A 105,681-nucleotide genomic window follows, 5' to 3' on the forward strand; every position below is an offset into this window, starting at 1 on the left:
CCGGCATCGCTGTCTGCTACGACAGCGAATTCCCCTTGCCCGTGCGCGCCCAACGCGAAGCCGGCGCCCGTTTGCTGTTGGTGCCGAGCTGCACGGACACGCAGGCGGGCGCGACCCGGGTGCGCGTCGGCTGCATGGCCCGCGCACTGGAGAACCGGATGTTCGTCGCGCAGGCGGTCACCACCGGGACCGCCGACTGGAGTCCGGCCCTGGATACGAATACCGGCGAGGCCACGATCTACGCGCCGATGGACCACGGCTTTCCCGATGACGGCATCCTTGCGACGACCCGCGGCGGGCAAACGTGGGCGATCGCCGATCTCGACATCGACGCGCTCGAACGCCACCGCGCGCAGGCCCAGGTGGCCGTCGACCTCGATTGGGATGGCCAGATGGCGCCGGCATTCCGGCAGGCCCGGCATTCTTGACCGGCAATTCCTTTCACCCCGCACACCACCCCGAACCCGAAGCGGAATGCCCGCCGCCAGGTTCACTCCAACCCGAGGCATGACCATGACAAAACTCCCCGTACTCGCCCTGCTGTGCTCTTCGCTGTTGCTGCCCCTCGCCGCGCATGCCGGCGATGGATGCGACGGCCTGCCGAACTGGCAGCAGCTCAAGCAGGCCCTCGCCAATGCCCGCAAGGACGCCAACGGCGGCTTCAACCTCGACATGTGGGGCACCGTGGTGGCGACCGACGGCACGGTTTGCGCCGTGGCCCATACCGGCGCCAAGGTCGGCGACCAGTGGCTCGGCAGCCGGGTGATTTCCGCGCAGAAGGCGAACACCGCGAACGCCTTCAGCCTGCCGGGCCTCGCCCTGTCCACCGCCAACCTCTATTCGGCCACGCAGCCGGGCGGCAGCCTGTTCGGCCTGCAGTTTTCCAACCCGGTCGATACGCAGGTAGCCTACGCCGGCAGTGCCGCGGACTTCGGCACGGCGAAGGATCCGCTGGTGGGCGCGCGGATCGGCGGCGTGAACGTGTTCGGCGGCGGCCTTGCGCTGTACGACGCGAAGGGAACGCGGGTGGGCGCGCTCGGCGTCAGCGGCGATTCCTCTTGCGCCGACCACAACATCGCGTGGAAGACCCGCCACGCGCTCGCGCTGGACTACGTGCCGGCCGGCGTCAGTCCCGCGAAGGACGACAACATCGTCTATCTCGACAAGACCGAGCAGGCCAATGGCTTCAAGCATCCGCTTTGTGGTGGAACCGAGGACAAGGTGACCCTGCCCCCGGTGCGAAAGCAGTAAGTTGAGCCACAACGGGCGGGCACAACCCGCCCTTGTGCAACGACCGGGAAGCCGCCGCATGACCACCATTGGAAGCACGCCAGAGACCACCACTGTGTACGGCATGCCGGCCGACCGGGCCGCGGCCGTGGACGAAGTGCATGCGCGCTCGCATCCGCTGCTCCAGCCCCCGCGCGGCCTACTGCAATTCGCCTTCAGCAACCAGCGCGAGCTCTCCAATGTCGCATGACCGCCTTGCTTGACCAGATCCTCCCAGGCCCCCGCCATGCCATACAGGCGCAGCTCTTTGAGCTCTTTGTCCAACTCACGCATGATCGGCCTCCTGCACGACAATGTCTGTGCGCAGGCTGTCGTAGCGCGCCGTGTCGGCCAGGGGGCTGGCTCACCTGCAGGATGGTCGCAACTGTCTCGGGCAGGGGCTGTGCCTGCAAGCGTGCCAGCACGTTGATGACGTGTTCGCAGCTCACAGCTTCGCAAGATCGAAGGGTAGAGCCTTGGGTATAAAGTGGCTCGTTTCTTCGGTCTTCTGGGGCGGTGACTTACGCGACCTGCAGTGTCGGATAGTCTGTATAGCCCTTGGCGCCACCTGCGTAGAACGTGTTGGAGTCAGGCGCGTTCAGCGGTGCCTTGGCCCTGATGCGTGCGGGCAGGTCCGGGTTAGCCAGGAAGGCGGTGCCAAAGGCCACAGCGTCAAGCTTACCTTCGGCAATAGCTGGCTCTGCCTCATCAGCGCTGTAACCCATATTGCCCACCAACACACCCTTGTACTTTTCACGCGCTACGGGCATGACATCGGCCTTCTGCACGCCGAAGAAATCGGCACGCATCACGTGCAGGTAGGCTAGCTTGAAGGCATTGAGCCTATCGGCCACGAAGCCGATGAGGGCCAGCGGGTCGCTGTCTTTCATGCTGTTGAAGCTGTTGAGGGGCGACAGGCGCAGACCCGCACGTTCGGAACCGATCGCCTGGGTCACGGCAGTGAGTACCTCGAACAGCAAACGTGCACGGTTTTCCAGCGATCCGCCGTAAGCATCGGTGCGCTGGTTGGGCGTGTCGCGCAGAAACTGGTCAATCAGGTAGCCGTTGGCGCCGTGTACTTCCACACCATCAAAGCCGGCGGCAATGGCGTTGCGTGCGCCTTGAGCAAACGCAGCCACGATGCCTGGAATCTCTTCGACGGTCAGGGGGCGGGGCACCGCGTGCGGCACCTTGCCTTGGGGCGTGTGGATCTCACCCTCAATAGCGGTGGCGCTGCTGGAGACAATGGGGGCGCCATCGGCAGCGCCAGGGTAGGCTGCGCGGCCAGCGTGCCAGATCTGCATGAAGATGCGTCCGCCCTTGGCGTGCACCGCGTCGGTCACCTGCCTCCAGGCTGCAATCTGCGCGTCGTTGTAGATGCCCGGCTCATTGACGAAGGCCGATGTACCGGGCGCCACCATGGTGCATTCGGAAATCAGCAGGCCGCCGGTGGCTCGCTGGCTGTAGTACTCGGCCATCAGCGCGTTGGGCATGTGGCCAGCGTCGGCACGGGCGCGTGTCAGTGGTGCCAGAAGGATGCGGTTGGGCAGGGTGAGAGAACCTACTTGAAGTGGATTGAATAGCATGTGGATGAAAACCCAGATTAGTGAACAGAAAACAGTGGTACTGCTAACAGTATTCCCAATTCTCTGACCTTTGAAAGGTCACTGAAGACCATTTTGGCAAGGCTGGTGCTTTTGCACCCAACGCACGATGTAGTAGACGCAAGTGAGTAGGCCTTTGCTTCCGACAGTTTCGCGGCGGTCTCCAGCCGTACATACACCAAACGCCTCTGGTCATCCACCGCGTCGCAACTCCCTGACACCCCGGCCCAGCTTACGGCGCAACAGGGCCCGCAGGGTCACCCCATCCGAGTACCCGACCTGTGCGGCGACCTGGTCGACGCTGGCGTTCCCGGTGCGCAAGAGATGGACGGCATGCTCCACGCGCAGGTCCTGGAAATACGACAGCGGTGTCTTTCCCAAAACGCTTTGCAGCCGCCGCGCCAAGGTGCGCTCGCTTGTGCCCGCGGCGCTGGCCGCCTCGGCCAGCGAGAAACCCTGCGCGAGCCGACGTCTGGCCCAGCACTCGAAGCGCTCCACCATCGGGTCGGCATGCGCAAGGTGGTCGGGAATCACGAACTCGGCTTGCGAACTGCGTGCCTCGACCAGCAGATAGCGTGCCACCAGGGCAGCCAGCGCCGGACTGCGCTCCCGGATGATGCGCAAGGCCAAGTCGACGTGGGCCAAAGCGGCACCCGCGGTGGTGAAGCGTGTCGAGTTCACGATCATGCGTGACTCGTCCAGCGTGACGTTCGGATAGCGCTGCCGAAACATCGGCCCTAGCCACCATGACGTCGTCGCACGATGCCCATCAAGCAGGCCACTCTCTGCAAGCAAGAAACTACCGGAGCAGGCGGCACCAAGATGCGCGCCAGCGGTGGACCACTGCTGTAGCGCCGCGACCGCGTCGGGCACATCGGGGCGTGTGAGTCGAGCCGAGAGCGTGTCAGGCATCTTGTCGCCAAACGCTGGCACGAGCACGACGTCTGGTTCGGGCACACCATGCGCAGTGACCACGGGGACCGTCAAGCCTTGCGCGGTTCGGATGCGACGCCGCACGCCCACCAGCGTGAGCTCTATGTGCGCGGGAGCCTGTGGCAGCGAGCCCGACATCGCATTGGCCAAGCCCACTGTGTCAGTGAGCGCCGCAAGCCCCAGATCAAACACGCCATCACAAACAAGGATGTGGAGTTTCATGGCAACAATGATATCAAAGCTGTCATTATTGCCTATAGAGATGGCTGTCATGAAGATTTAGATTGCAGGCTCGTCGATCCCTTCACCTAACCCATCTACCCAAAGGATTACAGCATGACCAAGCTCGCCCTGTTTGTTCGCCTCGAAGCCAAACCCGGCCAGGAGGCTGCGCTTGCCGACTTCCTGGCCAGCGCACTGCCGCTCGCCAACGCCGAGTCCGGCACCACTGCCTGGTTCGCATTGAAGTTTGGCCCTTCGACGTTCGGTGTGTTCGATGCCTTTGCCGATGAGGCAGGTCGCCAAGCACATCTGAACGGCCAGATCGCCGCGGCCTTGATGGCCAACGCCGCGACCTTGCTCAGTTCTCCGCCCAATATCGAGAAGGTCGAACTGCTTGCAGCCAAACTGCCTGCATGACAACCCGGCCTTGACCCAATCAGGTCACGCTGCAGGATGGGGGTCACACGGCCCTACGTGCGACCCCTCATTCGTGTGATGGCGAATGAGTTTCTCAATAGCCTCCTAGGAGCAGTGCCTGAGAAGGAGCTGTCCGTCGTGGACGGCCGCCCATGCTCAACTTGTTCCGAGGGCCTTGTCATGCAAGCATCCAGCAGGACAAAGCGCCATGAGCCCGACCAGCCCCTCCCTCTGGTTTACAGGCATGCCTGCAGCGCCCAAGAGCCACAGCAGGGCATCAGTTCACCTCTTGCCTCCCTATAGTTCACCTATCCGGTCTTTGCGGCCGCAGCCGGTCGACCGCTGAAAGCTGCAACTCTCAGAGGACAAGTTGGAGTGATGCCGAAACGGCACACTCCGCTGCAGGCTGCGCCCTCCCCTACCCCCGTGTATGGACGCGCCCCAAATAGCAAGGGGTGACGCTGTGTTTGATGGCGACAGTCGAGATTGCTGTCGTGTATCCGGCATCGTGATGGAGATCATGTCTCCGTGCCTTGATGGAATCCGCGGATCGGCACCCTAACGATAAGTCGAGCTCTTGGCTCTTCGAGGGTATCGGGTTGGGCCGACCGTGGTCTGACCATTTCGCCATCATCTGTCATCCCTACGCATCTCGGTAGCGGTCACACCTCCTGCAAGACTATCGGCCTTCGGTTTGCGAGGTCACGCCGCCGCCGGCATCCGCGCCAGCGGGTCGTATTTCTGTTCGCGGGCCAGCAAAGCCCAAATCGTCCTGGCATTCTTGTGAGCCAAGGCGACGGCAGCGATGTTTTTGTGACGTCGCCGCATGACCTGGACATGCCAAGCATTCTGGGCATCGGCTCGTCGCTCGGATGCGTGCAACGCTGAGCGAGCACCATGGATCAGGAGCGTACGCAGATAGACATCTCCTCGCTTACTGATGCCGAGCAGCTTCGGCTTTCCGCCAGTAGAGTGCTGTCGCGGCGTCAGGCCGAGCCAAACGGCAAGGTCTCGACTATTGCGAAACTGCCTGGCATCGCCGACCGTAGCCACCATCGCTGTAGCGGTTACCACGCCGACGCCAGGAATCGCCATCAGTCGCTGAGATGCTTCGCTTTCTACAAAACGGCGCGCACCTGCGCGCCGGCGCCCTACAAGCTGAGCATGTGATGCCGACCGACTTGCGCAGTACCACCACGGTAGCTGCGCACTGACGCCATCTGGCTGCGCAGCGGCGCCGACATCCTGCGCACTGGCACCAGATCGCTGCGCAGCGGCGCCAGCTTCCTGCGCACCGCCGCCACGTCGCTGCGCATCGGCACCAAGTTACTGCGCACCGTCGCCCTTGAGCTTGCGCATCGACTCGCCCTTGAGAGGGATTTTCAGGCTCGAATGCACCAGGCGATCGAGGATGGCATCGGCCAGCGCCGGATCGTTGATGAAGGAATGCCACTCCTTCACTGGCATCTGTCCCAGGATGATGGTCGAATGGCTGCCGACGCGATCATCCAGCAGCTCCATGAGGTCCGAGCGCCCCTGATTGGTGAGCGCGGTCAGGCCGAAATCATCGAGGATGAGCAACTGAACCTTGGCCAATTGGTTGCGGAGCTTGGTGATCGAACCGTCCTCGTGCGCGATCGCCATCTCTTCCAGCAGACGGCCGACGCGGCGATAGGCGACGGTAATGCCCCTGCGCGCCGCCTGCACGGCCAGCGCGCAGGCCAGCCACGTCTTGCCGGTTCCCGTGGCGCCGGTCATCAGCAGGTTCAGTTGCTTGTAGATCCATGCGCAGGTCAGAAGATCAGCGAAGGTTGCCTTGTCGATGCCGCGACTCGGCCGGAAGTCGATGTCCTCGGGCACGGACTGCACCTTGAGCTTCGCATTCCGCAGGATTCGCTTGTACCGCTGCGAATCACGGTGACTGGTCTCGGCGTCCACCAGCATCTGCAAACGCTGCTCGAAGGAAGCCCCCAGAAAGGCAGACTGCGACATCTGCTGATCCAGCGCTTCGGCCATGCCGAAAAGGCGCAGGCTGCGGAGCTGTTGGGCGGTGTTCATGATGGTCATCGGTATGTCCTCAGTGTTGGTAGTTTTCAGCGCCGCGCACGTTGCCGTGGCCCGGCATCGGGATGTCTTCATCCGAGGTTCCGCGCAGCGGCGCGCTTTCCATGCGCCGCTGCAGCATCGAACGCACGGAGACCACGGAGGTCGTCGAAATCCGGATCGCGCGGTGACACGCAGCGTTCAATCGGTCCAGGCCGTATTCGCTTTCCATGGCACGCAGGCCGCGAATGGCTTGAATGGAGACCGCCGGCCGCCGGTGGGCTTCGATGTGCCTTTTTACGAAGGCACTGATCCACGCCCCGGAACGATCAGCCCACGCGATCAGTTCGGCACCATCGTTTTGCGAATAGGCCTTGTGCGCCGCGGGCTGATGCTCGGGCGACGTGGTACAGCCGCCCGCGACGTTGCTCCGCAGGTGCGTGGCGATCGGGAAATTGTCGTCCCGGGCGTAGACCTCGATCTGCCGCGCGGTTGCGCTGATGCGTACCTTCGCTCCGATGTACGTGTACGGCACCGAGTAGTAATGCTGTTCGTAGACGACGTGGTAGTCCTGCGGCACCGTGACGTTGAGCTTCCAGTCGGAATACTCGTAAGGCAGCTCCGGCAGTGCCTTCAGCGCAGGACGGTCCAGTTCGTTGAAGAGCTGGTTCCGGCTCTTGCCGCCGTGCGCCCGCATGGGCTTGTCGTTCATGCGTACCAGCAGTTCCGCGATGGCGGCGTTCAGCTCGTCGATCGAAGTGAAAACTCGGTTGCGCAGACGCGCGAGAATCCAGCGCTGGGCAAAGCGCACCCCGACCTCGACCGCCGCTTTGTCCTTGGGCTTTCGAGCCCGCGTCGGCATCACGATGCAGTCGTAGTGCTGCGCGAGCCGCGAGTACGTGTAGTTGATGACGTGCCCCTCGGACGCGGTGATTCGATCGACCGCCGACTTCAGGTTGTCAGGGACCAGGAGCCGCGGGACGCCGCGATAAAACTCCAGAGCGCGGACGTTGGCTTCGCACCAGTCGTGCAGCCTTTGGGTTGCGGTCGCGTAGACAAAGGTCTTGCGGCTGGCGCCCATGACGGAGACGAACAGTTCCACGGGAGTGCGGACCCCTGTCGTCGGATCGAGAATGCTCGGGCGCTTGCCGGAGTAGTCGAGGAACAGGCGGTAGCCCGGCGCATGCGGCTGGCGCATGACGATGCCCAGCGAGCGCTGGTAGCTTTCCAGGCGGCGCCGAAACTCGGTCTCGGACATCGCGCCGTCGCCCGCGCCCCCGGCGTATTCCTCGTGCAACAGCAGCACGGTCACGCCGGGTTTGCACAGCTCGGCCTGTACGTAGGCAAAGTCCGGCTCGATGAAGGCCTTGCGCGCGAGTCGTCGCCCGTTGTTCAAGCGCTCTTCGAGCGTGCGGTCGGTTAGCACCGCTACGCCGTTCCAATCCAGCTCTTCCTCAGCCAGGCGAGCCCGATAGCGCCCCGCCGTGTTGGGAGAAATCTCCGCTGCCCGCCCCACCTCTCGATTGGAGAAGTCGGTGGTGAGCAGCAGGCGACACACTTCCTTCAGGTTCATCCTGCGTTCTCGTTGTCATTCACGTCCAGGTTGTGGGCATGAGGACCATCCTCACTCCGGTGTCAGGACAGAAAGCCGGCCGCTACGCCCGAAACGGGCAAACAGCCTTGACACCATCGGAAGCAGAAACGAGAATGCAGACTCAAGGTTCAGTTGAATGCTGCTCGAGACCCACGCCCGGCAAGGCGTGGGTTTTCTCGTTGTGCCGCCCGAAACATCTGCTACTGCAATCAGCAATACATCGCAGCGGGAGAGTTGCCCCCTCCCGTGCAATCGAGGATTCGCCCGAGCCCGGCGAGGCCGTCGTTTCCACTGCCTTCGGTATTGGGATAGCGATCCGGCCAAAGCTCTTCGGGCCGCACGCTCAGCTTGGCCGCGATCGCCGTCTCAATGCGCCGGGAGCGGCGATAGCCCTGGCTCACGCTGGTCACAGTCGTCCCGGCTACGCCGAGATCGCGTGCCACTTCTGCCAGCGAACTGCCGGCGATCCGAAGCCGCATCTTGATCCGCTCGTGTTGTTCCAGGGCTGGGCGCATGCGTGGTATCGTCGGGGGAAGTCCTGAGACTCACAATAGGCAGTTATGAGTAAGTTGTCAAACGAAGACGACAACCTCGTCATGGGCCGTCGCCTGATGGCGATCAGGGTCGCCAGCGGCCTGACGCAGTCAGATTTCGCGGACAAGCTCGGCCTGTCGTTGAGGGCATATGCCAATTACGAGCGGGGCGAGCGCGAAATGCCCACGGCCTTGTTCAAGTCGTTGGTCGACACTTTCCGCATCGATCCGCTGTGGCAGCTCAGCGGACCCGGCGAAGACCCGGTTCAATTCGGCGAGCGCGTGTTGGATATGGACCTGATGGAAGGCGTAATCCGACTCATCGAGGAGTGGCTGGTCAAGCATCGGCGCACACTCAAGCCCGACAAGAAGGCTCGGGTCATCCGACTCGGCTACGAGCACTGCGTTGCCAAGGGCGAGATCGACACCACGCATCTGCGAGAGATGCTGTCCGTGGCAGCCTGATCCGATGGATCACCGTCAAGACGACAGCGCGCCCACTGTCGATGCTCCGAATAGCGATGGTCTGGTTCCGGACTTCAGCAACAAGGTCGTGCCGCTGCGCCCCTGGACGCCGCCCAAGGCTCAGGAGCGGCTTGATCCCCGGCTGGAAGAGCTGCGCCGCATCCTCGCGCAGGCCAAGCCGGTAGCCGGCGAGCATTCTGACGACGAAGTGATCCGGGACGAGGACAGATTCCGTCGCCGATTCGGTCCCGGCTTCCGCTGGAACCGTCGAGATCGAATCGGGCTCATCGCTTTGAAGAAACGCTACGACCTGACCGACCCGGAGATCAAACTGTTCCAACACACCGGTAATCTGCGACGTACACCCTTCGGAGTGATCCTCACCGCCAGCCCCTGGGTTGCTCTGTGGGGGAGCGCCCAGATTGCCGTGTTCGGATTTCTGTTTCTCGTTCTGCTGCTCGCAGCCTGGCCGAAACTGGTCACAGCGCCCGCCGCCGCGATCAAGCCGGCACTCGCGCTGCTTGGATTGCTGGCGTTCTGCGTCGGGCTCTACTGGCTGTACGTGAAGCCGTGGCTGCTCAGGCGTCGTAAGGAGCGGGAGCGCGGCGACCAAGCCTCGTGAGGCGGGCATGTCACCTCACCACCCCGCCGCGGCTGTCGGCAGCGGCGCGCGCCGGATATCCGTCGCCTGCAATCAGGTTGGCAGGAAGTTTCTTCGGATGGTGGGTCTGCGGTACTCCAGATGTATGGCTGCGCCCCGCAGGTGGGCGCCGCGCGCCTCACACCAGAGCGCCTCGCCCTACTGCCCAGCATCCCTCCATCATTGTGCTGCTCTGCATCCTTTAAGATGTACGAAAGATAGTTCTTATTGACGCGGATATTCACGACAACATCCCATGTCCGACCCGACGCTCTGTACCGAAGAAGAAATCGCGCGGCTGGTCCACGCCTTCTATGCCCGCGTGCGGCAGGACGAAGCCCTGGGGCCGATCTTCAATGCCCATGTGGATGACTGGCCCCACCATCTGGCCAAGCTGGTGGATTTCTGGTCCGCGCTGCTGCGTGGCACCGGCCGTTTCGATGGCGCCCCGATGCCCAAGCATGCCGCGCTCCCCGACCTCCGCCCAGCGCTGTTCCAGCGCTGGCTGGAACTGTTCCGCGAGACAGCGGCCGAGCAGGAAAATCAGGCCATGGCGCAGCAGGCCTGCGAAATGGCGGGTCGCATTGCGCAGCGGCTGTGGGCGGGTTATCAGGTCAGCCGGGGCCAGCAGCCCGAAGCGCTTGCCTGAGCCGGCCGTCACTGGCCAATGGGCCATTCGCTCCGAATATTCCGTAGACAGAGTCTCTTTATGCGCCTGACCACGATGACCGACTATGCCCTGCGCCAGTTGATGTATGTGGCGCAGCAGCGGGACCGGCTGTGCACCATCTCGGAGATCGCGCAGGCTCACAACATCTCCAGGGCGCACTTGATGAAGGTCACGCACCAGCTCGGCCTGGCGGGCTGGATCGAAACCGTGCGCGGCAAGGGCGGCGGCATGCGCCTGGCGAAGCCACCGGGCGACATCAACCTCGGCGCGGTCGTGCGCCGGTTCGAGCCCGACTTCGATCTGGTGGAGTGCTTCTCCGTCGGCAGCCAGTGCCGGCTGACCAATCGCTGCCGCCTGGCGGGCGTGCTGAGCGGCGCGCTGCAGACCTTCATCGAACACCTGGATCGCCACACGCTGGCCGACCTTCTTCCGGGCAGCGATCTGCCCCTGCGGGATGCCCGGCGCCCAAGGATCAAGGTCGTCGTCCTCCGGAAAATCTGACGTCCGGCATGACGCTCGCGGACTGGTATCCCCCGATCAAGGCCGTGCACATGAGTCCGGCTGCGCTCAGTGTCGGCTGCCTCAACAGCTGACAGTCCGAGTGATATCGAATCAGTGACTTGCGGCGCGGGTATTGCGGTCCTCGTGACAATGCCGGAAGTCAACCGCCGACAAGATCGACGGGCGCCGACATTCAATGGCTAACAATTTGCTATCCAAGGCCTGATGGCCCGCTGCTGGCGCTAGGCCTTGGCGCGCATGCGCCGCGTCCGGACCGTGCCCCAGCCGCTCTTCATGACTACTTTGATGAAGGCCCACAGTCCGCTTTCGCGAGGATGCGGATCGGCCTCGTGGCGGGCCGGAATCTCGCCTCGTCGACTGCGTGCTCTGCTATCACGACTTCAGTAGGGTCAGGAGCATCAGAAAACCTACGCAAATTGCTGCCGAATGCAGAAATTCGACCAGCGAAGGCGGCACGATCAGAAAGAAGCCCTTGCCCTTGATCAGAGCCGAGAAGCTCGACACACAGAACGGCGTCAGGAACAGCCGGAAGGTCTGCCAGCGATTGGCGCTGAAGCGCAGCGAACCGCCGACGCTCAAGGTCAGCGCGATGCCGATCAGCACAGACAGCCCGAGCGCGTTCAACCACAAACCGGGAGAGGGGTCGAAGTGATGCACGGCCGTGCTCAAGTACCAGAGCAGGTAGCACCAGAGCACGGCTTTTCCAGGCGGCAGCGCCACGAGGTATCGGCGCCCTGCGGCGCCGACACTCGCAATCACCGCAAGATCTTTCATTCTTCCAGCGCCGATGCCGGACCGAAGAACTCGTAGTGGCACTGCGTATCCGGCACGCCAAGACTGCTCAGCGAGCGCTTGACCTGCGACATGAACGGCTTGGGGCCGACGAAGTAGACATCGATGTCGCGGTGCTCCGGCAGCCAGCCGGCGAGTTGAGACTCGCTGACGAAGCCGATGGCGTGGGCCTGATCATCGTGGCGTGGTTCGCTGTAGCAGAAGCGATGCCGGATCTGCTCGTGTCGCGCCGACAGGTCTTCGATCTGGCGTTTGAAAGCGTGAGCACCGCCGTGGCGCGCGTAGTGGATGAAGTGGATGTCGCGACCGGAGCCGAGCGCGGCTTCGAGCATGCTCAACGCTGGCGTGATGCCGACGCCGGCGGTGATCAGCGCCAGCGGTCGCGAGGAATCCTTCAGCGTGAACGCGCCAGCCGGCGGGAACAGTTCCAGCGTGTCGCCGACGCCGGCTCGATCGTGCAGATAATTGGACACCTGTCCGGCCGGCTCACGCTTGACGCTGATCCGGTATTCGTCGCCGTTGCCGAGCATCGACAGCGAATAGTTACGGCGGTGTTCGGTGCCGTCGATGACGACGCGCAGGCCGATGTACTGGCCGGGAACGAAGTCCGGCACCGCGCCGCCATCGGCCGGGCGCAGGTAGAACGAGGTGATCTCCTCGCTCTCCGCTTCCTTGCGCGAGACGGTGAAGGCGCGCGCGCCGCGCCAGCCGCCGGGCTGCGCTGCCGCATCGGCATAGGCCTGTTCCTCGGCACCGGTCAGCAGGCCGGCGAGTAGGCCGTAGGCTTCGCCCCAGGCCTCCAGCACCGCGTCGGTGGCGATCTCGGCGCCGAGCACTTCGCGGATCGCGCGCAGCAGACAAGTGCCGACGATCGGATAGTGCTCGGGCAGCACCCGCAGCGAAACGTGCTTGTTGACGATCTGCCCGACCAGTGGGCCGAGCGCATCGAGCCGGTCGATGTGTTTGGCGTACATCAGCACGCCGTTGGCGAGCGCCCTTTGCTGCTCGCCGCTGTGCTGGTGGGCCTGATTGAACAGCGGCCGGACCTGCGGATACTCATCGAGCAGAATCCGGTAGAAGTGCCGGGTCAACGCCTCCCCTCCGGTTTCGAGCAGCGGCACAGTGGACTTGACGATCTCGCGGTGTGCTTCGGACAACATGATCCTCTCCGAAATAGCGCCGCCGAAAAGAGCGGCCCGCCAGAACAGCCAAGAAGTAGGCCAGCCATAGTCACGAATGAAAACAGGTGTTTGTATATTTATGAGTCATAATGACTGTATCAAAGTTGGTGTCTTTATGACTTCAGTTAAATCAATATGACATCCGACGGTCTGCTGGCAGCGCTGCTGCCGATCATCGACGATCTCGCTCGCGAATTGCCGGATCAGGAGCGCTACCGGCGCCTGCTCGGTGCTTTGCGTGCGCTACTGCCTTGCGACGCGGTGGCGCTGCTGCGTTTGGAGCAGGACCAGCTCGTCCCGCTCGCCGCCGAAGGGCTGCATGATGAGGTGATGGGCCGCCGCTTTCGTCTCGACGAACATCCGCGACTCGCCGCGCTGATGCAGAGCCGCGGCGGCATGCGCTTTGCCGCCGACAGTTCGCTGCCGGACCCGTATGACGGCTTGATCGACACGCCAACAGGCGTGCTCACCGTGCATGACTGCATGGGCTGCCCGATCCACATCGATCAGCGTCCCTGGGGCGTGGTGACGCTGGATGCCCTCGACAGCGCGCGCTTCCATGCGCGTGACGTGCAGAAGCTCGATGCCTTTGCACGGCTGGTCGCGGCTGCGGTCAAGGCTTGCGAACGATTCAATGACCTCAATCGACGGATCGAGGACGAGCATCAACTGGCCGAACGTTATCGGCAGGCAGCGTCACCGGATGCGCCGCCGACGCTGATCGGACAGAGCCCAGCGTTCCGCCGCCTACTCGATGAAATCCGCATCGTCGCCAGCAGCGATCTCACCGTGCTGGTCAGCGGCGAAACCGGTACCGGCAAGGAACTGGTCGCGCAGGCCATCCACGCACGCTCGGTGCGCGCGCAGCGTCCGCTAGTCAGCGTCAACTGTGCTGCCTTGCCCGATGCGCTGGTCGAGTCCGAGCTGTTCGGTCACGTACGCGGGGCGTTTTCCGGCGCGGTTGGCAAGCGCAGCGGAAAGTTCGAGCTGGCCGACGGCGGCACGCTGTTTCTCGATGAAGTCGGCGAACTGCCGATGAGCATGCAGGCGAAGCTGCTGCGCGTGCTGCAAAGTGGGCAATTGCAGCGTGTCGGATCGGATCAGGAACACCGCGTCGACGTGCGGATCATTGCTGCAACCAACCGTGATCTCGCCGAAGAAGTCCGCAAGGGTCGGTTTCGCGCCGACCTCTATCATCGGCTCAGCGTGTACCCGTTGCGTGTGCCACCGCTGCGCGATCGTGCGCGCGACGTGCTGTTGTTGGCTGGCAATTTTCTCGAGCAGAACCGCTCGCGCTTGCGTCTGCGCAGCCTGAGGCTGGCAGGAGAATCGCAAGGCTCGCTGCTGGCGTATCAGTGGCCCGGCAATGTCCGCGAACTCGAACATCTGATTGGCCGTGCTGCCTTGAAAGCGCAGGCTAAGGCGGCCGACGCATCGGTGGTCAGTATCGAGCCTGAGCATCTGGATTTGCCGCGATTGTGCATGCCCCCCAGGCCGGATTCGCCGCCCTCCGCCGAGCCGCAGGGGATGATGACGCTGCGCGAAGCGGTCGATCGCTATCAGCTCACGCTGGTGCGATCGACGTTGCAACGCCACGACGGCAACTGGGCCGCCGCAGCCAGAGAGCTAGGTCTGGACCGTGGCAATTTGCGCCGGTTGGCGCAGCGTCTGGGGTTATCGGATCGCAGTGCGCCTGTTTGATCCTTCGAGGTCGGCGCTTTTACTTGAGTTTTGTAGGTGAAGCTTTGTCAGCTGACGGATCAAATTTTGTCGACAGTTAGGTAAAACCTTGTCACCTGTTGGGTGTCCCGACACTCTGCGGCATGCTATTCACCGCGCGTGGCCTGGGCGTTCTCCTCGGCATTGACACGGCGATGGCGCCGCGCACGCGCAGGGTCAGTGTGGTCATCGACACCGCGCTGTTGACGGCAGCCCTGCTGCTGCTCGTCATGCTGCGGCTCAACCCGCTGGTCGTGCCCTGGCTGCAAATGAAGCTCGGCCTGCTCGCGGCTTACATCGGCTTCGGCACGCTGGCGCTGCGGCGGGCTCGGACTCGCGGCGGCAAGGCGGCGGCTTACGTGGCCGCGCTGCTGTGCTTCAGCATGATGGTCGCGGTGGCCCGCACGCACGATCCCGCTGGGTTTCTGACGGTTTTCCGTGGAGCAGGTTCATGAGATGAGGCCGTCGGGTTCGATGGTTTCCGGCACGCCGGGAACGGCCAGATGGCTCGCGTCATCCAATGCACAGGAACCCATCAGGCACCGAACCTCAAACCCGCCATGCCGAGCGCAGCCCCTGACACCGCTGAATTGCCGGATTCCGCACTCGCGCAGCGCATCGCCGCCGGGGATGGCGTCGCGTTCGGGCAATTGATGCGGCGCTACAACCAGCCGCTGTACCGCACCGCGCGCAGCATCCTCAAGGACGACGCCGAGGCGGAGGACGCGCTGCAGGACGCCTGGCTGCAAATCTACCGCGTCATCGGCGGCTTCCGTGGTGAAGCCCGGCTCCTGACGTGGCTGACGCGCATCGTCGCCAACGAGGCCCTCGCGCGCCTGCGCAAGCACAAGCGCCGCGCCGAGATCATTCCGATCGCCGGCGATGCGCTACAGGACGTGCCCACCGAGGAGGACCCGATGTTCGCCCATGCCGCCGACACCGCCGAACCGCCGGAAACGGGTGTGCTGCGTGACGAGTTGCGACGCCTGATCGAACGCAGGATCGACGGCTTGCCCGACGCCTTCCGCACCGTGTTCGTGCTGCGCGAGCTGGAGGAGATGACCGTGGAGGAGGTGGCCGCCAGCCTCGGCATCCCGCCCGCCACCGTGCGCACGCGCTACTTCCGGGCCAAGGGCCTGCTGCGCGAGGCGCTCGCCCGCGAGATCGACTTCAACCTCGAAAACGCCTTCGGCTTTGCCGGCGAGCGCTGCGACCGCATCGTCGCGGGTGTGCTGGCGCGGCTGGGGCACCCGCTTCCGGGCACAGGCCCGCTTTCACCCACGGAGAGACGACATGTCTGATACGCAAATCCCTTCTACCCTCATTGACGTCGGCGGTTCGCGCCGTTCATTCCTCAGGCGCTCGGCGCTGCTCTCGGGTGCCGCCGTCGCCCTGCTTGGCGGTGTGCCGCTGCGCGGGATTGCGGCGCACAACGACGCTCAGGCCAGCAGCGACGTCAACATCCTCAATGTCGCCCTCGGTCTCGAACACGAGGGCATCGCGGCCTACCAGATCGGTGCCGGCAGCGGCCTGCTCGACAAGCCGACGCTCGCTGTCGCCAGCCTGTTCCTGAGTCACCACGAGGGCCACCGCGAGGTGCTCATGGGCGCCATCAAGAAAATGGGCGGCACGCCGGTCGCGGCCAAGACCACGGACGAGTACAAGGCCAGCGAGAAGCTCAACGTCAAGGCGATCAAGACCGCCGCCGATGTGTTGCGCCTCGCGCAGCGTCTGGAGTTGGGCGCGGCGAACGCCTACATCGGCGTGATGCCGAGCTTCACCGACCGCAGCCTGTCGCAGGTCGCGGGTCGTCTGATCGCCGACGAAACCATGCACTGGACGGCGCTGACCCAGGCGCTCGGCGAAGCGCTGCCCAAGCCGACGCTCAGCTTCGGCGCCTGAGGCCGGATGCGATGGCGGCAGGCTCGGGCCGCCATCGCCCCTACAACATCCTGGAGGCATCCATGCGCATCCATCGCGGGATCGGGCTGCTCACGGCGACCCTGCTGCTGCCGCTGGTGTCGTCGGCCGCAGCCGACGCCAAACGCGGCGAAAAGCTTTACACGGGGCGCTGTGGCGCTTGCCACTCGATCGCCGACAACGGCGCCGGACCGCGACACCGCGGCCTGTTCGGCTGCAAGGCCGGCACCCAGGCGGGCTTCAATTACTCCGATGCCCTCAGGAAGTCGGGCATCGTCTGGGATGACCAGACGCTCGACCGCTGGCTGGCCGATCCCAACAAGATGGTGCCGGGCAACAGCATGGCGGTGCAGTTGGCCAGCGACCCCACTGACCGCGCCGACCTGATCGCCTGGCTGCGCGCCGCCACGACGGGCGAAGGCAGTTGCCAGCGCGCCGGCAGCGCCGGGCAGGGACAGTCCGCCGCCCACCGGTGATGGCGATCCGCCTGGCCCAGGAATCCACATGCCCGACAACGCACGCCTGACGACTCCCGACGGCACCCCGTCGGCCACTCGATCGCCTGCGTCGGACCGCATCCGACAGCGGCTGCTTGCGGCCGGTCAGCGCCACCACGCCAACGACAACATCTCGTCCTTCATCCGTCCCGGCGAACTGGGGGAACTCCGCCGGGAAGTCGAGGAGAAGATGCAGGCGGTGCTGCACGCGCTGGTGATTGACACCGACAGCGATCACAACACAACGGACACGGCCCGGCGGGTGGCGAAGATGTTCGTCGGCGAGGTGTTCCGTGGCCGCTACGAGCCTGCGCCACCGGTGACGGAGTTCCCGAACATCTCGCGCCTCAATGAGCTGATGATCGTCGGTCCGATCAAGGTGCGCAGTGCATGCTCGCATCACCTCTGCCCGATCCTCGGCAAGGTCTGGATTGGCGTCATGCCCAGCGCATCCTCAGCCCTGATCGGCCTATCCAAGTACGCACGTCTGTGCGAATGGATCATGAGCCGCCCGCAGATCCAGGAAGAGGCGGTGATGATGCTCGCCGACGAACTCGAACAGCGCATGCAGCCGGACGGCCTGGCCGTGGTCATGGAGGCCAGTCACTTCTGCATGCACTGGCGCGGCGTCAAGGACGACGGCTCGCTGATGACCAACTCGATCATGCGCGGCGCGTTCCTGAATGATGCTGCGCTCCGGCGCGAGTTTCTGGGACTGCTGAGCAAGCACGAGCGCTGAAGCCTCAGAGCGCTACTGCGCGCTCCGGTGCTTGCTTTGTTGTACGCCTGACTTGTATAACATATATCGAAAATGTATCTTACTAAAGGGAGGAGTTTCCTATGCAAGGCTTGGCATGGAGTCTGTCGCTCGTTCTGATGGCGGGCGTCGCCCTCATCTTCCTTCGGGTTGTTGCGGGAGCCAGCCAGCCGGGCGGCGATGCCGGCACGATTGCCGCCGCGGGCTACCGCTGGCGCGACCGGCTGTTCTGGGTCGTGATCGTGGCGGGTGTCGCGATTTCCTTCGCGACGCTGAGGAAATGGCCGATCCCCGGCCACGCCGCAGCAGCGGCTACACCCGACGTGATCGTTCGCGCGGTCGGACATCAGTGGCGCTGGGAACTTGACCGCGACACCGTCCGGCCTGGAGAGCTGGTGGAGTTTGAAGTCACCTCGGCTGACGTGAACCACGGCTTTGCGATCTATAGACCAGAAAAGTCCCGCATCCTTGCGCAGGCGCAGGCCATGCCCGGCTACACCAACAAACTGCAGGTGCGTTTCGACGAGCCGGGCGACTACGAAGTGCTGTGCCTCGAATACTGCGGACTCGCGCATCACGCCATGCGCGCCGTGATCAAGGTCCGCGCAGACTCGTGAAAGGGGAGAACGCCATGAACACCACCACCCAGCCATCTCCCGACACGTCCACCGCCAGGCTCGCGTTCCAGCTCTATGCCGCAATCGGGATCGCGGTCTTTCTGCTCATGATGGTCGGCGGCGCCACGCTGCGCGCCACGCAGGCCGCCTGGATGCCCTTGGCGCCGAATTTCGCCTACCAGCTGCTGACCCTACATGGGGCGGGGATGGTCGGCACCGCCGGCCTCGCCGGTGCGGCGGTCATGTGGTATTTCCTGCGCCGCCACGTTCCGCTCTCGACCGGCATGTTCCTGGCCATGCTCGGCCTCTCGCTGGTTGGCGTGGTGATGATCCTGGCGGCGATCGGCCTCGGCGGCTATGCGGGCGCCTGGACCTTCCTCTACCCGCTGCCGGCCAAGGGCATGGTCTGGGGCGTGCACGCGGCGGCCGGGTTCGCCGGTGGGCTCGTGTTGATCGGCGTCGGGTTCCTGCTGTTCTATCTGGACTGCGCGCTGGCGCTTCTCAAGCGCTACGGCAGCCTCTGGCGCGCGCTGGGCCTGAATCAGTTGTTCGGCTCCGGGCCGCTGGACAAGTCGCATCCGCCGACGGTGGTGGCGAGCACGATGGTGATCATCGTCAACGTGCTCGGCATCCTCGCCGGCGCAGTGGTGCTGATCATGACGCTGGTCAATCTCTACCTGCCGTCGGTGACGTTCGACCCGTTGCTGATGAAGAACCTGATTTTCTTCTTCGGACACGTCTTCATCAACGCCACGATCTACATGGCGGTGATCGGCGTCTACGAGATCCTGCCGCGCTACACCGGACGACCGTGGACGATCAGCCGCCCCTTCCTCGCGGCCTGGCTCGCGATCACGCTGATGGTGATGGCGGTGTATCCGCACCATCTGCTGATGGACTATGTCCTGCCCAAGTGGATGACGGTCACCGGCCAGGTGCTGTCGTATTGCAGCGGGATTCCAGTGCTGCTGGTGACCGCCATCGGCACGCTGGTCAATATCCACCGCTCGGGCATCAAATGGGATCTGCCCTCGCGCCTTCTGGTGTTCTCCATTTTTGGCTGGTCAGCGGGCGTCATTCCGGCGGTCATTGACGGCGTGGTGCGTGTGAACCTGGTCATGCACAACACCCTGTGGGTGCCGGGACACTTCCACTTCTACTTGCTGCTGGGCCTGCTGCCGATGCTGCTCGGCACACTGTTCTGGGCCTGCACGCGCAGCGGCTGGAAGGAAAGCGCGCTCGACCGCGCCGCGTTCTGGACCTACGGCGTGGCGGGCACAGGGTTTTGCCTGGCCTTCCTTTTCGGTGGCATGCACAGCGTGCCGCGGCGCTTTGCGGTGTATGACCCGGCCTGGATCGGCATCGCCCAAGTTGGCACTGTCGCGGCAACACTGGTGCTTGCTGCCGCCGTCATCCTCGGCCTGCGCTTGCTCACGCGCTTGCCTCGGGCCTCGCTGACGGCGTAGGCGCCGGATGAGCGTACTGCGGACCGCGATCGTCGCCACGCTGGTCTGCGTGGCCGGCGTTGCGGTCGCGCACCGGGCTACCGACGGCTTCGCCGCGTTCACACTGGAATCGGCCCGGCGCCTACAGGCGCTGCGCGCGCCGGCTCCGGTTCCAGACCTCGCGCTCCAGCTTGCCGATGGCGACCAGGTACGGCTCCATGACCTGTCCCGCCCAGTGCTGCTGGTGGATTTCATCTATACCCGCTGCATGACCTATTGCCAGGCGCTCGGCTCGGTCTACGCGCGTCTGCAGCAGCGCCTTGCACCGGAGATTGCCGTTGGAAAGGTGCAGCTGCTGTCGGTGAGCTTCGACCCTGAACGCGATGACCCTGCAGCGCTGCGTGCCTACCGCAAGCGCCACAGTCGCGAGGCAACGGGATGGGTGCTCGGCCGTCCCGTTGGGCCACCGGGCCGGCAGGACTGGCTCCGCGCCTTTGGCGTGGTGGTGATTCCCGACGGCCTGGGCGGTTACGCCCACAACGCGGCAGTGCAGGTGATCGGGTCGGACCGCAAGCTCGTCGCGATCCTCGATTACAGCGACCTCGACGGAATCGTGAAAATCGCCCGCGAGCTCGCCGAGGTCGCCCCGCGTGATGTGGCCGCACGCTGACTCGCGCCGGTGGCTGGCGGCCGCCGTGGCCCTGTGGCTTGCACTGGCGACGCCGCCGCTGCGCGCCTCGCTCGAATCGAGCATGGCGTGGCACATGCTGATGCAACTGCCTCTGCTCGCCGGCGTCGGGTACCTTGCCGGCGTAGCGTGGTTGCAGGCGCGGTCGGGCAGCGTGGCGGCGCGCACGCTGAAAGGAACCCAGTCGTTCAACGCCGGCGGCGCCACCGGCATCATCGCCGCGAGCTTTGCGATGCTGTTGTGGATGCTGCCGCGCGGCCTCGATTTGGCGCGACTCGATGTCGCCATCGATGCGCTCAAGTTCGCCACCGTTCCGCTTGCGGGCTTGGCCATCGCCCTGTCCTGGCCGCGCCTTCCCGTCATCGCGCGCGCGGTGGTGCACCTGGAAGTGATCGCGACCTTCTTCCGCTTCGGCTGGGGCTATCTCACCGCCGAGCAGCGGCTGTGCCTCGCCTATCTGACCGACGACCAGGCGCGCACCGGCGAACTCCTGCTCTGGTTCGGCGCGATCTACGCAGCGGCGGTGACGTGGCGACCGCTGTTCGGCCCCGCGCCACGCCAGCAGCGTGAACTGGACAAGACCGCGTGACGACTTCGGCCTGACAGGACGCACCCACCGCGTCGGGCGCCGCAGATCCGTTCGAGTTGCTGGATGATCGGGTTGGAACCGATTCGACCATCGTGCTCAACGCGATGCCGATCAAAGGACTGGAACAGGGATTCATCAATGATCCGGCGCCGGCCCACGTGGACCGCGGTTCAACGAGCCGCTGTTCGCGATCATGATCGTGGCCGGCAGCCGACTGATCCTTTTCTTGGCGAGCCTCCTTGCAAGACTGCCGCCGTTGCCGCATAGCTTCGCGGCCTACCGCACCATCCTGATCCGATCTACGCACCGCTCAACTCACTGGCGTCAGCAGATCAGCTACAACGGCGTGACTGCGCAGTTCTGTTGGCGATCCCTGCTCAACTACCTGACAGTCTGTAGCTTTCTCTGTGCCAGCGAGCAATCTGTCGATCGAGCTCATCAATCCGATCCTGGATTTCGCCCAGGTGATGCAGCTGAATATCGACCAACTGCCGAAACGTACCTGGCAGCGCCTGGTCCATCATCGCCGAACGTAGGCGCGGGATGTTCTCGATGCCCCTGGCCACAACGATGCCGAATTCCGCGAGTAGCCCTCGGACTTGATTCGCCATCGCTGTACGGGCACGCACGAATCCCTGCCGAACTCGATGTACCGACAAGATGGATTGCTGCTCCGTCGTCTTTACCGGTACGAACCGCATGCCCGGTCGCCCCATCGCCTCACAGATCGCTTCCGCGTCGGCTGCGTCTGTCTTGTTCCGCTTCACGAACGGTTTGACATATTGTGGCGCAATCAGCCGGACTTCATGGCCCAGCTCGCGCAACTTGCGAGCCCAGTGATGCGCGCTACCGCACGCCTCCATGCCAACCGTACACGGAGGCAGCTGCGCAAAGAACTCCGCTACCTGCCCGCGCTTCAACGCCTTGCGTAGCACTGCACGGCCGTCTTCATCAGCGCCGTGCACCTGAAAGACCGACTTCGCTAGATCCAGCCCAACCGCTGTAACCTTCTTCATGGACGCCCCTCCATAGTAGGGAGACTACACACACCTCCCACTCTGGCACTTCGATGCCGTTAGAAGGAGGGCGCGTCCATTCCATTGATAATGGTCCCTAACCGATCCCCCTGAAGGCCAACGCTAGGGGGACCCCTTGGCGGCCATTATCGCGGGCTGGCGTCTCGCCCTGTGAGACAGGCCATTGCGAGACTGCGGCTACGTCCTAAATTTTTTTGGGCCTGTCGGCGCTGACCGTCAGCTACTACCCGATCACACGACAGTCGCACGAGGAAATGGTCGCACGCAGCAAAGACCGACCGACGGGGAGTGCCCCATGACATCGACACAAAAGATTGCGCCGGTTCACGGATGGAAGCTGCGCGCACTCATGGCCGTTTCGGAATGGCTGGCACTGCTTGGCATCAGCACGACTTCGGCCAAGGCTCTGAAAATGCGAATGGAGAAGAGAGCTGCCGCTGTGCCTGCAAACTGGATGCTGCGGCCGATGCCGGAAACCGGCGTGGAACGCGACACGCTGCGCGGACGTGGGGGGGGGGCGATTCCGGTGAAGCGTTTCCTGCCGCGCATGCCGAAGGCCAACGCTACCCCCATCCTGTTTCTACACGGTGGCGGTTGGATTGCCGGTGGTGTCGACTCGCTCGACTACCTCTGCACGAATCTCTACGATCGCCTCGGTACCATCGTGATTGCGGTGGGCTATCGCCTGGCTCCTGAGCATCCTTTCCCTGCGGCACTCGAAGACTGTTGAGCATCCTTTCCCTGCGGCACTCGAAGACTGTGAGGATGCGCTGGATGCGCTGCTGGCCAGTTCCCATCTCGTCGATGTCGTGGGTGACAGCGCCGGCGGCAATCTGACTGCGGCATTGAGTCTGCGCAGACGCGGACAAGTAGGGATTCGCAGGCAAGTGATCATCTATCCCTTCCTCGATTTGACGGGATCGTCGCCATCCATCCGCCCACCACGGCACGGATTGTCCGACGGTGACATGGAAAGGATCTGCGATGCGTATCGCGGCGAAGCTGCGCTCACCAATCCGTTTGTCTCGCCGTTGCATGCGCCTGATCTGCGCGGACTACCGCCTGCAGTCATCGTGACAGCCGACGCCGACCCTCTGCGCGACGATGGCATCCGCTACGCGGAACGTCTGCGCGAAGCCGGTGTACCGGTACGCTTCGAGAACTACATCGGCATGCCGCATGCCTTCCTTTCCATCGCCAGCATCTGCCCTGCCGCACCGGTCTGCATCAGCATGCTCGTCGACGAACTGCAGAGGTGAAGAACTGAAATGAAGGCTCAAAAGCAAAGATTCAAAGGCCTGCGCCTTACTGCGCTGTACGCGATGATGAACGTGATGCGCAGTCTGGGCATGGGTCATACGCCAGAGAAGGCAATCGCCCAGCCGGTCGCCGTACGCAAAGCCATGCGGGCAGCAAGTTGGACGACGATGCCCCCGCCAAAGGAAGTGCGAATGGAGCTTGGCTCGATCTCCGGCCGCTCGGGTCCAATCGCCATCAAGAAATACCTTCCGCCCAAGCTCGATCCAAAGTGTCCCTGGGTTTTGTTCCTGCACGGTGGAGGCTGGATCCACGGCGGCCTCGATACCCTTGACCATCTCTGCGCCAGTGTGAGCCTGCAGGCGGCCTGCATGATCGTGTCCGTCGACTATCGCCTAGCGCCGGAAACACCGTTTCCGGGCGGTTTGGAGGATTGCGACGATGCACTCAACTGGTTGGCCAACGACTCGTCGTTGGGACCGATGCCAGCTGCAGGCATTGTCGTCATGGGCGAAAGCGCCGGTGGCAACCTTGGCGCCGCGCTCTGCGTGCTGAGCGCGCGACGCGGATATCCAGCGATCAGCAAGCAGATTCTGATCTACCCCGCACTTGATCTGACCCTGGGTTCGGAGTCCTGGAATATTGATCAGCCAGGACTGGAGCGGGACAACGTCGTCCGTGCGCTCGTCCTGTACACCGGCAAGACGCCGCTGACCGATCCGCTGCTGTCACCTCTATTCGCCGAGAATCCTTCTGCGCTTCCGCCGGCGCTGATTCTCACGGCCGACATCGATCCAATCCGCGATGACGGCCCGCGTTTTGCGCGCAAACTTAATGACGCGGGCGACGGCGCCCGAGTCGTAAACTACATCGGCATGCCGCATGGCTTTTTCTTTGTGCCTCGCATCGCCTCTGGCGCAAAAGAAGGGATTGCGGAAATCAGCAAAGACATCCGGGCGATGGCAAGAGGCTGATTGCAACCCGTTGGGCGATATTTTCAGGTAGCAGACCGGAGCGCCGGGGCGTGGAGCCAGCCGCGCCACCACCGCAGACGGCCGCTTTCGGGCGGTAATTCTCGCAGTGTCTATGACTGCGTTGGGCTGATCAGCGACTAACGCTGAGGTGCCAGTTGCCGTCTTCGAAAATGACCGCTTCTGAGATGCTCGGATGAAGGCCTAAGGACACATGCGTATATGGGCGGGAGAAGCGAAGTGGCCCTCTCGTTTGCTCGGCCTCCTGCAACTACGTGATGCCTATGCATGCCAGCATGAGTAGGCTTGCTCACCAGCATCAAACCTTTTCACGGCGTCCAGGCGCGACCCTACTCCCAGCTTCGAGTAAAGATTCCTTCGATGAAACTTGATGGTGTTGATTGACACCCCCAACGCCCTTGCACTCTCGAGAGCGTTCAACCCTTCACGCAAGGCTTGGAAGACAAGCTTCTCACGGTTCGTCAGAGCCTCCACCTTTACTCTGAAGGTGCCACGCAAACGAATCCCAGCAGATGACATCGAAGCTTCCCGGTCAGAAACATTAAGTGCCGGCTACCGGCTCGCATCACTCCGCATCCGGTTGATTCGCCGGATGTGCATTCTGGAAAGCCTTCAGAATATTGCAGGCCTGCTCGATGCGCCGAAGGGTCGGATAGGCGTCCAGCGACATCCCGAAACGCTCCGCATTGAACAGTTGAGGAACCAGGCAACAATCCGCCAGGGTCGGTCGATCGCCGAAGCAAAATGCACCGCGGCGCGGCGATGTGGCCAGCCTGCTCTCGAGCGCTTGTAGCCCGAGATCGATCCAATGGCGTATCCAGGTCTGCTTCTGCTCCTCCGACAAGCCTATCGGGCCAGTCAAGTACTTCAGGACGCGCAGATTGTTTAGCGGGTGAATATCGCAGGCGACGTCCAGCGCGATCTGCCGGACCCAGGCACGGTCGGCGGCGGAGGCCGGCAGCAACGGCGATTCCGGGTAACGCTCGTCGAGATATTCAATGATTGCCAATGACTGGGCGATACGTTCGCTACCGTCTTCCAGCACCGGTACTAGCGCCGCGGGGTTTGTAGCGCGGAACTTCGCCAGGAACTGCTCGCCCCCATCTCGCGTCAGATGCACGGGCAGATGTTCGGCCTCCAGCCCCTTGAGGTTAAGCGCGATGCGGACGCGGTAGGAGGCGGAACTGCGGTAGTAGGTGTGAAGTTTCATGGAAGCAGGTTCCGGGACGAGGGGGCGAGAGCCGGGGCGCTCAGCCGCGCCAGGCCGAAGATCGCCGCTGCCGTGACCAGCGCCGGGATCGCGCAGGCCAGCACCAGTTGGTCTGGGGACCACCCCCAGCCCAGCAGAAGTCCACCCAGCAGCGGACCGGCGACGGAGCCTATGCGACCGATACCCAGCGCCCAACCGACGCCGGTAGCACGGATCGCGGTCGGATAGGCCTCGGCAGCCAGAGCGTTGAGGCAGAATTGCGCGCCGACCACACCCGCGCCAGCCAAGAAGATCGCCGGTAGTGTCAGCCGTGGTAACGCGGTGACATAGGCCAGCGCCGCCACGATGCCGGCGACCAGCACGAAGGCCGCTCCCAACGTCCGGTGGGGCCCATAGCGTCGCACCAAGGCAGCCAACAGGATGCCACCGCCGATCCCGCCCAGGTTGAGCAGCGACGAGGCCAGGATCGCGAGGCTTAGCGAGTAGCCGGCCAGCGTCAGCAGGGTCGGCAGCCAGTTGACCATGAAGTACATGACCAGCAGGTTCATGAAGAACGCGGTCCACAGCAGCACAGTGACCTTAGTGCGCGGGCCGCGAAACAACTCCCGCAGCGGAAATCCGGGCTGTGGCGGCTCGCCAGCGACGACGCTCCGCGGGTCATGACTCCTCCCCGGCTCCAGCCGTTCCAGCACCCGCTGGAGTTCGCGGCTACGAGCGCGCCGCAAAAGCAGGAACCCGGGCGACTCCGGCAAGCGCCAGGCCAGCACCAGCGCCAGCAGCAGCGGCGCAGCGCCACCCAGCAAGAAAAGCGACGGCCAGCCCAGGCTTGGAATCCACAGCGCGCTAAGCACGCCACCGAGGATCGAGCCCAGCGGGAAGCCGCAGAACATCAGTGTCACCAGCATGGTACGCAGGCGCGCCGGGGCATACTCGGAGGTCAGCGCGATCAGGTTGGGCATCGCGCTGCCCAGGCCCAGCCCGGTCAACAGGCGCAAGGCGAGCAATTGACCGGGCGTCTGCGCCCAGGCCGTCGCCAATGCGAACGCCCCAAACAGCAAGGTCGAAACCACAATCGTCCACTTGCGCCCCCAACGGTCGGCCAGCGGCCCGCCGATCAGAGCACCGGCCATCAGGCCCAAGAGCCCGGCGCCGAACACCGGTCCCAACGCCGACGGCGCCATACCCCATTGCTCAGTAATCGCGGGCGCGACGTAGGCGATGACCTGGGTATCGAAGCCGTCAAGCAAGGCCACCAGAGCGCACAGCGTGACAACCTCAAGCTGCAGGCGTCCCAGCGGGCGCGTGTCGATCAGCTCGGTGATCCGAAATACGCCGGTCATTAGGTTCCTAGATTGGGTAGATGATCGCGTTGGGGATCATTTCGCTGTCGTAAATGCAGAAGCGCGACGCGAACTTCAGCGCACCATCTACCCTCACCACTTCGTCCAGGTAGCGGCCGACATTGAACACTGTGCTGATTTCCCCAAGCTTGGTACGGAACACCGCGTAGTTCGCCTCCAGAAACCAGCGGCCGCGGTCCACCGCCAGGACGCGCGGCAGGCTCACGACATGCCGCTGGTAGTAAGGATCATGGAACAGGGTCTCGCGGATCCCGTAGACGCGATCCTGCAGCATGCCCTTGCTATGGAAATGCAGCGTCGCCAGCGGCAGCCCACGCTCATGGTTTTCGCGCGGCTGCAGCTTGTAGACGCAATCCTCGGTGAAGAACTCGGGCCAGCGGTCCCAGTCGCCCGCATCGATGGCGGCCGTGTACTCCGCGTACAGCTGCAGCAGTTCGGTGTAGGCCTGCGCTTCGAGTGCCTGATTCATACGCCCATCACCCGGCGCCAGTATTCGTACATGCCCCGAATCAGTGTCTCCGAGGCGATGTTGGTTGCCTCTTCGCTATCGTGCCCACCCATTTCCAGCAGGCATTGCTGGTCTGGCTTTTCCTGGAACCCCATCTGCGAGAACTCGATTACCTCGCCGTCGTCCGCGGAAACATAGCCGGACGGGCCGAACAGGTTGGCTTGCAGCAAGCGCCGCTGGATCATCTCGTCGCTGTCGTCTTCGAAGGCGAAGTGAGTCCACACGAAATCAAACACGCCAGGCCCGCGCGGCTGGATATGCCGCATCGAGAGACTATTGACCTGCTGCTGAATGATCAGGCTCGGAAACAGCGTCAACATCACCGCGGTCGGACCCTTCCACCATTCCTCTGGCACGATGTCGAGTTGGCGCGGGTCGCGCAGGCTCATGTCGGCTTTGTAGCTGGTCACGCCGGAGACGACGTCCCCGGCCGGCTTGCCGACGCTGCGCACGCCGATCATCGCGGCATGGCGCTTGTGCGGGTCCATCTTCAGTGAGGTCTTGCTGTCGGCGCGCCACAAGCCGAAGGTCACGAACCAACTGTGCAGCAGGCCCGGGTGATACGGATCCTTGATGTTTTCCTGCATCAGCTTCCAGTTTCCCGGGATGCGCTGCCGGTTGTAGCCAAGTACCTTCAGCTTGCGGCCGTCGAAAACGCGGTCGAAGTAGGACAGGATCGTCGGACCGAGGTAGTCCTCAAACGACTCCAGCGAGTGGTCGAAGCTGGCAAACACCACGCCGCCTCGCACCGCGACCTTGAGCGAGGTCAGGCCGCGGCCCTCCATCTGGAAATCCGCCGGCATGCCGCCGTTGAGCTGGCCGTCCTGGCGGATACCGCGGCGATAGGGAATGCCACGCAACTTGCCCTCAAGATCGTAGGCCCACTGATGGTAGGGGCAGACGAATTCCTTGCGGTTACCCTGGCGCTCGCGGCAGAACTGCGCGCCGCGATGGGCGCAGACGTTCTCCAGCACCCGCACGCCGCCGTCCTGGGTGCGCACCATGATGACCGAACGCTCTCCGACAACCGAGCGGCGGAAGTCGCCCGGGTGCGGGATCTCGGCCTCCAGGCCGATATAGCACCAGTGACCGGCGTAGTAGAAGCGATCGAGTTCGCGTCGATAGGTATCCGGATCCGTGTAGACCCAATAGGGCACGCGGTGCACCCCGTCGCCCGGCCAACCCGGCGACGAAGGGAGAGTGATGGGGGCGTCGTTCATGGCGGTTCTCCTGAGCGGTCAGCCCGCCACGCGTACCTGGATTTCGCCTAGACCATCGATCCGTCCCACCATCAGGTCGCCGACGACCACCGCGCCGACGCCTTCCGGCGTGCCGGTCATGATCAGATCGCCCGGTTGCAGGGTCTCGAACTGCGACAAGAAGGCGATGCACTCCGGCACGCTCCAGATGAGCTTGGCGATATCCGAAGCCTGGCGCGGCTGGCCATTGACAGCGACCGATATGGAAGCGGATTTCGGATGGCCAACGTCGGCAACCCGACAGATCGCGCCGATCGGCGCAGACTGCGAGAAGGATTTGCCGAACTCCCAGGGGCGACCCTTGTCGCGGGCCTCCAGCTGCAGGTCGCGGCGCGTCATGTCCAGGCCCACGGCGTAGCCGTAGACCAGCGACTCGGCCTCATCTTGCGACACCGCCCTGCCCTGCCGGCCGATCGCTACCACCAGCTCGATCTCGTGGTGGAAGTTGCCGGTCATCGGCGGATACGGAATCTCCGCGATCTGGCCGTTGACGGCCACAGTCGCGGAGGCTGGTTTCATGAAAAAGAATGGCGGCTCTCGCTCATCCTGGCCCATTTCACGGGCATGGGCCGCGTAGTTGCGGCCGACACAGAAAATGCGATTGACCGGAAACTGCTCGTCGCTGCCGGCCACCGGCAGAACATAGCCCGGCGCGGGCGAAAACGTGTACTTCACCAAACTCTCCTCGAGTACTGTGAATCGGTTGTGAACCTAAATGTGCCAGTCAGGCCTTCTGTTCTCGCCACAGACCCAGCAGTCGCTGGACCGGGCGGTCGGAATAGCTGAACAGGATGGTCTCGCAAGCCGCCTGGAGACGCAGTTCATGCCAGGATGGGACGACGAACACGTCGTTCTCGCCAAAGCTCAGTTCGGTCTCGCCGATGCGCGCCGCACCACCGCCCTGCAGGCAGACAAAGATGCTGCTGTCGGTACTGCGGCAACCGCGGGTCTCGAAGCCGGCGGGCAGCAATTGAGCCGCCGCGCCGATCGTCGGCATCGGGGAACCTCCGGTGGCCGGGTTGACGTAGCGAAGCTTGTAACCGTGATGCGGATCGATGTCGCCTGATGCGATCCCACGCAGCGCCTCTCGCGTCCGGGCGTAGGGATAGACGAAGACCTTGGTCGGATCCTGGCGCTGCGGCTCGAAATCCACCGGCAGCATGTTGTACCCGTAGCGCGCGAGTGCATCACCCTCGCGCCGTATCACCGCTTGCTCGTCTTGCGCGCTCTTTTCAGCGAAGCCGGCGTCGAGCAGTTGCACGATCGGGATGTCGAGGCCATCGAGCCAGATCACCGGCTGTGTGCCGGAGTTTCCGTGATCGTGGAAGGTCCAAGCCGGGGTGATGATGAAATCACCCCGGCGCATCGTCGTGCGCTCGCCGTCCACCGCGGTGTAGGCGCCCTCGCCCTCCAGCACCAGGCGCAGCGCCGACTGCGTGTGGCGATGCGCTGGCGCGACTTCACCCGGCAGGATCAGCTGTAGGCCGGCATAAAGGCTCTGAGTGATGCGCGACTGCCCCCGCAATCCGGGATTCTCCAGCACCAGCACCCGGCGCTCGGCCTCGTGCGCACTGATCAACCCGCCGGCTTCAAGCAGATAGGCGCGGGCCTGGTTGTAGCGCCACAGTGCCGCCTGTGCCGGGCTTCTCGGCGTCGGCGGCACCAACGTCCCTAGCACTTCCCAGAGCGGCGTGAGGTGGTGGCGGTCGATGCGTTCGTAGTACTCGCGGCGGGCATCGAGGCCAGCGGGGTCGATCATGGCAGCGGAGGTCATGGGAGCCTGGCTAGTTTCCGGTGATGTGAAAGGGTTCCGCGTAGATGCTCTGTTCCGCCATCTGCTTCTCCCGCAGCGTACGCACCGTGGCGTCCACCGCGTGCGGCGATCCAAAAACGTAGCCGCGCCAGCCCGCAAGGCTGGGGAAATCAGCCGCGATCGCGCTTGTCAGCAGGCCACGCCTCATGCCACGGTCGAGGGCTCCGGTGGCGACCACGGTGTGCGCACACGCCGCCGGCAAATGCTCCAGGACCTGCGCCAGTTCGTCCTGGCCATAGACGTCTTCCCGACAGGTGAACCCCAAGTAGATCTGCAGCGGATTCTTCATTCCTGCGGCGGCAATGCCGCGCAGGATCGACAGCGTCGGTGCCAGGCCGGTGCCGGCACCCACACAGAGGATGGGATCTTCATTGCGAGATCGCAGGAAGGTGATTCCCAGCGGCCCACGCAGCTTGAGCACGTCGCCGGGCTTGAGCTCTCCGGAAAGGCGGGCGGAAGCACGGCCCCCTGGATGGAGACGAGCGTGAAACTCCAGTTCGTTTCCCGGCAATCCACACATCGAGTACGGACGGGCAAGGCCGCGCTCGAATTCCAGCTCGACGTACTGCCCTGGGGAAAATGACAGCGGCAACTGTGGCCGCACCCTCAGCCGCAGGGTGTCGCGGGACAGCGGCGCCACCGCCACCACCTCGGCCTTCATCGTGCGCGCCGGGTGAACTACCACCTCTTCCGGCGCAGGAATCTCGATCATACAGTCTTCGGTCAGCACGCTCTGGCAGGCCAGCACGCAGGACGACCCCGGAACCGGCGACGGACGCATCTGCCGCGCCGTCCCCACGACTTTGCCGCGCAGGAGCCGGCAGCGACAGACGCCGCAGCGTCCGTCCTTGCAGCTGTGCGAGATAGGAACCTGGTTGGCCAATAGCGCGTCCAGCAGGGTCTCCCCCGCCTGTACTTCCAGGACACGCCCGCTGGGTCGCACCACCAGTTCCACTCTCGTTGCTCCTCTGATCCACTTCGATTGCAGAATCGGAGATGCCCCACCATAAGTAAATCGTATGAGGTGAATGATGCAGTTCACTCTGGTGAATGTTGTATCCGGAGGATCGCGGGCTAGTCTGCGCACTCCGACACCGACAGGGATCAACGATGAGCAGCGATGCACGTACCGACCCGCCGCCTCTGACAGGACTCAAGGTTCTCGAATTTGGCCAGCTGATAGGCGGTCCCTTCGCCGGCAAGATTCTCGGCGACTTCGGCGCCGAAGTGATCAAGATCGAGCCGCCGGGACAGGGCGATCCGCTGCGCAACTGGCGCCTGCTTCGCAACGGCACCTCGGTCTGGTGGCAGATACAGTCGCGCAACAAACGTTCGGTGACGCTGGACCTGCGCCAGCCCGAGGCGCAGGACATCGCGCGACGTCTCGCGGAAGAGGCCGACGTGCTGATCGAGAATTTCCGCCCCGGGGTGCTGGAGGACTGGGGACTGGGCTGGAAGCAGTTATCGGCGCTTAACCCCGGCTTGGTGATGCTGCGCATCTCCGGTTACGGCCAGACCGGTCCTTACCGCGACCGTCCCGGCTTTGGCGTCATCGGCGAAGCCATGGGTGGCCTGCGCCACCTCAGCGGCGAGCCCGGACGCTTGCCGGTTCGGGTTGGCGTCAGCATCGGCGATACCCTGGCCGCTCTGCACGGTGCGATCGGCATTCTGCTGGCGCTGTACCACCGCAAGGTCAACGGCGGAGCCGGCCAAGTGATCGACGTGGCGCTATACGAGGCCGTGTTCAACTGCATGGAGAGCCTGCTATCGGAGTACAGCGCCGCCGGCGTCATACGTGAACCAGCGGGCAGCGCGCTGCCGGGCATCGCACCCAGCAACGCCTATCCCTGCAGCGACGGCCACGTCCTGATCGCCGGCAACGGTGACAGCATCTTCAAGCGACTGATGGAGACGATCGGCCGCCACGACCTGGCGCAGAACACGGCACTAGCCGACAACGAAGGCCGTGTCGCCCGCGCCGCGCAGCTCGACGAAGCGATCAGCGCCTGGACCCGGCTACGCCGCGTCGAGGAGGTACTGGGGGCACTGCAGGACGTACGCGTGCCCTGCGGCCGGGTCTACTCCGCCCGGGACATTGCCGAGGACCCGCAATACCGTGCACGCGGCATGATACAGACCATGACCACGCGGGACGGCGACATGCTGGAAGTTCCGGGCATCATCCCCCAGCTGTCGCTGAGTCCTGGTGGAATTCGCCACCCCGCGCCGCGGCTAGGTGAGGACACCGAGGCCGTGCTGGCCAGCCTTGGGATCGAGGGCGAGCGCCTTTCTGCCTTGCGCGGGGCGCGCATCGTATGACCCATGCAATGAATCCGCGTCCCCGCATCCACCTCACCGAGGTCGCCCCGCGCGACGGCCTGCAGGCCGAAGCCTGCTTTGTGCCCAGTGCCGACAAGATCGCGCTGATCGACATGCTGTCGCGCAGCGGCCTGGCCAAGATCGAAGTCACGTCCTTCGTATCGCCCCAGGCCATCCCGGCGCTGGCCGATGCGGACGCCGTGCTAGGCACGATCCATCGCGCGCCGGAGATCATCTACACGGTCCTGGTGCCGAACCTGCGGGGAGCCGAACGCGCACTGCCATTGCGGCCGGACGAATTCAACCTGGTGATGTCGGTCAGTGAGAGTCACAACCGTGCCAACCTGCGACGCAGCTGCGAAGAGTCCTTCAGCGCCTTGCGCGAGGTCGTCGCCCTGGCACGCACGGCCGGCATCGCCATCAACGTCTCGCTATCAACCGCCTTCGGCTGTCCTTACGAAGGTGAGGTCGCTCAGGCACGTGTGCTCGACTGGGCATGGCAGTTCTTCGATCTCGGCGTGGACAGCATTGCGCTCTGCGATACCACCGGAATGGCCTACCCCGCCCAGGTTTCCACGATCAGCGCCGCCTGGGCGCGACGATGGCCGCTGGAGGCGCTGACACTTCATTTCCACAACACCCGCGGCATGGGCCTGGCCAACGTGCTGGCCGGCGCAGCTGCAGGCGTCAGGCGCTTCGACGCTTCGCTGGGCGGATTGGGCGGCTGCCCGTATGCGCCGGGTGCCACAGGAAATGTCTGCACCGAGGACGTCGCGCACATGCTGGAGTTGCAGGGCTACGACTGCGGCATCGACATCGACATCCTGCTCGCCGCTTCCGAGAGGCTGCAGAAGCTGGTCGGCCACGAAGTCCCCGGTCAAATCCTCAAGGCCGGGCGGCGCCTGGAACGGCGCCCCGCGGCCATCGTCAAACGGTAAACAGTTCGAACAGCAATCGCCGCAGCCACTGGTTGGCCGGGTCGCGATGCAGCTTGGCATGCCAAAACAAGTCGATGGAGTGATCCGGCAGTTTGACCGGATGCGGCACGCATGTGAGCTTGAAGGGACCTTCGAGGCGTTTCGCGAGACGCTCCGGCAGAGTCGCGATCAGGTCGGTTTCCTGCAGGATATGGCCCATCGCAACGAAATGCGGCACTGACAACTGTATCCTGCGCTCGGCGCCCTTGCCGTCAATCAGCTTGTCAATTTCTCCGTGACCGGTGCCATGGAGCACCACCACGGCGTGTTTCGCCGAGTAGAAATCTTCCTTGCTGACGATCTTGCGCTTGGCCAGCGGATGCTGGTTGCGGAACACGCAGACGAAGCGCTGACGAAACAGGCGCTGGCGGAAGAAGCTGCCCTGCAGCTGCGGCAGCAGGCCGATCGCAAAATCCGCGCGGCCGCTCTCCATGTCGTCCTTCAGGTTTGCCGGGTTGTGGCGGATCGTCGACAGGGTGACGCCCGGCGCCATCTCCGCGAGCCGGTTCAGCAGCGGCGGAAGGAAATAGATCTCGCCGATGTCGGTCGCCGCAATGGTGAAGCTGCGCGTGCTGGTCGCCGGTTCGAACACACTCTCCTGGCTCAGCGCGCTCTTGATCGTATTGATCGCGTAGGCGATCGGTTCGGCCAGCTGCAGCGCACGAGGCGTGGGTTCCATGCCGTGAGAGGTACGAAGGAACAGGTCATCGTTGAGCAGCTTGCGCAGGCGGTTAAGCGCATTGCTCACCGCTGGCTGCGAGACACCCAGGCTTTCGGCTACGCGCGACACGCGCCGCTCGATTACCAGCTGGTTGAACACAAGCAATAAGTTCAGGTCGACTTTATTCAGATCCATGGCGACTCCATTTGAACCTGACGCGCGCTGGACCGACATTCAGCGGAGTGATGAGGTCCATTACTCTCATTCTATTGAATGATGCTCCGCCGTTCACGATCCTTTGGCAACAGCTGACAGACCAACGGTCGCGAATCGGAGCGCGCACTTCCATGACAAGAAAAATACGGCTTTGTAGCAGGGCCGACGTCCCCGCTGCCGGCATGCTGCCCCTGGACATCGCCGGCCTTCCGCCGATTGCCGCGTTCGACGTCGGCGGCGAAATCTACGTGACCAGCAACGTCTGCACTCACAACGTCGCCATGCTGAGCGACGGCTTCTTCGAGGGCGACACCATCGAGTGCCCCCTCCACGGCGGCTGCTTCAACGTGAGAACCGGCGAGGCCACGCAGTTCCCCTGCGAAGTGCCGCTGCAGACCTTCCCGGTGATCGTCGAGGGCGACGATCTCTATACCGAAATCAAGGATCACTGACGGACAAGCCGCCAGCCGAACGAGGAGACCACGAATGACCAAGAGCGAACCCCGGGACCGCAGCGGCGATGCCGCCTACGCAGCGAATTACTTCCAGAAGGAGTATGGCCACTTCATAGGCGGCACATGGGTTCAGGGCGCCAGCGGCGAGCGCATCCCGATGATCAATCCCGCCAACGGTCAGATTCTGTCGTATATCCAGTCCGGCAACGCCGAGGACGCGCGCCGCGCTGTCGATGCCGCTGCGCAGGCCTTTCCGTCCTGGTCGCAGACGCCGCGCTCCGAGCGTCAGCGCATCCTCTACGAGATGGCGCGCCGCCTGCGTGCGCGAATGGCCGACTACGCGATGATGGATTGCCTGGACAATGGCAAACCCGCGATGGAAGCGATGCATTTCGACCTGCCGATGGCGATCGAACAGTTCGAGATATTCTCCGGAGCTCCTTGGTTCCTTCATGGCCAGTCGATCGACGCACCGAATACCCTGGGTATCGTGCTGCGCGAACCGCTGGGGGTGGTGGCGCAGATCATTCCCTGGAACGTTCCGCTGATCATGATGGCCGCGAAGCTGGCGCCGGCGCTGGCTGCTGGCAACACCGTGGTGCTGAAGCCCTCCGAGATCGTCTGCCTGTCGGTGCTGGAGTTCTTCCGCGAGATGGCAGATCTTCTGCCGCCAGGCGTGGTCAACGTCGTCACCGGATATGGCCCCAGCGTCGGTGAGGCACTGGTGACGCACCCGAAGGTGCGCAAGGTCGCCTTCACCGGCTCCCGTCCGACGGCACAGAAGCTGATGCAGTACGCCAGCGTCAACATCATTCCGCAGACCATGGAGTTGGGTGGCAAGTCCGCCAATATCGTCTGCGAGGATGCCGACCTGGATGCCGCCGCCGAGGGCGCGGCGATGTCGACCGTGCTCAACAAGGGCGAGGTTTGCCTGGCTGGCAGCCGCGTCTTCGTGCACGAAAAGGTCAAGGATGTCTTCCTCGACAAGTTCACCTCCCTGCTCAAGCGCGTGAAGGCAGGAGACCCGCGCGAGCCGACGACGCAGATCGGGCCGCAGGTCTCCAGGACGCAATACGACAAGATCATGGGCTACCTCGAACTCGGCCAGCAGGAGGGCGCCAAGCTCGCCGCCGGTGGCCGCAAGGCCACCCCGGCCGGATTCGAGGATGGTCTGTTCATCGAACCGACGGTGTTCTTCGACGTCGACAACAGCATGCGCATCGCCCAGGAAGAAATCTTCGGGCCGGTCAGCTGCGTCATCGGCTTTCGCGACGACGAAGAGGTGGTGCGCATGGCAAACGACTCGGTCTACGGTCTCGGTGGCGGACTGTGGACCAGGGACCTCTCCCGCGCCCATCGCATCGCGCGGGGCTTGGAAACCGGCACGGTCTGGGTCAACCGTTACTACAACTTCCTTGGCGGCATGCCGGTCGGCGGCTACAAGCAGAGCGGTTTCGGCCGCGAGTTTGCCGCCGAGGTGATGAATCACTACACCCTGACCAAGAGCGTGATCGTCAACCTTGCTGAAGGTCCGATCGGCGTCTTCGGGCAGCAGTAAGCCTCCCTGCTCCTCCTTGGCGGCCACGTCGGCAGTGTCGACGCCGGCCGCCTTTTCTATTCCATAACACAATGGCCAGACACCTGATTACCCTCGAAGCCAGCGGTCAGAGCTTTCCTTGCGATGCCGGAGATACGGTGCTGCGTGCCGCGCTGCGTGCCGGAATCGCCTTCCCCTACGAGTGCAATTCCGGTGGCTGCGGCTCCTGCCAGTTCGAAAGGGTTTCCGGCGACCTCGAAGAATTGTGGCCTCAGGCCCCGGGCCTCACGCCACGGGCCCGCGAGCGCGGGCGGCAGTTGGCCTGCCAAACGGTCCCCATCGGTGACTGCACACTGCGCGTCCGGCTCAAGCCGGACTGCCAGCCGTCGCTGCGACCCACGCGGCGGCGCGCGACCCTGGTGTCGAGAACGCGGCTGACCGCCGACATGGCCGAGTTCAGCTTCCGCGCAGGGGACCCGGCGGATTTCCTGCCCGGCCAGTACGCCTTGCTGGACCTGCCGGGCGTCGCTGGCTCCCGCGCCTACTCCATGTCGAATCTGCCGAACGGCGAGGGCCTCTGGCAGTTCGTGATCAAACAAATAGGCGCCGGTCGCGGCGGCGCGGCTCTGTTCGAGGGCCTGCAGCCCGGCGATACGATCGGCCTGGACGGCCCCTACGGCATGGCACACCTGCGCACGGACAATGACCGCGACATCGTCTGCGTCGGCGGCGGCTCGGGCATTTCGCCACTGCTGTCGATCTTGGCCGCTGCGGCACGGGCACCGCAGCTGGCGTCAAAGCGGCTGCTGCTGTTCTACGGCGGCCGTACGCCGGCAGACCTCTGCGCGCCGGCCCTGCTGGCGCGCGATGAGGCGCTGGCCAGAAGAGTCGAGTGCGTCACCGCGATATCCGACCCAGCGCATGCCGGGGCCTGGGAAGGCCAGCGCGGCTTCGTGCACCAGGTGCTGCAGGGGTGGCTGGAGTCGGCAGGCGATGCCAGCAGATACGACTACTACTTCTGTGGCCCGCCGCCGATGACGGACGCACTGCTGCGACTACTGATGCTGGGAAAGCGCGTGCCAACCGCACAGCTGCATTTCGACCGTTTCGTCTAAGCGGACACACCGCGCCGGCAAAATGCCGGCGCGGTGATTGGAGACGAGCCTTCTGTACGATCAGACGTAGCGGTCCGCCACCTGGATGCTGAAACGGCCAATCTGCGCGATTTCCGCGTCCACCCGGTCACCGGGCAGCAACGGCCCCACCCCCTCCGGCGTGCCCGTGAAGATCAGATCGCCCGGATGGAGCGTGTAGAAGCTGGAGGCGTATTCGATCAGGCGCGGCACATCGTAAATCAGCTGCCGGGTATTGGCCGACTGCCGCAGTTCGTTGTTGACCCAGAGGCGCAGATCCAATACGCCGGGATCCGGAATCTCGTCCCGCGTCGCCAGCCAGGGCCCGCATACCGCATAGGTGTCCGGCGACTTGCGAAAACTCTGCAACTCGGGGCCGCGGATCGTGATGTCCAGGCCGATGGCGTAGCCGGCGACGTAGTTCAAGGCCTCCTCGCGGGACACTTGGTGGCAGCGCCGACCGATGACCACCGCCAGTTCCACTTCGTGGTCATTTCGGCGATCGGGAAAGCGCAGGCGAATCTGTTCGGAGGGACCGATCAGCGCGCTGCTGGCCTTCAGGAACAGGCCCCAGTCCCAGATGCTCCGGGTCATGTCGCGCCCATGCGCAATGGCTGCGTCCTGGCTGGTCTCGTCGATGTGTGCCCGGTAGTTGATCGGCGCATTGACGATCTTGCCGGGATTGGCCACCGGTGAATCCAGCGCCAGGCGATCCAGCGCCAGGCGCGGTGCCTCGGGCAGCAGCTCCCGCACTCGCTCCAGTACAGTGTCGAAATGCAGGATCAGGGGATCGCCCTGTGCCAACGGCCAATGCTGCAGGGGGATCGCGGCCAGCGCCGGCGTCACGTCCAGAACGCCGTCTCCTACCAGAACTCCGAGGCGGTTGCCGTTGAATCGACAGATTTTCATGTCATGCCCCGCGCTTCAGGTCATATCCTTCAGCAAGCCCTCCGCGCGTAACGCGGCCTGCACCGCCTGGCGGGCGGCGATGCGCTGCTGGTATGCCCCGATCACCGGCCAGCGGCCAAGATCGAAACCGATGAAAGCGCCCCAGCCATTGACCGTGAACAGGTAAGCGTCGGCTATCGTGAAGCAATCGCCGACCAGATAGGTGCGGTCGCGCAGCTCGTTGGCCAGCCAGATATAGCGCCGCTCCAGCGCGGCTATCGCAGTCTGGCGCTGCTCGGCGGTGCAAGCCGGGTTGAACAGCGGGCTGTACTGCTTGTGCAGTTCGGAGGAGAAGAAGTTCAGCCAGGCCTGTAGCTGGTAGCGCTCTCGGCTGCCGACTGGCGGCGCCAGTCGCAGCCCCGGATTCTGGTCCGCGACGTACTGCAGGATCGCCGGCCCCTCAGTCAATACCGAGCCGTCGGCAAACTGCAGCGCCGGCACATAGCCCTTGGAATTGATCGAGAGATAGTCGCCGCCGGAGGCGGTCCGGCGGCTGGCCAAGTCGACCTTCTCCAGCTCGAAGGACAGGCCTGACTCGCACAAGGCGATGTGTGCCGCCAGCGAGCAGGCGCCGGGACTGTAGTACAGCTTCAGCATGGGTTTTCCCCTATGTAATGGAGTTACAGGTTCTCGCCGCCGCAGACTTTCATGATGCCGCGCACGCCGAAGCCGCCATCGCTGTTGATGACGACGCCGGTGATGGGCGCCGCGTTTTCGCGCGAGGCCAAAAGGACGTAGGGTCCGCAGGTCTGTGCCGTCGTCGGCGCCATGCGCAATGGCGTGATGCCGACGATCATCTGGTCGAAGTCATCGATCTGATTCAGTGCCTGCTGCGCGGTCCCGGTCGCGGCCAGGCCGCTGAGGTTGGTGCGCAGGCCACCGGGGGCGACGCCGTTGACGCGCACCTTTGGTGCCAGCTCATGCGCCAGCTGCTTCACCAGGCCGACCAGCGCATGCTTGGAGGCGGTATAGATCGGGCCGCCTCCGCCGGCATAGAAGCCGGAATTGGAGATCGTGAAGATGATGCTGCCCTGGCTCTTCAGCAACTCCGGCAGCGCTGCCCTGGCCCCGAGGAGGCCGCCCTTGACGTTGACCGCGAACAATTCATCGAAGGCCGCGGAGATCTTCTCGGGCTCCAGCTGCGGCAGCGCCTGGAAGAAATCAAAGATGCCCGCGTTGGCGATAAAGGTGTCCAGCCGGCCGAAGCGCGCGGCGGTCCTTTCCACCACCCGGGCATTGTCCTCCCAGGTCGTGACATCGCCCATCACGACCTCGACCTGATCGCCGAAATCGCGCCGCAGTTCCTCGCCGCGCTCGGCGCTGCGCTCCAGTACGCCCACCCTTGCGCCTTCCTTGATGAAGCGCTCGACCAGCGCCCTGCCAAGCCCGGAACCGCCGCCGGTGACGATTGCCACATTGCCTTCAAGCCATCCCATGCTTCGCTCCGCCATGTTGTTTCTCGTCTGTCAAAGGATCATCACCAGATTGCGGCCAGCCACCGAGCGCTCGTCGAAGTCGATACGTCGCTGCACCAGCCGCAGCGTGCCGAAGGGGCAGCGCCGCAGGACGTCCTCCCGGCAGTACACGAACTGGTCGATCTCGTAGGCGCGGCGCGTGCGGACCGCCAGGCAATTGCTGCGCGCCGCGATCTCGCCGGCCTTGCCGGTCTCGAACACCTCGATGTTTGTCACCAGGCGCCGGTAGCGCTCCGGCGGATCGACGCGCCATTGCATGCCGCTGTGGAACTGTTCGACACGCGCCTTGAGGAAGTCATAGTCGTCGTCGTACATGAAGACTTCCGCTGGCTGTCCATAGCGCTTTTCCTTGCGGAAGCGCAGTTCCCTGCTCACCACCATGTAGCGGACCGTCGGATCCACGATCTGCTCCAGCCAGTCGGACAGTCGCTCGGTGTCGAGCAGCCGGGCCTCGCGGTACAACAGCCGCTCGGCCTCGCGCCAGATCGCGTCCGGAGCGTACTGTTCCGGCGGCACGGATCCGGCCGGGTCCGGCTTCACCGCTACCGCTGCATCGTTTGCGTTTGTCATGTTGGGTCTCCGGGGTTCAGGCCGCGGCAGCGGTCGGCTCGGCACCTGCCTCGATCAGCTGGCGCTTCCACTGCGAGTCGTTGGGATCCATGTCCTGCCAGCTCTTCGCACCCATCACTTCCTGGTAGAAGCGGAAGTAGCCGCGGTAGGAGGTCTCGCCGATGGCCGACTCGCCGACCACGCCCGGCAGTTCCGGGTCCTCGCGGTCGCCGCCGATGCCCATTTGCGCGTTCATGAAGCCCTGGCGCGTGACATAGCCACGTGACAGCTGGCTTTCCGATTCCATGTTGTCGTTGTCGTCCGCTTCCCAGTAGCCCGCCACGCCGAAGGTGCGGTGCATGGAGTTGGCGATGCGCTGCTTGAGCTCCGCGGGCATGTCCTTTTCCACGATCGCCCAGGTGAAGCACTCGGTGCGATCGGGCCCGTGCGGCTGCCAGACCTTGAACAGGTTGGATCCCCAGAGGTAGGTATTGTTGGGAAACACCGAGCCATTGATGTGCGAACCGTAGTAGCGCGCACGCAGGGCGCCCACCGCTTTCTCGATCCCGGGGCGCTTGCGGGCCTGCCAGGCGAGCAGGTCGGCGGCCAGCTTGCCGTCGTGGGAGCCGGGGGCGACGTCGTAGAGGATGCCCAAACCGTGGCCGTAGCGCGTCGCCACCTGCAGGCCGGCGCCCTCCGGCGGCAGGCCCGCATTGCCGGCCATCGGCGCCAGCATGCCGCCACCGGCTTTCAGCGCGGCAGCATGGGTCCAGCCGACGTGATAGGCATCGCCAACGAAGTTCTCGCTCGGCGCCTTCCAGTTGCAATGCACCATAGAGCGCCCGGGCGGTCCGATCAACTCGACGCCGCCGCTGGCTTCCATCCAGATATCCAGGTACCAGCGCGCCTCGCCCAGGTAGTCCTCCAGGCTCGGGGCGGCGGCATCAAAGCAGCCATAAACAAAACCGTGATAACTCTTCACTTTGGCTACTTCGCGCAGGCCATGCGTGGCCTTGTCCAGTCGACCCTTGTACAGCTCCTTCTCGAACGGCACGGACTGCAACGAACCATCCGAGCCATAGGACCAGCCGTGGTAGTTGCAGACGAAGCCCCGCGAATTTCCGGCTTCGACCGGACACAAGCGCGCTCCGCGGTGACGGCACACGTTGAGGAAGGCCTTGAGGCTCCGGTCCTTCTGTCGCACGACGATGACCTCGTCCTGGCCCATGCGCGCGGTAACGAAGTCACCCGGATTCGGGATCGCGCTCTCATGCGTGAGGAACAGCCAGCAGCGCGCGAAGATCTGCGCCATCTCCTGCTCGTAGATATCACGGTCATGATAGATGCGCGCGCTCTGCAGGCCGTTCCGCACATCGATCAAGGTATTGATGGAACTCATAGTACTTTCTCCTGAATCGCAAACTTCAAATCGGGCTGCGCGAGGTACTCCTCGAGGAAGTCCAGGCGGTCGTTGCCCCACCACATCTGATCGCCGATCCGTATCGTCGGCACCCCAAAAACACCCAGTTCCTGGGCGCGCCGGTTGCCGGCGTCGTACCGCGCCTCGGCGTCCTCCGAATGGAGAAACCCGAGGAACTCGCCCGCGTCCCAGCCGAGCTCTTCCGCAACCTCCTGCAGAAGCGCGGGGTCACCCATATCGCTGCCCTCGCCCCAACAGCGGCGCCAAGCGACGCCTGCATAGGATTCCGCCTGGGCTCGGTCGATGGCGTAGTACAGACCCTTGTTCATCAGCCCCGAGTCCAGCGACGCGGGGAACTTCAGCGGCACGCCATAGCGTCGCGCCCAGCGATCCATGTCGGTCATCAGGTAACGCAGCTTCACCGGGATCTTCACGTTGGGTGGGCCGCTGTTGCCGGCAGCACGCTTGGCTGCCGGCAGGTCGATCGGGCAGTAGGTGATGCCGCGCCCATAGCGGCGCGCAAGCGACGGCAGCCGCTGGTGCGCCAGGTAGGCGAAGGGACTCATGAAGTCCAGGAAGAACTGCAGGTCGCCGGACACGGGGCGCTCAGGCCGCCTTCAGCTCGGCGAATCCGATGCCGGTGATCCATTGCGGCACCGGCTCGTAGAGCATCAGTTCGGCCCTGGATTCTCCGAGAGCCGCCATGGCGCAGATCCAGTTGCGTATCTCCAGAGCGCCATTGCCGCCCTCGCGCAGGATCTCCTCGTCGGATAGCGCGATCAGACCCTCGACGTCACCGGCGTCCGCAAGCGCCAGGATGCGGCGGTCGAAGCTCTCGTTGACTCGGCCCATTTCCGAACTGCCGACCCAATGGCTGATGCCGCCGGTTCCGAACACCACCACACGCTCCTTGCCACCCCAGCTGCCGATAGCGCGGCGGATACTCTGTCCAATCTGCTGGGCCCGACGCCCCTGCACCACCGGCATCACCCCGCAGTTGAGATACACGGGAATGGTGCGCAGCCCAACATTGGACTTGACACAGTAGTGATGCGGCACTGCGACCCCGTGGTCCACTGTCAGGGCCTTGGCAAAGGACCAGTCGATACCATCGTCATAGCCACTGAACAGGATGTGCTTGGCCAGCGGCTCGTTGTTCTCGATCACGCCAGTCTCGAAGCCCAGCCAGTTCTCGGCCGGCCCCTCGACGTCGCCGATGCCGATCAGGCAGCGCGGGATGCAGTGCGGTCCAAACAACGCGTAGTGATCGTCGCCGATGATGATCGCCGTATCGGCGTCCAGTTCATCGACCCGGCGCGCGACCTTCTCGAAGGCACCGAGCACGCGGTCGCGCTGCGCCGGTTCCGCCGCATCGGTAATGCTCGGGATCAAGGGGTCATGCGGCATCAGGAAGCCGCCCACTATTTCTGCCATTTCTATCTCCTTCGTAGGTCGGCCTCAGGCCGGACGGTTCATGCTCTGCATGTACTCGCCCATCGATCCAGGCCCGCGCACGGCCAGGAAAGCCATCATCAGCAGCAGCGTGCTGGTTTCGCGCCGCGCCATGGCGCCGACATCCAGCTCGGCCAGGATGGCCCGCTCCGCTTCGTCCAGCCGGAACTCCGCTGCGTAGGTCTGCGGGCAGGCGCGGTAGCGCTCCGTCTCCACCGGGTTGGTTCCGATCTGCCACAAGGCCTTTTCAAGTGCATTGGTACTCATGTCACCCTCCCTGCTTGTCGTATTCCCGGTGCAGCTGTGCCCAACGCCGGCCGGACTCGCGGGCACCTTCGAGATAAGCCTCCGGCACCAGCGTGTACGGCGGCCGGGCCGGGCCCGCTCGCATCCAGCCGGCGGCGTCCATGCGCGCCTTCTCCAGACCAATGTTGTAGAGCGAGAACTCCTTGAACGAGCCTTGCGGGAACAGTGTTTGGTAAGTTCGGCTGATGGCGCCGGTCAGTGCCTGGGCCTGAGCCCAGTCACCGCATTTCTTCGCCCGTTCCACTTCGTCGCGCAGCCGCAGCACCGGCGCCGGGCCGCAGACGGCGCCGCTGGTCCAGAAAGCGGTGCAGAACTCCGGCGCAATACGTGCGGCGGCGTAGTAGTCGGCGTCAATCGGCAGGAAGCGGATGCGTCCCTTGGTCAGATTCAGATCCGCCATCAGTGCGCCGATACCCAGGTACTTCGCCGTGATGACCTGCGGGATTTCCGCGACCTGCGCCCAGAACGGCCGCGGGAAATCGAACTTGAAGGCCTCTGGGTTGGCGTAGATGCAGATCGCCGTATCCGGGCATGCCTCGGCGACGTCGCGGTAGAACTGCACCGCGGTCGGCACGTCGGGCGCGCACCACATGGGCGGCCCAAGCATGACGCCGTCAATGCCGATGGCACGCGCCTCGCGCGTCTGTCGGATGGTTTCGCGCGTGCCCAGGCTGCTGGTGCCGCCGAATAGCGGCACGCGGCCGCGCACGGTCTCGACCAGCGTGCCCAGGTAGGCGCGCTTCTCCTCCCAGGTCAGCGTCGCGCACTCGCCCAGGGAGCCCAGGGTCACGATCGCGTCGACCCCAGCGGCGATCAGTTTCTCCGCCGTTTGAGCGGTTTCGTCGAGGTCAACGCTGTCCTGGACGCGCCAATCGCCGGCATCGGGGGTCGCGGGTGTGGGCATGATCGCCCAACACCCACGAACCTCATCCACAGTGAGCAGCCGCCTGTTCATCAGGCACCGCCGCTGCGCATGAACTGCGGGTTGAACATGCGCACCGGGCTCTTGCTGCCGTCGATCTCGGTGCGGAACTGCCCGGTGGTGCAGCGCTGGTTCTGCACGTCGAACATGCCGAAGCTGTCGTAGATCGCCGCGAACTTGCCCTTGTTGCTCGGCAGGTGATGCTCGGTCGAGGTGTGGCCGATGGTCCAGGACTTCCACAGCTTGCCGGCACGGTCATAGATCAGCGTGCGCGGCGCGACGAAAGTCTGGGAGTCGAGGTACATCACGCGGCGGCCAACCGGCGAGGATTTGTCGACCGGTGTCATCTCCAGCTCGTGCACCTGCCGCAGCTGCCAGGTCACATCGGGGAAGCACTCGCCCTTGCCGGTCATTGCAACGAACTTGTAGCCGTCCGGCTGCTTGTACTCATCCGAAAGCTTCTGCTCGTTATGGCGGTACAGCGGCATCAGCAGGGTCTTGGTTCCCTTGAACGTCCAGTTCATCTCGGCCACGCGCCCGAAGTAACCCTCGAAGTCCTGGATCATCAGGTCGGAACCGAGGAAGGCATCCGTGGTCTGGCTGGTCTCCAGGCGACGCACGCGGCGCTGGAAGCCCAGATACAGGTAGCCGTCGCTGGCCTTCTGGTCCTGGTCGAAGTTCAGAATCATCAGCTGCGTGTCCTGCACGTCCTGCGGGCTGAACGCCTTGCCGTAGATGCCGCGGAAGTAGTCGTTGGGATTGGGCGAAACCGCCGGGATCGGCTCCTCGGCGACACGGTGCTTGAAGTTCAGGAAGTTGAACTGGAATTCGACCGTGCGATCCACCTTTCCGGTGGCGGCGTTGCGGTACTTCCAGTAGAACGGCTTGATCTGGACGTTGTCGCCAGCCGAGAAGGTGTGACGGAAATTGAACGCCAGCTTGCGGCCGGCGTCGGGATCGCTGCTCGACGGCTGCTCCGGAAACGGTCGGCCGGCGCTGTAGCCTTCGAGGTTGCCACCGACGATCTTGACCTTGCCGATGTTCTGCCGTGTCGCCTCCACGTACTTCGGATGCACCTCGAAGGAATCGGTAGGGCCAACCTTGATAGCCGGCTGCTCACCTTTCTTCAGCAGGTCGTAGGTGACCGGGTCCAGCACCGCCTTGAACTGGTCGGCGTTGTTCTTGTCGATCACGACACCGACATTAACGCCGGCCGCCGTCGGCGCGCCGGCTTTGTAGGGGTAGAAAGCCTGGTTGATGACGTTGTCAGCGCTCTGCGCCAGCGCCGGAGCGGTGAACAGCGTGCCGACGAACATCGCCAATACGGATCGGGTGATTCTCTTCATCTTGGATTCCTCTCGGGGGTTTGTGCGTGGGGCCGGATCAGAAGAACTGGTAGCTCAAATTGATAAAGACCTCGTCTTCCTTGTCCGATGAGCCCAGGGGGCCCTGGCGGAATCGGCCCAGCGGCTCGTAGCCGGTGAGACCGATGGGGCCAGCCTCCAGCAAGGGGCCGCCGGATGAGGCATAGGCGGTAAACGGCGGATAGGGGTTGCAGTCGCGGCAGTCGTTGAACTTCTGCGCGCCGTCGCCGAACTTGACGTTGGCACCGATCGACAGCTTGAAGTTCTGCGATAGCAGGTAGTCCACCGAAGGCTGCATCGCGTAGGCACCGGCCTTCCAGTCGCGCGCCATCACGAATTTCGGCTGCAGGCGGTCCTGCAGATACCAGGTCTGCACGTACAACGTGCCGATCCAGTTGTCCTTCCAGTCCGGCATGCCCACCTGCCCCAGAAGACCCTGCTCCAGCTCGTGGTCGAGCAGGTGCTGGCCGAAAATCTGCAGCGAGAACAGGAAGGTGCGGTCGGCGTTCAGGAAGGGAATGAAGGTCAGGCGATCCAGGCCGACGACGTAGCGCGCAACGCGCGACTCGCTATACAGGCTCGGCCGCAGGGTGTTGGGAAACTCCTCGCCCCAGGTCATCGCCGCCTCGATGCGCGCCACCGTCTTGATCGGCGCGATCGTGAAGTCCAGGGACCCCCCCAGCAGCTTGACGCGCGGAAAAGCGATATCGAAGGCGATCAGGTACGGCACCTGGCGCGGCTCGGTGTTGTACTGGCCCACCCCCGGCAGCAGTTCCGGCAATTGCAGGTCTACCGGCAGCAGCAGGTTGGCGAAGGGACTGATCGCTGGCGGCCCCTTGGAGCCGCCATGCAGGCTGGGCAGCTGCGAACGGTACAGCAGGCCGTTGAGCGAGAAGCTGACGTCGCCCAGCACGCCCTCGAACTTCATACCGATCTGGGTGTTCGACAGCGTCCAGTTCGGCAGCTGGACGTCGCGGATGCCGACCTGGTTGGGGCCGAAGTCCGTAGTCATCGCCATGCCCGGCTGCCCGAGGATTGGCGGCACCAGGGCAAAGTTGGACACCGTACCGCCGTTATCCCAGAGATTCTTCATGCCGCGGAAGAAGCAGCCGGCATCCAGGATGACGTTGGCGGTGCCGCATTGGCCCAGGCTGTTGGGGCGGAACTTGTCGAAGTTCCATACCACCTGCCAGTTGAGATCCTGCAGGGCCCCCACCGGGCCCATTCGGTACTCTGCCGTGGCGATCCACATCGGGATGCGAATGTCCTGCAATTCGTCATAGATGTTGTTGCGCGAGTAGTCGACCGGGTTGATGACGTCGAGCACGCGAAACAGGTCGGTGCGGCCCCAGATGACCTGCTGCTTGCCGACGCGGAAGAACAGTTCCTGCTCCTCGTCGCTGAGCGGCGATGAGAACGGCAGGGAACTGTCGAAGTAGGCTTCGCGCAGCCAGTCGAGGCGGTCGCCGTCGGCGAATTCCGGGAAGCGCAGATCGTTCTCGGTGCCGTCCATGTAGCCGCTGAGGCAGCCGCGGGAATCCACGTCGCAGGGCCGCACCGGAACGCCGAATGCGACACCGCCGCCCGGCCGGTGCAGGGGCTCGCCCAGCACGATCATGCCGTCGTTGGGATTGTTGGCCAGGTTGAAACCGAATTGGCCGAGGCCCGCGCCCGGCACGCCGTTGAACACCCCGTACTGCAGGTTATTGCCGCCGAAGGCGCCGCGGCCATGCGCCACGCAGCCGGCCGGGATCAAGCCGGAGGTGTCCTCCAGGCAGATCGGGCCACCGGCATCGCGGCCGTACTCCTTCGAATTGAGGTCATAAACACCGTCGTAGGTGCCACGCAGCTTCAAGGTCAAGGAGTTGCCGGTGAAGGCACCGAGATCGTCGAACTCGCGATCTGCCTCGAGGCGCAGGGTATTGCGCTCCTTCGACAGGCCGACATCCTTGCGGACGCGGGTATCGTTCTCCAGGAAGCCATTGATGCGCCATGCGCCCAGTTCCCCGGCCTGTACCGTCTTGCCATGCAGGACCAGGCCCCATGCACACAATCCCATCGCAAGGCTTCCCAATGCCTTTCCGGAAATCCTCATCTGACTCACTCCTCTTTTTGGTCTCTGGTTATTCGGCGGCTGCCTGGCGCCCGCAGCCGGGCGTGGCGAAATCCGGGGACGATGCCGCCTTGGTTGCACCGGCGGGCGCGGCGGACGAGGCCGTCACGAAGCCGGGGCGGAAGGCGAGAATCCAGGCGGGCACCACGACCATGGCGCCAATGGCGTTGAGTACCAGCATCACAATCAGCAGCAGTGCGGCCGAGGACTGGAAGCGCAGGTCTGAGAAGAACACCCACATGACCACACCAGCGACGAGGGTCGTTGCGGTGAACATCACCGCAAGGCCAGTGGTGCTGATGGCATGGGCGACGGCATCGTGCAGCGCTCGTCCCTTCTCTATCTCGTCGCGAACGCGGTCCATCACATAGATCGCATAGTCGATGCCCACGCCCATTCCCACCGCGACCACCGGGATGATGTTGACGTTGATGCCTACTTTGGCGATGCCCAGGTAGCCGTAGCTGAGCACCGTGGCGAAGATCATCGGCAGGATCATCAGCCAGCCGGCATGCGCCGAGTTGTAGTAGATCGCCACCATCAGGAACGACGCGATCAACACGAAGGCCGTGACCATCACACTGTCATGGAAATTGGCCTGGTTGATGGCGGCATTGACACCCACGACACCCGCCGCCGGTTCGATCGTGAATCCGTCGATGCCCTTGCCGAAAAGCTCGGCACCCTGCTTCGCGCGCTGCACCGCCGCCTCGATCGTCTTCGCCTGCAGGTCCGGCAGGTAGAAAGTGAGGTTTGCCAGCGTCTCCTCGGGGTTGACGTACTCGCGCAGCGCTCCGGGCACCGGGCTGGAATACTCGAAGGCGTACATCAGGCTGCCGACGCCACGCGCATCCGCGGGAATCTGCAGCCAGCGCGGATCGCCCTCGTGCGTCAGGCGGTTGACCTGCTTCACCAGGTCGGGGAGGCCCTTGGCGCCCCCGACCACCGGCTCAGCGAGCATGTAGCGCTCGAACCGCTCCATGGCGGCCATCGCCTCGGGCCTGCGCAGGCCCTCCCGCTCGCTGGAGCGGGCCACCACGAACAGCTCCTCGCTGCCGGGAAAGCGCTCCGCAATCAGGTGCGCAGAGCGGTTGTAGTCGTGGTCCCGCTTGAGAATGGGCGAGCCCGGCTCGGATTCGCCGAACTGCACCTGGCTCGCGCCCCATGCGCCCATCCCGATCAGCACCAGGGCGCCCAGTAGCACCGCACGGCCGACGCCGGCATTGGAGACCGGCTCGACGAGTCGGTGCAGCGTCGCCGACGTCTGGTCGCGGTTGTTCTCGGTGCGCCGCGGCTGCGGTAGCACCGTCAGCGCCAGCGGCACCATGAAGTGCACGGTGAAGATCACCGAGAACGCCCAGAAGCCGGCAAAAGCGCCGAGATGCTTGTTGAATGGCGCTGCACCAATCGCCACCGCAGCGATACCGATGGCGTCGACGATGATCGCCAGGGAGCCGGGACGGAACAGCGCGTCCAGCGCGTTGCGGGCAGCCTGGCGGCCGCTCTGGGTGCGCGCCAGTTCGTAGTAATAGCGCTCGACCAACTGCACCCCGTGCGAGGTCGCACGAGCGGCAATCAGGAACGGGATCGGCATCGACAGCGGATCGAGATGAATGCCGATCAGGTTCATGAAGCCCAGGCCCCATGCCGAGGACAGCAGAATGCCCATCAAGGGCAGCACGATGCCGTAGAGGCGGCGGAAGTACCCTGCGAGCAACAGGATGATCAGCGCCGCGGTGTACAGCAGGATCTCGAAGATCTGCGGCAGATACGTGTATACCCAGCCGGTCAGCACCGGATTACCGACGGCGTAGATCCGCAGGCCGTCGCGTGCTTCCGCCTCGCGGATCTTCTGCAGCCCGGCGAAGGCTTCGAGCAGTTCGTCGGAGGTCGAACTGTTCATCTGTGCCCGGATGATCGCCACCTTGCCATCGGCCGACACCAGGCGCCCGCTGATGCGTGGATCCGCCTGCACCTGCAACTGCAAGGTCTTCAGTTGCGCCGGCGTCAGCGCCCCGGCATTCGGGTCGTAGTAGGGATCGGAGCGGATCGTGCCGGCTTCGTTGATGTAGACCCGGCGCGTCGTGCGATGGGTGATGCTGGCCACGAGGTTGTGATTGACCCCGGGCAGCACGTCGATACCCTGGGTGATCCGTTCGATCGCGGTGAGTGTTTCGTTGCTGAAGATCGAGCCCTGCTCGACCTCCACCGCAACCGTGATGACGTTGGCGCCACCGAAAATTCCGCGTACTTCGTTGTGCAACTGGATATAGGGATGTCCCTGCGGCAGGAGGTCCTCGAAATCCGACGCCATTTTCATGCCGGGGATCTGGCTGGCGAAGAACGCCGACAGGCCGAGAATCAGCGCGAGCACAAAGCGCGGGCTGGCAAAAATCCACTCTTCGCCCCGCTGCAGCGCGGCGACTATCCTTTGGCGAATCAATGGATGCCCTCCGATTCGATATTCACCATCGCCGGCGTGCTGGCGCCGGAACCGCCGACCACGATCAGGGACGAGCGGCCCGGGAGGGCGACGCCGCCACGGAGGTAACCGCTGCCGGAGGTAGCGCTCGGCAAAACCCGCCATTTGCCATCGGATCCGCGCTGCTGGATCAAACCGAGTTCGCCGACAGCGAACAGACGGCCACCGGCGCCCGGCACAAAGCCGTACATCGGCACGGCGGCGGCATTGGTCTCCGGCGTCCAGCTCTGGCCACCATCGCGGGTGCCGAGGATGATCCCGCCGCGACCCGTCAGCCAGCCGGTATTGGCATCGGTGAACCAGACATCGAAAGCGTAGAAATTGTCCGGGATGGGCGGCAGCCTTTGCCAGCTCGCGCCGCCGTCGCTGCTGCGCGCAACGATGCCGAACTCACCCGCGACCACCGCATGCCTGGCGTCGAGAAAACGGATGGCGGTGAGGATGGCGTCCTCGCCGAACTCGGTCTTCTGCCAGCTCGCGCCGCGGTCGCTGCTGTTGAGCACCGTGGAATAGGTGCTGACCACCCAGAATCCGCCGTCCGGCGCACACGCCAGTGCCATGGGCGTGAAGTCCTCCGGCATCGAGCCCGCGGCAGGGCGCCACTCGGTGCCTTGTGCATTCCCGGTCCAGACGCGGCGATTGAAGTCGAGGGCGACAAAGCTCTTGTCGGCGCAGGCCGCGACGTCGATCAGTGCCGCCCGGCTCTCCAGCTTTTGCGATTCCCAGGTCTTGCCGGAATCGGTCGATCGCGACAGCACGTCGTTGCCGACGACGACGATCGCCTGGCCATTCGATGCAATCTTCTGCAGGTCGTCAGCGACGTGCGCGGCGCCATGAACGACCGGCGAAAATGCGGCGCCTCCAGCAACAATGGCCAGAATCGCGCATGGCAATCCAAGATGTAGCGCCAGTGGCGCGCGACGGCTCATCGCCGAGTCTCCTCCGAGTAGTAATAAACTGCGGAGGGAGAATCAGTGAAGCAGCGATATAAGTGAACCCGATTGCGGGAATGATCGCCATCACTAGGATGAATAATCTGCCCTCGGTCGACAAAAAGGGAACCGCGTTTCCTGCAGAAAAAGCGGATTTTGGTAGCGGAAATCGCCGCGCGGCCGCTCGCTCTTGGCACCAGCGGGGAGCAACCTCGATCTGCAACGTAACGCAGATGAGCGTGCAATTTGCCGGGGCGGAGTGGCGCTCTATCCCGGGCCTGCTTTGCGGGAACCTACTGGATGCCCCGGCGGCCTCCGAGCGGGCAGTCGCGTGTTCAGCTGCTCGCTGCGACAGCAAGCATCATTACCGCATGGTCTTTGTCGCTTCTGTGCTTGAGCCCTGCCAAGGCGTCGCGGCTTCGCAAGGGTTCCGACCTGCGGAAGTAACAAAGGCCCGTCATTTCACCGGCGCTATATTGCGGGGATGGCCCTGCAGCTCTTGCGCGAGAAATGGAGCGGTTCGACTGCCCGTTTCCTGAGACTTGATGCGGCGTGCCGCTCGCCACCAGCCGGCCACCGGCGTCGCCCGCGCCCGGACCCACGACGATCACCCAGTCGGCTTGCATCACCGCGCCGCCGTACGTCTGCGAGACGCCGCCTTGATGGATTGAGCCCACTTCGCCGAAGAATTTGGCCTGCCATTCGCCGAACGCGGGCGGCTCGGGGATATAGCGGATGGCTCCATTCAAGCCTGAACCACCGAACAGTGTGCCGACAGGCCCCTTGAGCACCTCTACGGAGTAGAGATCGAAAGGATTCATGTCCAGCACGGACAGCGGTGCAACAGGATCGTTGAACGGGGTTTCATCGAGGAATACGCCCGTCGTCGCCGCAGTACCCAGCTCGGACGAAATCCCGCGAACTGTGATGCGTTTAGGAGTCGTGCCGTTCTGAAGATCCCAGATATTCACGCCAGGAACTTGAGCGACGATGTCGTCGACGTCGCGCAGGCCGGACTTCTCCATATTCTGACCGGACAGTGCGGACACGCTGGACGCCAAAGAGCGAACCGAGGCTTCGCGCTTGGTCGCGGTGACGGTGATGGATTCAAGCTGCGTGGCATGCCGCTCCGCCGTGGGGGGCAGTTCGGTCGTGCGCATCGGCTCGACTGGGATCGTCGCCACAGTCGGTTGCGCCGCATCCGGTACCCCGTTGGCTGCGCTGTCGGCTTCTTGCTGATGAGGCGCCTGCGCTCCGACGGCGTCTCCGGATGGTGGTTCTGGCTGAGTCTGAGCGAGTACAGGCATCAGTGTCAGGGACAGCCACAGAGCAGTGACCTGACCGATCTTTCGATCCAGTTGCATTGAGAGATTACTGCATTGCGGTGGGTTGTTCGTAGATTGCAGGTAGTGCGCTCCAGGCCTGTGGTGCAGGCGGCCGATATCCCAAGCTGCTGTGCGGTCGCTTCGTGTTGTAGTGGCGCCGCCATTGCTCGATCACGACGCGAGCTTCCTTGAGGCTGTAGAAGATCTCGCCGTTGAGCAGTTCATCGCGCAGCTTGCCGTTGAAGGATTCGCAGTAGCCGTTCTCCCAGGGGCTACCTGGCTCGATGTACAAGGTGTTGGCACCAACCTTGGGCAACCACGCACGGATCAGCTTCGAGGTCATCTCCGGGCCGTTATCCGAGCGGATGTGTTCGGGTAAAGACGCACGCTCGACGTCTGCTTGGGGTTGATTGTGGCCTGTCGCGAGGCGCTCTAACTGGGGAGACCGCAACAAATTCCGCCTACTTATCGATCAGCCCTTCATCATCTCGCTGAAGTCCTCATCGAATTTCCTGCTCGACTTGAGCGTGTCGATCATGTCCTGGTGATGATCGTCCAGCGCCGTGGGCAGACTGAGATTCTTGGTCTGGGCAATGCGCGCAAGCTTGGTATTGGCTTCGCTGTGGTCGGTGACGATGGTTTGCCCGAACTGCTGAATTTCGGAATCGTGCGACAGGCTGAGCGCCAGCCGGCCCGCCGCCACCTCGGTCATGCCAGCCATCGCCGCCTCCTGCGCAAACTTCATGTCGTCCTGACCGGGCGGCATGCCGGCGCCATAGCTGGTCGGAACCAGCGGCGACAGAATCACGCCGAGCATGGCCAGTGACAAAAAGATCGGCAGCCGGTTCTTGCTTCGGGTCATGGGGTTCTCCAGTGGGAAAGCGCGTGCTTGCGCCCGCAGCGCGCAGCAAGCGCAATGCCCGGGCTCAAGACGTCGCCGTCTGATCCGCAGGCCGCAGGCCCAGGCGACGGTTGCGCCGGCAGCGGCCCGCGCGGCGCCTCGCTGAGCCGTGCAGGCTCGGGCTGTTCGCGCGAATGTTTTCTGGATCGTGCGGATTTCATGGCCTGGCATTGCCGGCGCATTCACGCCGCTGTCAGGGGCCTGGGCCCAGAGTGAAACGCCCTCGATGAAACGGAGAACGCAGATGAGGACATCGCAACGGCGGACCCCTCCTTCGCGCGACGGCAAGTCACAAGCGGTGGCGCGCGAGAAACAGCGCATCGAACCGGAAAAGCCGCAGGGCATCGCGCCGGATGACGAAGTGGATCAGGCTTCTTACGACTCCTTTCCCGCCAGCGATCCACCCGCGCACTCAGCACGTCAGGCCGTGCCCGGCGGCAAGCCTTCCCGAAAGCCCGGCGAACGCAGGTGATGGCGCTGCGCGGCGCAGCCATGGGCATGGCGCTTGCCCCCGGCAGTGGCGCGACGCAGGCCGCGCCTCACTCCCCAACTTCCCGATGGAGATTCCAGACATGGCAAGCATGCAGAGCAGCAATGCCGGCGCAAAGCCGGGCAGCAACAGTGACCGCACCCAGATCGTCGGTGGCAACCACAAGGTTTCGGGCCCGGGTCCGGCGGTGATGGCGGCGGACACGCTGGAGGGCGACCGCGTGATGAATTCGGCTGGCGAGGATCTGGGCAAGATCCGCGACATCATGCTGGACGTCCCGAGCGGACGTGTCGCCTACGCGGTGCTGTCGCGCGGCGGCATCCTGGGCATGGGCGACAAATTGTTCGCGATTCCCTGGAGCTCGCTGACGCTGGATGCCGAGCGGCGTTGCTTCATTCTCGACATCAGCAAGGAGCGGCTCGAACAGGCGCCGGGTTTCGACAAGGATCATTGGCCCGCGATGGCCGACGCGCGCTGGGCCATGGACATCTACGAGTACTATGGCGCCGCGCCGTACTGGAACTGATCTGGCACCGCCGCGCCACACGCCGGGAACAGCGCCATGGGCATGCGCCGCACCAGATCCATGATGAAGGCGTAAGCGCGCCTCCGCCCTCGCGATGACTGGCATGAGTGCCGTTACGGCCATCCTTTGGCCGCCAGTTGTCGCGGGGGACGAGGAAGGCCGCTGCACGCGGTTTGCCCGCCACCGGCCTCGGAACACGCACCGGCGACTGCTCCGCTTCTCATCCTGCCTTTCACACCGCGCCCGCGGCGCCTTGCCACGGCTGTCCTGCCGGCCAGGACTTTGCACGCCACAGCTGCTAGGTTTGCCATGCGCGCACACCGGCCGGCATCCGGCTGGAACACAACTCGAAGACACGCCATCCGTCGCTTCGACGACTGTGTCGGGTGCCGCCTTGACCCCTGGCGAGCCGAGGAGCGTAAAGGTGAAGGAGGAGACTGGGGGCTGCCGCGATCCGCGCCCGGCGGGACTCGATGCCACAGAGGCGGCGCAACGGCTGCGCCGTTACGGATACAACGAGCTGCCATCGCCGGATCGGCGCAGTCTGTGGCGGATTCTGCGCGAGCTGTTTCGCCAGCCGATGTTCCTGCTGCTGCTGGGAGGTGGCACGGTCTATTTGCTGCTGGGCGACCGCGTGGAGGCTGCCTTGCTGCTCGCCTTTGCCGGTCTGTCAGTGAGCATCGGCGTGGTTCAGGAACTGCGCAGCGAAAAGGTTCTGGAGGCGCTGCGCAAGCTGGCGAGCCCACGGGCACGCGTGATCCGCGACGGTCAGCCGGTGCAGATCGCGGGCCGCGAGGTGGTGCCGGGTGATCTGCTGCTGGTCGCGGAAGGCGAGCGCATCGCCGCCGACGCAAAGCTGATCGCGGTACAGGATGTTCTGGTCGACGAATCGCTGCTCACGGGCGAATCGGTGCCGGTGACCAAGCGTGCCGCGAGCGACACCCTGTCCGCCGATGACGGCAATTCCGGTTTGCTGTTTGCAGGAACCCTGCTGGTACGCGGTTCCGGGCAGGCGCGCGTGGTGGCCACCGGCGCCGACAGCGAGATGGGCAAGCTGGGCCACGCGCTGGAAGGCATCGTCACCGAGCAGCCGCAGCTGCAAAAGCAGCTCAAATGGCTGGTGCGCGACTTCGCCATCATCGGCGCACTGGCCGGCGCCACGGTCGTGCTGCTCTATGCGCTGCTGCGCGGCTCCTGGCTGGAGGCGCTGCTGGCCGGCATCGCCATCGGCATGTCGCTGCTGCCGGAGGAGTTCCCGCTGGTGCTGGCGGTGTTCATGGCCATGGGCGCCTGGCGCATCTCCCGTGCGCGCGTGCTGACGCGCCGCGCGACTGCCATCGAAACGCTGGGCGCCACCACCGTCCTGTGCACCGACAAGACCGGCACGCTGACCGAAAACCGCATGTCCGTCGCCGGCGTCCAGTCCGAGCACGACAGCTGGCAGTCGCTCGCCGCCGCGACGGCGATGTCCGCCGCGCAAGCCAGTGTCCTCCACACCGCACTGCGGGCCTGCCCGCAACTGCCGAGTGATCCCATGGACATCGCCATTCATGCGCAGATGCAGCGCCTCGACCCCGCCGGCACCGAGCGCTTCATGGCGCAGCGCATCCTGCGCGCCTACGGCCTGCGCCCGGACCTGTTCGCGGTGGCCAATGTTCTCGACGACGAAGGCTCGCCTGGCGCCAGCGCCAAGGGCGCCCTGGAAGCCATCGCCGGGCTCTGCGCGCTGCCGGAGGAACGCCTGACAGCGATTCGCGCCCAGGCCGATGCCCGGGCCCGCGAAGGTGTGCGTGTGCTGGCCGTGGCGCGCGCGCGGCTCGCAAAGGCTCAGCCACCCCCCGAGTCGCTAGCGGAGCTGAGCTTCGAGTATGTCGGTCTGATCGGTTTTGCCGATCCACTGCGCGGCAACGTCCCCGCCGCGGTCGCCGAGTGCCGCAGCGCCGGCATTCGCGTCGTCATGATCACCGGCGACTATCCTGAAACCGCGGTGGCCATCGCCGCCCAGGCCGGCATCGACACCGCGCAAGTGCTCAGCGGCGCGCAGATGGAAGCAATGAGCGATGCGCAGCTGGCGCGAAGCGTGCGCGGCACCTCGGTCTTCGCACGGATCCGTCCCACCCAGAAGCTGCGCATCGTGCAATCGCTCAAGGCCAATGGCGAGGTGGTGGCAATGACGGGGGATGGCGTGAACGATGCGCCCGCCATCAAGGCCGCGCACATCGGTATCGCCATGGGCGGTCGCGGCACGGACGTGGCGCGCGAGGCTTCCGACATCGTATTGCTCGACGATGATTTCGGTTCCATCGTGAAGACCATCCGCCTGGGCCGGCGTATCTACGACAATCTGCGCAAGGCCATCGAGTACATCGTTGCCGTGCACATTCCGATTGCCGGTCTCGCCATCCTGCCCATGCTGCTCGGCCTGCCGCTGATCTTCACACCGATTCTCATCGCCTTTCTGGAAATGGTCATCGACCCGGCCTGCTCCGTCGTGTTCGAGGCCGAGAGCGACGAAGCGGATGTCATGCAACGACCGCCGCGTGATCCCGCCGCGCCGCTGCTGCTGCCGCGACGCATCGCCTGGGCCGTGGTGCAGGGCGTGGTGGCGCTGGCCATCGTCGCCGGCACCCTGCTGATCGCTGCGCAAGCCAGAATGCCTGAAGACGAGTTGCGGGCACTGGTGTTCAGCGCCCTGGTGCTGGTCAATATGGGCCTGATTCTGGTGAATCGCTCGTTCTCGGCTTCGCTGCTCGATGCACTGCGCCAGCCCAATCCCTGGCTGTGGTGGCTGCTGGGCAGCGTCAGCGCACTGCTGGCCATCGCGCTCTGCTGGCCACCGGCGATGGCCTTGTTCCATTTCGGCCCCTTGCATCTGGACGATCTGTCGATCTGCGCGCTGGCGGGTGCACTCAGCCTGTTTGGACTCGAAGCCCTCAAGAGACGCTGGTTCGCTGTGTCCTGAAGCGAACGCCCGCCCGCCAGCCTTGCGGGGTACGGGCATGAAAGCTGCAGACCCGCAGGTGAAAAACATTCCTCGCAAGCGGAGGTCGTGCCGATGAACATCCCGCAAGATCATTCACGCCATGGCACGGTACGTCTGCCATGCTCGACACCCAGCTGCTGATCCAGGCGCGCATGCAGCGGCTACTGCGCACTGCTCTCGACTACGCGCGGGTACGCGCGGAACTACTGGAAGTCGAGTTCAACGCCGAACGCGAACGTCTGGGCTCGATGCTGTACCGCGCCCTGCTGCTTTCGCTTGCGGTGCTCACCACCCTGCAGCTGGGCGCTGCGCTGCTCATCGCGCTGTCCTGGAACACACGCTGGCGGCTGCCGGTCCTGCTGGGCTTGCTGCTGTCGGCCGTCGTCGCCTCGCTGCTGGCCTGGCAGGCGCTGCGCCGTCTGCGCCGCGCCCGTCCGTCGCGTCCGCTGGCGGCAGCTTTCCGCGAATTCGACCGGCTGCTCAAGCCGCTCGACGATGAGCTGGGCTGAAATGGCCGCCGCCGATGCCACCTGGCATGCCGAGCAACTGCGCCTGCGCCGTCTGCTCCACGAACGACGCGCGGCCTTTCGTGCAGCCGCCCGTGGCCTGCGCCAGCCACTGCGGGCGAATCTGCAGGCGGTGCGCCTGCTGCCACGTCTACTGCCTGAAATCGGCGCCGCGCTGCTCGCGGTGCTGCTGCTGCACCAGCTGCAGCAGCGACGCTATCGCGGGCTGTGGCTGCTCTCGGGGGCGCTCGATCTCTGGCGCCTGTATCGTCTGCTGCAGGCGAAACGCACGGCGCCCGTGCTGCCGCCGCCTGCCGCAGGTCCGTAAGCCAGGCGTGATGGATGTCGCGGGCGCCATCAGCGCGCATGGGCATGAAGCCTGCTGCTCCCTGCGGCACCGACGTCGCACCCATGTTCAAAAGAGGATCAAACCATGTTCAACAGTGCCAACAACAGTCAGCACTCGCTGCTCGACGATCTGCGCTCGCTGGCCACACACGCCGAGGAGCTGCTCAAGGCCGCCACCTCGCTGTCCGGCGAAGAGGTGCAGCAGACCCGCGAGAAGCTGCAGGAAAGTCTGCAGCAGACACGCCAGTATCTGGAGCAGCGCCACGGCCGCGCACGCGAGAAGGCCAAGCAGGTGGCCGCCGCCACCGACCAGTATGCGCACGAACGGCCCTGGCGTTTCGCACTGGGCGGCGTGGCCCTGGGCGTGCTGCTCGGCGCGGCCTGCACCGCGAACTACGGCTCGCGTCGCGCGGCAGGCTGACAACTCAGGCAAGCGGTGCGTGCTGCGGCAGGTCGAACTGGAAAATGCTGCCGCCGTCCGCACGCGGCTCATAGCGCAGATGGCCGCCCATCTGCGTGACGTCGTGGCGGGCGATGGCCAGGCCGATGCCGCTGGTATAGCGCGACGTGGACTGCTGCGGATCGACGCTCTTCTCGACGCCGCGCTGGAACAGCTTGGACTCGAACTCGGGGGCCACGCCCGGACCACGGTCCATCACCGCGCACTGCGAGAAGCCGGAGCGGGAGGAGGCGCCGGTGACGATGGTCACCTCCTCCCCCGAGGGCGAGTGACGCAAGGCGTTGGACAGCAGATTGAGAATCACGTTGCGGGCCACCCGCGGATCGCCCCAGGCGGTGGCCTCGCCGTGCACCCGGATGGTCACGCCGGCGGCCTCCGCCGCCGCGCGCATCAGCCGCGCCGCCTCGATGGCCATGCCGCGCAGGCTGAACATCTCATAGCCGAACTGGCGTAGGCGCTCCTGCGCTGCGCCGCGCGCCAGAAAGCGCTGGATGTACTGCAATGCCTCTTCGGTGCACCCGAGAATTTCGCTGACGTTGTCGGCCTCGCGCGAGTCCAGCGCCGCGCGGGCCAGCGAATGGGCTGCGAACAGCACGCAGGTCAGCGGATTTTTCAGATCGTGGGCCACGATATCGATGACGTCTTCGCGGTCACGCACCATGCCCCTGAGCCGGTCACGCGCCAGCTTGAGCTCGACATGGGTCTTGATCCGCGCCAGCAGCTCTTCAACCATGAACGGCTTGGTGATGTAGTCGACCGCGCCGGCGGCGAAGGCCGAGATCAGCGAGGCCCGGTCGTTGACGGCGGTGACGAACAGCACCGGCAGATCGGACAAGCCCGGCAGCGCGCGCAGCCGCCGGCAGGTCTCCATGCCGTCCATCTCCGGCATCGACAGATCCAGCAGCACCACATCGGGCCGGCGCAGCTGCGCGCGTGCCACCGCCTGCCGGCCGCTGCGGGCCGGCATCACCTGATAACCGGAGCGGTCCAGCACTTCGCCGATCAGCTGCAGATTGAAGTTTTCGTCGTCGACGATCAGCACGAGCGGCATTTTTGAACTGCTGGTGATCACGGGAGCGTCTCCGCTTCGGCGGCGTCGGCGCGTTTGATCTCCATCACCTCACCTGGGAATTTCGCCAACAGGAATTCGATCTGCACCACGTCGAAATTGGCGGCGGCCACCGCCAGGCGCCGCGCATACTGATTCAGGCGCTGGTAGTGATGGCGTTCGCCCAGACGCGCCAGACGCAGGGACAGATCGCGCACCTCATGAATCATCAGCGCGTCGCGCACGCCCGGCCAGACCTCGGTGAGCAGCACTTCCAGCTCGTTGCACAGGGCGCGCAGCGAGGGGCGATGCAGGCCGGCCTCGGCGGCATGCGCATGACCGGCCGACGGCTCGCGCGGAATCAGCCGCGACAGCTCACGTGCCAGGATGCCGGCGTGAAACGGCTTGAAGATGAAGCCGTCGAACAGGGCGCGATCCGGATCGTCGGCGGCCAGGCGCGCGGCAGTGATGCCGACCAGGATGATGCGTCGCGTGTGCTCGTTGCCACGCAGCAGCCGCGCCAGGGTGATGCCATCGATGTCCGGCATGCGCACGTCGATCAGCATCACGTCAGGGCGCTCCTTGATTGCCAGATCCAACGCCTCGCGCCCGCCACTGGCGACCCGCACCTGGTGCCCGGTGTCGGTGAACATCGAGACCAGCACCTGGCGGTTGAGCGCGATATCGTCCACCGTCAGCACGCGCAGCGTCGGCAGGTCCTGCAGGCGGCGGTCGTCCTCGTGCGAGGGCTCCAGCTGCGAGGCAATCGGCACATCGCGCATTTCGATGCGAAAGCGCGCCCCGGCCGTGGACTTGTCCAGCAGGCTCAGCTGCCAGCCCAGCGAATGTGCCAGCTGCCGGCTGATGCTCAGGCCCAGTCCGGTGCCGCTGGCGTCCAGGCCTGTTCTCCTGCCGCCCTGGGCGAAGGGCTCGAAAATCTGGTCGCGGTCCTCCTGCGCGATGCCGGTGCCGCTGTCGTCCACATCGAGCAGGCAGCTCACGCAGCCGGCACGTTCGGAAGGCAGCGCCCGCACCACGATCGCAACGCGGCCGTGCTCGGTATGCTTGATCGCGTTGTCGACCAGATTGATCAGCATCTGCCGCAGACGGTCGGCGTCGAGCATCAGCATCTCGGGCGTCGCCTCGTCCAGGTCCACGCTCAGCACGATCTCCCGGCTCACCGCACGCTGCAGAAACAGCGCCACCACCGCGTCCAGCTGTTCGCGCAGATGGGTGGGCGTGGCGTGCACCTCGATCTTGCCGGCCTCCAGCCGCGAGAACTCCAGCAGATCGTTGATCACCCGCAGCAAGGAGCGCGCACTGGTGTTGATGGCATCGATGTACCGGCAGTTCATCGGGTCCTGCAGGCGATCATGCAAAAGGCCGCTGTAGCCGAATATGGCATTCATGGGCGTGCGGATTTCATGATTGACGTGCGCGATCATCCGGCTCTTGATTGCCAGTTCCAGCCTTGCCCGCTCCAGATCATGCCGCAGCTGGCCCTGCGCACGGCGCTCCTGCTGCCAGCGCCAGACCGCAAGCAGGCACAGCAACAGCAGAAACATCGAGCTGACAGACCAGGCCGACATGGGAATCACCGATGGGATGTGAGGCTGTGCGGTGGGAGCGCGCTTGCCTCTTTGCCTGCCGCAGATCCGCCTCGTTCAGAAAACCCGAACTTAGCAGCGGCATCGGCGTGAAGCAAACCTCGAAAATCGAGGCGGGATGTTCACAAGTTCATCGTGCAGCTTGCAATGGCGCAGCCTGCACCTCGATCAAGGCACACGTGCCGGCTGTGCATCATCGGTAGCGGAGGGAATCTCGGGCAGCAGATTCTCGATGATGAGGCGACGGTATTTGATCGCATAGCGGATCGGCACCTGCGACAGGGCCCATACCGCCCGCTGCTCCTGTTCGCGTTCGGGCGCTTCGATCAGCAGAAAATCGCAGCCGGCCTCGGCCAGTTCCAGCTGCTTCTGCCGCGCCGGCAGGCTGGACCCCATCGAGGCAAAAACCGAAGGGGCCTGCAGATTGCTCGCAGCCTGCTCGCGCATGTCCTGTGCGGTCACGGCGGTCAGCTGCGCTTCACCGAAGCCCTGGCGGATCAGCGCCTGTTGCGCACGGTCGCGTGTCTGTCTGTCGGCAAAGCCGGCGACGATGTAGCCGGTGGGATAGAACATGCCGGCTTCCAGACTCTTGTTGGCATCGGCTTGTCTGGTCAGTTTGCTCATCACGGCACCTCGCAGAGGGCGACGCCCGGAGGGCGCCAGTGGCAGCGGAATCAGCAATTGCTGTTCCCCGTCGCAGCCGGCAGCGCTGCGACGCTGATCTGGTGCAGACCCTCGCCCCGCAGTTGCTGCGCGCCGCGCTCAAGCAGGCCCGGGCCTGCGCCGGGCACGCGACCTGCTCCCTCGCCTGCAGAACTTCCAACGAGGCGCCTTGGTCGGGCGCAAGACAAGACGATGAGACGGATCGCGCTGATCACCGAGCACTCGCTGCGCTGCGTGCAGCAGGCGGCCATCGACACCTGCGACTCCGGCGCGCAGCTGCTGCAACTGGCGCTGCAGCTGGGCCGGCGCGGCTATCAGGTCGATCTGTACACGCCCCAGCGTGCCGGACAGGAGCTTGCACAGCGACAGTGGGCGCCGGGAGTCTGTGAATACGCCCTGCCCTGCGGCGGCGTACACCCGGTTGATCCGCGCCGGCTGCCCTCGCTGATGCGCGAATTCGGCGCGGCGGTGCGCTCGCACATGCGCCATGCCATGCCGCAACACGCGCTGATCCACGCGGCATCGCTGCCTGCGGGTCTGGCGGCCAGCGTGGTGGCCGAGTCGGGATTGCCGATGCTGCTCAGCGTACAGACCGCCGTCGCACCGGGTGCGGAGCGCTGGCTGCGTCTGCTGCGCACCCCGGCCTCGGTGCTGACCCGCGCCGAGCGCATCCTGGTCAGCAACGGTGACGAGCTGGCCACCCTCGCCGCCACGCATCCGGCGACGCTGCGCAAGATCGAAGTGCTGCCGCCGGGCTTCGATCCTCAGGACTTCCGCAACATCGACGTCGGCGTGGCACGCGCGCGCCTGCGCTGGCAGGCCGATGCTTACACGATCCTGCACTTCTGCCCCTATGCGCCGCATGAAGGCCTGGAGTTGCTGCTGCGCGCACTCGCCGAACTGCATCGCGAGGGCCTGCCGCAGGCGCGCCTGCAGGTGTACAGCCACAGCGACGCCGGCAGCGATGACACCGCTCCGGTGCAGCGGCGTCTGCGCGCGATGGCGCGCGCCTTCGGCGTGGAAGACGCCGTGCAGTTCGGCGGCGGACTGCGGCGCCGGGCCGTGCGTTACTACTATCACGGTGCCGATGTCTATGTCGCCCTGCCCTGCGAAGACGCCCGCAGCCTCGATGTGCTGGGCGCGCTGGCCTGCGGTCTGCCGGTGATCGGTTCCACGCGTGGCGGCGCGCACAATCTGATCGTCAAGGGCGTCAACGGCTATCGCCTAGACGAACACGACCCCTACAAGCTGGCGCGACGCCTGAAATGGCTGGCCGAACATCCGGCGCTGCGCGTGAGCATGGCGGAGGCGGCGCGACGCAAGGCTTACGGCGAGCACGCCTGGCGCGTACTCGGCGCGCGCCTGGCCGGCCTCTACGAACAGGTGTTGCGCGGGCGCGAGACCGCGCAGCCGCGCAGCCGTCGCCGCGCCGCCGAGCTCAGCTCGTAGACGACATCGAGTCCGGCATCGGCGTCGCCAAAGGCGGCGCCCTGCGCAGGCACCTGCGCAGGGCGTCGAGGTCCGGCGCGATCACGATGCCGGCGTTTCAAGCCTGGTGCCGGCGTCCATGCGCGCGCTTGCCGGCATCCTGATCCGGCCGCAGCGGCAGCAGATCCAGACTCAGCATCAGTTCTTCCTTGCGCTGCAGCATGCGCCGGTACAGCTCGTCGAAGTCGATGGGCGCCGCTTCCACCTTGGGAAACAGCTCGTTTTCCTCTTCCCGGATGTGATGGTTCACCACCTCGCAGAGCACCTGCACGTGCGGATCGCGCGGCTCGCCGGCCTCGATCTCGGCCAGCAGCATCTTGGCCAGCTTGTGTTCGACGCGGGCCTCATCCACCAGCAAGGGCTCGTCGATGGCAAGCGCCACTTCCGGGTAAAAAATCTCCTCCTCCAGCCGCGTGTGCGCGCTGAGCGCCTTGCTCAGTTGCGCGGCCAGTTCGTCCTTTTCCGATTCCTGATGGGCCTGCCAATAGCGTTCGAACAGGCGCTCGACTTCACGATGGTCTTCGCGCAGCAGGCTGATGACCTGCGGATGGCGGGCTGACTGCGGGTGTTGCTTGCTGGCCATGATCCGGCTCCTGAGGTGAGAGGCGACCGTCCGATGTGCGGTCGCCGCCATCGCCGCAAGCGCTGTGCCCGGCGCGCGGCGGCGTGGGCACGCGCCGTGCAGAAGCGACCTCATGCACCACACTTCAAGCTTCTCCACGACGAAAGACCATCTGGCGCGCTTCACGCGCCTGCAGCCATGGGAACCGGCGGCACCGCAATGAAACTCCCGAGCCTTGCCGGCGGCGAGGACACTATCGTCGTCGCCGCACTCTGGCTTGATGACCGCCACGAACAGCAGCGTGAGCGTCGTCTGCTCGACGCCTTGCTGCATCGCGCGCTGGACGCCGTCAGCGGCGATGCACAGTCTCTGCAGGCTTTGCCGCTGGCCCTGCAGCTGCTGGCGTTGCTGCCGCGTATCGAGCGCAGCCTGTTAGGCAGCGGCCTGAGCCACGCCGCGGGCGAGCATCTGCGTCTGCTGGTCGAGGAGCTGGAAACATGCGAGCCGGAAAATCCCCTGTATCTGGCCGTGATCACCCAGCTGCGGCAATGGCTGGATGTGCAGGCCCGCCTGCACGCAGCGCCGCCCGAGCCGCCGGTGGCCGCGAGCCGCCACGAAGCCTTGCCGTTCACAGCGGCGCAGCAGGCCTTGCTGCAACGCCGGCAGCACTTGCTGCAGCAGTCGGAGCAGCTGCTGCTTGCGCATGAGTGATGGCGGCTGAGGCCCTGCCCGTCGCGGAGTGGCCTGGCGGGGCCCGGGTTGCTGCGGCGCCGGCCTGCGGATCGTCGCTGCTGAGCAAGGCCATGGGCCAGCGGTCCAGCAGCTCGCGCAGAAAGACGCGCGATTCGAAACGCCTTTCGCGTCCGCTCAGCGCATCATGCCAGCGTCGCCGCCGCAGCACGCCGCTCAGGTGCAAGGCGGTATCGCCCCAGGCGGCGGGCACGATGCGTGGCGCGCTGGCTTGCGGCATCAAGGCCGCCGGCAGTTGCGGCACCAGCACCAGCAACACCTGCGATCCATACACGCGCGCAAACGCCAGCACCCGCTGTGCCTGCAGGCCCGTGAGCGGCAGCGGCCGGTAATCGCCGTGCGCAAACAGGGCCGGCAGCCGCCGGCGCAGCTGCAGACAGCGCTGAATCAGCGCTTGCTTGAGTGCTCCGCGGCACCAGTCGCCGAACAGGCGCTCATCTCCGCCTGCGTCCGCCAGCAGCTGCGCCCGCAGCGCAAAGTCCACATCGCGCCGGTTGTCCGGATCCACCAGACTCAGATCCCAGAGTTCCGTGCCCTGATACAGATCCGGCACGCCCGGCACCGTGCAGCGCAGCAGCGTCTGCGTCAGGCTTTTCACCGCGGCAACCGGCGCCAGCATCGCCACGAAGTCCTGCAGGGACTGCAGGAATGTCGCGCTGCGCTGTAGGTCCAGCAGCGCCTGCAGAAAGCGGTCGCAGGCCTGCTCGTAGCCCTCATCCGGTGCGCTCCAGCTGCTGTGGCGCCTGGCTTCGCGCAGGGCCTTGCGCTGCCAGGCGCCGAGCCGCTCGCAGAGCAGCGCCACGCCCGGCGCATCGTCGTGACGCAGCGTCGCCGGCCAGGCGCCGACCAGCATCTGAAACAGCATGTAGCGCTCACCGGCATCGGGCGGCGTGCCCAGAGACTGCGTGTGCTGATCCCAGGCGCTGACCGCCTGCGCCCAGGTTTCGCTCATTTCGCTGAGCGCGGCCAGACGCATGCGCAGATCCTCGCCGCGCTTGTGATCGTGCGTGGCCGTGGCCAGCAGCGTCTGCGGATAGCGTTGCAGGCGCTCGCTGCAGGCCATATGAAACTCTGCGCCGGACATCGCAAAGCGATCCGGATGCGAGCCCACCTCGTTGCGCGACAGCAAGCGGCCGTGACGGTAGAAGGCGGTGTCCTCCACGGCCTTGGCCGCGACCGGCGAGGTGAGCTGCTGGAAGCGCGCCAGCGCGCGCAGCCGCAACCGCCGCTGGGGTCCTTGTGCCGGCAGCTTCTCGCCGAGCAGCCAGGCATCGATGCGTGCCAGCAGCTCGCGCTCGGCGGGGCGCACGCCCTGCGTCGCGGCGGCAAGCACCTGCGCCATGATCGCGACATCGGCAGCGCTGCGACCACGGATATCGGTGTAAGTGCGGTAGACCGGAAAATGCACCAGCATCTCCAGCAGCACACGGCGCACCGCGGCCAGGGTCCAGTCGCGCGTTTCCAGGCGCGCCCGCGCCGTGCGATGCAGGGCGCGGGCGCAGGCATTGAAATCGCCGGCAAACAGATCCTGCGCCACCGCGCGCCGCGCGCGCCGCTCTTCGGCCGCGAAGTCCACCAGCCCGCCGCGCTCGCTCCACAGCCAGGCCAATGCCGGTTCGCCGCCACCATCGTGCGAGAACGCGCCGACCTCGTTCATGAAGCTGTAGCCGGAGCTGCCGTCGAGCTGCCAGTCGCGCGCCAGCTTTTCGCCAGGCGCAAGAATCTTCTCCACCACCAGATACGCCGGTCCGCGCGGTGCATGGTCAGGACGCTGCGTCGCCAGCTGCCGCAGGCGCGCGCGCAGGCGCCGGCAGTAGCCGCGTGGATCGGCCAGACCGTCGACATGATCGATGCGCAGCCCGTCGAGCAGTCCTTCGGCGTAGAGCCTGAAGATGCAGGCGTGCACGCTCTCGAACACCGCCGGCTGATCCATGCGCAGCCCGGCCAGTTCGTTGATGTCGAAGAAGCGCCGGTAATTGATCTCGTCGGCCGCCGTGCGCCACCAGGCCAGACGGTAGTGCTGCGCTTCCAGCAGACGATGCAGGCGCAGCGCGCCTTCGCCCTCGCGGCCGTCGTACTGGCCGAGCAAGGCGCTGATCGAAGCATCGTCGCCGGACTCACGCAGTCCGGCGCAGGCGGCGGCGAACGCCTGGCGTCGCGCGCCCAGGCTGCCGGGCCGCTGTGCCTGCGCGAAGCGCGGCGCCAGTGCGCTCAGCGCCGGACCGCCACCGCGCAGCAGCAGCGCATAGCTGCGTGGCGCCAGCGGCAGGCGATGCGGGCCGTACCAGGCGCTGAAGCGGCCCTGCCCGGCGTCGTAGCGCAGCGCGATCTCGCCGCTGCGCAGCGCCTCGCCGTACTGTGCGCCCAGCAGCGGGAGCAGCACACGGCGCCGCAGCAGCGGGTCTTCGACCTCCCAGTCGATATCGAAGAATTCGCCGTTGACGCTGTCGCGTCCCCACTCCAGCACATCGAGCCAGCGCGCATTGTCGGCACCGCCCACCGCCATGTGATTGGGCACCACATCGACGATCAGGCCCATCTCGCGTTCGCGCAGTGCCGCCACCAGCCGGCGCAGCGCCGCCTCGCCGCCCAGCTCCGGATTCACCGCAGCATGGTCCACCACGTCGTAGCCATGCCGGGAGCCGGCGCGCGCGGTGAGAATCGGCGAGACGAACAGATGGCTGATGCCCAAGGCCGCGAAATACGGCAGCTGCTCGCGCGCCGCATCGAAGCCGAACTCGCCGTGCAGCTGCAGGCGCAGCGTCGCGCGCGGCGTCTGCTCCACGGTCATAGCAGCCAGGCCCGTGTGCAGAAAGCCGGCAGCAACGCGACCGGCTGCGCCAGGGCCGGCGCGCTGTCATAGAGCAGCTTGTCCGATCTGCAGTCGTAGGCCACAGGCAGCGCCGCGGGATATTGGTCGAAGTTGGCCGCCAGCTGCAGCACGCGGCCCTCGCCCAGCGACCAGCGCGCACAGACCGCCGCCGCGCCGAAGGCCAGGGCATCGAGCGCCTGCACGGAGGACAGGCGCGGCAGCAGATGTTCGCGACGCAGCTGCAGGAGCCGCGCATACAGAGCCTGCCAGTAGCGTCCATCCTCGTCTTCGCAGGCCGCGAAATCCGGGCAGCTGTCGAGAAAAGTCCGCAGCGCATTGGGATCGGGAATGCGCTGGCGCTGCTGCGGATCGCTGAACGCGGCGAAGCGTGCGAACTCGCGGCGGCGGCCGTCGCGCACCGCCTGCGCCAGTTCGCCCTGGTAGTCCGTGAAGTAGAGAAAGCGCCGGCGGCTGCCCCATTCCTCGCCCATGAACAGCAGCGGCACCATCGGCGTCAGCAGCTGCAGGGCGATGGCCGCATGCAGTGTCGCCTCGCCGCACAGGCTCTGCAGCCGTTCGCCCAGCGCGCGATTGCCGACCTGATCGTGATTCTGCAGAAAGAACACGAAGGCCTGCGCAGACAGCAGCGCCTGCTGCTGCGGCGGCCGGCAGCAGCCGGCATACAGGCAGCGCGCCAGCTGTGCGGCGGGCTGCTCGGCGAAGTCGGCGTAGTAGCCTTCCCGCTCGCCGGTCAGCAGCACGTGCAGGGCATTGTGCGCGTCATCGCTCCACTGCGCCTGATAATGCCCGCGCTGCGCCTCGACGGGCCGCAGCAGCGCCAGATCGTTGCGCTCGTTCTCCAGCATCAGATGCACCTGCCGCTGCGGCAGCACACTGCGCTGCAGGCGCGATGCCAGCTGCGGCAGAAAGCCGTCATCGGCCATCGCATGCACGGCGTCCAGACGCAAGCCATCGAAACGGTATTCGTGCAGCCAGTAGAGGGCGTTGTGGGCGATGAATTCGCGCACCTCCTCGCGGCGGTAATCGATGGCCGCGCCCCAAGGCGTGCGGCGGTCCTCGCGGAAGAACGCGGGCGCGATGCGATGCAGCACATTGCCCTGCGGGCCGAAGTGGTTGTAGACCACATCGAGAAACACCATCAGGCCCAGGCCGTGTGCGGTGTCGATCAGAATCTTGAGTTCGGTGCTGCTGCCGTAGGCGCGCATCGGCGCGTAGAGCAGCACGCCGTCGTAGCCCCAGTTGCGCTCGCCGGGACACTGCGCCAGCGGCATCAGCTCGATGGCGGTGATGCCCAGCGCCGCCAGGCGCGGCAGCTGCGCCAGCACGCCGGCATAGCCGCCGCAGGCGCCGACATGCAATTCGTAGATCACCGTCTCCGACCAGGGCCGGCCGCGCCACCCACCGTTGCGCCAGAGATGGCGCAGCGGCTCCACCACCAGACTCGGCCCCTGCACATCGTCACGCTGGGCGCGCGCAGCCGGATCGGCGATCAGCGTGCCGTCGGACAGGCGGTAACGATAAGCCGTGCCCTGTCCGCAGTCATCGAACTCGCCTTCGAACCAGCCACCCGGCTGCGCGCGCAGGGGCAGACAGCGTCCGTCTTCCAGCTGCAGTGCCACAGCGGACTCGGCCGGTGCCCACAGCCGGAAGCGCGTGCGTCCATGCGCCTGCGGCTGCGCACCGAAGGGCAGCTCGTGGGCAAAAGCCAGGCTCACCGTTCGGGCGCCACCAGCACGATGCCGTTTTCGGTGACATGGTATTGCCGGCGATCCCGCTCCAGGTCCTCGCCGATCACCGTACCGTCCGCGATCACCGCGCCCTCATCGATGATGGCACGCCGGATGCGGCAGTGACGGCCGACACGCGCGCCCGGCAGCAGCAGCGATGCCTCGATGCGACTGGCGTTCTCCACCACGGCGCCGACGAACAGCAGCGAGCGCCTGACGCTGGCGCCGGAGATGATGCAGCCGCCGCTGATCAGCGAATCCACCGCCATGCCGCGCAAGCCGTCGGAGTCGAACACGAACTTCGCCGGCGGCACCTGCGCCTGATGCGTCCAGACCGGCCAGCTCTCGTCGTAGAGATTGAACTGCGGTTGCACGTCGGTGAGTTCGATATTGGCTTTCCAGTAAGCATCGACGTGGCCGACGTCGCGCCAGTAGCCGGGGCGCTGCGGATCGTGCAGATCGCGCAGGGCATGGGCGTAGACCCTGGCCTTGGCAATCGCGGCGGGCAGCACGTCGTGCCCGAAGTCGTGCGAGGAATGCGGGTCGGCGGCGTCGTGGCGCAGCAGACGCAGCAGAAATTCGGTGTCGAAGACATAGATGCCCATGCTCGCCAGCGCGGTCTGCGGCCGCCCCGGCAGACCGAGCGGCTGTTCCGGCTTCTCGCGGAATTCCCGCACGCGCCCGCGCTCATCGATCTGCATCACACCGAAATGCCGCCCTTCCTCGCGCGGCACTTCCACGCAGCCCACGGTCAGCTGCGCGCCACTGCGCACGTGATGCGCGATCATGGCCCCGTAGTCCATCTTGTAGACGTGATCACCGGCCAGAATCAGCACATGGCGCGGACGCTGCTGACGGATGAAATCCAGATTCTGATAGACCGCATCGGCGGTCCCCACATACCAGTCCGGCGCGCCCTCGCGCTGCTCGGCCGGCAGCATGGCCACGAACTCGCCGAACTGGGTATGACAGAAATTCCAGCCCAGCTGCAGATGCCGGATCAGCGAATGACCCTCGTACTGCATCAGCACGCCCACCTTGCGGATGCCGCTGTTGACGCAGTTGGACAGGGTGAAATCGATGATGCGGAACTTGCCGCCGAAAGGCACCGCCGGCTTGGCGCGGCGCGCGGCGAGTTGCTCGATGCGCTTGCCGCGCCCTCCTGCCATCACCAGTGCCAGGGTCTCGCCGCACAGCGCGCGCCCGGACAGCTCGCTGGGAAGCTCATCAGCGGCAGATGGAGATTCCCGCGCCGCGATCAGCTGCCGCTGAAAGCCGAAGGCCGGGGCGTAGCGGTATTGCATGAGCTGCTCCTGATGCCGGCGCCGGCTTTTGGCGCCGCGCAATGCGCTGATCAGAATTCGTGCCCGCGCGCCGGGCGGGACTGCAACTCCAGTGTCAGGTACAGCGGCAGCGCCAGCAGCAAGGGCAGCAGGTGATACAGCGCGCGGAAAAGCAGTACGGCGGCAATGATGCCGGCCGGCGCGTAACGACCGGCGAGCAGATACGCGAAGCTGCCCTCCATCACGCCGAGGCCGCCCGGCACCCGCAGAATCAGCGCGGCGATGCTGCTGATCAGCAGCAGCTTCAGCACTTCTGCAAACTGCAGATCGGCCGGCAGCAGGATGCGCAAGGCGCAGGCCATGCACAGCCAGCTGGCGGTCGCCGCCATTGCCAAAAGCAAGGCGTCGCGCCGTCCGGGGAAACGGGGCAGGCGCAGTTGCGGGCCATGCCGCAGCAGGCGCAGGCTGCGGCGGCGTTGGCCTGCGCCCTGGAACAACAGCAGCAGGAGCAGCAGGAGCATCGCGCCGCCGACACGCGCCAGCGTCTGCGCGCCGCCCCAGACCGGCGCGAGCAGCAGCAGACCGCCGCTCAGCAGCAGAAAGCCGGACCAGTTGGCCAGCATGGCCAGTGCAATGATCTGCGCGACCTGCGCCGGCTTCAGGCCATGACGGGTATAAAGCCTCAGGCGCAGGCCCCAGCCACCCAGTACCGCGCCGATGTTGAGCGAGGCTGCATAAGCCACGAGATTGATCGCGACCGTGCGCGCGGCGCCCAGGCGGCTGCCGGCGTGGCGGCGCGCCAGCAGGTCGTAGCAGCCGGCCGCGGTGTAGCTCGACGCGGTATAGAGCAGCACCAGGGCGATGCCGCGCGCATCGTGACTGCGCAGCCCCTGCAGGATGGCCCGCAGATCGAGCTGCGGCATACCTTGCGCCAGCACGGCGATCAGCACCGCCCAGAACACCAGCACCAGCAGCAGCTGCAGACGACGTCCGTCGCGGCCGCGCAAACGCGCGGCCAGCTTCGCGAAACTGCCCGGCGGCAGACTCTGGCTTGGAGACGGGAGCATGCCCAGCTCGCGCAAGCGGCGTTCCCGTAAGGGCTCAGGCGCGATTCATGCGTTGCTGCGCACTGTGCAGACAACCGGAGACCGATGCGATGCCGCCCTGCTTGCCTGCCTCATCCGCTGAGACGCTCGTGGACGGACGGATCGCGTCCGACAGCACCGCCCTGCCGGCGTTCACCGTGCTCACGCTCAACACGCACAAGGGCTTCAGCGGTCTGCGCCGGCGCCACGTGCTGCCGGAGCTGCGCGATGCAGTGCGTCAGACCGCGGCGGATCTGGTGTTTCTGCAGGAAGTGCTGGGCGCCTACGAATACCGGCAGCGCGGCGGGGGGCGCCAGAACGTCGGACCGCAATACGAGTTTCTCGCCGAGCAGATCTGGCCGGCCTACGTGTACGGGCGCAATGCGGTGTATCCGCAAGGTCATCATGGCAATGCGCTGCTGGCCAAGTATCCGATCCTGCATCACGAGAACCACGATATCTCCGAGCAGGGTCATGAGAAGCGCGGTCTGCTGCACTGCGTCCTGCAGCCTCCGGCATGGCCGGTGCCGCTGCATGCGATCTGCGTGCATCTGGGCCTGCGCGCGGCGCAGCGCCGCCGCCAGCTGGAACTGCTCTGTGAACTGGTGAGTCTGCGCGTGCCGGCCGGCTTGCCGCTGGTGGTCGCTGGTGACTTCAATGACTGGCAAGGCCAGGCCCATGCGCGCCTGCAGCGCTGCGGTCTGCGCGAGGTGTTCGTCGAAACCGAGGGCCTTGCCGCCCGCAGCTTCCCGGCGCTGTGGCCGCTGCTGCGGCTGGATCGCATCTATCTGCGCGGGCTGCGGCCGCGCGCCCTGCAGGTGCTGCGTCACAGCCCCTGGTCGCATCTGTCCGACCACGTGGCTCTGCTCGCAGAGCTGTCACCATGAATCCCGGCGACTGGACCAGCGGCAATCGCCTGCAGCTTCTGGAAAACGGCGAGGAGTATTTTCCGGCGGTGTTCGCCGCGATCGAGGCCGCGCGCAAGGAGGTGCTGATCGAGACCTTCATTCTCTTCAACGATGAGGTCGGCCGTGCCCTGCACGAGGTGCTGCGCCGCGCCGGCGAGCGCGGCCTGCGCGTGGTGATCACGGTGGACGGCTATGGCTCGCCGGATCTGCCGGATGCCTTCGTGCAGTCGCTGACGGCAGCCGGGGTGGAGTTCCGCTACTACGACCCACGGCCACGCCTGCTGGGCCTGCGCACCAACGCCCTGGGTCGCCTGCATCGCAAGCTGGTGGCCATCGACGCCGGCATCGCCTTCATCGGCGGGCTGAATTTCGCCGAGGATCATCTGCGCACCGGCCCTGACAGCAAGCAGGACTATGGTCTGCGCATCGATGGGCCGGCGGCTGCGCACATCCGCGCGCTGATCGAGGCCACGCGGCGCGATCTGGCGCTGCCACGACAAGCACCATGGCGACTGGGACGCCGGCGCCAGGGCCCGCCGCAGACGCAGTCCCAGGACGGCGCGGTGCGTCTGATCTGGCGCGATCACGAGCATCACCGCGACGACATCGAAGTCGATTACCGCCTGGCGATCCGCCGTGCACAACGCGAGATCTGCATCGCCAATGCCTATTTTCTGCCGGGTTATCGCCTGTTGCGCGAACTGCGTCGGGCCGCACAGCGCGGCCTGCGCGTGGTGCTGATTCTGCAGGGCATGCCGGACCAGGTGCTGCTGCGCTGGGCGGCCTCGCAGCTCTACGGTTTTCTGATGGCGCACGGCGTGCAGATCTACGAATACTGCGAGCGCGCCTTTCACGGCAAGGTGGCGGTGGTGGATGAAGACTGGTCGACCATCGGCTCCAGCAATCTGGACCCGAGCAGCCTGGCGCTGAATCTGGAAGCCAATCTGGTGATCGTGGACCGGCGCTTCAACGCCTTGCTGCGGGAGCGTCTGCAGGGACTGATCCGTGAGGAATGCCGCAAGGTGCTGCCGGCGCAATTGCCGAGGCGCACCCTGCTGCGGCAGCTGGCCAGCTATCTGGTCTTCCACTTCGTGCGCCGCTATCCGGCCTGGGCGCGGCGCCTGCCCACCCTGCGCCGCCGCAGCGTCGCCGCCGAGGTGGAGGCGCCAGGCCCGGACTCACCCTGAGCGCCTGCTCATCGGGCAAGGCCTCGACGCCCGCGCGGGGCAGGTCAGGCGCCTGCGCGCCACAAGCCGTCCTGCTGTCTGCGGCCAGTCAGGTTTCAGGCGTAGCGCCGCAACTCAGCCGCCGGCAGCTTGAGCATGCGGCGGTACTTGGTGACGGTGCGACGGGCGATGCCAATGCCTTCAGCGCGCAGCTGGGCGGCGATTTCCACGTCCGACAGCGGCTGCCCCTGCCCTTCGGCATCGATGATCTCGTGAATCAGCGCGCGCACCGCCGTGGCCGAACAGCCCCGGCCCTGGCGCATCGGCAGCTCGCGGGAGAAGAAAAACTTGAACTCCAGGCAGCCCCGCGGCGTGGCCATGTACTTGCGCCCGGTGGCACGCGATACCGTCGATTCATGGATGCCCAGCTCCTCGGCCACCTCGCGCAGGACCATCGGCCGCAGCGCCATGTCGCCATGATCGAAGAAGGCCTTCTGCCTGAGCACGATGAACTCGGCGACGCGCAGGATGGTGTCGAAGCGCTGCTCGACATTGCGCAGGAACCAGCGCGCCTCCTGCAGCTGCCGCGTCATCTCAGGATGCTCGCTGCGCCGCACCTGCCGGAACAGCGCCACGTAGCGCTCGTTGAGCCTTGCGCAATTGCGCACGCCGGGATTGAGCAGGGTCTGGTATCCGTCGCCGCGTTTCACCACCAGCACGTCCGGCACCACGTAGTCGCTGGCGGCAGAGCGCATCTGCCCGCCCGGACTCGGATCAAGCCGGCGCAGCAGCGCAAAGGCCGCACGCAACTCGTCCTCATTGCAGCCGACGCGCTGCTGCAGACCGCCGAAGTCGCGCCGCTCGATGGCATCGAGATGGCCCTCGACGATGCGCAGCGCCAGATCGTGCGCCGGATCATCGGCCGACAGCGCGCGCAGCTGCAGCTGCAGGCATTCGCCCAGGCTGCGCGCGCCCACACCGGTAGGCTCGAAGCTCTGCACCAGGGCGATGGCACGCTTGATCTCCTGGGCATCTGCCTCCGGCTGAAGCTGCAGCGCGGCCAGCACCTGCGCAACGGAATCGCGCAGATAGCCATCCTCGTCCAGACACTCGATCACCGCGCCAGCGATGAAACTCAGGCGCGCATCCTGACGTGAAGCGGAAAGCTGCTGACGCAAGAGATCGCGCAGCTGGAGATGTTCGGGCGCCCAGCTCAGATCATTGGTGCCGGCCGATGGCGTATAGGTCTTCTCGAAAGCGGGATTGTCGCCATAGGCGAGCGCGGCTTCGCCGTCTTCCTGCGCGAGCTGCTCCTCGCTGTTCTCTTCGAGCTCCTCCAGAAAGGGATTCTCGGCGATGGTGTCGTGCATCTCCTGTTCGAAATCGATTGTGGAAAGCTGGAGCAGGCGCACTGCCTTCTGCAGGCGTGGAGAAATGGAAAGTTTCTGACTGGCGGCAAGCGACAGGGACATGGACATCAGGGCGTCCTCCTCTTGGCTGTGGCTGCTGCAAGAAATGACTTGCAAGAAGGCAGTGCGCGCAAACCTTATGCCATGCGAGGCGCACCGCCATGTGACTGGATTGCAAGGACTTTCATCTAAGGCCTCAGGCCGTGTCCCGGGTAGGCTGCTGGGAGGACTCCGCAGCGCCGGCATCCTGCACGGCGCGCTGACCATCGCTGCGCTCATAGAGTTTGCGTTTGCGATACAGCGTGGAGCTGTCGATTTTCAGCAGCCGCGCCGCAGCCTCCAGCGAACTGCTGCCGGCCACCACCAGTTCGATATGCGCGCGCTCCAGCTCTTCCAGACTCACCGGATCACCGGCGCGCAGTCCCTGCGCCGGCGCCACGCGTTCGGCGCGTGCGAAGGGCAGATGCTCCACGCCGATCACCTCGCCGCCGCTGACGATCACCGCGCGCTCCACCGCGTTGTGCAGCTCGCGCATATTGCCGGGCCAGCCATGCGCCAGCATCAGCTGCACGGCCTCGCGGCTGAAGCGTCGTGCCGGCCGGTCATAGCGATGCGCGAAGCTCACCAGCAGATGCTCGGCGACCGGCACGATGTCCTCATGCCGCTCGCGCAAGGCCGGCAGGGTCAGCGTCACCACATTGAGCCGGTAGAAAAGATCCTCGCGGAACAGGCCCTCCTTGACCATCGCCGGCAGATCGCGATTGGTGGCGGCGATCATGCGCACATTGGCCGTGCGCGTGTGCGGATCACCGATACGCTCGTATTCGCGGTCCTGCAGGAAGCGCAGCAGCTTGGGCTGCATCGCCGACGGCATGTCGCCGATCTCGTCGAGGAACAGCGTGCCGCCCTCGGCAATCTGCACGCGCCCCTGGCGGTTGTCGGTGGCGCCGGTGAAGGCGCCGCGCACATGTCCGAACAACTCGCTGGCCAGCAGCTCGGCGGACAGTGAAGGACAGCTCACCGTGGCAAACGCCGCACTGGCGCGCGGACTCCATTCATGGATGCGTCTGGCCAGGCCGGTCTTGCCGGTGCCGTTCTCGCCGAGAATCAGCACCGTGGCATCGGTGGCGGCGACACGCTGCGCCAGATCCATGGTGGCCCGCACGACGGGGCTTTCGCTCTGCAGCGTGATGTCACTGCGCTCCAGGCGATCATTCTCCAGCGCCTCGACGCGCTGCTCCAGGCGCCGCGTCTGGATCTGCTGACGCACTGCGTGAATCAACTCGTCGGGCTGACAGGGCTTGACCAGATAGTCCGCCGCGCCGGCGCGGATCACCGACACCGCCGTGGCCATCTCGGAAACGCCGGTGACCATGATCACTCGAAGCCACGGCGCCAGCTCGCGCAGGCGCGCGAACAGATCCAGACCGGATTCACCGTCGAGCCGAAGATCCAGGGTGCAGACATCGAAGATTGAACGATTGACGGCAGCTTCGGCTTCCGCGCCGCTGCGCACCGCCACCACCTCGTGACCGTCGTCTTCCAGACAGCGGCGGAACGTACGCAGCACCGCCGGGTCGTCGTCAACGAGCAGAATTTTTGCCGCGGCCTTGTCGACAGTCATCGGAAGGGCCTTTCCCGGCGGGGCTGATTATCGAGGGCCATGATGTTGCGGCGGCCGCCTGTGTGAAGCGCGTATGGAATCATACCGGCGGCCCGCTGCGCCAGTGCAAAATCACACTCACCGCCAGGGCGAGCAGGAAGAACAGCAGCAGGACCTTGGCAATCATGGCCGCGGTGCCGGCAATGCCGGAGAAGCCCAGCGCGGCGGCGATGATCGCCAGGATGAAGAAAAGCAATGCATAGCGCAGCATGGATTTGCTCCTGCTCGAAATGACCTGCGCAGGCTTCCAATTTTCATGCCTGGGGTTTTTGCGGTTTTTCTCATGCGTAATGCACTACTTGCTGGTTTACGCACGATTTCGTCGTGCAAAAAGAACGACGTCACCGTTGCCGACTGGCGGCACGCTTCTTGATCCCCGCCTTCGCGCCGGCCCGATGCCGGCCCGCGGCTGCCGACACGGCAACCGCTTCATACATGCCAAGCCAAGCTTGAAGGAGGACTCATGTCCCAGGATGAAACCAAGACGGTGACCATGCTGCAAGAACTGATCGAAACCTCGGAGGATGGCAAGAAGGGCTTTCAGGAGGCGGCGCAGCGCGCCGACGACGTCAAGCTCAAGCAGTTGTTCCAGGATCGCGCGGAATCCTGCGCGGAGGCGGCCAATGAGTTGCAGAACATGGTCATGTCGATGGGCGGCAAGACCAACAGCTCCGGCTCGGCGCTCGGCGCCGCGCATCGCGGCTGGGTCTGGGCGCGAAGCGCGGTGGGCGACAGCAACGTCGCGGTTCTGGAAGAAGTGGAACGTGGTGAGGACTATGCCAAGGGCGTCTATGGCCGCGCGCTGAAGGCATCGCTGCCCGAGAAGGTCAAGACCGTGGTCGAGCGCCAGTATCAGGGCGTGCTGAGCAATCACGACCGTATCCGCCAGCTGCGCAATCAATATCGCGCACAAGGCTGAACGGACGGGTACGCCGCTTCGCGGCGCGGCGGCTTGCAGGTATCCCGCCTGCTATCAATCCGCCGCGCCACGCCGGCGCACCCTCGGGAGCTTCGCCTGTCATGTTGCGCATTGCCCTGATCAGCGAAGTCGATCCGGCGCGCATGCGTCTGGCCGCCACGCGCCTGATTGCGGCTCATCGCCGCGGCCGTGAGCACGGCACTTGAACAAGCCTCCTCCTGCCGAAGCCGCATATCCGCTGCAGGTCCTGGGCGGTGCGATGCAGCCCATCAATCTCGCGGCAATGCTGGCGAGTCTGGTGGACAGCCTGCGCGACGAACTGGAGGCGCGCGGCATCAGCCTGCACAGCGCCCTGGACGCCGACAGCGGGCGCGTTACCGGCGATCCTTGCGCCTTGCAGCAGATGCTCTGGGAACTGATGACCCAGGTCGCCGACACCTGCACCCCGAGCGGCCGTCTGGAGCTGAGCCTGCAACGCCACGATGCACACGCACGCATCCGCATCAGCGGTGCCGCCGCCGTCACCGACAGCCTCAGCATCCTGCCCCGTCTGAATGCCAAGCCGGTGGACACCTTGCAGGTGAAGTCGGTGGTGGAAGCCAGTCGCGGTCACTTCGAGCTGCAGCCGGAGCAGATCCCGTGCTACCAGATCGACATCCCGCTGCGCGCCGTCACCGGCACGCGCACAGCGGCCCTGCCGTCGCCGAGCGCCGCGCTGCAGCTGGTGCGGGTGTTGGTGATCGACGACCAGCGCGAAGCGCGCGAGATGCTGCAGGCGGTGCTCGACAGCTATGGCGCGCAGACCGAAGCCTGTGCCGGCGGCGAGCAGGCGCTGCGACTGCTCGGCCAGCGCCCGCCGGCGCAATGGCCGCAACTGCTGATCTGCGACATCACCTTAGGGGAGCACGAAGACGGCTATCAGGTACTGCGCGCGATACGCGAACTGGAGGCGCGGCAGCAGCGCCCGCTGTGCGAGCGTCTGGCCGCCATTGCGCTGACCGGTCATGTCGGCGGCGAGGCGCGCACGCAGGCCCTGCAGGCGGGATTCCAGATCCACCTGGCCAAGCCGGTGGCGCCCAAGGAGCTGCTGGCGGCGGCCGCGTCGCTGCTGCGCAGACCGGGCGACCATTGAAGAGACGGTGCTGAGCGCAGCGCGAACTGCAAGGGCGGCACCGCATCGCGCACGGCAGGAGCGCGGCAGGCCGCCGGCGCGAAACCGTCGGAGTTCATTGCGCGTCGCGGCGCTCAATGCTTCTTCTTCGGTACCTTCGCGCCCTTGCGTCTGGCTTCCGACAGGCCGATGGCCACCGCCTGCCGGGGATTGCGCACGGTGCCGCCCTTGCCACCGCGACCGCTTTTGAGCTGGCCGTGTTTCATCTTGTGCATCGCGGCTTCGACACTGGCCGAGGCCTTGGGGCTGTAGCGCCGGCCGGTGCGGCTGGAGGTTTTGGTGCTCATGCGGGACTCCATGATGATGACCGCATCCATACGGCAAATGCGGTGCCCGTTGCGGGCACGCCGCTTGTGGTGCCTCAGGGCTCACCCGCTCCGGAGCCCTTCATGTGTCCTGAATCCCCTCTTCCTGCCACGATTCCGCCCTCGCAGGCGCAAGCTCAGCAGCCTGGCCACCAGTCGGCGATGACGCCTGCGCCCCTGAGCATCGATGCGCAGTATCGCGGCTCGGGCACTTGCCGGACTATGCCGCCGCCAAGGGCGCGATCCAGGCCTATACCTATTCGCTGGCGATCCAGCTGGCAAAACGCGGCATCCGCGTCAACGGCGTGGCACCCGGCCCGATCCGGACCCCGCTGATCGTATCCAGCTTCCGCGGCGAAAAACTGGCGCGCTTCGGGCATGACACCCTGCTGGGCCGCGCCGGCGAGCCCGCCGAGGTGGCGCCGGCCTATGTCTATCTTGCAAGTCGCGATGCGCGCTATGTCACCGGCCAGTTTCTGCACATCAATGGCGGCAGCCACATCGGCGGCTGATGCGGGAACGGAATGTGATGAGAGCAGTCTGCCGCAAACGGCACCTTACCCCTACAGGAGATATTTCATGGCACAGGAACAGCAGACCCGCAACCCGCAGAAGCAGTCGTCCCCGCAGCCGCAGAAGCCGGGACAGCAGCATCAGCAGGACCACAGCCGCCAGCGCGACGGTGGCCAGCAGGATGACCGGCGCGATCAGCAGCAGGATCGCCAGCAGCGCTGACAGCAGTGGATGGTGTCCTCGCGGTGCGGCGCTCCTGCCCTGCGCCGCGAGGACGCGCGCCGCGACGATCAGGTCTTTGCCCGACAGGAGTCCCCATCATGATCCAAAACCTCTTGCGTATCGGCAGCGTCTGCACGCTGCTGCTGGCTGGCACTGCGCTGGCCCAGTCCGCTACTCCCACCGACACACCCGGCCCCGCCCCGACAGGCAGTCCGCCGGACACGCCCGCGCCCGACCGCCCGCAACATCGCATGAGCCCGCAGAGCAGCGACGACAGCCGCGCCGGCAACAGCGGCGACACTCGCAACGGCAAGGCCAAGAGCAACACGCGCAACCGCAATCGCAGCAAGACGCCGCCGCCCGTCAACAGCGACGACAGCCAGCGTCCGGACAGCGGCGGCAGCACGATGCCGTAACTTTTTTCGCCGGCCGCCCGGCGTGGGGCGCCGCGCGTTTCGCGCCGGGCCCGATCACGAGCACTCGAGTGGCACACCCGCAGGCAAACAGGCAGACGAGAAGGAGCATGGCAATGAACGCGATGAGACTCGGTGGCAGTGTCTTGCTGTTGGCGGTGACGGCAGCCTGTCACGACGGTCACGGCGGCTTCGGCGATGGCCCCGGCTACGAGCTGCTGACGGTGCCCTACGATGTGCTGCGCCCCGACGGCCAGCATGCGCAGGGCGAGCGCGTGGTGCGCTACAACCGCATCAGTGGCGAGACCTGGCTCAACGACACCGCCAACGCCCTGCGCAGAATCGAGGATTCCGAAGCGATTCCCGCCAGCCGCTATCAGGTCACCCTGACCGTGACCAGCAATGGTCATGTGCTGGTGGATCGTATCGACCGCAAGAGCGGCGCCGCCTGGTACATGGATTCCGAAAACATCTGGCGGCGCTATACGCAGCCGAAGTAGCGCGAGGCCGCACGCTCGCGCTCAGCGCGCAAACTCGGCGCTGACGTCGCCGCCCAGGCGGGTGTTCTTCATCGGGCGCAGGCGCTTGAGCTTGTCCGGCTCACCGGGCGTGCAGCTCAGGGTCCAGCAATACGGCTACCTGCAGTTCAGTCGCAATTGGAGTAAAAGGCCGCTGCAGACAGGATTGGCAAGCCCATGGCGGATCGGGTGCTCAGCAGCCCCGCATCGCCATCACGGAGCAGATACAGATGGGCCTCGCGCTCAGCGCCAAGACAAACGCGCAGCACCGTGCACAGTCAGCGAAGGGCTGGCGTGCGCGCGGCGCAGCGCTGCTGCCCAAGACCATGGCCGGTCTGATCAGCGCCAGCTGTCTGCTCGCCGCGCTGCCCTTGCTGATCGCGCTGCTGCTCTCGGCGCTGTCGCTGGAACGCATCACCCGTCGCACCGAGGCGTTGATAGACGAGGGTGTCGCGGTGGCGCAGCTGTCCAGCCAGCTCGAAGCGGATCTCGGTCATCTGGAACGCAGCCTGCGCCAGTACGAGGTGTTGTCCGATGCCTCGCTGCAGGCACTGGCACAGAAACGCTGGAACACCGCGCTGCGCACCACGCAGCTGCTCGCCGCGCAGCCGCTGGACGCCACGCTGGCCAGCAGGGCCACCGCGCTGCGCCAGAGTCTGGGCGAAGCACAGGAAGCCTGGCAGCAGGCGCCGCAGGACGCCGGCGCCCTGGCCTTGCGGCTGCGGGCCATGGCGCAGCAAGTGGATGCGGTGATTCTTGCCGCGCGCCAGCGCACCCAGTTGCGCATGGACGAGCTGCGCGGCGCCACGCTGAGCGCGCGGCGCGACATGCTGATCTGCGCGCTCACGCTGATTCCGCTGGCGGCCGCGCTGGCGCTGGCCTGCTCGCTGACGGTGACCCGGCCGCTGCGCCGGCTCTATCGCAGCATCGCCGCACTCGGCCATGGCCGTAACGTCCCGGAGCCGCGCATCGGCTATCCGCGCGAGATGCATCGCCTCGCACAACAACTGGGATGGCTGCAACGGCGGCTAGCCGATCTGGAAGAGGACAAGGAGCGCTTTCTGCGCCAGGTCTCGCACGAACTGAAGACGCCGCTGGCCAGCCTGAGCGAAGGCAGCGCGCTGCTGGGCGACGGCACCCTGGGCCGGCTCAATGCCAAGCAGCAGGAAGTGACCACCATCCTGCGCGAGGCCAGCGGTGAGCTCGAAGCGCTGATCCACAATCTGCTGGCCTATGCGCAGTGGCGACAGAACCGCCGCCGCGCCGAACACGAATGGTTCGCGGCCAAGGATCTGCTCGACGAGGTGCTGTCCAAGCACAGCCTGTCGCTGAGCCGGCGCGGCCTGCGCGTGCTGCTGCAGCTGCATTGCGAACGCCTCTACGGACAGCGCGCACAGCTGCGCGTGGTGCTGGACAATCTGCTCACCAATGCCATCAAACATGCGCCGGCCGACAGCGATATCGAGATCGGCGGCGGCGGCCAGAGCCAGCGTTGCGAGCTGAGCGTGCGTGATCGCGGGCGCGGCATCGCGCCGCAGGAACGCGAACGCATCTTCGAACCCTTCGTGCGCGGCAGCGACGCCGACGAACAGCGCGTGCGCGGCACCGGCATCGGACTTTCCATCGTCAAAGAGGTCATCACCGCCCATGACGGCATCATCACCGTGGAGGATGCCCAGCCTGGCGCGCGCTTTCGCCTGGTCTGGCCGCATCCTCGTGTCTAGCACGCTGCTGGGCTGCGCGGGCTGCCTGGCACCGGGCGGCACGCACGATACGCAGGACAGCGCGGCGTTTTTCGCCGAGGCCCTGCAGGCCACTCCGGTGCAGCGGCAGCGCCTGTGGACGCGTCAGCGCCAGGCGCCGGACGGGTCCGACCGCGCCCTGCGTCTGGCGCTCCTGCAGAGCCTGCCCGGCCACAGCGGCTACGCACCCGAACAGGCGCAGCGCCGGCTGCAGGCCCTGGCGCAAGGCGGGGACGCGGACGCTGCGCTGGCGCGCCTGCGGCTGGACGAACTGGCACAGGCGCGCGCCTGCAGCGCCGAACAGGCAAGGCTGCAACGCAAGCTGTGGCGCCTGGTGGACATCGAACACACCCTGGATGAGGAAGGTCATGAACGACCCACGGATTCTGCTCGTTGACGACGACGCCAAGCTGCTGCGCGTGCTGAGCCTGCGCCTGGAGGCGGAGGGCTACATGGTGAGCGCAGCCGCCTGTGGCGAAGAGGCGTTGCGCCTTCTCGATCAGGCGCAGCCGCAGATGGTGCTCACCGATCTGCGCATGCCGGAGATGGATGGACTGGAACTGATGAGCCGCATCCAGCAGGGCCAGCCCAGCCTGCCCATTGCGATTCTCACCGCGCATGGCGACATCCCCGAGGCGGTACGCGCCACGCACGCCGGTGCCGTGGACTTCCTGATCAAGCCGGTGGCGCGCGAGGACCTGCTGGCCTGCATCCGCCGCCACCTGCACGATTGCGCCGGTGCCAGCGCCAACGGCCAGGACGGCAAGGACCTGATTTCGCGCAGCCCGCTGATGCTGTCGCTGATTGCCGATGCGCGCCGTGTGGCGCGCAGCGATGCGGCGGTGCTGATCACCGGCGCCAGCGGCACCGGCAAGGAAGTGCTGGCCAAGTTCATGCACCAGCAGAGCAGCCGCAGCCAGGGGCCGTTCGTGGCCATCAACTGCACGGCGGTGCCGGCCGAGCTGCTGGAATCCGAGCTGTTCGGACACCGGCGCGGCGCCTTTACCGGCGCGCACAGCGATCACGACGGTCTGCTGCGCGCGGCCGAGGGCGGCACGGTGTTTCTCGACGAGATCGGCGATATGCAGCTCAATCTTCAGGCCAAGCTGCTGCGCGTGCTGCAGGAGCGCGAGGTGCGTCCGGTGGGCGAGACCCGCGCGGTGCCGGTGGACGTGCGCGTGATTTCCGCCACGCACTGTGATCTGGAAGCGCGCGTCAGCGCCGGCGAATTTCGTGAGGACCTGTTCTACCGGCTCAATGTCGTGCGTCTGCGCATCCCGCCGCTGGAACAGCGCCGCGAAGATATTCCGGCCCTGGTGGCGCATTGCCTGACGCAGCTGCGCGAGCGCGGCGCGCCGCCCCGCGTGTTCTCACCAGATGCCCTGGGCCTGCTCAGCACCGCCGCCTGGCCGGGCAATGTGCGGCAGCTGTTCAATGTGGTGGAGCAATGCGTGGCACTGGCGCCGGGCCGCGTGATCGGCGCCGCGCTGATGCGTCGCTGCCTGGGTGAGTCGGGCGAAGCCCTGCAGCCTCTGGACGAGGCACGCAGCCAGTTCACGCGCAGCTATCTGCGCCAGCTGCTGGAAATCTGCGGCGGCAACGTCAGCCGCGCCGCGCGTCTGGCCCGGCGCAACCGCACAGACTTCTACAAGCTGCTGAGCCGCTACGAGGTGGACCTCAAGCAGTACAAGCCGGCGCACAACGCATAGCGCTTCAGAATCCCTTCGCCGCCTGCCAGAGCATCGCCGCGCGTCCGCATTCACAGTCGAAGACATAGGCGCAGCCGTTGCCGAAGCTCATCTCGGTGCGATAGTCCGGGCCTTGCTCCAGCTGGGCCACGAACTGCATCTGACGGTTGCAGCTGCATACCGGAGTCTGGTCCTTGCGCAGCCAGGTGGGCGCGCCGAGCAGACGGCCGAGCACATGGCGACGGCTGCGGTCGCTGTCTTCGGCCCATTTCTCGCGCGCCGCGTCGTAGCGCGCCTCGTCCACGTCCACACGCTCGGCGCCGTACATCACGCTGCGCGTGACCACGCCGCCTTCCGGCGCCGGCACCAGCTCGAAGCGGCCGTTGGCCTCGAAACAGATCGCGGCATTGCCGCCGGACGCCGCGTGGCCGTCACCGCACTGGCCCGGATTGTTCTGGCACATGAACAGCAGGATGAACTGCCGGCCGCGGCCGCCCACGCGCTCGGGAACATACAGGCGTCCGAGAAACTGCATGGCGCCGCCGCAGGTGCGGCAGCAAGGCCAGCTGAAGGCGCTGCCTTCGGGGGCGATGGGCAGGCCGCCGAACACGGTGCCGGTCTTGCTGTCCTGGGCTATGGGGGCGTAGGTGAGAAGAATGGTCATCGCGTCCTAGGGCCTGGCCTGTTTGCCATTGAGGGTCTGATAAGCATCAAGACGGCGGCGCGCGCCCACACCCTGCCTTTGGCTTGCGCAGGTAGGGCAAATGCCAGGCGGCCGCGTCTCTAGGTGAGCACCTCCCTAGCCCGGCCCGCTGCCATGAAACGCTTGCTGCTCGCCCTTGCCACCGTCTTCACCACCGTTCAGGCGCAGGCCGCCTTCAAGCTGGAGGAGGCCACGATTCCGCAGATCCAGCAGGCGATCCTCAACAAGGAGATCACCTCCACCAAACTCGTGGAGCTGTATCTGGCGCGGATCAAGGCTTACAACGGCGCCTGCGTGGCGCAGCCCAACGGCATCCTGGGACCGATCAGCACCATCGCCAACGCCGGCCAGATCAATGCCCTGGTCACGCTCAATCTGCGTCCGCAGCGCCGTCAGCAATGGGGTTTCGACGAGCGCAAGGCGCGCAGCCTCACCGACAAGAGCGATGCCGATCCGAAGATGCCCGACGCCCTGGAAGTGGCGAGCGCGCAGGACGCCGAGTTCGCGCGCACCGGCAAGCTCAGCGGCCCGCTGCACGGCGTGGTGATGGCGATCAAGGATCAGTACGACACCTTCGACATGCGCACCACCGCCGGCGCGGATGTGCCCTATGCCAATGACCGTCCGCCCGACGATGCCACCTTCGTCGAACGCTTGCGCAAGTCCGGCGCCATCATCCTGGCCAAGTCCAATCTCGGCGAATACGCCTCGGGCATCCCGCGCAGCTCCTACGGCGGCACCTTCTGCAATCCCTACGACACCGAGCGCAGCCCGCGTGGCTCCAGCTCCGGCTCGGGTTCCGCGGTGGGCGCCAATCTGGTCACCTGCGCGATCGCCGAGGAGTCGGGTTCTTCCATCCGGGGTCCGGCCAGCGCCGCCAGTGCGGTGGGCATCGCCGGCACGCAGGAGCTGGTGAGCCGCGACGGCATGGTCCAGCACGGCATCAATACCCGCACCGGCCCGATCTGCCGCACCGTGGCCGATGCCGCACGGGTGCTGGATGTGATCGCCGGTTATGACCCGAAAGACGAGCTGACCGCGTTCAGCATCGGCCGCATGCCCAAGAGCGGTTATCTGAGCGCGGCCGAGCCCGGCTCGCTCAAGGGCCTGCGCATCGGCGTGCTGCGCGAGTACATGAACAAGAAGCTGTTCACCAAGGCCGACGAGCAGAGCATCGACCTCGTCGCCAAAGGCGTGGAAGACCTCAAGGCCCTGGGCGCCACCGTGGTCGATCCGGGTCCGGAAGGCGCGCTGTTCACCAGCTGCCTGCGGCGCCTGGTGCCGGAGCTGGACAACAAGCTGTTCACCAAGCGCTTCCCCGAACTGTTCCCGGTTGATGCGAAGGGCAGCCCGGTGGGTGATCACACCGCCAAGCTGCTGGAGCTGCGCATGGACCCGGGCAAGGTGCCGGACAAGCTCACGCTGCGTGACTTCGGCCCCAGCGCCCCGGATGGCCAGAACAAGTACATGATGAATCTGTATCTGGCCGAACGCGGCGATGCGCGCATCAGGAGCAATGCCGATCTGATCGCCTGGTCCAGCTTTCATCAGGACCCGCAGTTCCCGGATCGCAAGAAAGGCCGCGAGCGCGCCGAGGAGGTGAAGGAATACAACATGTCCGAGCGCATCCTGCGGCGTTTCGCGGTACAGCAGGCCGTGCTTGCCTGCATGGCCGAACAACAGCTCGACGCCCTGGTCTATCCCACCAGCAATCTGCCGCCGACCAAGCTCGGTGCGCCGCAAGGCCCTGCCATCAATGGTCGCAGCGGCGGCGGCGTGTGGACCTTCCTCGGTGCACAGGGCTTCCCGGCGATCACGGTGCCGGCGGGCTATACCACCGAGGTCTACGATCTGGTGCGCGATCCCACTGCGCCCAAGACCCCGGACTCGGCCTGGGAGGGTGGCGGTGGCGGCGAAGGCCGTCTGGCCGGCGACGAGCGCACACGCCTGATCGGACCGATCAAGGCCAGGCTGCCGGTGGGCATCGACTTCCTCGGCAAGCCCTTCGATGAACCCACGCTGCTGCGCATCGCCGCCGCGTATGAGGCACGCACGCATCATCGTCGGCCACCCACGGGCTTCGGTCCGCTGGCGGGAGAACCCTGATGCCCGCCCTGCCCCTGCTGCGCCGCGGGCTGCTCGCCGCGGCGCTCGCCAGCCTGCCCCTGCTCGCGCACAGCACCGATGTGCCGCTGACGCAGGCCAGCATCGAGGATCTCAACAAGGCCTTCGCTGCCGGCACGCTGAGCGCGGAGTCGCTGTTGAAGATGTATCTGCAGCGCATCGCCGCCTACGATCAGGCCGGCCCCAGGCTCAATGCGGTGATCACGCTCAATCCCAAGGCGCTTGAAACGGCGCGGGCGCTGGATGCCGAGCGCAAGGCCGGCAAGGTCCGCGGTCCGCTGCACGGCGTGCCGGTGGTGCTCAAAGACAATTTCGACACCGCCGATCTGCCCACCAGCGGCGGCTCCTTCCTGCTCAAGAACTCGCTGCCACCTGATGACGCTTTCGTGGTGAAGAAGCTGCGCGCCGCCGGCGCCATCATTCTGGCCAAGGTGAATCTTTCCGAGTTCGCCTCGGGCAGTCCGATGAGTTCGCTGGGCGGCCAGAGCCTCAATCCGCATGACCTTGAACGCACGCCCTCGGGTTCTTCCGGCGGCACGGGTGTGGCGATTGCCGCCGACTACGCACCGCTGGGCCTGGGCACCGATACCGGCGGCTCCATCCGGGGACCGTCCACGTCCAATGGCATCGTCGGCCTCAAGCCCACGCATGGCCTGCTGTCGCGCGACGGCATCATTCCGCTGGCGCTGTCCTTCGACACCGGCGGCCCGATGGCGCGCAGCGTCTACGATGTGGCGCTGGCCCTGGGCACCATGACCGGCATCGATCCCGCCGATCCCGCCACGCAGAAGAGCAAGAGCCGGCTGGAAAGTGATTACACGCGCTATCTGAAAGCCGATGCCCTCAAGGGCGCGCGCATCGGCGTGGCGCGCGACTTCATGGGCGCCGATCCGGAAGTGGACTGGATCATCGAAGCCTCGCTCAGTGCGATGAAGGCGGCGGGCGCCACCATCATCGACGTGAAGTATCCGAAGTGGCTGCTCGACGGCAAGGGCGAGTTCTACAATGTGCTGCGCCGCCCGGAATTCCGCGAGCAGGTCACCACCTATCTGGGCACGCTCAAGCCCGGCTTTCCGCGCAGCCATGCCGAGCTGATGGCCGCCTCGGAAAAACTGGTTTCGCCGCGTGATGGCTTCGTCCCCAACCAGGGGCGCTGGACGCTGTTCAAGCAGGAAGCCAAGGCGCCGGCCCTGGATGATCCGGAAGTGGTGGCGGTACGCGAGCACGCCCTGCCCCTGATCCGCGACACCCTGCAGGGCCTGATGGCGCGCGAGAAACTCGACGCCATCGTCTATCCCACTTCACCGCGTCGTCCGGCCAGACTCAATGAAGAGCCTGGCAGTGGCGCGGGCGTCACGGCTTCGGCGACCAATATCGCCAATCTCAGCGGCTTTCCGGATCTGATCGTGCCGGCGGGGTTCACCAGCGGCGGACTGCCGGTCGGCATCTCCTTCTTCGGCACGGCCTTCAGCGAGCCGAAGCTGCTGGCCCTGGGCTATGCCTTCGAACAGAAGACCCGCGCGATGCGCCTGCCGAAGAGCACACCGCCGCTGGAAGGTGAAGTGATTCATTACTGAGCCATGGCCGGCCCCATCAGCCCGCAAGGCGGACTCGCGGCGCAGCCAGGCAGGTAGGGCGATCGCCGCGCTTCACGTCAGAACAGACAAGCCCCTCGCCTCTCGAGCCCCGCCGCATGGCCTCACCCCTCGCCGCCATCGCATCAGCCGATGCTGCGCCTCGCGTGAACGCATCGGCGCGCGGCAGCTGGGTCCTGGATCCGGCGCAGGATCTGCTGTTCGTGATTCTCGCGCCGCTGCTGGTGCTGGTGCTGGCCATCGCGGCATTCCGCACGCTGGGCGCGGTGCAGGCTACGGCGCTGGTGCTGGGCACGCATATCGTGATGACCGTGGCGCATCACCTGCCCACCTTCATCCGCATCTACATGGATGTGCAGCTGTTCGCCCGGCATCGCTGGACCTTCCTGCTCGCACCGCTGCTGCCCTTCGGCATCACCCTGGCTGCAGGCGGCTGGTTGCTGGCGCATCGGTTGCCGGCTGAAAACCTGCTGTACCTGTTTCTGCTCGCGGTGCTCTGGGACCCCTGGCACTTCCTGATGCAGCACTACGGTTTCATGCGCATCTACGACCGCGCCAACCAGGCGCCACATCGGCTGGCGGCGCGCATGGATCTGGCGCTGTGCGCCAGCTGCTTCATCGCCATCATGCTGGCCAGCAGTGAATGGCTGGCCGGTCTGCTGGAAGACCTGCATCGCAGCGTGGCCTTTCCTGCCGGCCTGATTCCGCCGCCCGCGCTGCTTGCGACCTTGCGCGAACTCGCGCTGCTGCTGGCGCTGGGCACGCTGATGATCTATGCGCTGTATCTGCTGTGGTGCCTGCAGCAGCGTTATGTCCTGAGCCTGCGCAAGCTGGCGCTGTTCGGCTGCAGCTTCGCAGCCATGGCCCTGGCCTACACGCCCAATGCCTGGATCACGCAGCTGGCGCCGGGCTGGACCTTCAAGGTGGGCTTTGCCGCCATCGGCATCGTGCACATGACACAGTACCTGGCCATCGTCTGGCGCTACAACCGGGGCCTGACCGCACGGAGCGGACGTGCACGAGGCGGCTGGTTCACGCGCCTGCACGCGCGCGGCGGACTGCTGATTGCCGGCGCGTATGTGCTGCTGTGTCTGGGCTACGGACAGACCGTGAGCAGCCAGTGGCGCAGCGATGCGCTGATGGTCTTGCTGATCGCCCTGGGTCTGACTTCCACACTGATGCATTACTACTTCGACGGCTTCATCTGGAAGCTGCGCCAGCCGGCCAATGCCCAGGTGCTGGATCTGCCGGCCCGCGAAACGCCGGCGGCGCCGGGCACCGCCGCCGGTCCCGGCCGCGTGTTCGCGCGTCAGCTTCTGTACTTCGGACTGCCGCTGGCGCTGTTGTCCAGCGGCGCCTGGGCGGTCTGGCACCGTGACAGCGCCGCCGGTTACGTAGGGCATCTGCTGCGCGCCAACGTCTTGTCACAGCAGGGCGATGCCACCGGTGCGGCACAGGAAGCCATGGCCGCCTATGCCGAGATGCAAAGCCAGCTGCCCTTCGAACAGAGCATGACGCAGATCCATCCTTCCGCTGCACGCGAGACCTCGCTGGCCATGCTGGTCTACAACCACGCGCGCTTCGCGCATCTGCTGCTGCCCTCGCTGCAAGGTCATGCCCCGGATACCGCCGACCGCGCCGCCTATGCGCAGGCCACCGTGCAGGCGGCCACGCTGCTGGAGCGTGCGCTGGAGCGCGCCGAGCCGCTGGGCGACGCCGGCGGCGCGCCGATGCGCCGCGAGGACGCGCAGCGTCTGCTGCAGAGCTGGCGCGCCGAACTGCAGGCCCTGCATGCGCACTGATCATTTTCCCTGGGTGAATCCCGGTTCGCCGTCATGTCGGACTTCGACTTCATGACGGCCCTTTTCTTCTGCCTACTCACGCGATGATCCGACGATCCTTACTTGTCGCCGTACTGGCCAGCGCACTGCTGACACCGCTGGGCGCTTATGCGCAGACCGCTTTGCCCAAGGTCAAGCTGTTCACCACCGGCGGCACCATTCAGAGCAAGGGCGCACACCGCCAGAAGCTCATGGAATATTCCGACGGCCGGGTCACGCCGCAGGAACTGCTCGACGATCTGCCGGAACTCAAAGACCTGGCCGAGATCAGCACCATGGAGGTCGCCAACGTCGGCTCCGGCAACATCGCCGCCGAGCAGCTCCTGACGCTGGCGCGTGAGATCAATGCCTGGCTGGCGCGTCCCGAAGCCACCGGCGCAGTGGTCACGCATGGCACCGCCACGCTGGAGGAAACCGCGTACTTCCTGAACCTCACCGTGCACTCGCAAAAACCGGTGGTGATGGTGGGCGCCATGCGGCCGTTCACGGCGGTGAGTCGCGACGGCCCGATGAATCTCTACAACGCGGTGCGCGTCGCCGTGGCGCCGCAGTCCAGGGGCATGGGCGTGCTGATCATGCTCAATGACGAGATCAACGCCGCCCGCGACACCACCAAGACCAACACCTATCGCGTGGAAACCTTCGTGGCGCGCGACCTGGGACCGCTGGGCTTTGCCGACTCCGACCGCATCGCCTACTACCGTCGTCCGCTCTACCGGCACACCTACCGCTCCGAGTTCAACGTGGACCAGCTCAGCACGCTGCCGCGTGTGGACGTGGCCTACACCTATCAGGAGGCCGATGGCGCCGCCATCGATGCCTTCGTCACCGCCGGCGCCAAGGGCATCGTACTCACCGGCGGTGGCGGCGACGCCGTGAAGGCCGCGCAGAACAAGGGCGTGCTGATCGTCAACAGTGATCGCAAGGGCGCCGGCCGCGTGGTGGAGAGCGAGAAAGTCGCCGCCAGCGGCCGCATCACGTCCGACAATCTGCCGCCGCACAAGGCGCGCATCCTGCTGCGTCTGGCCCTGACCAAAACGCAGGACCCCAAACAAATCCAGCGCATGTTCAATGAATACTGAAATCAGCTTCGCTGCGTGTCGCGCGGGCAAGGCCTCGCAGCTTCCGAGACACCGCCTGCTGCGCGTGCTGCTGCTGTCCGCCGGCCCGCTGCTGGCGGGCGTCGCCACCGCGCAGGAGATTCCCAGGTACGCGCCGCCGCCGCCGATGCCGGCGGCCAATGCCAGGCTGCCGACCGTGGTGCTGATGTCGATGGGCGGCACCATCGCCAGCCGGGGTGCGCCGCGCCTCAACATCACCAACTACGGCGGCAAGGACTATCCGCGCGTGGATCCGCAGGACTGGGTCAATGATCTGCCGGAAATCCGCGGCATCGCCAACATCGTGCTGGAAGATCAGCGCGCGCCGCAGGAGCGTGCCAGCAGCGAAACCCATGAGGATTTCGCACGTGTGGCCAGGCGCCTCAATGAGCTGGCGCGCGATCCCAAGATCGACGGCATCGTGGTCACGCATGGCACCAACACCATGGCGGAGACCGCCTATTACATGAACCTGGTGGTGAAGACCGACAAGCCCATCGTGTTCGTCGGTTCGCAGCGCCCCTGGACCGGCCTGTCCGGCGATGGCCCGCGCAATCTCTACGATGCGGTGCGCGTCGCCGCCTCGCCGCAGTCGCGTGGCAAGGGGGTGTTGCACGCCATGAACCAGTTCATCAATCCGGCGCGCGACGTCAACAAGAGCAGCGCCTATCGCGTGCAGACCTTCCGCGGCATCGACGTCGGTGCCATCGGCTTTGTCGATCCCGACAAGGTGGTGTTCTATCGCGAACCGGTACGCCGCCACACCAGCGGCTCGGAGTTTGCCGGCAATGACTACCAGAGTCTGCCCAGGGTTGAAGTCGCTTACGCCTATCGCGATGCGCCGGGTTACCTGATCGACGCCATGGTCGCCAATGGCGCCAGAGGCATCGTGGTGGAAGGCACCGGCGCCGGCAGCCCCACTTCCGACCAGACCGAGGCGATCAAGCGCGCGCAAGCCAAGGGCGTGGTGGTGGTGGCCACCGCGCGCACCGAAGGTGGCCGCGTGCAGGACACGCCGCGTCGTCGCGAGGCGCGCATCGTGCCCGGCGACAATCTGGTGCCGGAGAAGGCGCGCATCCTGCTGCAGCTGGCGCTGACCAAGACCCAGGACCTGGGCGAAGTGAAGAGGATCTTCGATGAGTACTGAAACCTGCCGCAGTCCGGCCACCATGCTGCTGCTCGCCGCCAGCCTGCTGCTGGGCGGCGTGGCGCAGGCAGCGGAACGGTATCCGGCCTATCAGCATCACGTGAAGCTCACGCCGGAGAATTCCGTCATCGGCAATTTTCCGCAGGACAAGCAGCCCATCCTCACCGTGAAACCCGGTGCCGTGGTACGCATCGACGGCGGTGGCGGCAATCGCTGGTCGGAGCAACAGGACGCCTTCGCCTGGATCGCCGAAAACCACATCAAGCTCGATGCCGATGAGACCGAGGCGCTGCGCGAGATTGCACGCGTGGTGAAGGAAACCCCGCGCCAGGGCGAGATCAAGAGCGGCCATCTGCTGGTAGGCCCCATCGCGGTCGAGGGCGCAATGCCCGGCGACACCCTGGAGGTGCGCATCCTGGCCGTGCGGCCGCGCATCCCTTATGGCACGGTCGGCGGTCGTCCCGGTCGCGGCGGCATTCCCGATGACGTGAAAGAGCCTTTCAACTACGTGGTCGGTTTTGATCCCAAGCGCAGCACCGGCTATTTCAAACCCGGCATCGAAGTGCCGCTGGCGCCGTTCATGGGCGTGATGGGCGTGTTGCCGGCGAGCGACGAAGGCCCCAACCGCCGCAGCGGGCCGCCGGGTCTGTTCGGCGGCAACCTCGACTGCAAGGAACTGGTGGCCGGCACCTCGCTGTATCTTCCGGTCTTTCATCCCGGCGGTCTGTTCTACACCGGCGATGCGCACGCCGCGCAGGGCGATGGCGAGGTCACGGTCAACGCCATCGAAACCGCCAACACCGCGGTGCTGCAGTTCGTCCTGCACAAGAACACCGGCCTGACCGTGCCGCGTGCGGAAACGCCCACGCACTGGATCACCTTCGGCCTGGACGAGGATCTGGATCAGGCGATGATGATGGCAATCCGGCAGACCAATCAGTTTCTCGCCGAGAAGAAAGCACTGGGCTTCAGCGAAGCCTTCGCGCTGTCCAGCATCGGTATCGACTTTCACGTGACGCAGGTGGTGGACGGCACCAAGGGCGTGCACGCCATGATTCCCAAGAAGCTCTTCGTCAAGGACAAGTCCAGCTTCTGGACCACTGCGCCACACTGACGGACAAGTCCGGTGCGGGCCTGTCTCCGCAATCCCCACGGCCGCACCGGATCAGAGCTTGTTTCTCAACCGCCTTCTTTCCCGAGTGGGCGGTTCTTTTTTTGTGAGAGCCGGAACACGGCGACTTTGTCCCACACCTCGGGTTTCAGACCCCAGGTGGGGTCACCGCGGCGGCGCGCGTCTGACAAGACAACCTCACCGACGCCGGACGATTCCATGAGCTCAGCTGATCGCGCACCTTCGTCATCTTCCTTTCACGCGCTGCGCCTGAACCGGCGCCGCTTCCTCGGCAGTACCGCCGCTGCGGCGGCCGGCATCAGCCTCGCCGCCACGCCGTTCTCGCGCGCCTTCGCCGCGCTGGCGGCCGATGATGTGCTCGGCAAGTCCGTGGTGCAGATCGCGGCCATGCTGCGCAACAAGCAGATCTCTTCGGTGGAACTGGTGAAGCGCTGCTATGCGCGCATCGACGAGGTGAATCCCAGCCTCAATGCCGTGGTGTTCTTCTGCCGCGAACGCGCGCTGGCCGAAGCGCAGCAGGCCGATGCCTTGCTGGCGTCCGGCAAGACGCTGGGACCGCTGCATGGTGTGCCCTTCACCATCAAGGATTCCTTCGACACCGCCGGTGTGGTGTCCACCGGCGGCACGCTGGGACGCAAGGACTATGTGCCGGGCAAGGACGCCACGGTGGTGGCGCGCGTGCGTGCCGCCGGTGGCATTCTGCTGGGCAAGAGCAACACGCCGGAGTTCACGCTCGGCGGCGGCGCGCGCGGCACCTACAACCTCGTCTACGGCCAGACCTACAACCCCTACAACCCGAAGTATTCGCCGGCCGGTTCTTCCGGCGGCGCCGGTGCCATCGTCGCCGCAGGCGGCGCCTTCTTCGATATCGGTTCGGATTACGGCGGCTCGATCCGCGGCCCGGCCAATGTCAACGGCATCGCCGGCATCAAGCCCACGCTGGGTCGCGTGCCGCGTACCGGTCACATCGTCGGCTATGGCGGTGCTTACGATTCCTTCCAGGAAACCGGACCGCTGACGCGCTATGTGGAAGACCTGGCGCTGCTGCTGCCGATCCTCGCCGGCCCGGACGACTGGGACGCGGCAATGGCACCCGTGCCGCTGGGCGATCCTGCCAGGGTGGATCTCAAATCCTTGCGCGTGGCCTGGTATAGCAGCGACGGCATCACCGAACCCAGCGCGGAAATCCAGGCGATGGTGAAGCAGTGCGTGGGTTATTTCGACAAGCTCGGCTGCAAGATCGCCAAGGACATGCCGCCGAAGATGAAAGAGCTGGCCGACGCGCGTCGCGTGTTCAGTCAGGCCAGCGGTGGCGACAACATGCGCCGCCTGCTCAAGAAGCACGGCAGCCTGCAGGCCTCTCCCGGCCTGCGCCTGGATGGCGAGGAGATTCCCAGCAGCGAATTCACCGCCGCCTGCGAAACCATGGACGCGATCAAGAGCGAGCAGCTGAGCTGGTTCGAGCAATACGATCTGATTCTCTGCCCGAGCAGTGCGCAGCCACCCACCATCGTGCCGCCGGAGTTCGTGCGGCCGCGCAATGGCGCCAATCCCGGCGGCGGCTACAACAGCCAGTACAACACCACCGGCTGGCCGGCAGGCGTGGTGCGCGCGGCCACTTCCAAAGATGCGCCCGGCATGCCGCTGGGCATTCAGGCCGTGGCCCAGCCCTGGCGTGACGATGTGGTGATCGCGGCCCTGGCCTATATCGAGAAGCAGAGCGGCGGCTGGAAGGCCCCGTCCCTCTAAGCGCGCACGAGAACTCCCGCCATGAATGACTCGAACTCCTCCCGCTCCACCCTGCCCCATCACCTGGCGCCCGCGCCCGCGCTGAGCCGTCGTGAACTGATCGGACTGCTGCGCAAGGCCACTGCGGCGGCGGCCAGCGCGGCGCCGCTGTACGCGCAGGCCTCCACCGACAGCAGTGATGAACTCATCTACATGTCGGCCACCAAGCTCGCCGGCCTGATCCGTGCGCGCAAGGTCTCGGCGCTGGAAGCGGTGAACGCCTACATCGAGCGCCAGATTCAGGTCAACGATCTGATGAATGCGGTGGTGATGAACTCCTATGCCCGCGCCCGCAAGGAGGCGCGCGAGCTGGACGCGATGGCGGCACGCGGCGAATTCAAGGGCGCGCTGCATGGCGTGCCGATGACCATCAAGGATTCGCTGGACACCGAGGGTGTGATTTCCACCGGCGCCACCTACGGCCGCCAGCAGTACAAGCCGGGCAAGGACGCCACCGTGGTGGCGCGCGTGCGCGCCGCCGGCGCGATTCTGCTGGGCAAGACCAACACGCCGGAGTTCACGCTCGGCGGCCTGGGCGGCATCAGCACCGCCAGCAATCTGCTCTACGGGTCCTCGCACAATCCCTACGATCTCACCCGTTCCACCGCCGGCAGTTCCGGCGGCGCCGGCGCCATCGTCGCGGCTGGCGGCGCAGCCTTCGACATCGGCTCCGACTGGGGCGGTTCGATCCGCGGTCCCTCACACAACAACGGCATCGCCGGCATCAAGCCCACCAGCGTGCGCGTGCCGCGCACCGGCCATATCGTGGACTACGGCGGCATCTTCGATCTCTGGCAGCAGCTCGGGCCGATGACGCGGCGGGTGGAAGACCTGATGCTGATCACACCCATCATCAGCGGTCCGGATTTCCGCGATGCCTCCTGCGCGCCGGTGCCCTGGGCCGATCCGCGCAAGGTGGACCTGAAGAAGCTCAAGGTCGCGTTCTGCGCCGACAACGGCGGCACCGGCCGGCAGGCCACCGACGAGGACACCAAGAAGACCGTGCGCCAGGCGGCGAAGTGGCTGGAAGGCGCCACGCTGAGCGTCAAGGAAGATGCGCCGCTGGCGGTGCTGGAAGACTTGCGTGCGGCGCGCAGCGCGCTCACCAGCGGTGACGGCTGGGCCTTCTACAAGCGCCTCGCCGACAAATGGCACACCGTGAACTTCTCACCGCAACGCAAGGAGGCCATGGGCAAGGCGACGCCGATCAGCTCGGCGGCGATGGTCGAAGCCTGGGAGCAGCACGATCTCGCCAAGTCGCGGATGCTGGAGTGGATGAAAAACTACGATGTCTTCATCTGCCCCACCGCCGGCAAGCCGGCGCAGCCCATCGATCAGGAAGGTGCCGGCGGCGGCGGTGGCAGCAGCCCCGGCGGCGGCTGGCCGTACACCGGTGTATTCAACAGCACCGGCTGGCCCAGCGTGGTGGTGCGCTGCGGCTCTTCGGCGGACGGCAAGCTGCCCATCGGCCTGCAAGTGGTCGCCGCGCCCTGGCGCGAAGACCTGTGCCTGGCGGTTGCCGCGTTTCTCGAACAGCAGAGCGGCGGCTGGAAGCGTCCGCCGATCTAGGGCCTGTTAACACGATGGCGGTCGCTGCGACGGAGGCTGTTTTGGCGCAGGGCAAGGCGGCAGACGCGCCGCTTGGTGATTCCAAGCCAGCGGCTGCCAACGCCGCCCTGCGCCAAAACAGCCCCGTCCCTTCGGGTTGCGCCGGAAATCGCGCCATGCGGCGTTGCGAAACTTGGCTTTGGAACCACCAAAGCCTGCGTTTCGCGCCTTGCTTGGCGCGATTTCTGGCAGCAACGCAGTGATCGTCCATAGTGTTAACAGGCCCTAGCAGGGCGACGCAAGACTCGTGTTGCATCGGCCTGCCGGTGGCTGGCAGGTGAAACCCGAGGTGTGAGACCAGGCCCGGATGCCGGGTCTCACACCTCGCCCCTCAGGCCTTGCGCACAAACTCCGACTTCAGGCCCATCTGCCCGATGCCGTCAATCTTGCAGTCGATGTTGTGATCGCCATCGACCAGGCGGATGTTGCGCACCTTGGTGCCGACTTTCACCACCGAGGATGAGCCCTTCACCTTCAGATCCTTGATCACGGTGACGGTGTCGCCGTCCTGCAGCACATTGCCGCTGGCATCCTTCACCACCAGCACCTCTTCCGCCGCCGCGGCGGGCGCCGCCTGCGGCGACCATTCGTGGCTGCACTCGGGGCAGATGTACAAGCCGCCGTCTTCATAGGTGAAGGCGGAATGGCACTTGGGGCAGTTGGGCAGATCGCTCATTTCGGTTCTCGGTTCATTGGGGGAAAGCATTCAATCCAGCACATCGAGCAGCTGCAGCTCCAGGCTCTCGCTGCCCTGCCAGCGGTTGATGGCCAGACGATAGGTGGCGTGCAGGCTGCCGCGCTCGCGCAGCTGCTCGATGCCGTTGAAGTGCATGGCCTCGATGCTCTGGCCATCGGCACTGCGCAGACGGTATTTCACATGCAGCTCCTTGAGCACACGCAGGGACTGCACCTCGAAGCGGCCTTCGAACAGGGGCTCGGGAAAACCCTGCCCCCAGGGGCCGCCCTGCTCCAGCGCGCGTGCGGTGTCCAGGCTGAACTCTTCGCCGCGCAGCTCGCCGTCGGTATGCACCTGCAGCTGCAGCGCGTCTTCATCCAGCCACTGCGCGCAGAGCGCGGCGAAGCTTTGCGCGAACTGTTCGTAACGCGCCTCGGCGAGGCTCAGGCCCGCGGCCATGGCATGCCCGCCGTAGCGCAGGATCAGGCCCGGCGCCTGCGCGTCGATGGCGGCCAGCGCATCGCGCAGATGCAGGCCGGCAATCGAACGGCCCGAGCCTTTCAGCACACCGGCTTCCTGGGCGCGCGCGAAAGCGAAGGTGGGACGATGCAGGCGTTCCTTGATGCGCGAGGCGACCAGGCCCACCACGCCCTCGTGCCAGCTCTCGTCGAACAGACAGATGCCGGCGGCATCGCTGTCCTCGATCATCAGCTCGGCGGTTTCGCGCATATCGGTTTCGATGGCGCGGCGCTCGCGGTTGTAGCGCTCCAGTTCCTGAGCCATCGGCAGCGCGCTCTGCAGATCGGCGGCCAGCAGGCAGTCGATGCCGCTGCGGATGTCTTCGAGCCGGCCGGCGGCATTGATGCGCGGCCCGAGCACGAAACCCAGATCGGTGGCGCTCAGGCGCTCGGCGCTGCGTCCCGCCACCTGCAGCAGTGCCTGCACACCGGGCCGCGCGCGACCGGCGCGGATGCGCGCCAGGCCCTGCGCGACCAGGATGCGGTTGTTGTGGTCCAGACGCACCACGTCGGCGACGGTGCCGATGGCCACCAGATCCAGCAGCTCGGCGAGATTGGGCTCGCTGCGCGTGGCAAACCAGTTCTGCGCACGCAGCTGCGCGCGCGTGGCGAGCAGCAGATAGAACATCACGCCGACACCGGCCAGATGCTTGGACGCAAAACCGCAGCCGGGCTGATTGGGATTGACGATGGCCTCGGCGGACGGCAGCACACTGCCGGGCAGATGATGATCGGTGACGATCACCTTCAGGCCCAGGCGCTGCGCATGCGCCACGCCTTCCAGGCTGCTGATGCCGGCATCCACCGTGATCAGCAGCTGTGCGCCGCTGCGCGCCGCCAGTTCGGCCAGCGCCGGTGACAGGCCGTACCCCATGCGGAAACGATCCGGCACCACGTAGTGCACGGCGCCGGCGCCGAGCGCGCGCAGACCGCAGACCGCCACCGCGACACCGGTGGCGCCATCGGCATCGTAATCACCGCTGATCACGATGGGCGTCTGCGCGACGATGGCGTCGGCCAGCAGCGCGCTGGCCGTGTCGATCTGCTTGAGTGCGGTGGGCGCCTGCAGGCGCGCGGCATCCAGGGCCAGCTGCTCGGGGGCGAGGCCGCGCGCCGCATACACGCGGCGCAGCACCGGATGCAGGCTGGCGGGCAGCGCCTGCGGCTGCCCGGGCGCACGCGCGAGGACGCGCGGGCGCTGGCGGCTCACTTCAGGTGCGCAAGCAGCGCTTTTTCCACCGCGCTGCGTTCGGCCGGTACCTGGATCAGACCCTTGAGGCCATCCTTCATGATGATGTCCGGATCCTTCAGGCCGTTGCCGGTCAGGGTGCAGACCACGGTGCTGCCCTGCGCGATCTTGCCGGACTTGATGTCGGCCAGCGCGCCGCACAGCGAGGCGGCCGAAGCCGGTTCGCAGAACACGCCTTCGGTGGCGGCGAGCAGCTTCTGCGTGGCGAGAATCGCCTCGTCGCTGCACTCATCGAACCAGCCCTGCGACTCCTTCTGCACCACCCAGGCGCGATCCCAGGACTGCGGGTCGCCGATACGGATGGCGGTGGCGATGGTCTCGGGATTCTTCACCGGACCGCCGCGCATGAACGGCGCGCTGCCGGCAGCCTGGTAGCCGACCATCTTCGGACGGTTCCTGGCGAAGGGCCGGTCGCAGAAGCGGCACTGTCCGTCGCAGAGCGCGCAGGACTGCGTCTTGATGCCGGCGGCTTCGCTGTAGCCGATCCAGTGCGCGGTGATGTTGCCGGCATTGCCGACCGGCAGGCAGTGGTAGTCCGGCGCACGGCCGAGTTCTTCCACGATCTCGAAGGCCGCCGTCTTCTGGCCCTGCAGGCGATAGGGATTGATGGAATTGACGATGGCCACCGGCGTGGTCTGGCCGATCTCCTTCACCAGCTGCATGCCGTCATCGAAATTGCCCTGGATCTGGATCACCACCGCGCCGTGCACCACGGCCTGCGCCAGCTTGCCCAGGGCGATCTTGCCTTCCGGAATCAGCACGAAGGCGGTGATGCCGGCGCGCACCGCGTAGGCCGCCGCCGCCGCCGAGGTGTTGCCGGTGGAGGCGCAGATGATGGCCTTGGCGCCCTCGTGCACGGCCTGGGTCACGGCCACGGTCATGCCGCGGTCCTTGAACGAGCCGGTGGGGTTCAGGCCCTCGAACTTCACATACAGCTCGCCTTCGAAGCCGATCTGCCCGGGCAGGCGCTCCAGCTTGATCAGCGGCGTGCCGCCTTCGCCCAGGGAAATGGCGCGCGCTTCAGGCGCCAGGGGCAGACGGTTGCGGTAGTGTTCGATCAGTCCGGTGTAGCGGCTCACGTGAAATTCCCAGATAAAAAAACAGATGAGGCGGGCGGTTCAGGCCGCCTGCGGATAAGCTCTAAAACTTCGCCAGCAGCGCCTGCAGATGCTCGCGCACCTGCGGCCACTCGCTGTCGACGATGCTGAAATAAACGCTGTCGCGCACGCGCCCGGACGCGCAGAGCACATGGCGACGGAAGATGCCTTCCTGCGTGGCGCCGATGCGCGCGATGGCGGCACGCGAACGCAGATTGAGCGCGTCGGTCTTGAACTCCACGCGCATCAGGCCCAGGGTCTCGAAGGCATGCCGCAGCAGCAGATACTTGGCTTCGGTGTTGATGCCGCTGCGCTGTGCTTCGGGCGCAAGCCAGGTCCAGCCGATCTCGGCACGCCGGTCGCGCAGCGAGAACTGGAACAGCCGCGTGCTGCCGACGATGCGGCCGCTGCCCAGCTCACGCTGCACGAAGACCTGCGCGCTGCCCGCCGCCACCGCGCTCAGCGCGGTATCGACGAAACGCGCCATGCTGCCCGGCGTGTCGTAGGCTTCCGGATACCAGGTCCAGATGGCTTCATCGCTGCCGGCGGCGATCAGCGCATCCAGATGCTGCCGCTGCAAGGGCAGCAGCTCCACCTGCCGCCCGCGCAAGCTCAGGGGCGACAGATCGATGGCAGGGCGCTGATCCGGCGGCAGCATGCTTGCTTTAAAACTTCTCGACGCGCAGCCGCGCCGCATCGCTGCGCACGAAGGGCAGCTTGCGGATTTCGTTCAAGGCATGATCGAAGCGCTGCTGCGCAATCACCGAGGTGATCAGCGCCACATGCGCGTCCTCATGTCCGCTGGGCTCGCGCTGCAGGATGGCTTCGACGCTGATCTGGTGCTCGGCGAGAATCGCGGTCAGGCGTGACAGCACGCCCGGCTCGTCAGCCACCTTCAGACGCAGATAGAACGCGCTTTCCACCGCACCGGCCGGTGCAATGGCCAGGCTCTGCACCGCTTCGGGCTGGAAGGCCAGGGCCGGCACTGCGTGCCGCACGTCGCCGCCGAAGCCGCGCGCCAGATCCACCAGATCGGCCACCACCGCCGAGGCCGTGGCATCGCCACCGGCGCCGCGACCGTAGAGGCCCACCTCGCCCACCGCGTTGCCGCGGATCACCACCGAGTTGAGCACGCCATCGACCTTGGCCAGCAGCGTGGACTCCGGAATCAGGGTCGGATGCACGCGCAGCTCCACCCCGCCGGCGCCGCGCTTGGCGATGCCCAGCAGCTTGATGCGGTAACCGAAGACCTTGGCGATCTCGATGTCCTGCGCGGTGACGCTCTGGATGCCTTCCACCGACACCGCTGCGAAATTCAGCGGCATGCCGAAGGCGATGCTGGCGAGAATGGTGAGCTTGTGCGCGGCATCGAAGCCGCCGATGTCGAAGGTCGGATCGGCTTCGGCATAACCCAGCTTCTGCGCGTCGGCCAGGGCATCGGCAAAACTCTGGCCCTTGCTCTGCATCTGCGTGAGGATGTAGTTGCAGGTGCCGTTGATGATGCCGGCGAGCTTGTCGATGCGGTTGCCGGCGAGGCCTTCGCGGATCGCCTTGATCACCGGAATACCGCCGGCCACCGCCGCTTCGAAGCCGATGCTCAGGTTCTGCTTGCGCGCCAGTGCGAACAGCTCGTTGCCGTGCTCGGCGAGCAGCGCCTTGTTGGCGGTGACCACCGGCTTGCCGCGCGTCAGCGCCACCTCGATCAGCTCGCGCGCCGGGCTGATGCCGCCGATGGTCTCGACGATGATGTCGACATCGGCCTGCGTGGCCAGCTGCATGGCATCGGACAGCACTTCGATGCCGCTCAGATCACAGTCACGCGCCTTGCCGGCGCTGCGCGCGCTGACATGGCTCACCTGCAGCTTGCGGCCGACGCGGCGTTCGATCTCTTCGGCGTTGTTCTTCAGCAGGCGCAGCACACCCTGGCCGACGGTGCCCAGGCCCAGGATGCCGACTTTCAGTACCGGCTTGTTCATGCCTGCGCGCTCTTGTTCAGCATTTTCTTGATGCCACGGATCGCCTGGCGCGTGCGGTGCTCGTTTTCGATCAGGGCGAAGCGCACATGCGTGTCACCGTATTCACCAAAGCCGATGCCCGGCGACACCGCCACCTTGGCTTCCTCCAGCAGCAGCTTGGAGAACTCCAGCGAGCCCATGTGCTTGTAGGCCTCCGGAATCTCCGCCCAGACGAACATCGTGGCCTTGGGCTTGGTGACCTTCCAGCCGGCGGCGTTGAGGCCTTCGCAGAGCACATCGCGGCGATGCTGGTACATGTGGCGAATCTCCGCCACGCACTGCTGCGGGCCTTCCAGCGCGGCGATGGCCGCGACCTGGATCGGCGTGAACATGCCGTAGTCCAGATAGCTCTTGATGCGCGCCAGCGCGCCCACCAGGGTCTTGTTGCCGCACATGAAGCCGACACGCCAGCCCGGCATGTTGTAGCTCTTCGACAGGGTGTAGAACTCCACCGCCACGTCCTTGGCGCCCGGCACCTGCAGCACGCTGGGCGCGGTGTAGCCGTCGAACACGATGTCGGCGTAGGCGATGTCATGCACCAGCCAGATCTGGTGCTCGCGGCAGATCGCCACCGCCTTCTCGAAGAAATCCAGGTCCACGCACTGCGTGGTCGGATTGCCCGGGAAGTTGAGGATCAGCATCTTCGGCTTGGGCGAGGACTCGCGGATCGCGCGCTGCAGCTCCTCGAAGAAATCCACATCCGGGGTCATCTTCACGTGGTGCACGGTGGCACCGGCCAGCACCACGCCGTAAGGATGAATCGGGTACGCGGGATTGGGCACCATCACCACATCGCCGGAATCCAGGGTGGCGAAGGCCAGATGCGCCAGACCTTCCTTGGAGCCGATGGTGGCGATCACCTCGGTCTCGGGGTCCAGTTCCACGTCATAACGGGTCTGGTACCAGCGCGCCATGGCGCGGCGCAGACGCGGAATGCCCTTGGACACCGAGTAACGGTGCGTGTGCGTGCCATCCTCGTCGTGCAGCTCGGGGCGCACGTAGTCGGAATCGGTGCCGCGCACCGAAGCTTCGACCAGCTTGTCGAGAATGTGCTTGGGCGTGGGCTGGTCCGGATTGCCCATCGAAAAATCGATGATGTCATCGCCACGGGCTCGTGCAGCCTTCTTCAACTCGGCAACGACATTGAAGACGTAAGGCGGCAGGCGCTCGATGCGCGGAAAGACGGTGTTCACGGATGGTCCGGTCTGCAGGGTGGATGAGGGTATATGCCTGTTTTTCCCTTTGCGGGAAAAAAAGGGCGCTTATTATCGGCGCCCGGGTCTGATGTTGAAAGGGGAAGCGCTGATCGCGTCTTATCTCGCCAGCCACGGCCCCTGTCTTGCGCGCCATTTACCGGCAGCGAGCCACCACGCAGCATAGGGGCCTGTTAACAGTCACTTTGGGCGCTGCGTTGCTGCCAGAAATCGCGCCAGGCAAGGCGCGAAACGCGGGCCTTGGTGGTTCCAAGGCCAAGTTTCGCAACGCCGCATGGCGCAATTTCTGGCGCAACCCGAAGGGACGGGGTCGCTTTGCCGCAGGGCGGCGTTGGCAACCGCTGGCCTGGAATCACCAAGCGGCGCGTCTGCCGCCTTGCCCTGCGGCAAAACGACCTCCGTCGCAGCGCCCAAAGTGACGGCTAACAGACCTCATGGCTCACAACAAGAAGCAAGAAGGATATCTCCCATGCACAGGCATTCTCCGCGGGTCTCGTTTCATCGTCTGAGTCTGAGCACGCTGCTGCTGCTGGCGCTGGCCGCGCCGGTCGCGCAGGCCTATGAGGAGGAGCAGCCGCGCGGTCTGCATATCGGCGTGCCGGGTGCCGGCGTCAGCATCGGCGGTGGCCAGGGCATTCAGGTCGGTGCGGGCAGCGCCGGTGTGTCGATCGGCGGCGGCCAGGGCATCCGCGCCGGCGTGCCGGGTGCCGGCGTCGCGATCGGCGGTGGCCAGGGCATTCGTGCCGGCGCCGGCAGCGCGGGCGTCGCCATGGGTGATGGTCGCGGCATCCGTGCCGGTGTCCCGGGTGCGGGCGTGGTCGTGGGTGGCGGTCAGGG

At 65.5% G+C, this 105,681-nt stretch carries 101 protein-coding genes and 7 pseudogenes (1 of these 108 only partly in view); 54 read left to right on the plus strand and 54 right to left on the minus strand.

Going from position 1 to position 105,681, the window contains the following annotated elements; translation table 11 throughout:
- The 3 genes and pseudogenes from BMY12_RS01470 to BMY12_RS19840 all read left to right on the plus strand — a co-directional run.
- Nucleotides 1-428, plus strand: the end of a protein-coding gene (locus tag BMY12_RS01470; protein ID WP_093281026.1) for a carbon-nitrogen hydrolase family protein. 448 nt of this gene lie to the left of the window's left edge; the window shows 428 of its 876 coding nt (coding positions 449-876); its start codon lies off the left edge, out of view; it ends in the stop codon at nucleotides 426-428.
- A gap of 85 nt (nucleotides 429-513) precedes the next feature.
- The gene (locus BMY12_RS01475) at nucleotides 514-1,251 is read left to right on the plus strand and encodes a GlcG/HbpS family heme-binding protein (RefSeq protein WP_093281633.1); all 738 of its coding nucleotides are present in this window, start codon (nucleotides 514-516) and stop codon (nucleotides 1,249-1,251) included.
- Nucleotides 1,252-1,309: 58 nt separating this feature from the next.
- Nucleotides 1,310-1,456, plus strand: a pseudogene (locus BMY12_RS19840) (DUF3422 domain-containing protein); the annotation flags it as partial.
- Between the two features lie 99 nt (nucleotides 1,457-1,555).
- Here the strand turns inward: BMY12_RS19840 and BMY12_RS20560 are convergent.
- The 3 genes and pseudogenes from BMY12_RS20560 to BMY12_RS01485 form a co-directional block, all read right to left on the minus strand.
- Nucleotides 1,556-1,718, minus strand: a pseudogene (locus BMY12_RS20560) (IS21 family transposase); the annotation flags it as partial.
- A 72-nt stretch (nucleotides 1,719-1,790) separates the two neighbouring features.
- Entirely contained in the window at nucleotides 1,791-2,855 is a 1,065-nt protein-coding gene (locus BMY12_RS01480; protein ID WP_093281028.1) for an alkene reductase, read from the minus strand.
- 210 nt (nucleotides 2,856-3,065) lie between these two features.
- On the minus strand, nucleotides 3,066-4,079 hold the full coding sequence (locus BMY12_RS01485) for a GlxA family transcriptional regulator (RefSeq protein ID WP_093281031.1): 1,014 nt from the start codon (nucleotides 4,077-4,079) through the stop codon (nucleotides 3,066-3,068).
- Between the two features lie 63 nt (nucleotides 4,080-4,142).
- Between BMY12_RS01485 and BMY12_RS01490 the strand changes: the two genes are divergently transcribed.
- Nucleotides 4,143-4,445: a putative quinol monooxygenase gene (locus tag BMY12_RS01490; protein ID WP_007182542.1), complete on the plus strand. Its 303-nt coding sequence runs from the start codon at nucleotides 4,143-4,145 to the stop codon at nucleotides 4,443-4,445.
- 702 nt (nucleotides 4,446-5,147) lie between these two features.
- Here the strand turns inward: BMY12_RS01490 and BMY12_RS01495 are convergent.
- The 4 genes and pseudogenes from BMY12_RS01495 to BMY12_RS01510 form a co-directional block, all read right to left on the minus strand.
- Nucleotides 5,148-5,564, minus strand: a pseudogene (locus BMY12_RS01495) (IS110 family RNA-guided transposase); the annotation flags it as partial.
- Nucleotides 5,565-5,771: 207 nt separating this feature from the next.
- Nucleotides 5,772-6,512: an IS21-like element helper ATPase IstB gene (gene istB, locus BMY12_RS01500; RefSeq protein ID WP_093281036.1), complete on the minus strand. Its 741-nt coding sequence runs from the start codon at nucleotides 6,510-6,512 to the stop codon at nucleotides 5,772-5,774.
- A gap of 10 nt (nucleotides 6,513-6,522) precedes the next feature.
- Nucleotides 6,523-8,061 (minus strand): IS21 family transposase, encoded by a 1,539-nt coding sequence (istA, locus tag BMY12_RS01505; protein WP_093281038.1) that lies wholly within the window; start codon nucleotides 8,059-8,061, stop codon nucleotides 6,523-6,525.
- 230 nt (nucleotides 8,062-8,291) lie between these two features.
- Nucleotides 8,292-8,597, minus strand: coding sequence for a helix-turn-helix domain-containing protein (locus BMY12_RS01510; protein ID WP_218140023.1), 306 nt, complete (start codon nucleotides 8,595-8,597; stop codon nucleotides 8,292-8,294).
- 45 nt (nucleotides 8,598-8,642) lie between these two features.
- Between BMY12_RS01510 and BMY12_RS01515 the strand changes: the two genes are divergently transcribed.
- The 4 genes from BMY12_RS01515 to BMY12_RS01530 all read left to right on the plus strand — a co-directional run bounded on the left by BMY12_RS01515 (nucleotide 8,643) and on the right by BMY12_RS01530 (nucleotide 10,891).
- Nucleotides 8,643-9,080, plus strand: a complete 438-nt coding sequence (locus BMY12_RS01515; protein WP_143068802.1) for a helix-turn-helix domain-containing protein — start codon at nucleotides 8,643-8,645, stop codon at nucleotides 9,078-9,080.
- A 4-nt stretch (nucleotides 9,081-9,084) separates the two neighbouring features.
- Nucleotides 9,085-9,702, plus strand: coding sequence for a hypothetical protein (locus BMY12_RS01520; RefSeq protein WP_093281041.1), 618 nt, complete (start codon nucleotides 9,085-9,087; stop codon nucleotides 9,700-9,702).
- Nucleotides 9,703-9,976: 274 nt separating this feature from the next.
- Complete coding sequence (locus BMY12_RS01525) at nucleotides 9,977-10,369, plus strand: group III truncated hemoglobin (RefSeq protein ID WP_093281043.1); 393 nt, start codon at nucleotides 9,977-9,979, stop codon at nucleotides 10,367-10,369.
- A gap of 60 nt (nucleotides 10,370-10,429) precedes the next feature.
- A complete protein-coding gene (locus BMY12_RS01530) occupies nucleotides 10,430-10,891 on the plus strand; it encodes an RrF2 family transcriptional regulator (protein WP_093281046.1) in 462 nt (153 codons plus the stop codon).
- Nucleotides 10,892-11,284: 393 nt separating this feature from the next.
- Here the strand turns inward: BMY12_RS01530 and BMY12_RS01535 are convergent, their stop codons facing one another.
- Together BMY12_RS01535 and hmpA are read right to left on the minus strand one after the other, a co-directional pair.
- Entirely contained in the window at nucleotides 11,285-11,686 is a 402-nt protein-coding gene (locus BMY12_RS01535; RefSeq protein WP_218140024.1) for a hypothetical protein, read from the minus strand.
- Complete coding sequence (gene hmpA / locus BMY12_RS01540) at nucleotides 11,683-12,864, minus strand: NO-inducible flavohemoprotein (RefSeq protein ID WP_093281048.1); 1,182 nt, start codon at nucleotides 12,862-12,864, stop codon at nucleotides 11,683-11,685. The genes BMY12_RS01535 and hmpA overlap by 4 nt, the downstream gene beginning before the upstream one ends.
- Nucleotides 12,865-13,020: 156 nt before the next feature.
- Between hmpA and norR the strand changes: the two genes are divergently transcribed.
- The 10 genes from norR to BMY12_RS01590 all read left to right on the plus strand — a co-directional run bounded on the left by norR (nucleotide 13,021) and on the right by BMY12_RS01590 (nucleotide 21,117).
- Entirely contained in the window at nucleotides 13,021-14,586 is a 1,566-nt protein-coding gene (gene norR / locus BMY12_RS01545) for a nitric oxide reductase transcriptional regulator NorR (RefSeq protein ID WP_093281051.1), read from the plus strand.
- A 95-nt stretch (nucleotides 14,587-14,681) separates the two neighbouring features.
- The gene (locus BMY12_RS01550) at nucleotides 14,682-15,059 is read left to right on the plus strand and encodes a SirB2 family protein (RefSeq protein ID WP_366516773.1); all 378 of its coding nucleotides are present in this window, start codon (nucleotides 14,682-14,684) and stop codon (nucleotides 15,057-15,059) included.
- 48 nt (nucleotides 15,060-15,107) lie between these two features.
- The gene (locus BMY12_RS01555) at nucleotides 15,108-15,905 is read left to right on the plus strand and encodes an RNA polymerase sigma factor (protein ID WP_218140025.1); all 798 of its coding nucleotides are present in this window, start codon (nucleotides 15,108-15,110) and stop codon (nucleotides 15,903-15,905) included.
- Complete coding sequence (locus BMY12_RS01560; protein WP_093281059.1) at nucleotides 15,898-16,506, plus strand: ferritin-like domain-containing protein; 609 nt, start codon at nucleotides 15,898-15,900, stop codon at nucleotides 16,504-16,506. Before BMY12_RS01555 ends, BMY12_RS01560 begins: the two co-directional genes overlap by 8 nt.
- Nucleotides 16,507-16,568: 62 nt before the next feature.
- Entirely contained in the window at nucleotides 16,569-17,000 is a 432-nt protein-coding gene (locus BMY12_RS01565; protein ID WP_093281643.1) for a c-type cytochrome, read from the plus strand.
- Between the two features lie 28 nt (nucleotides 17,001-17,028).
- Complete coding sequence (gene folE, locus BMY12_RS01570; RefSeq protein ID WP_093281061.1) at nucleotides 17,029-17,760, plus strand: GTP cyclohydrolase I; 732 nt, start codon at nucleotides 17,029-17,031, stop codon at nucleotides 17,758-17,760.
- A 101-nt stretch (nucleotides 17,761-17,861) separates the two neighbouring features.
- Nucleotides 17,862-18,395 carry a cupredoxin domain-containing protein gene (locus tag BMY12_RS01575; protein WP_093281064.1) on the plus strand — a complete coding sequence of 178 codons (534 nt, stop codon included), beginning with the start codon at nucleotides 17,862-17,864 and terminating at the stop codon, nucleotides 18,393-18,395.
- A gap of 14 nt (nucleotides 18,396-18,409) precedes the next feature.
- Nucleotides 18,410-19,861 carry a cbb3-type cytochrome c oxidase subunit I gene (locus BMY12_RS01580; protein ID WP_093281066.1) on the plus strand — a complete coding sequence of 484 codons (1,452 nt, stop codon included), beginning with the start codon at nucleotides 18,410-18,412 and terminating at the stop codon, nucleotides 19,859-19,861.
- 7 nt (nucleotides 19,862-19,868) lie between these two features.
- On the plus strand, nucleotides 19,869-20,510 hold the full coding sequence (locus tag BMY12_RS01585; RefSeq protein ID WP_093281067.1) for an SCO family protein: 642 nt from the start codon (nucleotides 19,869-19,871) through the stop codon (nucleotides 20,508-20,510).
- A 25-nt stretch (nucleotides 20,511-20,535) separates the two neighbouring features.
- Nucleotides 20,536-21,117, plus strand: a complete 582-nt coding sequence (locus BMY12_RS01590) for a hypothetical protein (RefSeq protein ID WP_143068803.1) — start codon at nucleotides 20,536-20,538, stop codon at nucleotides 21,115-21,117.
- Between the two features lie 398 nt (nucleotides 21,118-21,515).
- Here the strand turns inward: BMY12_RS01590 and BMY12_RS01595 are convergent.
- Nucleotides 21,516-22,133: pseudogene (locus BMY12_RS01595) on the minus strand (IS110 family RNA-guided transposase); the annotation flags it as partial.
- 316 nt (nucleotides 22,134-22,449) lie between these two features.
- On the opposite strand from BMY12_RS01595, the gene BMY12_RS20750 reads away from it, so the two are divergent.
- From BMY12_RS20750 to BMY12_RS01610, 3 genes are read left to right on the plus strand one after another with little or no spacing between them, the layout of a single operon-like run.
- Complete coding sequence (locus BMY12_RS20750; RefSeq protein ID WP_093281646.1) at nucleotides 22,450-22,884, plus strand: alpha/beta hydrolase fold domain-containing protein; 435 nt, start codon at nucleotides 22,450-22,452, stop codon at nucleotides 22,882-22,884.
- Entirely contained in the window at nucleotides 22,823-23,413 is a 591-nt protein-coding gene (locus tag BMY12_RS01605; RefSeq protein ID WP_093281076.1) for an alpha/beta hydrolase, read from the plus strand. Before BMY12_RS20750 ends, BMY12_RS01605 begins: the two co-directional genes overlap by 62 nt.
- Nucleotides 23,414-23,422: 9 nt before the next feature.
- Nucleotides 23,423-24,385, plus strand: coding sequence for an alpha/beta hydrolase (locus BMY12_RS01610; protein ID WP_093281079.1), 963 nt, complete (start codon nucleotides 23,423-23,425; stop codon nucleotides 24,383-24,385).
- A 279-nt stretch (nucleotides 24,386-24,664) separates the two neighbouring features.
- On the opposite strand, the gene BMY12_RS20865 is transcribed toward BMY12_RS01610, so the two are convergent.
- From BMY12_RS20865 to BMY12_RS01650, 8 genes are read right to left on the minus strand one after another with little or no spacing between them, the layout of a single operon-like run.
- Nucleotides 24,665-24,922 (minus strand): response regulator transcription factor, encoded by a 258-nt coding sequence (locus BMY12_RS20865; RefSeq protein ID WP_093281081.1) that lies wholly within the window; start codon nucleotides 24,920-24,922, stop codon nucleotides 24,665-24,667.
- A 46-nt stretch (nucleotides 24,923-24,968) separates the two neighbouring features.
- A complete protein-coding gene (maiA, locus tag BMY12_RS01620; RefSeq protein ID WP_093281084.1) occupies nucleotides 24,969-25,613 on the minus strand; it encodes a maleylacetoacetate isomerase in 645 nt (214 codons plus the stop codon).
- A complete protein-coding gene (locus BMY12_RS01625; protein WP_093281086.1) occupies nucleotides 25,610-26,953 on the minus strand; it encodes an MFS transporter in 1,344 nt (447 codons plus the stop codon). The genes maiA and BMY12_RS01625 overlap by 4 nt, the downstream gene beginning before the upstream one ends.
- Before the next feature lie 7 nt (nucleotides 26,954-26,960).
- Nucleotides 26,961-27,443, minus strand: coding sequence for an aromatic-ring-hydroxylating dioxygenase subunit beta (locus BMY12_RS01630; protein ID WP_093281089.1), 483 nt, complete (start codon nucleotides 27,441-27,443; stop codon nucleotides 26,961-26,963).
- On the minus strand, nucleotides 27,440-28,702 hold the full coding sequence (locus BMY12_RS01635) for an aromatic ring-hydroxylating dioxygenase subunit alpha (protein WP_093281091.1): 1,263 nt from the start codon (nucleotides 28,700-28,702) through the stop codon (nucleotides 27,440-27,442). Before BMY12_RS01635 ends, BMY12_RS01630 begins: the two co-directional genes overlap by 4 nt.
- 18 nt (nucleotides 28,703-28,720) lie before the next feature.
- The gene (locus BMY12_RS01640) at nucleotides 28,721-29,416 is read right to left on the minus strand and encodes a fumarylacetoacetate hydrolase family protein (RefSeq protein WP_093281648.1); all 696 of its coding nucleotides are present in this window, start codon (nucleotides 29,414-29,416) and stop codon (nucleotides 28,721-28,723) included.
- Nucleotides 29,417-29,465: 49 nt separating this feature from the next.
- A complete protein-coding gene (gene gtdA, locus BMY12_RS01645) occupies nucleotides 29,466-30,500 on the minus strand; it encodes a gentisate 1,2-dioxygenase (protein WP_093281651.1) in 1,035 nt (344 codons plus the stop codon).
- Nucleotides 30,501-30,525: 25 nt separating this feature from the next.
- On the minus strand, nucleotides 30,526-31,509 hold the full coding sequence (locus BMY12_RS01650; protein WP_143068804.1) for a 2Fe-2S iron-sulfur cluster-binding protein: 984 nt from the start codon (nucleotides 31,507-31,509) through the stop codon (nucleotides 30,526-30,528).
- A 155-nt stretch (nucleotides 31,510-31,664) separates the two neighbouring features.
- Here BMY12_RS01650 and BMY12_RS01655 point away from each other — a divergent pair, with 155 nt between their 5' ends.
- Nucleotides 31,665-32,873: a CaiB/BaiF CoA transferase family protein gene (locus tag BMY12_RS01655; RefSeq protein ID WP_093281097.1), complete on the plus strand. Its 1,209-nt coding sequence runs from the start codon at nucleotides 31,665-31,667 to the stop codon at nucleotides 32,871-32,873.
- An 8-nt stretch (nucleotides 32,874-32,881) separates the two neighbouring features.
- Nucleotides 32,882-33,811: a hydroxymethylglutaryl-CoA lyase gene (locus BMY12_RS01660; protein WP_093281099.1), complete on the plus strand. Its 930-nt coding sequence runs from the start codon at nucleotides 32,882-32,884 to the stop codon at nucleotides 33,809-33,811.
- On the opposite strand, the gene BMY12_RS01665 is transcribed toward BMY12_RS01660, so the two are convergent.
- A complete protein-coding gene (locus tag BMY12_RS01665; protein WP_093281102.1) occupies nucleotides 33,801-34,706 on the minus strand; it encodes a LysR family transcriptional regulator in 906 nt (301 codons plus the stop codon). The genes BMY12_RS01660 and BMY12_RS01665 overlap by 11 nt on opposite strands.
- Before the next feature lie 152 nt (nucleotides 34,707-34,858).
- Here BMY12_RS01665 and BMY12_RS01670 point away from each other — a divergent pair, with 152 nt between their 5' ends.
- The 3 genes from BMY12_RS01670 (at nucleotide 34,859) to BMY12_RS01680 (ending at nucleotide 37,834) form a co-directional block, all read left to right on the plus strand.
- Complete coding sequence (locus tag BMY12_RS01670) at nucleotides 34,859-35,179, plus strand: non-heme iron oxygenase ferredoxin subunit (RefSeq protein ID WP_093281653.1); 321 nt, start codon at nucleotides 34,859-34,861, stop codon at nucleotides 35,177-35,179.
- Nucleotides 35,180-35,213: 34 nt separating this feature from the next.
- Nucleotides 35,214-36,740 carry an aldehyde dehydrogenase family protein gene (locus BMY12_RS01675; protein WP_093281104.1) on the plus strand — a complete coding sequence of 509 codons (1,527 nt, stop codon included), beginning with the start codon at nucleotides 35,214-35,216 and terminating at the stop codon, nucleotides 36,738-36,740.
- A 71-nt stretch (nucleotides 36,741-36,811) separates the two neighbouring features.
- On the plus strand, nucleotides 36,812-37,834 hold the full coding sequence (locus BMY12_RS01680; RefSeq protein ID WP_093281107.1) for a 2Fe-2S iron-sulfur cluster-binding protein: 1,023 nt from the start codon (nucleotides 36,812-36,814) through the stop codon (nucleotides 37,832-37,834).
- 60 nt (nucleotides 37,835-37,894) lie between these two features.
- On the opposite strand, the gene BMY12_RS01685 is transcribed toward BMY12_RS01680, so the two are convergent.
- The 16 genes and pseudogenes from BMY12_RS01685 to BMY12_RS20145 form a co-directional block, all read right to left on the minus strand.
- Nucleotides 37,895-38,698: a fumarylacetoacetate hydrolase family protein gene (locus BMY12_RS01685; RefSeq protein WP_007184419.1), complete on the minus strand. Its 804-nt coding sequence runs from the start codon at nucleotides 38,696-38,698 to the stop codon at nucleotides 37,895-37,897.
- Between the two features lie 78 nt (nucleotides 38,699-38,776).
- Nucleotides 38,777-39,394: a glutathione transferase GstA gene (gene gstA / locus BMY12_RS01690; protein ID WP_040453673.1), complete on the minus strand. Its 618-nt coding sequence runs from the start codon at nucleotides 39,392-39,394 to the stop codon at nucleotides 38,777-38,779.
- Between the two features lie 26 nt (nucleotides 39,395-39,420).
- Nucleotides 39,421-40,236: a 3-(cis-5,6-dihydroxycyclohexa-1,3-dien-1-yl)propanoate dehydrogenase gene (hcaB, locus tag BMY12_RS01695; protein ID WP_093281109.1), complete on the minus strand. Its 816-nt coding sequence runs from the start codon at nucleotides 40,234-40,236 to the stop codon at nucleotides 39,421-39,423.
- A 30-nt stretch (nucleotides 40,237-40,266) separates the two neighbouring features.
- Nucleotides 40,267-40,845: an aromatic-ring-hydroxylating dioxygenase subunit beta gene (locus tag BMY12_RS01700; protein ID WP_093281112.1), complete on the minus strand. Its 579-nt coding sequence runs from the start codon at nucleotides 40,843-40,845 to the stop codon at nucleotides 40,267-40,269.
- A gap of 16 nt (nucleotides 40,846-40,861) precedes the next feature.
- Nucleotides 40,862-42,223, minus strand: coding sequence for an aromatic ring-hydroxylating oxygenase subunit alpha (locus BMY12_RS01705; RefSeq protein WP_093281114.1), 1,362 nt, complete (start codon nucleotides 42,221-42,223; stop codon nucleotides 40,862-40,864).
- Nucleotides 42,220-42,843 carry a 2-hydroxychromene-2-carboxylate isomerase gene (locus tag BMY12_RS01710; protein ID WP_093281117.1) on the minus strand — a complete coding sequence of 208 codons (624 nt, stop codon included), beginning with the start codon at nucleotides 42,841-42,843 and terminating at the stop codon, nucleotides 42,220-42,222. Before BMY12_RS01710 ends, BMY12_RS01705 begins: the two co-directional genes overlap by 4 nt.
- 7 nt (nucleotides 42,844-42,850) lie before the next feature.
- Nucleotides 42,851-43,678 carry a DODA-type extradiol aromatic ring-opening family dioxygenase gene (locus BMY12_RS01715; RefSeq protein WP_093281119.1) on the minus strand — a complete coding sequence of 276 codons (828 nt, stop codon included), beginning with the start codon at nucleotides 43,676-43,678 and terminating at the stop codon, nucleotides 42,851-42,853.
- Between the two features lie 24 nt (nucleotides 43,679-43,702).
- Nucleotides 43,703-43,963, minus strand: coding sequence for a hypothetical protein (locus BMY12_RS01720; protein ID WP_093281122.1), 261 nt, complete (start codon nucleotides 43,961-43,963; stop codon nucleotides 43,703-43,705).
- 1 nt (nucleotide 43,964) lies between these two features.
- Nucleotides 43,965-44,957 (minus strand): dihydrodipicolinate synthase family protein, encoded by a 993-nt coding sequence (locus BMY12_RS01725; protein ID WP_093281124.1) that lies wholly within the window; start codon nucleotides 44,955-44,957, stop codon nucleotides 43,965-43,967.
- Nucleotides 44,957-46,270 carry a DUF1329 domain-containing protein gene (locus BMY12_RS01730; RefSeq protein WP_093281127.1) on the minus strand — a complete coding sequence of 438 codons (1,314 nt, stop codon included), beginning with the start codon at nucleotides 46,268-46,270 and terminating at the stop codon, nucleotides 44,957-44,959. The genes BMY12_RS01725 and BMY12_RS01730 overlap by 1 nt, the downstream gene beginning before the upstream one ends.
- A 37-nt stretch (nucleotides 46,271-46,307) precedes the next feature.
- Entirely contained in the window at nucleotides 46,308-48,347 is a 2,040-nt protein-coding gene (locus BMY12_RS01735; protein WP_093281129.1) for a DUF1302 family protein, read from the minus strand.
- A 64-nt stretch (nucleotides 48,348-48,411) separates the two neighbouring features.
- Nucleotides 48,412-50,844: an efflux RND transporter permease subunit gene (locus BMY12_RS01740; protein WP_093281132.1), complete on the minus strand. Its 2,433-nt coding sequence runs from the start codon at nucleotides 50,842-50,844 to the stop codon at nucleotides 48,412-48,414.
- Nucleotides 50,841-51,812, minus strand: coding sequence for a WD40/YVTN/BNR-like repeat-containing protein (locus BMY12_RS01745; protein ID WP_143068805.1), 972 nt, complete (start codon nucleotides 51,810-51,812; stop codon nucleotides 50,841-50,843). The genes BMY12_RS01740 and BMY12_RS01745 overlap by 4 nt, the downstream gene beginning before the upstream one ends.
- A 338-nt stretch (nucleotides 51,813-52,150) precedes the next feature.
- On the minus strand, nucleotides 52,151-53,179 hold the full coding sequence (locus BMY12_RS20565; protein ID WP_093281137.1) for a TonB-dependent receptor plug domain-containing protein: 1,029 nt from the start codon (nucleotides 53,177-53,179) through the stop codon (nucleotides 52,151-52,153).
- Nucleotides 53,180-53,186: 7 nt separating this feature from the next.
- Nucleotides 53,187-53,519 (minus strand): annotated as a pseudogene (locus tag BMY12_RS01755) (integrase core domain-containing protein); the annotation flags it as partial.
- 93 nt (nucleotides 53,520-53,612) lie between these two features.
- Nucleotides 53,613-54,002 carry a DUF4142 domain-containing protein gene (locus BMY12_RS20145; protein ID WP_177188790.1) on the minus strand — a complete coding sequence of 130 codons (390 nt, stop codon included), beginning with the start codon at nucleotides 54,000-54,002 and terminating at the stop codon, nucleotides 53,613-53,615.
- Between the two features lie 265 nt (nucleotides 54,003-54,267).
- Between BMY12_RS20145 and BMY12_RS20150 the strand changes: the two genes are divergently transcribed.
- The 6 genes from BMY12_RS20150 to BMY12_RS01785 all read left to right on the plus strand — a co-directional run bounded on the left by BMY12_RS20150 (nucleotide 54,268) and on the right by BMY12_RS01785 (nucleotide 59,315).
- Complete coding sequence (locus BMY12_RS20150) at nucleotides 54,268-54,513, plus strand: hypothetical protein (protein WP_177188791.1); 246 nt, start codon at nucleotides 54,268-54,270, stop codon at nucleotides 54,511-54,513.
- A gap of 100 nt (nucleotides 54,514-54,613) precedes the next feature.
- Complete coding sequence (locus tag BMY12_RS01765) at nucleotides 54,614-55,057, plus strand: PRC-barrel domain-containing protein (RefSeq protein WP_218140026.1); 444 nt, start codon at nucleotides 54,614-54,616, stop codon at nucleotides 55,055-55,057.
- A 424-nt stretch (nucleotides 55,058-55,481) separates the two neighbouring features.
- Complete coding sequence (locus tag BMY12_RS01770; protein ID WP_218140027.1) at nucleotides 55,482-58,019, plus strand: cation-translocating P-type ATPase; 2,538 nt, start codon at nucleotides 55,482-55,484, stop codon at nucleotides 58,017-58,019.
- A gap of 140 nt (nucleotides 58,020-58,159) precedes the next feature.
- Nucleotides 58,160-58,549, plus strand: a complete 390-nt coding sequence (locus BMY12_RS01775) for a phage holin family protein (protein WP_093281147.1) — start codon at nucleotides 58,160-58,162, stop codon at nucleotides 58,547-58,549.
- Nucleotides 58,536-58,874, plus strand: coding sequence for a hypothetical protein (locus BMY12_RS01780; protein WP_093281150.1), 339 nt, complete (start codon nucleotides 58,536-58,538; stop codon nucleotides 58,872-58,874). Before BMY12_RS01775 ends, BMY12_RS01780 begins: the two co-directional genes overlap by 14 nt.
- A 105-nt stretch (nucleotides 58,875-58,979) precedes the next feature.
- Entirely contained in the window at nucleotides 58,980-59,315 is a 336-nt protein-coding gene (locus tag BMY12_RS01785; RefSeq protein WP_093281154.1) for an ElaB/YgaM/YqjD family protein, read from the plus strand.
- Nucleotides 59,316-59,319: 4 nt separating this feature from the next.
- On the opposite strand, the gene BMY12_RS01790 is transcribed toward BMY12_RS01785, so the two are convergent.
- The 3 genes from BMY12_RS01790 to BMY12_RS20155 form a co-directional block, all read right to left on the minus strand.
- Nucleotides 59,320-60,405 (minus strand): hybrid sensor histidine kinase/response regulator, encoded by a 1,086-nt coding sequence (locus tag BMY12_RS01790; protein WP_093281157.1) that lies wholly within the window; start codon nucleotides 60,403-60,405, stop codon nucleotides 59,320-59,322.
- Between the two features lie 17 nt (nucleotides 60,406-60,422).
- The gene (locus tag BMY12_RS01795; RefSeq protein WP_093281159.1) at nucleotides 60,423-61,991 is read right to left on the minus strand and encodes an ATP-binding protein; all 1,569 of its coding nucleotides are present in this window, start codon (nucleotides 61,989-61,991) and stop codon (nucleotides 60,423-60,425) included.
- Between the two features lie 186 nt (nucleotides 61,992-62,177).
- The gene (locus BMY12_RS20155; RefSeq protein ID WP_177188792.1) at nucleotides 62,178-62,633 is read right to left on the minus strand and encodes a hypothetical protein; all 456 of its coding nucleotides are present in this window, start codon (nucleotides 62,631-62,633) and stop codon (nucleotides 62,178-62,180) included.
- Between the two features lie 231 nt (nucleotides 62,634-62,864).
- Here BMY12_RS20155 and BMY12_RS20160 point away from each other — a divergent pair, with 231 nt between their 5' ends.
- Nucleotides 62,865-64,121, plus strand: coding sequence for a glycosyltransferase (locus BMY12_RS20160; RefSeq protein ID WP_177188793.1), 1,257 nt, complete (start codon nucleotides 62,865-62,867; stop codon nucleotides 64,119-64,121).
- Nucleotides 64,122-64,218: 97 nt separating this feature from the next.
- Here BMY12_RS20160 and BMY12_RS20165 read toward each other — a convergent pair whose 3' ends face one another.
- Complete coding sequence (locus BMY12_RS20165) at nucleotides 64,219-64,743, minus strand: hemerythrin domain-containing protein (protein ID WP_177188794.1); 525 nt, start codon at nucleotides 64,741-64,743, stop codon at nucleotides 64,219-64,221.
- Between the two features lie 198 nt (nucleotides 64,744-64,941).
- Here BMY12_RS20165 and BMY12_RS01810 point away from each other — a divergent pair, with 198 nt between their 5' ends.
- The gene (locus BMY12_RS01810; RefSeq protein WP_177188795.1) at nucleotides 64,942-65,433 is read left to right on the plus strand and encodes a hypothetical protein; all 492 of its coding nucleotides are present in this window, start codon (nucleotides 64,942-64,944) and stop codon (nucleotides 65,431-65,433) included.
- On the opposite strand, the gene treY is transcribed toward BMY12_RS01810, so the two are convergent.
- The 4 genes from treY to BMY12_RS01830 are packed head-to-tail and all read right to left on the minus strand — an operon-like array spanning nucleotide 65,351 to nucleotide 72,382.
- Nucleotides 65,351-68,263: a malto-oligosyltrehalose synthase gene (treY, locus tag BMY12_RS01815; RefSeq protein WP_093281169.1), complete on the minus strand. Its 2,913-nt coding sequence runs from the start codon at nucleotides 68,261-68,263 to the stop codon at nucleotides 65,351-65,353. The two genes, BMY12_RS01810 and treY, sit on opposite strands and share 83 nt — an antisense overlap.
- Nucleotides 68,260-70,020 carry a malto-oligosyltrehalose trehalohydrolase gene (gene treZ / locus BMY12_RS01820; RefSeq protein ID WP_093281172.1) on the minus strand — a complete coding sequence of 587 codons (1,761 nt, stop codon included), beginning with the start codon at nucleotides 70,018-70,020 and terminating at the stop codon, nucleotides 68,260-68,262. Before treZ ends, treY begins: the two co-directional genes overlap by 4 nt.
- Entirely contained in the window at nucleotides 70,017-71,336 is a 1,320-nt protein-coding gene (gene glgC, locus BMY12_RS01825; protein ID WP_093281655.1) for a glucose-1-phosphate adenylyltransferase, read from the minus strand. Before glgC ends, treZ begins: the two co-directional genes overlap by 4 nt.
- Before the next feature lie 50 nt (nucleotides 71,337-71,386).
- Nucleotides 71,387-72,382, minus strand: coding sequence for a lysylphosphatidylglycerol synthase domain-containing protein (locus BMY12_RS01830; RefSeq protein ID WP_143068807.1), 996 nt, complete (start codon nucleotides 72,380-72,382; stop codon nucleotides 71,387-71,389).
- An 89-nt stretch (nucleotides 72,383-72,471) separates the two neighbouring features.
- On the opposite strand from BMY12_RS01830, the gene BMY12_RS01835 reads away from it, so the two are divergent.
- On the plus strand, nucleotides 72,472-73,287 hold the full coding sequence (locus BMY12_RS01835; RefSeq protein WP_093281177.1) for an endonuclease/exonuclease/phosphatase family protein: 816 nt from the start codon (nucleotides 72,472-72,474) through the stop codon (nucleotides 73,285-73,287).
- On the plus strand, nucleotides 73,284-74,495 hold the full coding sequence (gene clsB / locus BMY12_RS01840) for a cardiolipin synthase ClsB (protein WP_093281179.1): 1,212 nt from the start codon (nucleotides 73,284-73,286) through the stop codon (nucleotides 74,493-74,495). The genes BMY12_RS01835 and clsB overlap by 4 nt, the downstream gene beginning before the upstream one ends.
- A gap of 95 nt (nucleotides 74,496-74,590) precedes the next feature.
- Here clsB and rpoN read toward each other — a convergent pair whose 3' ends face one another.
- From rpoN to BMY12_RS01855, 3 genes are all read right to left on the minus strand, one after another.
- Complete coding sequence (gene rpoN / locus BMY12_RS01845) at nucleotides 74,591-75,952, minus strand: RNA polymerase factor sigma-54 (RefSeq protein WP_177188796.1); 1,362 nt, start codon at nucleotides 75,950-75,952, stop codon at nucleotides 74,591-74,593.
- A gap of 127 nt (nucleotides 75,953-76,079) precedes the next feature.
- Complete coding sequence (locus BMY12_RS01850; protein WP_093281184.1) at nucleotides 76,080-77,507, minus strand: sigma-54-dependent transcriptional regulator; 1,428 nt, start codon at nucleotides 77,505-77,507, stop codon at nucleotides 76,080-76,082.
- A gap of 79 nt (nucleotides 77,508-77,586) precedes the next feature.
- Nucleotides 77,587-77,757, minus strand: coding sequence for a DUF1328 domain-containing protein (locus BMY12_RS01855; RefSeq protein WP_093281187.1), 171 nt, complete (start codon nucleotides 77,755-77,757; stop codon nucleotides 77,587-77,589).
- Between the two features lie 252 nt (nucleotides 77,758-78,009).
- Between BMY12_RS01855 and BMY12_RS01860 the strand changes: the two genes are divergently transcribed.
- Complete coding sequence (locus BMY12_RS01860; RefSeq protein WP_093281189.1) at nucleotides 78,010-78,465, plus strand: PA2169 family four-helix-bundle protein; 456 nt, start codon at nucleotides 78,010-78,012, stop codon at nucleotides 78,463-78,465.
- 202 nt (nucleotides 78,466-78,667) lie between these two features.
- Entirely contained in the window at nucleotides 78,668-79,597 is a 930-nt protein-coding gene (locus tag BMY12_RS01865) for a response regulator (RefSeq protein WP_093281192.1), read from the plus strand.
- A gap of 113 nt (nucleotides 79,598-79,710) precedes the next feature.
- Here the strand turns inward: BMY12_RS01865 and BMY12_RS01870 are convergent, their stop codons facing one another.
- Nucleotides 79,711-79,923 (minus strand): DUF6496 domain-containing protein, encoded by a 213-nt coding sequence (locus BMY12_RS01870; RefSeq protein ID WP_093281658.1) that lies wholly within the window; start codon nucleotides 79,921-79,923, stop codon nucleotides 79,711-79,713.
- A 230-nt stretch (nucleotides 79,924-80,153) separates the two neighbouring features.
- Between BMY12_RS01870 and BMY12_RS01875 the strand changes: the two are divergent.
- From BMY12_RS01875 to BMY12_RS01895, 7 genes and pseudogenes are all read left to right on the plus strand, one after another.
- Nucleotides 80,154-80,453: pseudogene (locus tag BMY12_RS01875) on the plus strand (SDR family oxidoreductase); the annotation flags it as partial.
- Nucleotides 80,454-80,520: 67 nt separating this feature from the next.
- Nucleotides 80,521-80,676, plus strand: a complete 156-nt coding sequence (locus BMY12_RS20170) for a hypothetical protein (protein WP_177188797.1) — start codon at nucleotides 80,521-80,523, stop codon at nucleotides 80,674-80,676.
- Between the two features lie 98 nt (nucleotides 80,677-80,774).
- Nucleotides 80,775-81,092, plus strand: a complete 318-nt coding sequence (locus BMY12_RS19860) for a hypothetical protein (RefSeq protein ID WP_143068808.1) — start codon at nucleotides 80,775-80,777, stop codon at nucleotides 81,090-81,092.
- Between the two features lie 113 nt (nucleotides 81,093-81,205).
- On the plus strand, nucleotides 81,206-81,589 hold the full coding sequence (locus tag BMY12_RS01880; protein ID WP_143068809.1) for a hypothetical protein: 384 nt from the start codon (nucleotides 81,206-81,208) through the stop codon (nucleotides 81,587-81,589).
- Nucleotides 81,590-81,837: 248 nt separating this feature from the next.
- Nucleotides 81,838-83,331 (plus strand): sensor histidine kinase, encoded by a 1,494-nt coding sequence (locus BMY12_RS01885; protein ID WP_093281198.1) that lies wholly within the window; start codon nucleotides 81,838-81,840, stop codon nucleotides 83,329-83,331.
- Nucleotides 83,324-83,746 carry a hypothetical protein gene (locus tag BMY12_RS01890; protein ID WP_143068810.1) on the plus strand — a complete coding sequence of 141 codons (423 nt, stop codon included), beginning with the start codon at nucleotides 83,324-83,326 and terminating at the stop codon, nucleotides 83,744-83,746. The genes BMY12_RS01885 and BMY12_RS01890 overlap by 8 nt, the downstream gene beginning before the upstream one ends.
- Entirely contained in the window at nucleotides 83,718-85,058 is a 1,341-nt protein-coding gene (locus BMY12_RS01895; RefSeq protein WP_093281203.1) for a sigma 54-interacting transcriptional regulator, read from the plus strand. Before BMY12_RS01890 ends, BMY12_RS01895 begins: the two co-directional genes overlap by 29 nt.
- A gap of 4 nt (nucleotides 85,059-85,062) precedes the next feature.
- Here BMY12_RS01895 and BMY12_RS01900 read toward each other — a convergent pair whose 3' ends face one another.
- Complete coding sequence (locus tag BMY12_RS01900) at nucleotides 85,063-85,701, minus strand: hypothetical protein (RefSeq protein WP_093281206.1); 639 nt, start codon at nucleotides 85,699-85,701, stop codon at nucleotides 85,063-85,065.
- Nucleotides 85,702-85,854: 153 nt separating this feature from the next.
- Between BMY12_RS01900 and BMY12_RS01905 the strand changes: the two genes are divergently transcribed.
- From BMY12_RS01905 to BMY12_RS01940, 8 genes are all read left to right on the plus strand, one after another.
- A complete protein-coding gene (locus BMY12_RS01905) occupies nucleotides 85,855-87,846 on the plus strand; it encodes an amidase family protein (protein ID WP_093281208.1) in 1,992 nt (663 codons plus the stop codon).
- Nucleotides 87,846-89,441, plus strand: coding sequence for an amidase family protein (locus BMY12_RS01910; protein ID WP_093281211.1), 1,596 nt, complete (start codon nucleotides 87,846-87,848; stop codon nucleotides 89,439-89,441). Before BMY12_RS01905 ends, BMY12_RS01910 begins: the two co-directional genes overlap by 1 nt.
- A gap of 116 nt (nucleotides 89,442-89,557) precedes the next feature.
- Nucleotides 89,558-91,261: a hypothetical protein gene (locus BMY12_RS01915; RefSeq protein WP_143068811.1), complete on the plus strand. Its 1,704-nt coding sequence runs from the start codon at nucleotides 89,558-89,560 to the stop codon at nucleotides 91,259-91,261.
- Between the two features lie 83 nt (nucleotides 91,262-91,344).
- The gene (locus BMY12_RS01920; protein WP_093281217.1) at nucleotides 91,345-92,382 is read left to right on the plus strand and encodes an asparaginase; all 1,038 of its coding nucleotides are present in this window, start codon (nucleotides 91,345-91,347) and stop codon (nucleotides 92,380-92,382) included.
- Nucleotides 92,372-93,547, plus strand: a complete 1,176-nt coding sequence (locus BMY12_RS01925; protein WP_093281219.1) for an asparaginase — start codon at nucleotides 92,372-92,374, stop codon at nucleotides 93,545-93,547. Before BMY12_RS01920 ends, BMY12_RS01925 begins: the two co-directional genes overlap by 11 nt.
- Nucleotides 93,537-94,661 carry an acetamidase/formamidase family protein gene (locus BMY12_RS01930; RefSeq protein WP_093281222.1) on the plus strand — a complete coding sequence of 375 codons (1,125 nt, stop codon included), beginning with the start codon at nucleotides 93,537-93,539 and terminating at the stop codon, nucleotides 94,659-94,661. The genes BMY12_RS01925 and BMY12_RS01930 overlap by 11 nt, the downstream gene beginning before the upstream one ends.
- A gap of 216 nt (nucleotides 94,662-94,877) precedes the next feature.
- Nucleotides 94,878-96,428 (plus strand): amidase, encoded by a 1,551-nt coding sequence (locus BMY12_RS01935; protein ID WP_093281224.1) that lies wholly within the window; start codon nucleotides 94,878-94,880, stop codon nucleotides 96,426-96,428.
- 21 nt (nucleotides 96,429-96,449) lie between these two features.
- On the plus strand, nucleotides 96,450-98,036 hold the full coding sequence (locus BMY12_RS01940; RefSeq protein ID WP_093281227.1) for an amidase: 1,587 nt from the start codon (nucleotides 96,450-96,452) through the stop codon (nucleotides 98,034-98,036).
- Nucleotides 98,037-98,406: 370 nt separating this feature from the next.
- Here the strand turns inward: BMY12_RS01940 and BMY12_RS01945 are convergent, their stop codons facing one another.
- From BMY12_RS01945 to alaC, 6 genes are all read right to left on the minus strand, one after another.
- Nucleotides 98,407-98,751 (minus strand): zinc ribbon domain-containing protein YjdM, encoded by a 345-nt coding sequence (locus tag BMY12_RS01945; protein ID WP_093281229.1) that lies wholly within the window; start codon nucleotides 98,749-98,751, stop codon nucleotides 98,407-98,409.
- 30 nt (nucleotides 98,752-98,781) lie between these two features.
- On the minus strand, nucleotides 98,782-100,479 hold the full coding sequence (gene recJ / locus BMY12_RS01950; protein WP_093281232.1) for a single-stranded-DNA-specific exonuclease RecJ: 1,698 nt from the start codon (nucleotides 100,477-100,479) through the stop codon (nucleotides 98,782-98,784).
- A complete protein-coding gene (gene thrC / locus BMY12_RS01955; protein ID WP_093281235.1) occupies nucleotides 100,476-101,597 on the minus strand; it encodes a threonine synthase in 1,122 nt (373 codons plus the stop codon). The genes recJ and thrC overlap by 4 nt, the downstream gene beginning before the upstream one ends.
- 61 nt (nucleotides 101,598-101,658) lie before the next feature.
- Entirely contained in the window at nucleotides 101,659-102,273 is a 615-nt protein-coding gene (locus BMY12_RS01960; RefSeq protein ID WP_093281237.1) for a GNAT family N-acetyltransferase, read from the minus strand.
- 7 nt (nucleotides 102,274-102,280) lie between these two features.
- Nucleotides 102,281-103,591, minus strand: a complete 1,311-nt coding sequence (locus tag BMY12_RS01965) for a homoserine dehydrogenase (RefSeq protein WP_093281240.1) — start codon at nucleotides 103,589-103,591, stop codon at nucleotides 102,281-102,283.
- The gene (alaC, locus tag BMY12_RS01970; RefSeq protein WP_093281243.1) at nucleotides 103,588-104,823 is read right to left on the minus strand and encodes an alanine transaminase; all 1,236 of its coding nucleotides are present in this window, start codon (nucleotides 104,821-104,823) and stop codon (nucleotides 103,588-103,590) included. The genes BMY12_RS01965 and alaC overlap by 4 nt, the downstream gene beginning before the upstream one ends.
- A 490-nt stretch (nucleotides 104,824-105,313) precedes the next feature.
- On the opposite strand from alaC, the pseudogene BMY12_RS20175 reads away from it, so the two are divergent.
- A pseudogene (locus tag BMY12_RS20175) lies at nucleotides 105,314-105,681 on the plus strand (hypothetical protein); the annotation flags it as partial.

This window comes from Solimonas aquatica (assembly GCF_900111015.1).
Taxonomy (GTDB): Bacteria; Pseudomonadota; Gammaproteobacteria; order Nevskiales; family Nevskiaceae; genus Solimonas; species Solimonas aquatica.

Coding starts and splice junctions, on each gene's coding strand:
- BMY12_RS01705 (WP_093281114.1), bottom strand. CDS start 42,223: ATGAGTTCCATCAATACCTTGATCGATGTGCGGAACGGCCTGCAGAGC.
- BMY12_RS01580 (WP_093281066.1), top strand. CDS start 18,410: ATGAACACCACCACCCAGCCATCTCCCGACACGTCCACCGCCAGGCTC.
- BMY12_RS20160 (WP_177188793.1), top strand. CDS start 62,865: ATGAGACGGATCGCGCTGATCACCGAGCACTCGCTGCGCTGCGTGCAG.
- BMY12_RS01730 (WP_093281127.1), bottom strand. CDS start 46,270: ATGAAGAGAATCACCCGATCCGTATTGGCGATGTTCGTCGGCACGCTG.
- BMY12_RS01905 (WP_093281208.1), top strand. CDS start 85,855: ATGAAACGCTTGCTGCTCGCCCTTGCCACCGTCTTCACCACCGTTCAG.
- BMY12_RS20865 (WP_093281081.1), bottom strand. CDS start 24,922: ATGTCATCTGCTGGGATTCGTTTGCGTGGCACCTTCAGAGTAAAGGTG.
- BMY12_RS01530 (WP_093281046.1), top strand. CDS start 10,430: ATGCGCCTGACCACGATGACCGACTATGCCCTGCGCCAGTTGATGTAT.
- BMY12_RS01555 (WP_218140025.1), top strand. CDS start 15,108: ATGGCTCGCGTCATCCAATGCACAGGAACCCATCAGGCACCGAACCTC.
- BMY12_RS01575 (WP_093281064.1), top strand. CDS start 17,862: ATGCAAGGCTTGGCATGGAGTCTGTCGCTCGTTCTGATGGCGGGCGTC.
- BMY12_RS01720 (WP_093281122.1), bottom strand. CDS start 43,963: ATGAGTACCAATGCACTTGAAAAGGCCTTGTGGCAGATCGGAACCAAC.
- hmpA (WP_093281048.1), bottom strand. CDS start 12,864: ATGTTGTCCGAAGCACACCGCGAGATCGTCAAGTCCACTGTGCCGCTG.
- BMY12_RS01715 (WP_093281119.1), bottom strand. CDS start 43,678: ATGGCAGAAATAGTGGGCGGCTTCCTGATGCCGCATGACCCCTTGATC.
- BMY12_RS01745 (WP_143068805.1), bottom strand. CDS start 51,812: ATGAGCCGTCGCGCGCCACTGGCGCTACATCTTGGATTGCCATGCGCG.
- BMY12_RS01565 (WP_093281643.1), top strand. CDS start 16,569: ATGCGCATCCATCGCGGGATCGGGCTGCTCACGGCGACCCTGCTGCTG.
- BMY12_RS20565 (WP_093281137.1), bottom strand. CDS start 53,179: ATGCAACTGGATCGAAAGATCGGTCAGGTCACTGCTCTGTGGCTGTCC.
- BMY12_RS01810 (WP_177188795.1), top strand. CDS start 64,942: ATGAAACTCCCGAGCCTTGCCGGCGGCGAGGACACTATCGTCGTCGCC.
- BMY12_RS01900 (WP_093281206.1), bottom strand. CDS start 85,701: ATGACCATTCTTCTCACCTACGCCCCCATAGCCCAGGACAGCAAGACC.
- BMY12_RS01525 (WP_093281043.1), top strand. CDS start 9,977: ATGTCCGACCCGACGCTCTGTACCGAAGAAGAAATCGCGCGGCTGGTC.
- norR (WP_093281051.1), top strand. CDS start 13,021: ATGACATCCGACGGTCTGCTGGCAGCGCTGCTGCCGATCATCGACGAT.
- BMY12_RS20150 (WP_177188791.1), top strand. CDS start 54,268: ATGAAACGGAGAACGCAGATGAGGACATCGCAACGGCGGACCCCTCCT.
- BMY12_RS01855 (WP_093281187.1), bottom strand. CDS start 77,757: ATGCTGCGCTATGCATTGCTTTTCTTCATCCTGGCGATCATCGCCGCC.
- BMY12_RS01560 (WP_093281059.1), top strand. CDS start 15,898: ATGTCTGATACGCAAATCCCTTCTACCCTCATTGACGTCGGCGGTTCG.
- BMY12_RS01790 (WP_093281157.1), bottom strand. CDS start 60,405: ATGCCGCTCGTGCTGATCGTCGACGACGAAAACTTCAATCTGCAGCTG.
- BMY12_RS01765 (WP_218140026.1), top strand. CDS start 54,614: ATGGCAAGCATGCAGAGCAGCAATGCCGGCGCAAAGCCGGGCAGCAAC.
- BMY12_RS01520 (WP_093281041.1), top strand. CDS start 9,085: ATGGATCACCGTCAAGACGACAGCGCGCCCACTGTCGATGCTCCGAAT.
- BMY12_RS01670 (WP_093281653.1), top strand. CDS start 34,859: ATGACAAGAAAAATACGGCTTTGTAGCAGGGCCGACGTCCCCGCTGCC.
- BMY12_RS01960 (WP_093281237.1), bottom strand. CDS start 102,273: ATGCTGCCGCCGGATCAGCGCCCTGCCATCGATCTGTCGCCCCTGAGC.
- BMY12_RS01480 (WP_093281028.1), bottom strand. CDS start 2,855: ATGCTATTCAATCCACTTCAAGTAGGTTCTCTCACCCTGCCCAACCGC.
- BMY12_RS01610 (WP_093281079.1), top strand. CDS start 23,423: ATGAAGGCTCAAAAGCAAAGATTCAAAGGCCTGCGCCTTACTGCGCTG.
- BMY12_RS01475 (WP_093281633.1), top strand. CDS start 514: ATGACAAAACTCCCCGTACTCGCCCTGCTGTGCTCTTCGCTGTTGCTG.
- BMY12_RS01785 (WP_093281154.1), top strand. CDS start 58,980: ATGTTCAACAGTGCCAACAACAGTCAGCACTCGCTGCTCGACGATCTG.
- BMY12_RS01780 (WP_093281150.1), top strand. CDS start 58,536: ATGAGCTGGGCTGAAATGGCCGCCGCCGATGCCACCTGGCATGCCGAG.
- BMY12_RS01795 (WP_093281159.1), bottom strand. CDS start 61,991: ATGTCGGCCTGGTCTGTCAGCTCGATGTTTCTGCTGTTGCTGTGCCTG.
- BMY12_RS01725 (WP_093281124.1), bottom strand. CDS start 44,957: ATGAACAGGCGGCTGCTCACTGTGGATGAGGTTCGTGGGTGTTGGGCG.
- BMY12_RS01775 (WP_093281147.1), top strand. CDS start 58,160: ATGCTCGACACCCAGCTGCTGATCCAGGCGCGCATGCAGCGGCTACTG.
- gtdA (WP_093281651.1), bottom strand. CDS start 30,500: ATGATCGACCCCGCTGGCCTCGATGCCCGCCGCGAGTACTACGAACGC.
- BMY12_RS01655 (WP_093281097.1), top strand. CDS start 31,665: ATGAGCAGCGATGCACGTACCGACCCGCCGCCTCTGACAGGACTCAAG.
- BMY12_RS01675 (WP_093281104.1), top strand. CDS start 35,214: ATGACCAAGAGCGAACCCCGGGACCGCAGCGGCGATGCCGCCTACGCA.
- BMY12_RS01660 (WP_093281099.1), top strand. CDS start 32,882: ATGAATCCGCGTCCCCGCATCCACCTCACCGAGGTCGCCCCGCGCGAC.
- BMY12_RS01835 (WP_093281177.1), top strand. CDS start 72,472: ATGCCGCCCTGCTTGCCTGCCTCATCCGCTGAGACGCTCGTGGACGGA.
- treY (WP_093281169.1), bottom strand. CDS start 68,263: ATGACCGTGGAGCAGACGCCGCGCGCGACGCTGCGCCTGCAGCTGCAC.
- BMY12_RS01830 (WP_143068807.1), bottom strand. CDS start 72,382: ATGCTCCCGTCTCCAAGCCAGAGTCTGCCGCCGGGCAGTTTCGCGAAG.
- maiA (WP_093281084.1), bottom strand. CDS start 25,613: ATGAAACTTCACACCTACTACCGCAGTTCCGCCTCCTACCGCGTCCGC.
- BMY12_RS01515 (WP_143068802.1), top strand. CDS start 8,643: ATGAGTAAGTTGTCAAACGAAGACGACAACCTCGTCATGGGCCGTCGC.
- clsB (WP_093281179.1), top strand. CDS start 73,284: ATGAATCCCGGCGACTGGACCAGCGGCAATCGCCTGCAGCTTCTGGAA.
- istB (WP_093281036.1), bottom strand. CDS start 6,512: ATGACCATCATGAACACCGCCCAACAGCTCCGCAGCCTGCGCCTTTTC.
- BMY12_RS01945 (WP_093281229.1), bottom strand. CDS start 98,751: ATGAGCGATCTGCCCAACTGCCCCAAGTGCCATTCCGCCTTCACCTAT.
- BMY12_RS01920 (WP_093281217.1), top strand. CDS start 91,345: ATGATCCGACGATCCTTACTTGTCGCCGTACTGGCCAGCGCACTGCTG.
- BMY12_RS01915 (WP_143068811.1), top strand. CDS start 89,558: ATGGCCTCACCCCTCGCCGCCATCGCATCAGCCGATGCTGCGCCTCGC.
- BMY12_RS01930 (WP_093281222.1), top strand. CDS start 93,537: ATGAGTACTGAAACCTGCCGCAGTCCGGCCACCATGCTGCTGCTCGCC.
- BMY12_RS01630 (WP_093281089.1), bottom strand. CDS start 27,443: ATGAATCAGGCACTCGAAGCGCAGGCCTACACCGAACTGCTGCAGCTG.
- BMY12_RS20155 (WP_177188792.1), bottom strand. CDS start 62,633: ATGAGCAAACTGACCAGACAAGCCGATGCCAACAAGAGTCTGGAAGCC.
- glgC (WP_093281655.1), bottom strand. CDS start 71,336: ATGCAATACCGCTACGCCCCGGCCTTCGGCTTTCAGCGGCAGCTGATC.
- BMY12_RS01510 (WP_218140023.1), bottom strand. CDS start 8,597: ATGCGCCCAGCCCTGGAACAACACGAGCGGATCAAGATGCGGCTTCGG.
- BMY12_RS20145 (WP_177188790.1), bottom strand. CDS start 54,002: ATGACCCGAAGCAAGAACCGGCTGCCGATCTTTTTGTCACTGGCCATG.
- BMY12_RS01625 (WP_093281086.1), bottom strand. CDS start 26,953: ATGACCGGCGTATTTCGGATCACCGAGCTGATCGACACGCGCCCGCTG.
- BMY12_RS01665 (WP_093281102.1), bottom strand. CDS start 34,706: ATGGATCTGAATAAAGTCGACCTGAACTTATTGCTTGTGTTCAACCAG.
- BMY12_RS19860 (WP_143068808.1), top strand. CDS start 80,775: ATGATCCAAAACCTCTTGCGTATCGGCAGCGTCTGCACGCTGCTGCTG.
- BMY12_RS20165 (WP_177188794.1), bottom strand. CDS start 64,743: ATGGCCAGCAAGCAACACCCGCAGTCAGCCCGCCATCCGCAGGTCATC.
- BMY12_RS01735 (WP_093281129.1), bottom strand. CDS start 48,347: ATGGGATTGTGTGCATGGGGCCTGGTCCTGCATGGCAAGACGGTACAG.
- BMY12_RS20750 (WP_093281646.1), top strand. CDS start 22,450: ATGACATCGACACAAAAGATTGCGCCGGTTCACGGATGGAAGCTGCGC.
- hcaB (WP_093281109.1), bottom strand. CDS start 40,236: ATGGGATGGCTTGAAGGCAATGTGGCAATCGTCACCGGCGGCGGTTCC.
- BMY12_RS01485 (WP_093281031.1), bottom strand. CDS start 4,079: ATGACAGCCATCTCTATAGGCAATAATGACAGCTTTGATATCATTGTT.
- BMY12_RS01965 (WP_093281240.1), bottom strand. CDS start 103,591: ATGAACAAGCCGGTACTGAAAGTCGGCATCCTGGGCCTGGGCACCGTC.
- BMY12_RS01635 (WP_093281091.1), bottom strand. CDS start 28,702: ATGAACGACGCCCCCATCACTCTCCCTTCGTCGCCGGGTTGGCCGGGC.
- BMY12_RS01860 (WP_093281189.1), top strand. CDS start 78,010: ATGTCCCAGGATGAAACCAAGACGGTGACCATGCTGCAAGAACTGATC.
- BMY12_RS01885 (WP_093281198.1), top strand. CDS start 81,838: ATGGGCCTCGCGCTCAGCGCCAAGACAAACGCGCAGCACCGTGCACAG.
- BMY12_RS01870 (WP_093281658.1), bottom strand. CDS start 79,923: ATGAGCACCAAAACCTCCAGCCGCACCGGCCGGCGCTACAGCCCCAAG.
- BMY12_RS01910 (WP_093281211.1), top strand. CDS start 87,846: ATGCCCGCCCTGCCCCTGCTGCGCCGCGGGCTGCTCGCCGCGGCGCTC.
- BMY12_RS01850 (WP_093281184.1), bottom strand. CDS start 77,507: ATGACTGTCGACAAGGCCGCGGCAAAAATTCTGCTCGTTGACGACGAC.
- BMY12_RS01680 (WP_093281107.1), top strand. CDS start 36,812: ATGGCCAGACACCTGATTACCCTCGAAGCCAGCGGTCAGAGCTTTCCT.
- BMY12_RS01935 (WP_093281224.1), top strand. CDS start 94,878: ATGAGCTCAGCTGATCGCGCACCTTCGTCATCTTCCTTTCACGCGCTG.
- folE (WP_093281061.1), top strand. CDS start 17,029: ATGCCCGACAACGCACGCCTGACGACTCCCGACGGCACCCCGTCGGCC.
- BMY12_RS01700 (WP_093281112.1), bottom strand. CDS start 40,845: ATGACAAACGCAAACGATGCAGCGGTAGCGGTGAAGCCGGACCCGGCC.
- BMY12_RS01535 (WP_218140024.1), bottom strand. CDS start 11,686: ATGAAAGATCTTGCGGTGATTGCGAGTGTCGGCGCCGCAGGGCGCCGA.
- BMY12_RS01895 (WP_093281203.1), top strand. CDS start 83,718: ATGAACGACCCACGGATTCTGCTCGTTGACGACGACGCCAAGCTGCTG.
- rpoN (WP_177188796.1), bottom strand. CDS start 75,952: ATGTCCATGTCCCTGTCGCTTGCCGCCAGTCAGAAACTTTCCATTTCT.
- BMY12_RS01585 (WP_093281067.1), top strand. CDS start 19,869: ATGAGCGTACTGCGGACCGCGATCGTCGCCACGCTGGTCTGCGTGGCC.
- BMY12_RS01490 (WP_007182542.1), top strand. CDS start 4,143: ATGACCAAGCTCGCCCTGTTTGTTCGCCTCGAAGCCAAACCCGGCCAG.
- BMY12_RS01940 (WP_093281227.1), top strand. CDS start 96,450: ATGAATGACTCGAACTCCTCCCGCTCCACCCTGCCCCATCACCTGGCG.
- istA (WP_093281038.1), bottom strand. CDS start 8,061: ATGAACCTGAAGGAAGTGTGTCGCCTGCTGCTCACCACCGACTTCTCC.
- BMY12_RS20170 (WP_177188797.1), top strand. CDS start 80,521: ATGGCACAGGAACAGCAGACCCGCAACCCGCAGAAGCAGTCGTCCCCG.
- BMY12_RS01925 (WP_093281219.1), top strand. CDS start 92,372: ATGAATACTGAAATCAGCTTCGCTGCGTGTCGCGCGGGCAAGGCCTCG.
- BMY12_RS01880 (WP_143068809.1), top strand. CDS start 81,206: ATGAACGCGATGAGACTCGGTGGCAGTGTCTTGCTGTTGGCGGTGACG.